Source organism: Cedecea neteri, assembly GCF_000758325.1.
Lineage (GTDB): Bacteria > Pseudomonadota > Gammaproteobacteria > Enterobacterales > Enterobacteriaceae > Cedecea > Cedecea neteri_B.
Genome location: NZ_CP009459.1, coordinates 2408080 through 2522723, shown reverse-complemented (window position 1 = coordinate 2522723; position 114644 = coordinate 2408080). Strand labels below are relative to the sequence as shown.

Here is a 114644-nt window from a genome sequence, read left to right as displayed (position 1 = left end):
TTTGTGGTGGTCGCCCGATCCCCGCGCCATTCTTTACCCTGAACAGTTTCACCTTAGCCGCAGCATGAAGCGCTTTCATCGCACTTCGCCTTATACCGTCACGCTCAACCACGCTTTTGAGCGCGTACTCTACGGCTGCGCCAGCGACCGAAATGAAGGCACCTGGATCACCGCAGACATTGTAGAAGCTTATTTGCGCCTGCATGAATTAGGCCATGCCCACTCCATTGAAGTTTGGGAAGGAAAAGAGCTGGCAGGAGGCATGTATGGCGTTGCGCAGGGAGCATTATTTTGCGGCGAATCGATGTTTAGCCGCCGGGTGAATGCCTCTAAAACGGCACTGCTGGTTTTCTGTCAGCACTTTATTCGCCACGGCGGAAAATTGATCGACTGCCAGGTATTAAATGAGCACACGGCTTCACTGGGCGTGATTGAAACTCCCCGTCGGGAGTATCTGCAGGCATTAGCGGAACTTCGTCTCCAACACTTAGGCTCTAATTGCTGGGTTCCGCAGACGCTGGAGCAATAATGTTTAACAACACATTTTATGTGAGGGTGTTATAATTAGCGCCGCTAAGTGGCTTTTGCCTGCTACCCCGCCGTTGTCTGGGATTTATTGTTTAAGGGAATACCCTCTCATTTATCTCCTTGCGTTCTTCATCGCAGACATTGCCATGCGGCAAGCTGCTCACCGGCGGGTAATAAGCAAAATGCACTTTCACTGGTGATTTCACCAACAATTCTTTACATGATAAGCGAACTTCGGCATTATCTTGCCGGTTCAAACTACGGTAGTGATACCCCAGAGGATTAGATGGCCAAAGAAGACAATATTGAAATGCAGGGTACCGTACTGGATACGTTACCTAACACCATGTTCCGCGTTGAGCTGGAAAACGGGCACGTGGTTACCGCTCATATCTCCGGTAAAATGCGCAAAAACTACATCCGCATTCTGACGGGCGACAAAGTCACCGTTGAGCTGACCCCGTACGACCTGAGCAAAGGCCGCATTGTCTTCCGTAGCCGTTGATAGTTTTTATTCCGCGGCCTGAGATGGGCGGCGTTGAGAGTTAGTTGTAATAGAAAGGCCGGGCAATGCCCGGCCTTTTTTACATCCTCAGCCAGCGCTAATGCGCGGCCTCCGGCTTGTGCTTCTGCGCACTTGCAAAGTTGAAGGTCAACTGCTGCTGGTCTTTATCCAGCGCAACCGTGACCTGCCCACCGTCAACAAGGGTGCCGAACAGCAGTTCGTTGGCCAGCGGTTTTTTCAGGTTGTCCTGGATAACACGCGCCATTGGACGAGCGCCCATCGCGCGGTCATAGCCCTTATCTGCCAGCCAGTCACGCGCTTCCTGACTCACTTCCAGCGAAACGCCTTTCTGATCCAACTGCACCTGAAGCTCGACGATAAACTTATCCACCACCTGATGAATCACCTCGGTAGAGAGATGGTTGAACCAGATAATGTTGTCGAGACGGTTACGGAACTCCGGCGTAAAGATCTTTTTGATCTCTTCCATCGCATCGGTGCTGTTGTCCTGGCGGATAAGCCCGATAGATTTACGTTCGGTTTCCCGCACCCCGGCGTTGGTGGTCATCACCAGAATCACGTTGCGGAAGTCCGCCTTGCGCCCGTTGTTATCGGTCAGCGTACCGTTGTCCATTACCTGCAGCAGCAGGTTAAAGACATCCGGGTGCGCTTTTTCGATTTCATCGAGCAGCAGAACCGCATGCGGATGCTTAATCACCGCGTCCGTCAGCAGCCCACCCTGATCGAAACCAACATAGCCAGGAGGAGCGCCAATCAGGCGGCTCACGGTATGGCGTTCCATGTACTCAGACATATCAAAGCGCAGCAGCTCAATACCCAGCGACTTCGCCAGCTGCACGGTGACCTCCGTCTTACCAACCCCCGTAGGGCCAGCAAACAGGAACGAACCGACAGGTTTATGATCCTGACCCAAGCCGGCACGACTCATCTTGATCGCTTCGGTCAGCGCTTCAATCGCTTTATCCTGGCCAAACACCAGCATTTTCAGGCGATCGCCCAGGCTTTTCAGCGTATCGCGATCGCTCGCGGAAACGCTTTTTTCCGGGATGCGCGCAATGCGAGCGACCACGGTTTCAATGTCCGCCACGTTAACGGTTTTCTTACGCTTGCTGACCGGCATCAGGCGGCTACGTGCGCCCGCCTCATCGATGACGTCGATAGCCTTGTCCGGGAGATGTCTGTCATTGATGTATTTCACTGCCAGCTCAACCGCCGCGCGAATCGCCTTCGCGGTATAGCGAACGTCGTGGTGCGCTTCATATTTCGGTTTCAGCCCGTTAATGATCTGCACCGTTTCTTCAACGCTTGGCTCAGTAATATCAATCTTCTGGAAGCGGCGCGCCAGAGCACGATCTTTTTCGAAGATGTTGCTGAACTCCTGATAAGTCGTCGAGCCAATCACCCGAATTTTACCGCCGGAGAGCAGCGGTTTAATCAGGTTAGCGGCGTCGACCTGGCCACCGGAAGCAGCGCCCGCACCAATAATGGTGTGGATTTCATCGATAAACAGGATGCTGTTTTGATCCTGTTCGAGCTGTTTCAGCAGCGCTTTAAAACGTTTTTCAAAATCGCCGCGGTATTTGGTACCGGCCAGCAGAGAACCGATATCCAGCGAGTAGATGGTGCAATCGGCCATCACTTCCGGCACATCACCCTGCACAATCCGCCATGCCAGCCCTTCAGCAATAGCCGTTTTACCCACGCCAGATTCACCGACCAGCAGTGGATTGTTTTTACGGCGACGGCACAGAACCTGGATAGCACGCTCCAGCTCTTTATCGCGGCCAATCAGCGGATCGATCCCGCCCACGCGCGCAAGCTGATTAAGATTGGTGGTGAAGTTTTCCATACGTTCCTCCCCGCCTGCTTGCTCTTCGTTGACCGGATTTTCAGAACCCGACGACTGATTCGGTTCGTCTTTGCGCGTGCCGTGAGAGATAAAGTTCACCACGTCGAGGCGGCTTACTTCATGTTTGCGCAGCAGATAGGCTGCCTGGGATTCCTGTTCGCTGAAAATGGCGACCAGCACGTTCGCGCCGGTCACTTCACTGCGCCCGGAGGACTGGACGTGAAACACCGCTCGCTGCAGCACACGCTGGAAGCTGAGCGTCGGCTGCGTGTCGCGCTCTTCAACGTTGGGTGGCAGGACCGGCGTAGTTTGTTCGATGAAGGCTTCGAGCTCCTGCCGCAGCGCCACCATGTCCACAGAACACGCTTCCAGCGCTTCGCGGGCAGATGGGTTACTGAGCAATGCCAGTAACAGATGCTCGACGGTCATAAACTCATGTCGGTGCTCGCGCGCTCTGGCGAAAGCCATGTTTAAACTGAGTTCCAGTTCTTGATTGAGCATAGGCACCTCCCCAAATTATCGGCCTTGTCAGGCTTTTTCTAGCGTACACAGCAACGGGTACTCGTTCTCCCTTGCATACTGGTTCACTAACGCCACTTTGGTTTCCGCTACTTCTGCAGTAAAGATGCCACAGATAGCTTTACCCTGATAGTGAACCGTGAGCATCAACTGCGTGGCACGTTCAACATCATAAGAAAAGAACTTTTGCAGTACGTCAATAACAAATTCCATTGGCGTGTAGTCATCGTTCATCAGTATAACTTTATACATGGAGGGCGGTTTTAGCGTTTCGCGCAGTTTATCCGCCGCCATTTGGTCAAAGTCCAACCAGTCGTTCGTCTTACCCATTGCGATTTATCATCGTTTGTTGAAGCCCAACATACTGTCAGGCAAGGCCTTATATTGAGTGTAATACGCTTTTCGCAAACGTATGACAACGTATTCGATCCCGTGACGAATCTCCGTGAGCGAGCTACATCACATTAATAGCAATAGCGTTAACTGCTTCAAATTTTTGACTCATTGTTGCCTTACCTGCCCCGCCAGACGCTTGACGCAGTGTATAAAATATCTACATTGTAGCGGGGTGAGTTGGCGAGGTTTTGAACAGCCCGCCCTTACCCACCGGTTGATTCCATCTCACTATTAAGAGTTACGAAGGATGTCGAAGCATGGAGACGGGTACTGTTAAATGGTTCAATAACGCCAAAGGGTTCGGTTTCATCTGCCCGGAAGGCGGCGGCGAAGACATCTTCGCTCACTACTCCACCATTCAAATGGACGGATACAGAACGTTAAAAGCCGGACAGCTTGTCAGGTTTGATGTGCATCAGGGACCTAAAGGCAACCATGCCAGCCTGATCGTTCCCCACGAGGCGGAAGCGGTCGCGTAGTTCCCCATTGATTGTGTACATCCCGCAAATAAAATGCCAGCCCATAAGGCTGGCATTTTTATGACCAACCGCTGGGATTACTCACGGGCTAACGCATCGATAGGGTTCAGACGCGCCGCGTTTCTGGCCGGCAACCAGCCAAAGAGCACCCCCGTTGCCGTGGAGCAGCCAAAGGCGGTCAGCAGCGCCACCGGCGAGAAACCTATCTGCCAGCCCGGCAGCACCAGCTGCAGCGTGAACGCGATAACCAGCGACAGCGATATCCCCAGCGCGCCACCGACCAGGCAAACCAGCACCGCCTCAATTAAAAACTGCTGCAGTACATCGCTGGCTCGCGCGCCCACCGCCATACGGATACCGATCTCTTTGGTACGTTCAGTGACCGACACCAGCATAATATTCATGACCCCAATCCCCCCAACCAACAGCGAAATAACCGCTACCAGCGTCAGGAACATCTGAAGAGTACGTGTGGTCTTTTCCGCCGTTTTCAACAGCCCGTCCATGTTATAGGTGAAAAAGTCTTTCTTGCCGTGACGCAGCGACAGCAGGCGATTAAGCTGCTGCTCGGCTTCGTGGCTGTCATACCCTTCTTTAACACGCACGGTTATTGAGTTGAGCCAGCTCTGCCCCATCACGCGCCCGGCCATTGTGTTATAAGGCAGCCAGACTCGCAGCACTTTGCTGCTGCCGAACATCGACTGTTTCTCTTCCGCCACGCCAATCACCGTGGCGGGCATATTGCCCACCAGCACAACCTCCCCGACAACATCACTTTTGTTCGGGAAAAGCTGTCTTTTGCTATTGGCATCCAGCACCACAACCTGTGCGCGGCCCTTCATCTGCTCGTCGTTAAAGCTCGCGCCCTGGCTCATGGTCATGCCGTAAACATCAAAATAATCGCCGCTGACACCATTGACGCTGGCCGCCGCATCCACGTTGCCGTAGCGAAGGCGTAAATTGCTGGAAATAGAAGGCGTGGCCGAACTCACCCAGGGCTGCTGGCCGATAGCCAGCAAATCATCATATTTTAATGCCTGCTGGAACTGTGGATTGTCATCCCCGAAATCTTTACCGGGATAGACGTCGATCGTATTGGTGCCGATGGAGCGAATATCCTCCAGCACCATCTGCTTAGCGGCATCGCCCACCACGACAATAGAGACCACCGAGGCAATACCAATAATAATGCCAAGCATGGTCAGCAGCGTGCGCATCTTGTTCGCGGCCATCGCCAGCCAGGCCATACCGAGCGCCTCGCGGAAGCTGCTGATGACTTGCTGTATCGATGAACCGCTCCGCAGCGTTTGATTTTCAACCATGCGCGCTGTCGGCTGATGAACCGGCGGAGGATTACTGATAATTTCCCCATCACGAATTTCGATAATACGCTGAGCCTGCGCCGCCACGGCCGGATCGTGAGTCACGATAATCACCGTATGCCCGCGCTCGCGCAGTTGCTTCAGCGTGGCCATCACCTCTTCACCGGAATGGCTGTCGAGTGCACCGGTAGGTTCATCGGCCAGAATCACCTGCCCGCCATTCATCAACGCACGAGCGATACTGACGCGCTGTTGCTGCCCGCCCGAAAGCTGCGAAGGCAGATATTCCACCCGTTCCTTCAGCCCCAGACGCCCCAGCAACTCATGCGCCCGCTGCTGACGCTGGGCTCTCGTTGTCCCGGCGTACACCGCAGGAACTTCAACATTTTGCGAGGCATTAAGGTGAGAAAGCAGGTGATAACGCTGGAAGATAAAGCCGAAATGCTCGCGACGCAGCGTCGCCAACGCATCGTTATCCAGCCCCGACACATCCACGCCCGCGACCTTATAGCTGCCGCTGCTGGGTTTATCCAGGCAACCGAGGATGTTCATTAGCGTCGATTTACCGGAACCGGATGCGCCAACAATCGCCACCATTTCCCCGGCTTCAATCGTCAGGCTGATCCCCTTCAGTACCTCAACCTGCTCTTCACCAGAAGGATAGCTGCGGCGAATGTCCTTTAATTCAAGCAGCGCCGTCATTTGCTACTCCCGGCATTGGCGCGACCAGTCACCACCTCTTCGCCTTCTTCCAGCCCGTTAACGACCTGAACCTGGGTGTCGTTCCGCATCCCGATAGTTATCTCACGGATTTTGGTTTCCCCGTTGCGCAGCACGGTGATGTTATAGCGATTATCACCGATCGGTTCGCCCAGCGCAGCCAGCGGAATCGTCAGCACATCTTTTACGCCGCCGAGTTGAATATGCACCTGAGCGGTCATATCCAGACGAAGGATCCCCTTCGGATTCGGCACCTCAAAACGCGCATTATAGAAAATAGCCTCATTGACTTTGTCTGGCGTCGGCAGGATATCTTTCAGCACGCCTTCATAGCGCGTCATCGGGTCGCCAAGTACCGTAAACCAGGCTTTCTGGCCCGGTTTGAGATGGATAACATCGGCTTCAGAGACCTGCGCTTTCACCAGCATGATGCTTAAATCAGCCAGCGTCAGAATATTTGGCGCCTGCTGCGCCGCAATCACGGTTTGCCCCTGCAGCGTTGTTATCTGCGTCACTTCCCCCGCCATTGGCGCGACGATACGGGTGAACTCGAGGTTAGTTTTCGCGGTGCTCAAAGAGGCCTGATTGCGCTTAATTTGAGCGTCAATGGTGCCAATCTGAGCCTGTTTTACCGCCAAATCGGTTGCCGCTTTATCAAGATCCTGGCGGGACACCGCCTGAGTTTTTGCCAGCGCCTGCTGGCGGGAGAGCGTCACCGCGGCAAGCTTACTTTCGGCTTCGGACTGCATGCGCTGGGCACGCAGCTCCATCAGCGTGGCTTCAACCTCTTTGACCTGGTTTTCTGCCTGTTCGGGATCGATAACCCCCAAAAGCTGATCTTTTTTTACTTTATCGCCGATGCTAACCGACAGCGTTTTTAACTGCCCGCTCACCTGCGCCCCGACGTCAACTTTGCGCACGGCATCGAGCTTTCCGGTTGCCAGAACGCTTTGCTGAAGCGAAGCCTTACGTACGATCATCGTTTGATATTGTGGGGCTGGCACATGCAAAAACTGCCAAAGCCAGAGGAAAAATATCACCACCAACAGCGCGTAAAGCCAATAACGTTTTTTAAATTTTCCCTTAATTTTCATATGAATCCTGAAATAGCTAACGCATGATTAAACGGTTCTTAAACAAACTGCACAATGTGAAGATATGTAACAGTTATTGAATGTCGGTTGACATCCGGCGTGCTGAAATAGTGCCATCTTTCCCGAATATCAGGTTGTTATTATGTCCCAGATCGCTGCCGCGCATGTTACCGAAACCCTGCCTCAAACAGGCTGGAAACTCTTCCTTTCCCTCGCGACGGGGGAATGGCAGCCGGGAGCATCCTGGGGCAAGAAGGCTTATCGCCGCAAGTTTATTTTACGCTCACTGGCGATGCCGGTGTATACCGCCAGCCTGATGAAAAACCTGGCAAGCCAGCCACATCTTGCAAGCATGCTGAACGCTCAGCCTGGGCTGCCTTGCCGCCTGCACCGCCCTTACCTTGCGCTGCCGCTGAAACGTAAGGATACGCGGGATACTATCACTTACCACTACCAGAAAATTGCCGAGAAAATGCCGAAAAAACTGCTTAACGGGCATTTCTCTGCCGAAGGTTACCGCCTGGCCACGCTGGTGGGTAAAAACAACGAGCTGATGTTTATCGATCTCACCTCTCACGATATTGAAGGTAAAGAAGGCGAAGCCTTCCTGAATTTCTGTAATGAAGAGGGCGTTCCCCTGGCGCGCATGACCTTCACGCTCAACCAGTTCGAAGGTAAAAACACTTTCTTTATTGGCTGTCTGCAGGGCGCAAAACCCTGGGTGCCTCATGAAGCTATACAGGCAGCAACTAAAGCTTGCCACGGACTGTTCCCGAAACGCATGCTGCTTGAGGTTGCCTGTGAACTGGCGAAGCTTCTCGACGCAGAGCGCATTCTGGCCGTAGGCAACAGCACGCATATTTACCGTTCATGGCGCTACGAAAAGAAGAAAAAAGACAGTCTACATGCGGACTATGACAATTTCTGGCAGTCCATGAGCGGTGAACCTCGCGCGGATGGCCTGTACGCTCTGCCGTCCAGCGTGGAACGCAAATCGCTGGAAGATATTGCCAGCAAAAAACGTGCGGAGTATCGCCGCCGCTATGAACTTCTCGACGGCATGATGAGCAGCATCAACAGCCATTTCTAAATCTGCATTGCCAGCCGGGCGCTAATCCGCCCGGCCACGCGCCAGCCAAAGCACCCGGGAAAACATTTTACGAAATAGCGGCGGAACCGCATCCACGCCGCGACGCCCAGCCTCCAGCGCCACTTCGATGGCTAAATCCGGCTTTGACGAGCGATGAATAGCTTTCGTAATAATCCTGCGCAAATTCATCGGCACGTTTTCAGGCAACTGAGCCACGCGATGGAACACATCTGAAAAACCCTGCCGATACATAAAATGCTCCATATCCAGCGCAGGCAGCGCCGTCAGATGCTCGCGCTCCCGATCGCGGTCATTGTCCAGCAAGCCGCGTACGGTTGCCGCATATTTTTTACCGGCATCATCCCCGTCCACCAGCACATGCCATTCAATGCCCATCCGACGTGCAAATTTAATTAACGGGCGCAGGCCAGATTGCGCAAACTCGATAACCTTCACGCCCTCGGCATCAAAATGATGCCCACACTGCCGCGCCAGTTCGTTCATCACCCATACTTCGGTTTCGCCTTCCACCAGCAGCCAGCAGCGAGCAAAAAGCGAGGACGCTCGGTTAAAACGAATGTGGAAAGCAATTCTCCGACTGTCTTCCGCGTTCATACCGCCCGGTCCTAACCGCCATGCAGCCACGCGAGAGGATTCACGCACCAGCCGACAAACCTGCTCTACCGGCGTCAGCGAGAGCAACTCACTGGAATTTGTGGTGGTAATTTTTTGCAGCGGCAGCAGATTCAGCAGGTGCCAGGCAACAGACAGCATAATCGGGTGTAAACGAGTTTCAGGATCTTCCACCAGCAGCAGCGGGCGGGCGTCCCTGTCGAGCGCGATACTGCCCTTCGCCTGCAGCAACGTGGAAAACATGCCCAGCAGGATCATCCGATGCGAACGGCTGCCGGGCTTGTCGATCATCCGGTTGATCACATCCAGATAGCGCCAGCTGCGCTGCTCATCGTGAGAACGCCGCCGCATCAGGCGCTGGTGGGCTATCGCGCCCTGCTCAGAGAAATAGTGTTCAAGTAGCTGCACCATGGCCGATAGCCCCTGGCGCAGCTGCGCATCGGTGAGGTTTTGCGGCCTTGATACCAGCTCCCGCGCCAGGAAATCCAGCTGGCGCGCGGTCAGCTCCGTTTCCGGCATTTCGGGCATGCTGCCGTTGCGCAATCTCCGCATGAACCGGGCATCTCTGAGGCGCAGCACGGGATTCAGCCGCGTAATATTCATCGCCACGTCGTCAATTTCGTCCAGCGCCAGCGGCTGGCCGTGGGCATTGAGAAAGCTTCGTAGCGTTAAAACTGTCCCTTCATCCCCAAGTTCTCCCTCCAGACGGTAATAAATACGATGAAAGCCGTCGTTCCCCTCCACCCAAACCGGGGAAAGATTACGATACCGCCGACCTAAATGGTGGCCAGGTGCCGCCTCGCGGAAGGTCAGAATGATTTGCAGGTGACTTTCACGCCCATGCAGCTCGCCGGGAGGAAAATAGAAGTCTTCGCGAACAAAATGGTACAGCTCCCGGTGGGGGGAAAGTAGCAAAGTCAGCGCATCTAACAGGCTGGATTTACCCCAGGCATTTTCGCCAATCAGCACATTGTTTTGCTCAAGCATTAACGACAAACGGTTAATACCGCGAAAACCAACCACCTCAACCCGCTCGAGAAACATACTGCCTCCTGTACATCCGCTTTTGTCCATCGCTCTTTTCGAGTATAGCGGCAACCGGGAAGGCAATGTAACCACACAATGTCATAGCGTTACGCGATAACAAAACACGCCGCATATACCATAATCAATTCGTGCTGAGGGGTAATTTTTTGTTATCCAGAATATTCTTACTTCATTCAAAGATAATCTATACTTCTGCTAACTCTCCTCAGAAAAGGAATAACACCTCATTGCCCTAAATCAAAAAACTGGAATTTATTGTGCTGGTGGCGAATTGACGAAATACCTAATATTAACGCGCACTTAATATTACTTTCGTCATTCACTTAATGACGGTGAATTAGCGACAGTCGGGGTCATGTGATTTAGCGCATGAGCCATGGATTGTTTCTGGCTTTTAGCAGAGGTGGTTATGTTTAGAAAATTAGCAGCCGAGTTCTTCGGGACATTCTGGCTGGTATTTGGTGGCTGCGGTAGCGCAGTATTAGCGGCAGCATTCCCGGAATTAGGCATTGGCTTTGTCGGCGTCGCGCTGGCATTTGGTTTAACCGTACTGACTATGGCATTTGCCGTCGGTCATATTTCCGGTGGTCATTTTAACCCGGCCGTCACTCTTGGCCTCTGGGCCGGTGGCCGCTTCCCGGCTAAAGAAGTGATTGGCTACATTATTGCCCAGGTGATTGGCGGGATTGCCGCTGCCGCTATCCTTTATTTAATCGCCAGCGGTAAAGCAGGCTTTGATGCAGCAGCCAGCGGTTTTGCTTCTAACGGCTACGGCGAACATTCTCCAGGTGGATATTCCATGCTGTCCGCCATTGTGATTGAAATCGTATTAACCTGTGGATTCCTGATTGTTATTCACGGTGCAACGGACAAATTTGCGGCACCGGGTTTTGCGCCAATAGCCATTGGCCTGGCATTAACCTTAATTCACTTAATTAGTATTCCGGTTACCAACACCTCCGTAAACCCTGCGCGCAGTACTGCAGTGGCTATTTTCCAGGGTGGCTGGGCACTGGATCAACTGTGGTTATTCTGGGTGATGCCTATTATTGGTGGGATCCTGGGCGGTATTATTTACCGTACTCTGCTGGAAAAACGCAGCTAAGTTTCGAGGCAGGCTTACTTGGGTGAGCCTGCTGTTTTCTTTTCCCCGCGTAAACCTTTTTCTTCGTCCCTACTCGACTCAATTCCTTTCTTTCGGTAGTGTGACATCCGTCGTAACATTTTAACTACAAGGATTGTCCCTTCCATGCTGTCAGGATTACTTATTATCCTGGTGCCGTTGCTCGTCGGTTACCTGATCCCACTGAAACAAATCCATCTGCTCAGGCTGATTCACCGCCTGCTGGGCTGGATTGTTTACGTGATCCTCTTCCTGATGGGCATTAGCCTGGCGTTTCTGGATAATCTCGCCACTAACCTGCTGACTATCCTGCATTACTCGGTGATAAGCGTCGGGGTGATCCTGCTATGTAATATCGCAGGTCTCTTGCTGCTGGAACGCTCTCTGCCCTGGCGGCATCAGCATAAACAGGAAAAACTGCCCTCGCGCCTGGCGATGGCCCTGGAGTCCTTACAGCTTTGTGGCGTAGTGGCTCTGGGCTTCCTACTGGGGCTAACCGGGTTTGAGGTGCTTAAATACGCCACAGAAGCCAGCGAATACACGCTTATCTTCCTGCTGCTGCTGGTCGGGATCCAGCTTCGCAACAGCGGCATGACCTTCCGGCAAATCGTTCTCAACCGCCGCGGAATTATTGTCGCCATTGTGGTCGTTTTCAGCTCAATGATCGCCGGGGTGATCAACGCCCTGCTGTTGGGCCTGCCGATCAAAACGGGCCTGGCTATGGCCTCCGGGTTCGGCTGGTATTCGCTGTCCGGGATCCTGATGACTGAGGCCTACGGGCCGGTGATTGGCAGCGCGACCTTCTTTAACGATCTGGTGCGGGAATTACTGGCTATTATGCTTATTCCGGCGCTGGTTCGCCGCAGTCGCTCAACGGCGCTGGGCCTCTGTGGGGCTACCTCAATGGACTTTACCCTGCCGGTATTACAGCGCAGCGGCGGCGTGGAAATCGTGCCTGCCGCCATCGTTCACGGGTTTATTCTTAGCCTGCTGACCCCGCTGCTCATCGCCTTCTTCGCCGCCTGATACCTCTCTGGCGGTAGCCTGCTGCCGCCAAAGTTGAGCTATATCAATCTCCCTTTAAGTTGCAGCAAAAAGTCCTTTTAACCTGTTAAGCCGGAGCCTAACCTTAAACATGCATTTAAAATATAACTTTAAGGTGACATCATGTTTTGTGTGCAATGTGAACAGACCATTCGTACCCCGGCCGGCGACGGTTGCGCCTATGCCCAGGGCGTCTGCGGTAAAACAGCCCAGACTTCCGACCTACAGGATCTGCTGATCGCGACATTGCAGGGCCTTTCCGCCTGGGCGGTTGCCGCGCGCGAACGCGGTATTATCGACCACGAAATTGATAACTTTGCTCCACGCGCTTTCTTCTCAACGCTGACCAACGTGAACTTCGACTCCGCCCGCATCGTTGGCTATGCACGTGATGCCATTGCTATGCGCGAAGATCTTAAAACCCGCACGCTGGCTATTGATCCTGCTGCAACCGTAACCAACCCGATGGCAGAGCTACAGCTGGTCAGTAGCGACCTCGGCGAACTGCAGCGGCAGGCCGCCGAATTCACGCCAAATCGTGACAAAGCCGACATTGGCGAAGATATTCTCGGCCTGCGCCTGCTGTGCCTGTACGGTATGAAAGGCGCCGCCGCTTATATGGAACACGCACATGTGCTGGGCCAGTACGACAATGACATCTACGCTCAGTACCACAACATCATGGCGTGGCTCGGCACCTGGCCTGCGGATATGGGCGCTCTGCTGGACTGCTCTATGGAAATCGGCCAGATGAACTTCAAAGTGATGAGCATTCTGGATCAGGGGGAAACCGGTAAATACGGCCATCCAACGCCAACCCAGGTTAACGTACGCCCGGTCGCCGGGAAGTGCATCCTGATTTCCGGCCATGACCTGAAAGATCTCTATAACCTGCTCGAGCAAACCGAAGGCACCGGCGTGAACGTCTACACCCACGGCGAAATGCTCCCGGCACACGGTTATCCAGAACTGCGTAAATTCAAACACCTGGTCGGCAACTACGGCAGCGGCTGGCAGAACCAGCAAACGGAATTCGCCCGCTTCCCTGGCCCTATCGTCATGACGTCCAACTGCATCATCGACCCTACCGTGGGCTCGTACGACGACCGAATCTGGACCCGCAGCATCGTCGGCTGGCCGGGCGTCAGCCACCTCGAAGGCGACAACTTTGGCCCGGTGATTACCCAGGCCCAGCAAATGGCCGGTTTCCCGTATAGCGAAATCGAGCATCTGATCACCGTCGGCTTTGGCCGCCAGACGCTGCTGGGTGCGGCAGACACGCTCATCGATCTGGTCAGCCGTGAAAAACTGCGTCATATCTTCCTGGTCGGCGGCTGCGACGGCGCGCGCGGAGAACGTAACTACTTCACCGACTTCGCCACCAGCGTGCCGCAGGACTGCCTGATCCTGACCCTGGCCTGCGGCAAATACCGCTTCAACAAGCTGGATTTCGGCAACATCGAAGGACTGCCTCGGCTGGTGGATGCCGGCCAGTGCAACGACGCATATTCAGCGATTATTCTGGCGGTCACCCTCGCCGAGAAACTGGGCTGCGGCGTGAACGACCTGCCGCTGAGTCTGGTGCTCTCCTGGTTTGAGCAAAAGGCGATTGTGATTCTGCTCACGCTGCTGTCGCTCGGCGTCACCAACATCGTCACCGGCCCGACCGCGCCGGGCTTCCTGACGCCAAACCTGCTGGCAGTGCTGAACGAGAAATTTGGCCTGCGCGCCATCACCACCGTTGAGCAAGACATCCAACAGTTAATGAGCGCGTAAGGAGTAGCCATGACCATGCCAACGCCGCTGTGCCCGCACCGCATGCAGGTACACCATATTCACCAGGAAACGCCGGATGTCTGGACGCTATCGCTGATCAACCACGACTTCTATCCCTACAAAGCCGGGCAATATGCGCTGGTGAGCATTCGCAACGGCAGCGAAACACTCCGGGCCTACACGATCTCTTCCACGCCGGGTCTGAGCGAATTCATCACGCTGACAGTACGCCGCATCGACGGCGGCGCTGGCTCGGAGTGGCTGACCGGAGAAGTGAAAATCGGCGACTACCTGTGGTTGTCTGAAGCCCAGGGCGAGTTCAGCTGTGAAAACATCGTGTCGGAACGCTATCTGCTGCTGGCGGCGGGCTGCGGCGTCACGCCTATTGTGGCCATGCGCCGCTGGCTGGCAAAGCATCGCCCACAGGCGGACATACAGGTCATCTACAATGTGCGCTCCCCACAGGACGTGATTTTTGCTGACGAATGGCGGCATTACCCGGTCACGCTGGTGGCAGAAAATAACGCCACTCACGGCTTTATCTCCGGGCGACTGACTCGCGAGATCCTGGTCGCGGTGCCGGATATCGCCAGCCGGACGGTCATGACCTGCGGGCCTGCGCCTTATATGGCTATGGTTGAGAAGGAAGTAAAAGCGCTGGGAGTCACGGCATTTTACCAGGAAGTGTTCTTTACGCCTGCCACTGCACCAACAACGGATGGCCTGAAGTTCACCACGCTCCAGCCGATGCGTGAGTTCTACTCGCCAGCGGGCAGCACGCTGCTTGCCGCACTCGAAAGCAACAGCGTGCCGGTGAATGCCGCCTGCCGTGCCGGGGTTTGCGGCTGCTGTAAAACAAAAGTGGTCTCCGGCGACTATACCGTCTCAAGCACCATGACGCTGACGGAAGAGGAAATTGCCAGCGGCTACGTGCTGGCCTGCTCCTGCCATCCACGGAGCGACCTGGTGCTCGCTTGACCTTAAAGAGGCACCTCACGGTGCCTCTTCTTTTTTTACCGCCAGGCAGACTTGCCAAACGCGTAGCGGCCGGCGCCGCAAAAGACTATCGCCAGCGCACCGAGGAAAAAGTACATCAGGCTTTCAATGCCCCAGGCTCCGGTTTTATCCAGCATAAAGGTTTCCCCCACGCCCACCAGCAGCCAGGCCACAATCATCGTGCACGCCAGCCCAAGCGCAGACAGCCGAGTGAGGATCCCTAAAATAATCAGCAGCGGCGCAAGCACCTCGCCCAGCAGCACGCCGTAGGCAACAAACTCCGGGATGCCATGTGCCGCCAGCATTCCCTTAATCCCGCCCACGCCGCCAAACAGTTTGTGCAGGCCGTGAAACAGCATCAGTCCGCCGACCGCCAGCCGCAGTAAAAGTTTCCCCAGATCGTCTTTATTTAGCGCGCCATTCACTGCATTTAACAATTTAGTAACCATATGAATTGCCACCCTTTTAAAATGATAACGAGAATAATTTACGCTTAATATTTGCTAACAAATAGCCCCAATTTTAGGGAGGCCATTACCAGCCGTTACGAGGATTTGAACTAAGCTTTTAAGCGCTATCACACTGGACAAGGAAAACCGATGAAACAATCCGTAGCGGCCTGGCTGGCCAAAACCCTTGAGAGCGCGGGCGTGAAACGTATCTGGGGCGTCACCGGCGATTCACTGAACGGCCTCAGTGACAGCCTCAACCGGATGGGCACGATTAAATGGATGCCAACTCGCCATGAAGAAGTGGCCGCTTTCGCCGCCGGGGCCGAAGCGCATCTCACCGGCGAACTTGCTGTCTGCGCCGGTTCATGCGGGCCAGGTAACCTGCACCTGATTAACGGCCTGTACGATTGCCACCGCAATCACGTGCCCGTTCTCGCCATTGCAGCCCATATTCCCTCCAGCGAAATTGGCAGCGGCTACTTCCAGGAAACACATCCCGAAGAGCTTTTCCGCGAATGCAGCCACTATTGCGAACTGGTTTCTAACCCGGAGCAGATCCCGCAGGTATTGGCGATTGCCATGCGCAAAGCCATTCTGAATCGGGGCGTTTCCGTGGTAGTACTGCCCGGCGACGTGGCGCTCAAACCCGCGCCAGAACATGCCACTACACACTGGTATCCTGCACCTCAGCCCATTGTGGTTCCCCATCAGGATGAGCTTAAAAAACTCGCCCAACTCCTGCGCTACAACGACAATATCGCCCTGATGTGCGGCAGCGGCTGCGCCGGAGCGCATACTGAGTTGGTACAGCTGGCGGCAACCCTGAAAGCGCCCATTGTTCACGCCTTGCGCGGCAAAGAGCACGTTGAGTACGACAACCCTTACGACGTTGGCATGACAGGATTAATCGGCTTCTCATCCGGCTTCCACACCATGATGAACGCCGATACGCTGATCCTGCTCGGCACCCAGTTTCCCTACCGAGCGTTCTACCCGACGGACGCAAAAATTATCCAGATTGATATCAACCCCGGCAGCATAGGCGCGCACAGCAAGGTCGACATGGCGCTGGTGGGCGATATCAAAGCCACGCTGTCTGCCCTGCTGCCTATGCTGGAAGAGAAAACCAATCGCAGCTTCCTCGACAAAGCGCTGGAGGATTATCGCAAAGCCCGTGAAGGGCTGGATGAACTGGCCAAACCCACCGAAGGCAAACAAATTCACCCGCAATATCTGGCGCAGCAAATCAGCCATTACGCCGCCGATGACGCTATTTTTACCTGTGACGTAGGCACTCCCACCGTCTGGGCAGCGCGCTACCTGAAAATGAACGGCAAACGCCGCCTGCTGGGCTCGTTTAACCACGGCTCAATGGCTAACGCTATGCCGCAGGCGCTGGGTGCCAAAGCCACCGCGCCAGACCGCCAGGTGGTCGCAATGTGCGGCGACGGCGGTTTCAGCATGCTGATGGGCGACTTCCTTTCAGTCGCACAAATGAAGCTGCCGATTAAAATCGTGGTGTTCAACAACAGCGTCCTCGGTTTCGTGGCGATGGAGATGAAAGCCGGGGGCTACCTCACCGACGGTACCGAACTGCACGACACCAACTTTGCCCGTATCGCCGATGCCTGCGGCATTACCGGCATCCGCGTTGAAAAACCTGAGGAGCTGAACGCCGCGCTGGAACGGGCTTTCAGCACCGATGGCCCGGTGCTGGTGGATGTTGTCGTTGCCAAAGACGAACTGGCGATCCCGCCGCAAATCAAGCTGGAGCAGGCCAAGGGGTTCAGCCTGTATATGCTGCGCGCCATCATCAGCGGACGAGGTGATGAAGTGATCGAGCTGGCGAAAACCAACTGGTTCCGGTAAAAAAGAAGGTTGCCTCAGGCGCCCGGATAACCGTCCGGGCGCAGCCTCTCGATAAAGGACCCGTCATGATCGATTTACGCAGCGATACCGTTACCCGCCCTTCCCGCGCCATGCTGGAGCAAATGATGGCCGCCCCGACCGGGGATGATGTTTACGGCGACGACCCCACGGTTAACGAGCTTCAGGCATACGCGGCAAAAATCAGCGGGAAAGAAGCTGCCCTGTTTTTACCTACCGGCACGCAGGCCAACCTCGTGGCTTTGCTCAGCCACTGCGAGCGCGGCGAAGAGTATATCGTTGGCCAGGCCGCGCATAACTACCTGTATGAGGCGGGTGGCGCAGCGGTGCTGGGCAGCATTCAGCCTCAGCCCATTGAAGCGGATCGCGACGGCACGCTGCCGCTGGATAAAGTGGCGGCAAAAATTAAACCGGACGACATTCACTTCGCCCGCACTAAATTGCTGAGCCTTGAAAACACCCACAACGGCAAAGTGCTGCCGCGCGAATACCTCCAGCAGGTCTGGGAATTCACCCGCAAGCACAACCTGGCGCTGCACGTAGACGGCGCGCGTATTTTTAACGCCGTGGTGTCCTACGGCTGCCAGTTGGAAGAGATTACTCGTTACTGCGACAGCTTCACCATTTGCCTGTCAAAAGGCCTGGGCACGCCGGTTGGCTCCCTGCTGGTGGGCAGTAAAGAGTACATCAAGCGCGCTGTACGCTGGCGCAAGATGACCGGCGGCGGTATGCGCCAGGCCGGTATTCTGGCGGCGGCAGGCCTGTATGCGCTGAAAAATAACGTCGAGCGCCTGAAAGAAGACCACGCCAACGCCCACTGGCTGGCAGGCGAGCTGCGTGAAATCGGCGTCGATGTAATACGTCAGGATACCAACATGGTCTTCGTGCGCATGACGGCGGAAGAAGCGGAAGATTTAGGCCCATACATGCGTGAGCGCGGCGTCATCCTCAGCGCAGGCCCGGCAACTCGCCTGGTCACCCATCTGGACGTCACCCGCAGCCAGCTGGCTGAAGTCGTCGCCCACTGGCGCAGCTTCCTGCAAAACTAACGGAAATCAGGGACGATGGCAGAACCTCAAAGGATAGTGGTCCTCGGCGCCAGCGGCTACATTGGCCAGCATCTGGTGCCGTTACTTGTGGCGGCGGGACATCACGTCACCGCCGCCGCCCGCCGCATTGACTGGCTGAAAAAACAGCCCTGGCCGGGCGTGGAATGCCGACACGTAGATTTGCACTGGCCGCACCGCCTGGGTGCCCTGCTCGAAGGGGCGGATACCGTCTACTACCTGATCCACAGCATGGGTGACGGCGATAATTTTATGGAGTTCGAACGTCAGGCGGCGCTGAACATGCGCGACGCGCTGACCGAACATCCGGTCAAACAGGTCATTTTCCTCAGCTCTTTGCAGGCCAAAAGCGGGCAAACGCATTCGAAGCACCTGAAAGCCCGGCAAATCACCGCGGATATTCTGCGTGATTCCGGCGTGTCGGTTACCGAACTGCGCGCGGGGATTATTGTGGGCGCTGGTTCGGCGGCTTTCGAAGTCATGCGGGATATGGTTTACAACCTGCCAGTGCTGACGCCGCCGCGCTGGGTTCGCTCCCGAACTTCACCTATAGCTTTGGATAACCTGCTGCATTACCTCGTCGCGCTGCTGGACCATCCGGCGACTGAACATCGCCTGTTTGAAGCCGCCGGGCCGGAAGTCCTGAGCTATCAGCAGCAGTTTGAGCGCTTTATGGCTATCAGCGGCCGCCGCCGCCCGCTGATCCCCGTCCCACTCCCCACCAGCTGGATTTCCATGTGGTTTCTGAATGTTATTACCTCGGTGCCGCCCGGCATTGCCAAGGCGCTGATTCAGGGCCTGGAACACGATTTGCTGGCGGACGACCGCAGCCTATGCGAACTCATCCCGCAGCAGCTCATCAGCTTTGACGACGCCGTGCGCCTGACGCTGGCCAACGAACACCAGCTAGCTAACTCGCAGGACTGGGGCTACGACGCGCAGGCTTTTGCCCGCTGGCGGCCCGACTACGGTTTTTTTGCTAAACAGGCGGGCTGTACGCTGACCACCCAGGCTTCTGCCTCTTCGCTCTGGCAGGTGATCAACCAGCTAGGCGGCAAAGAAGGCTACTTTTTTGGCAATGCCCTGTGGAAGACTCGCGCGCTGATGGATCGACTGATGGGCCATAAGCTGGCCAAAGGTCGGCCTGATAAAGCCATGCTGGAAGTGGGTGATACCGTCGATAGCTGGAAAGTGATTATCGCCGAGCCAGAAAAAGAGCTGACGCTGCTGTTTGGTATGAAGGCCCCGGGCCTCGGGCGGCTGTCGTTCACCTTGCAGGATGATGGCAAGGAGCGTCGGCTGGACGTCAGGGCCTGGTGGCATCCTCACGGCTGCGCCGGTTTGATCTACTGGCTGGCGATGATCCCCGCCCATTTATTTATCTTCAGGGGAATGGCGCGGCGAATTGTTCATTTAGCGGAACAAAACTCGATCAAAAAGAGAAGTTAGCTCCTAATCTTTCAGTATTCCCATTGCATGCGCTGCCGTTTCACGGAAAAATGCGCAGCGTTAATCCAAAACATAACGAGTTGGTCACATGAAGGTACTGGTCACGGGCGCAACCAGCGGTTTAGGCCGAAACGCGGTCGAGTATTTACGCGCCAGGGGCATCAGCGTTCGGGCCACCGGACGCAACGAAGCGATGGGCAAACTGCTGCAGAAAATGGGCGCCGAATTTGTCCATGCCGACCTGACGGAGCTGGTTTCTTCCCAGGCTAAGGTGATGCTTGCGGACGTCGACACGCTCTGGCACTGCTCCAGCTTCACCTCACCGTGGGGAACCCAGCAAGCTTTCGACCTCGCCAACGTCCGCGCCACGCGCCGTCTGGGTGAATGGGCCGTTGCCTGGGGCGTGCGTGACTTTATTCATATCTCGTCGCCGTCGCTCTACTTCGACTACCACCACCACCGCAACATCAGCGAAGATTTTCGCCCGGTGCGCTTCGCCAACGAATTTGCCCGCAGCAAAGCCGCCAGCGAAGAGGTGATTCAGCTGCTGGCGCAGGCCAACCCAAACACCCGTTTTACTATTCTGCGCCCGCAAAGCCTGTTCGGGCCGCACGACAAAGTGTTTTTCCCGCGCCTGGTGCAGATGATGCGCCACTACGGTAGCGTGCTGCTGCCGCGCGGCGGCGATGCGCTGGTGGATATGACCTATCTGGAAAACGCGGTACATGCGATGTGGCTGGCGACGCAAAAACAGAATTTGCCTTCTGGCCGCGCCTACAACATCACCAACATGGAAGCGCGCCCGCTGCGCACCATCGTGCAAAAGCTGATCGACGAACTAGGGATTAAATGCCGCATTCGCTCGGTGCCTTACCCGATGCTGGATATCATCGCCCGCAGCCTGGAGCACTTTGGCAATAAATCGGCCAAAGAGCCGGTGCTCACGCACTACGGTGTTTCCAAGCTGAACTTCGACTTAACGCTGGACACCACGCGCGCGGAAACAGAGCTGGGCTATCAGCCTATCGTCACCCTCGATGAAGGCATTCGCCGTACCGCGCTGTGGTTGAAAGATCACGGCACGCTGCACCGCGGTTAACCCTGACCATATTTTTCCAGTAATGCCTCGGCAATCGCCAGGCTCTCCGCATCCGCCTCGCCGCTGTAGTTGGCCGGGCGGAAATGCATCTGGAAGGCAGTAATCACCCTTTTCTGCTGCGCCTCGGTCATGCCTGGCAGCACTTCGTAGCCATACCGGGCAAGCACATCCAGCAGCTCGGTTTTATCCACGGGCTGCAGCGGGCTGCGGCCGTTAAGATAAAACGCCACTCTAGCGGCGTCCGGCCATGCGCCAATCCCTTTTTCCGCGAATTGCTTCCAGGGGAACAGCGGGCCAGGATCAACCTTGCGCTGCGGCGCAATATCGCCGTGAGCGACCACGTTCTGCGGCGCGATGTTATAGCGCGCAATAATCTGCTTCGCTAAATCCTCAAGCACCGCAATCTGCGGCTGGCTGAACGGATAGAAGCGCTGAACACTGCCTACCCGGGTGTAGCCCTGATTTTCCAGCTCAATACCTACGGAGGTGTCGTTAATTCGCGTAGCCCCTCGCCAGAAACTGATTCCGGCATGCCAGGCCAGCTGTTCTTCCGGCACCAGCTGCCAGACAACGGGCTTCCCGCCGGACAGCGGCGGCTCGGCAGGAACAAGGTAGTGGGCGCTGACGTTACGATCGGTGAGCGTGGAAAGCGAACTTGAAAAATCATCCGCCGTGTAGTGGATCACCAGAATTTTCACCCGCGGATAAGCGGCCTGAGCCTGATGCGTGGTGTCCACTTTATAGCTGCCCCGATCGACAATCCCTTTTTGTCCGGCGCAACCCGCCAGCAACAGCGCCAGGGCAAGCGCTAAGATCCTGGTTTTCATTGACGCGTTTTCACCGCCGTCCCGCTGACGCAAACCATCAGCATGCTGCCGTCCTTGCCGACGGTTTCATAGTCGATATCAATCCCGACCACGGCGTTAGCACCCAGGCTTTCGGCCTGTGCCTGAATTTCACGAAATGCGATGTCCCGCGCTTTGCGTAACTCTTTTTCATATGCCCCGGAGCGGCCGCCGACGATATCGCGAACCCCGGCAAAAAAATCGCGGAAAATATTGGCACCCAGGATAGCTTCCCCGGTCACCACGCCGCAGTATTCAGTAATGGTGTGGCCTTCCAGGCCTGGCGTCGTTGTAAACTGCATCACGTTCTCCTCTCTTTGCCATCAACATGTTAGCCCGGCAATCGCCACGCGATTTTGAGCCAATACGCTATGCTAAGGTAGTCCTCCTGAGAAAATAAGGAAATAAAAATGCGCAGCTCAGCTTTGGCTCTTCTCCCCTGTGCGCTGGTGTTGTCGGCCTGTACCACCGTCACCCCGGCCTTCAAAGACATCGGCACCCGCAGCGGCCCCTGCGTCAGCGGCGGCCCGGATGACGTCGCTCAGCAGTTCTATGATTACCGTATCGCGCATAAGGGCGAAGGCCTGAGTTCCGTTGCCGCGCTGCGCCCCTATCTGAGCGATTCCCTGTTCCAGCTTCTGCAAAAATCCAGCACCTCTCCGGCGGCGCAAAGCGCGTTTACCCGCAGCGATATCTTCTCCAGTCAGTCCGAAGGGCCTGACAAAGCCAGCGTGGCTTCGGCGTCAACTATCCCGAACACCGATGCACGAAATATTCCTCTGCGCGTCGAGCTGACCCGCGGCAGCCAGACATGGAAAGATGAAGTGCTGATGGTCCGTGAAGGCCAGTGCTGGGCGGTGGACGATGTGCGTTACCTCGGCGCGGCGAGCCATGCGCCAACCGGCACGCTGCGTCAGGCAGTTGAAGGCAAATAGCGGCAATTTATGCTTACGCTATGCGGGTGGAAGAAACGTAACCCCTGTAAATAGTCTGGTATATTCAGGGATAGCGGTTTTTTATACTTAGCCACCACCCGCCTCGCTATTTTGTGCTAACTTTAGTCGGTGTAAGTGGTTGCTTATAAGTTTTAACGCACAAAGATTGCATAACTATTCTGTTAAAGGTACCCTTTGCGGCCTCAATTGCTATTCAACTTCAGCGCATGAGTATTCAACTAGACAGCATTAATTGCTTTTACGGTGCCCATCAGGCGCTGTTCGATATCACACTACATTGCCCGCAGGGCGAGACGCTGGTATTGCTGGGCCCGAGCGGCGCCGGTAAGAGTTCTCTGCTGCGCGTACTTAACCTGCTTGAAATGCCGCGTTCCGGTAAGCTGAGCATTGCGGGCACAACTTTCGATTTTGCCAAAGCCCCCAGCGACAAAGCGATTCGCGATCTGCGCCAGAACGTCGGCATGGTCTTCCAGCAATACAATCTGTGGCCGCACTTAACCGTGCTGCAAAACCTGATTGAAGCGCCGTGCCGCGTGCTCGGATTAAGCAAAGATCAGGCGCATGAACGCGCCGATAAACTGCTTGAACGCCTGCGCCTGAAGCCCTACATGGACCGCTATCCGCTGCATCTTTCCGGCGGCCAGCAGCAGCGCGTTGCCATTGCCCGCGCCCTGATGATGGAGCCGCAGATTCTGCTGTTTGATGAACCTACCGCCGCTCTGGATCCGGAAATCACCGCGCAGATCGTCAGCATTATCCGCGAACTGGCGGAAACCAACATTACTCAGGTCATCGTGACCCATGAAGTAGAAGTGGCGCGTAAAACCGCCAGCCGCGTGGTGTATATGGAAAACGGCCACATCATCGAACAAGGTGATGCCAGCTGCTTTGCTAACCCGCAAACCGATGCGTTTAAATTCTATCTCTCTCACTGATGTTGAACGGGAAAACGACAATGAAAAAAGTTTTGCTGGCCACTCTTTTAGCCACTCTGAGCCTTTCTGCTACCGCCGCACAGACTATCCGTTTTGCTACCGAAGCCTCTTACCCTCCGTTTGAGTCTATCGACGCCAACAACAAGATCGTCGGCTTTGACGTTGACCTGGCTAACGCCCTGTGCAAACAGATCGATGCCACCTGTACCTTCACCAACCAGGCCTTCGACAGCCTGATCCCAAGCCTGAAATTCCGCCGTATTGACGCGGTCATGGCGGGGATGGACATCACCCCTGAGCGTGAAAAACAGGTACTGTTCACCAAACCTTACTATGACAACTCCGCGCTGTTTGTTGGCGTGAAGGGCAAGTACGCTGATATTGCCGCGCTGAAAGGCAAAAAAGTGGGCATCCAGAACGGCACCACCCACCAGAAATACATCACCGACAAGCACCCGGAAATCACCACCGTGCCTTACGACAGCTACCAGAACGCTAAGCTGGATCTGCAGAACGGTCGTATCGACGCGGTCTTCGGCGACACCGCCGTAGTGACCGAATGGCTGAAAGCCAGCCCGGAACTGGTTGCCGTGGGTGACAAAGTGACCGACAAAGATTACTTCGGCACCGGCCTCGGCATCGCCCTGCGCCAGGGCAACACTGACCTGCAGAGCAAATTCAACGCCGCGCTGGATAAAGTGAAACAAGATGGCACCTACAAAGCCATCTACGACAAATGGTTCCAGAAGTAATCGACTCGATGAACGAATTGTTTCCATTAGCAAGCGCCGCCGGGATGACCGTCGGCCTTGCCGTTTGTGCCCTCATCGTCGGCCTCGTGCTGGCGATGATTTTTGCCGTCTGGGAATCCGCCAAATGGCGCCCGGTGGCATGGATAGGCTCCGGGGTGGTCACGCTTTTCCGCGGTCTGCCTGAAATTTTGGTGGTGCTGTTTATCTACTTCGGCTCCTCCCAGCTGCTGCTGATGCTCTCTGACGGCTTTACCCTCAACCTCGGTTTTACCGCGATCCCGGTCAAAATGGAGATTGAGAACTTTGACGTCAGCCCGTTCCTCTGCGGCGTGATTGCCCTCTCCCTGCTCTACTCCGCCTACGCGTCGCAGACGCTGCGCGGCGCGCTGAAAGCGGTGCCGGTTGGGCAGTGGGAATCGGGCCAGGCGCTGGGTTTATCCAAAACCGCGATTTTCTTCCGGCTGGTCATGCCGCAGATGTGGCGCCACGCGCTGCCGGGCCTGGGTAACCAGTGGCTGGTGCTGTTGAAGGACACCGCGCTGGTGTCGCTTATCAGCGTGAACGACCTGATGCTGCAAACCAAAAGTATCGCCACGCGTACCCAGGAGCCGTTTACCTGGTACGTGATTGCGGCAGCCATTTATCTGGTCATTACCCTGCTGAGTCAATACATCCTGAAGCGTATTGACCTGCGCGCCACGCGCTTTGAACGGAGACCTGGCTGATGCTCGAGTATTTACCGGAGCTGATGAAGGGTCTGCACACCAGCCTGACGCTCACCGCCGCTTCCATTGCCGTCGCGCTCGTGCTGTCGCTGCTGTTCACCATCGTTCTGACGCTGAAAACGCCGGGGCTGGTGCACATTGTGCGCGCCTACATCACGCTGTTTACCGGCACGCCGCTGCTGGTGCAAATCTTCCTGATTTACTACGGTCCGGGGCAGTTCCCGTCGCTCCAGCATTATCCGGTGCTGTGGCATCTGCTTTCCGAACCGTGGCTGTGCGCGTTAATTGCGCTCTCTCTGAACAGCGCCGCGTACACCACGCAGCTGTTTTACGGGGCCATTCGCGCTATACCGGAAGGTCAGTGGCAGTCCTGCAGCGCCTTAGGGATGAGTAAGAAAGACACGCTGGCTATCCTGCTGCCCTATGCTTTTAAGCGCGCGCTCTCTTCTTATTCGAACGAAGTCGTGCTGGTGTTTAAGAGCACCTCGCTGGCCTATACCATTACGCTGATGGAAGTGATGGGCTACGGGCAGCTTCTCTATGGCCGCACCTATGATGTGGCGGTCTTCGGCGCTGCCGGTCTGGTCTACCTCATCGTCAACGGGCTGCTGACGTTGCTGATGCGCCTGATCGAACGCCGGGCGCTGGCGTTTGAACGCCGCAACTAGAGCAGCTAACAGAAAAAGCGGGGCAACCCGCTTTTTTTACGCCTATGAAAATATAATTATACATTTTAATTGCATATAAATTCACACTTTGGCATGGTGGTCTGACGCCGGGAAACGGCGACTTAAAACAATATTGACAGACAGGAGCAACACGCATGAAAAAGTTACTGTTAGCCACCATCTTCGCTACAACCGCATTCAGCGCGGCCGCAGCGGAGAAAATCAACTTCGGCTCTTCGGCAACCTATCCTCCTTTTGAATCTCTGGATGCCAGCAATCAGATCGTCGGTTTTGATATCGATCTGGCCAAAGCATTATGCAAACAAATGCAGGCTGAATGTACCTTCACCAACCACGCTTTCGACAGCCTGATCCCTTCCCTGAAGTTCCGTAAATACGACGCGGTGATTTCCGGGATGGATATTACGCCTGAGCGTGCCAAACAGGTCGCTTTTACCAACCCGTACTACGCCAACTCGGCGGTAGTAATTGCGAAAAAAGGCCAGTTTGCTTCGCTGGACGATCTCAAGGGCAAACGTATCGGGATGGAAAACGGCACCACGCACCAGAAATACCTGCAGGACAAACATCCTGAGATCAAAACCGTCTCCTACGACAGCTACCAGAACGCGATTATTGACCTGAAAAATGGCCGTATTGACGGCGTGTTTGGCGATACCGCCGTGGTGAACGAATGGCTGAAGACCAACCCGCAGCTGGGCACCGTGGGCGAGCATGTGACCGACGCACAGTACTTTGGCACCGGTTTAGGGATTGCGGTTCGCCCGGATAATCAGGCCCTGTTGAAGAAGCTGAACGACGCGCTGGCGGCGATCAAAGCGGACGGGACTTACCAGAAGATCAGCACTCAGTGGTTCCCGCAGTAAGTTTACCCCCTCACCCCAGCCCTCTCCCCAAAGGGGCGAGGGAGAAAGCAAAAACTATGGGAAACATTGTTTATTCCCTCTCCCTTCCAGGGAGAGGGTTAGGGTGAGGGACAACGCTCCAGCAACGTCAACACTTCGTAATGCGAAGTATGCGGGAACATATCAAACAGCTGGGTTCGCACCACGCGATAACCCGGCAGCATCTGAATATCCTTTGCCATGGTCTGCGCGTTGCAGCTTGAATAGACAATAAACGCCGGGGCCATCTGCGTCAGATAATCGCACAGCGCTTTGCCTATCCCCCGGCGTGGCGGGTTCACCAGCACCAGCTGCGGGATATCCTGCTGAGCGACGGCAAACTGCGTGGAATCCAGCGCCTGAAAATGAATATTATTCAGGCCCAGTTTATCAGCCGACTGCTTTGCGCTGGCAATCGCCTCGGGGGCAATTTCAATCCCGGTAAGCTTCATCTCCGGCGTGGTGCAGTGCAGGCCAAATCCTCCCACGCCGCAGAACAGATCCCACATATGTTTGACGGGTAGCGCACGCACCCAGTCACGAGCGGTGGCGTACAGACGGGAAGCAACCTGAGGGTTAGTCTGGAAGAAGCTTTGCGGACGAATATAGAGCGGCACGCCGTTGAAAACCTCTTTGAGCGCACGCTGTTCGGTCAGCGGAATTTCCCGTTCACCTTCCATTATCGCCATGTGTACGGGCTGGATATTGGCTGAAATTACTTTGAGCTGAGGAAGCTGCTGCTGTAGCCACGGCAGCGCCGCTTTCAACTGCTCCAGCTTGCTTTCCGAACGCAGCACAAAGCGCAGCATCATGCCGCCATCCGCCAGGCTTTCGGTCAGCAGCAGATACTTCAGCTCCCCACGCTTACGCGCCACGTTGTAAGGCGTTAACCCCGCACGGGCAATAAAGGGCTTCAGCGCCGCAAAAACAGGCTCAAATGAAGCAGGGTACAAAGGGCAGTCGGTTAAATCTTCGGGCGTGCCGTCGCGGTGCAGCATCCCCAGCAGCGGTTTTTCCACGCTGCCGCTGACCACCATTTTGGCTTTGTTGCGAAATGCCTGCTCAGGGCCGCTTACCGGCTGGCACCACTCGCCCACCGCAATGCCTTCCAGCAGCTGCCGGAGATCGGTCATTTTAGCGAGAAGCTGGTCATCCACCGGTTGTTCAATCCACTGGCAGGAACGACAGCGGCCGGCATCATAGAGCGCGCATTGCATAGAGAAACCCTGAGAAAAAACGAGGGCGCAGATTGTAGCACTCTGCGCTTACTGAAGTCTGAAAAAAAGCCGACTGCGGGCGGGGACAAACAGCAAAATCAGCACCAGAATATCGGGCAGCTTTTGGGTAAACAGCGAGCGGAAGATCTCGCGCTTAGTGCCCCCGGCAACGCTGAATAATTCAGGGTATCCCCAGCCCAGTGAGGACAGAGACAACCAGGTCACGGAAATAATTTGGGTCAGCAGGAACAGCCAGCGCCCCCAGTTACGCCCCTTAATGATCACGAACGCGCAGCGCAGTTCGACAAACAGCATTAACAGGCTGCCGAGAAAAACCAACGTCAGGGGCCAGGTTTGCACGCTGCGGTGCACAAAATCCATCACCCCGCTCACCCCGAGCATATTAAACAGCAGCAGCAAATCAAGGCATCGGGTAGTGACGATGCCGATAGCCGCCACCATCACCAGCGTGGGGACGTTTAATTTTGCATGGGATGACCGCTGTTTCCTGATAATTTCCACAACCTCGCGTTCCTTACGTCACGGTGCCGCGACAAGCGCGGCACCGGAGGCACATCATTGCAGATTTTAGGCGTTTTAACCACGCCTTGCACTCTGGATATCACGCAGCCGCTGCTTTTCTGCCCGCGCCATAAACCACCATGCAATCAAGCCGATAACACCCACAACGCCGAGAATGATCGACGCCAGGGCGTTAATTTCCGGATTAACCCCCATACGCACATTCGAGAACACCAGCATCGGCAGCGTGGTCGCCCCCGGCCCGGACACGAAGCTGGCGATAACCAGGTCGTCGAGCGAAAGCGTGAACGCCAGCAGCCAGCCGGAGATAATGGCGGGCGAAATCATCGGCACGGTGATCACAAAGAACACTTTTAGCGGCGTCGCCCCCAGATCCATCGCCGCTTCTTCAATGGAGCGGTCAAGCTCCCGCAGGCGTGAGCTAATCACCACGGCAACATAGGCGGTGCAGAACGTCACATGCGCCAGCCAGATGGTGAGCATCCCTCTGTCGCTCGGCCAGCCAATCGCGTGTGCCAGCGCCACGAACAGCAGCAGCAGCGAAAGCCCGGTGATCACATCCGGCATAACCAGCGGCGCCGTTAGCATAAAGGCAAAGCCGGTTGAGCCACGAAAACGACCAAAACGTACCATCACCACGGCAGCAATCGTCCCGAGGATAACGGCCATCGTGGCGGCCGCCGCAGCAATGGTCAGGCTCAGGCCAACGGCGTTCATCATCGCCGAATCCCGGAACAGCTCCCCGTACCAGCGCGTTGACCAGCCGGCCCACACCGTCACCAGCTTAGAGCTGTTAAACGAGTAGATAACCAGCATCAGCATGGGCGCATACAGGAAGGTAAAGCCAATCACCAGAATTAAAATACGCCACGGAGAGCGCACAACCGGTAAGTTGTTCATGCGTGATCCTCCGCCGCTTTGTTCTGATATTTATGGAACCACATGATCGGCACGATAAGCAGCAGGAGCATGATAATCGCCACGGCTGAAGCCACCGGCCAGTCGCGGTTGTTAAAGAATTCCTGCCACAGGACACGGCCAATCATGATGCTGTCCGGCCCGCCAAGCAGTTCCGGGATCACAAACTCCCCTACCGCCGGAATAAACACCAGCATCGAACCGGCAATAATCCCGCCTTTGGTCAGCGGCACAATCACGCTGAAGAACGTTTTCAGCGGCCGCGCGCCGAGATCTAACGAAGCCTCCACCAGCGAATAATCTATGCGCGTTAGCGCTGTATAAATCGGCAGCACCATAAACGGCAGGTAGGCATAAACCACCCCGATGTAGACCGCAAGATTGGTGTGCAGAATGGTCAGCGGCTGGTCGATAACCCCGAGCCAAAGCAGCACGTTATTCAATATGCCGTTATTTTTCAGGATGCCCATCCACGCATACACGCGGATCAGGAACGAGGTCCATGAGGGCAGGATCACCAGTAACAGCAGGATGTTTCGCGTCGAGGATTTACTGTGCGCCACCGCCCATGCGAGCGGGTAACCCAGCGCCAGGCAGCACAGCGTTGACACCGCCGCTACCTGCAAGGATTGCAGATAAGCCTCGAAATAGAGCGGATCGTCCGTCAGCTGGAAGTAGTTCGCCAGATTCAGGGTGATCGACAGCTGGCCATCGGCCCAGCTCACCAGATCGCTGTAAGGCGGGATCGCCCGGGCGATTTCCGAAAAACTGATCTTAAAGACGATCAGGAACGGCAGCATAAACAGCAGGATCAGCCACAAATAGGGCAGCGCGATTGCCAGCTTGCGTCCGTGCACCATCTGCAAGCGAGCGAGCAAACGCTTCGCGCCGGAGGACTGAGGAACCGCTGTCTCTGCAGGGCCTTCAGAAAGTGTTGTCATTTTTCCCCCTTAAACCGTCAGAACCACGCAGCTATCGGCATCCCAGCACAGGCGAACTTCATCCCCCCAGGTGGGCGCTCCTTTACGGTAGCGGTGCTCATTTTGCAGCTGGGCGCTGATCATCTGCCCGCTTTTCAGCCGAACGTGGTAGATGGAGAGATCGCCGAGGTAGGCAATATGCACCACTTCTCCGACGGCAAAGTTATAGCCATCAGCGGGCGGATCCTCGCAAAGCATCACCTTTTCCGGGCGCAGCGCGACGAAAACCGGTACGCCGTCCACCACGGAAGCATCAGGATCCACCTTCAGCGGATGCACAAGTCCGGGGCTGTCTATCACCAGTCCGTCGTCCTGGCGCTCTTTCAACAGCCCTTCGAAGACGTTTACCGACCCGATAAACTCCGCGCTATAGCGGGTAGTTGGGTGCTCATAAATCTCTTCCGGCTCGCCAATTTGCACGAACTTGCCGCGATTCATGATGGCAATTCGCCCGGCCATGGTCATCGCCTCTTCCTGGTCGTGGGTCACCATTACGCAGGTCACGCCGACGCGTTCAAGAATGTCCACCACTTCCAGCTGCATCCGGTCACGCAGTTTTTTATCCAGTGCCCCCATAGGCTCGTCGAGCAGTAATAATTTCGGGCGTTTAGCCAGGCTTCTTGCTAACGCGACGCGCTGGCGCTGGCCGCCGGAAAGCTGGTGAGGCTTGCGCTTTGCAAACTCCTGCATGTGTACCAGGGTCAGCATTTCTGCCACCCGGCTGGTGATTTCCGCCTTCGGCAGTTTGTCCTGCTTCAGGCCAAAGGCGATGTTTTGCTCCACGGTCATATGCGGGAACAGAGCATAGGACTGGAACATCATATTGATTGGGCGCTGATAAGGCGGCACATGCGACAAATCGACGCCATCAAGCATGATTTGCCCTGCGCTTGGCTGTTCAAACCCTGCCAGCATGCGCAGCAGCGTAGATTTGCCGCAGCCAGAAGCACCCAGCAAAGCAAAAATTTCGCCTTTATAGATGGTCAGACTGACGTCATCCACGGCATGTTGGCCATCAAACGATTTAGTGAGGTTACGAATTTCCAGCAGCGGCGTCAGCGCTTTGGGTGTTTTGGACTGCGGGCGAGGGATTGCGTCGTTCAATTCTGTTGCTCTCCGGCAAAAGCAAAAAGAAGATACGGCCCGGTTGCCGTACTTTTAGCCACCCCGGAAACAAGGGCTTCCGTTCAGGCTGGGGCGATTGCACAACTCTGGTGCAACCGCCCGGTGCAGGGTGTGACAGGACTATTTGCCTGTTTTAACCTTAGTCCACGCGCGGGTGATAACCCGGTCAATCTTCGCTGGCATCACCGTTTGTGTGAACAACTTGGCACGAATATCCGCCGGTGGGTAAATTCCCGGGTTACTGCGGACCTCTTCGCTCAGCAACGGCGTAGCTTCTTTGTTGGCGTTCGCGTAGTAAATATGATTACTGATGTTGGCGATAACGTCCGGCTTCATCAGGTAGTTCAGGAACTGGTACGCTTCGTCTTTATTCTTCGCGTCTACCGGCAGGGCAAACATATCGAAGTAGACCATCGCGCCTTCCTTAGGAATGGAATAAGCAACATTCACGCCATTTTTAGCTTCTTTGGCACGGTTTGCTGCCTGCAGAATGTCCCCTGACCAGCCAATCGCCACGCAAATATCACCGTTGGCCAGATCGTTGATGTACTGGGATGAATGGAAGTAACGAATATTTGGCCGCAGCTTCATCAGCAGATCGTTAGCCGCCCCGGTGTAGTCCGCGGCGTTGGTGCTATTCGGATCTTTGCCCAGGTAGTGCAAGACGGTAGCGTAAATTTCACTTGGTGCGTCAAGGAACGACACGCCACAGCTTTTCAGTTTTTCAAGGTTTTCCGGCTTGAAGATCAGATCCCAGCTGTCCACCGGCGCGTCTTTCCCCAGCACAGCCTTTACTTTATCGACGTTATAGCCGATGCCGGTCGTCACCATCATGTACGGAATGCCGTATTTGTTGTCGTGGTCGTTTTGCGCCACCAGCTTGAGCATTTCCGGGTCGAGGTTTTTGTAGTTCGGCAGTTTGCTTTTATCCAGCGGCTCGAAGATACCGGCCTGCGCCTGGCGCTCAAGGAACTGCGAAGACGGCACCACCAGGTCATAGCCCGTGCTGCCCGCCATCAGTTTGCCTTCCAGCACTTCGTTGGAATCAAACACGTCGTAGACCACTTTGATACCGGTCTCTTTGGTGAAGTTTGCCAGGGTATCCGGGGCAATATAATCAGACCAGTTATAAACGTGCAGCGTCTTTTGTTCGGCGGCAGAGCTGGCGGCAGAAGCCACCATCAGCGCGCCAGCAACCATCCCCAACAACCCTTTTTTACGTAGGTAGAGCATAATTTCATTCCTTCTGAATAAAGGCCAAACCAGGCTCGAATGAGCCGAATTTACGCAATGTGGCTTATCCGCATTCACCGCACGCTTTTTTAGCATGCAAAATTCATGCATCTCTATTCATTCTGCTGAAAAAGAATTTGGGTAATCTTCACGCAGACGTTGCTCGTTTTTACGGCCAAGCAAGAATAACTGTAGCCAGGGTTGGCGACTATAGCCCGGATGAAAAAACGCCTTTTATCAACTTTTTAGACATCTTTCGTCTATTCAGGCGGCAAAAACGCGCCTTATGGCAGGGATTTGTCTGGCTGTGACGGCTTTATGACAGAATAAAAACATGCAGAACGCGGCGGCGCTGGTGGCCGCTGCGTTAAAAAAAGAAAGGATCAGTGCAGAGAGTGGGTGTGAATAATTGTGCCGTCGCGCTCTTCTTCTTCGGCCACAAAAAGCAGCTGATTAGCGCAAGCCTCGAGGATCACCATCGAAACCTGCTCTTCGCTCTGCTGAACGAAGGCGGCAAACTGCTCGCGGGTAATGCCCACCGAGGCAGACAGTGACTGACACACCACCAGCTTGGGCAGGTTATCATCCTGGATGTCGAGGAACGCTTTCACCGTCAGCGAGCTGGCGTTGATCGAGGAGAGATCGGATGCCAGCGGCAGCAGCGCCGACGGCTTAACTTCTGCCAATGCGGAAAACAGAATAATGTTGTCCACGAGATCGATTTTCGCGTCGTATACGCCATCGAAGTTCTGCATATGGGGCAAATGCAATGCCTGGCAGGTATCGCACTCGAAAAAGGTTACGCCAGTTTCATCCAGCCAGCGGCGTAAAGTGTCCAGAGTCGGGACCACGAGTGAATCCATAAACGCAAAAACCTCATTACCTGTTCAAAAATTAACGTGCCATCTTACGCAAAAATGACACGTCATACTATGCATTAGCGCCGATTTGGTAATTATCCCCCGGTTTTAAGACAGTACCCAGGGCGGGCCTGCCGCTCTATCCATTTTATCATCAGCCCGGCGATATCGACCCCGCTCGTGTTTTCAATGCCTTCCAGCCCCGGTGAGGCGTTTACTTCCATCACCAGCGGCCCACGATCGGCGCGTAAAATATCCACCCCCGCAATATCCAGCCCCAGCGTGCTGGCCGCTTTTAGCGCCACTTCTCGCTCAAGATCGGTAATCGTGACCTGATGCGCGACACCACCGCGGTGAAGGTTTGAGCGGAAATCGCCGGGCTTGGCCTGCCGTTCAATGGCGGCCACCACCTCATCGCCCACTACCAGACAGCGAATATCTCTGCCCTTCGCTTCTTTGATGTATTCCTGCACCAGAATATGGGCGTTAAGACCGCGAAACGCATCAATCACGCTTTCCGCCGCCTGCCGCGTTTCAGCCAGCACCACACCAATCCCCTGCGTGCCTTCAACGAGCTTCACCACCAGCGGCGCGCCGCCCACCATATCAATAAGATCGCTGGTGTCGTCCGGTGAGTGGGCAAACCCCGTCACCGGTAGATCGATGCCCTGTTTCGCCAGCAGCTGCAGCGAACGCAGCTTGTCCCGCGCGCGGGTGATCGCCACTGACTCGTTAAGCGGGTAGCTTCCCAGCATTTCGAACTGGCGCAGCACCGCCGTGCCGTAAAAGGTGATAGCCGAGCCGATGCGCGGGATAACCGCGTCATAGTGCGGCAGTTGACGCCCCTTGTAATGCACGGAAGGCGCGGCCGGATTAATGTTCATATAGCAAGAAAGGGGATCGATGATCTCCACCTGATGACCGCGACGCGTTGCCGCCTCGCGCAGGCGCTTGCATGAGTAGAGCGTTCCATCCCGGGATAAAATAGCGATTTTCAACCTGCACCTCTGAGCAACCAGACCAAAATTAACCGCCCGCTAATCATACCACTGCCTTCACCTTTCAACGACGGGCTAATCGGCGGGAGACATCTTAAGTGCCTCAATTAATTGCTTTGTGGTAGAGGTGAGATGCACGGGATCAAAAACGGCATACAGGTCGGCGGGTATCGGCCTCGCCGGGGGGCGAAACACCACGCCAGGCCAGTTCATCTGCGCGTAGCTGTCGGCGATTATGGTTAGCCCGAAACCAATGCTCACCAGCGCCAGTACGGTTTGCGGCTCCACCGCCTCACGAACAACCCTCGGGGTAAAACCGGCTTCGCGGCAAACTCGCTGCAGAAACGTCCAGTCTGAGTGAATGGCGGTCATCGTCACGAACGCTTCATGCCTTAGTTGGGTAATGTCCACCGTCTGCTGCCGGGCTAACGGGTGCTGCTCCGGCAGCGCGACCATAAATGTTGCCTCATGCAGCTTTTCGCTCTTAAGGCCGCCGGGCGGGCTGGTTTCCATCCGCCAGATTCCGGCATCAATCTCGTGGCGTTCAAGCAAGGCAAGCTGGTCTCCCGGGGACTTTTCGCGGAAGGTCACATCGATGGCGGGATAGTCAGCAATAAACCGCCGTAGCCCAAGCCGCAGCCCGCCCCAAATGGCGGTACCAACAATGCCTAGCTGAATTCGCCCTCCTTCGCCGCGGCCAATTTGCTCAACCCTGGCCAGCGCAAGGCTTGCGTTGTTCAGCAGCTGTTTTGTCTCTTCCAGCAGGACCTCGCCTGCATGAGTCAGCGCCACGTGCCGGGAATGACGAATAAACAGTACTGTACCCAACTGAGCTTCCAGCTCTTTGATATGAAAGCTTAAGGGAGGCTGCGACATGTTCAACCGCGCGGCGGCCCGGCCAAAGTGCAGCTCCTCGGCTACGGCCTGAAAATAGCGCAGCAGCTTAAGATCGGTGCGATAGATACGCTGAGATGTATTCATGAGGCTCCCTGAGTGGCAAGCCTCATAAATTACCATCGCTTACGCTTGCTGTAAGGCCGGGCGCCTTAATGTGCGAGCGATGCCGAAGAATCACTCTGCTGGCGGTGGCGATAGTGGAAGCTAAAGTGGAAGACGACGGCGAGCACCAGCGCATAGCCAGCAAATACCAGCCAGATGGTCGGCCAGTCTTTGATGCCATCGAGGGTGAAATAATCCACCACATAACCGCTGACAATCGCCCCGAGATACGCCCCAACCCCGTTCACCATCGTCATAAACAGCCCTTGAGCGCTGGCGCGAATACGTGAGTCCACCTCCTGCTCAACAAAAACGGAGCCAGAGATATTAAAGAAATCAAAGGCACAGCCGTACACCACCATCGACAGCAACAGCAGCACAAAACCAAAGGCCGAAGGATCGCCCCAGGCGAACAGCGCAAAGCGCAGCACCCAGGCGACCATGCTCATCAGCATGACCTGTTTAATGCCAAAACGACGCAGGAAGAAGGGGATCGTTAAAATAAAGACCACTTCCGACATCTGCGAGACGGACAGTAAAATCGAGGGGTACTGCACCACAAAGCTGCTGGCAAACTCAGGCTGACGGGCAAAATCATGCAGGAACGGGTTACCGAAAGTATTGGTGATTTGCAGCACCGCCCCAAGCAGCATGGCGAACAGGAAAAAAACCGCCATTTGTGGCTTTTTGAACAGCACAAACGCGTCCAGCCCCAGGCGGCTCACCCAGCTGCGCGTGGCCTGGCTTTTTATCACCGGGATAGTCGGCAGCGTAAGCGCATACAGCGCCAGCATCCCGGAAGCTCCTGCGGCAATATAGAGCTGCATGCTGCTCAGCTCTATACGCATCAGGCTGACGGTCCACATTGCCGCAATAAAGCCCACGGTACCGAACACCCTCACTGGCGGGAAATGCGTCACCGTATCCAGACCGGCTTTCTCCAGGCAGGCGTAAGACACCGTATTAGACAGCGCAATTGTCGGCATAAAGGCTAGCGCATTCCCCAGCATTGCCCAAAACATCAGCCCTGGCTGGTCGATACTGGCCGCCCAGACCAGCATCCCCGCCCCAACCAAATGGCAGAGAGAGTACACCCTATTAGCCGGAAGCCATTTATCAGCCACAATGCCGATTAGGCCTGGCATTAGCAGCGCTGCAAGCCCTTTGGTACTGTAAACCATGCCAACGTCCGCGCCTTTAAAGCCGAGCGTATTGATCATGTAAGATCCCAAAGTGACCAGCCACGCCCCCCAGATGAAGTACTGCAAAAACAGCATGATTTTTAAGCGGAGTTTAATCGCCATCTGTTTTCCCTGCCTTGGTCAGTGAGGATCAGGCCAGTTTGCCGAGGAAGCCGCAAATCAGGTTAATGAAGTTCTGCCGCGACAGCGCAGCCGCTTTCAGCGTCTGTTCATGGGAAAGCTGAATACTGCCCAACCCTTCGGCAAGGTTGGTAATCGCCGAGACGGCAACCACCTTCAGGCCGCAATGGCGGGCGCTGATCACCTCAGGCACAACCGACATCCCCACCACGTGGCCGCCAATGATTTGCATCATGCGAATTTCCGCTGCAGTTTCGAAGTTTGGCCCCGGATAAGAAACAAAAACTCCTTCGTGCAGCGGGAACCCCTGTTCACGCGCAACCTGCATTAACACAGCGCGGTAGTCAGCATCATAGGCGTTTGCCAGCGAGAAAAAGCGTTCGCCAAACCGCTCATCATTTGGCCCAACCGTCGGGGTGCCCGGCATTGTATTAATATGATCGCTGAGTGCCACCAGGCTTCCGGGTTCCACTTCCGGGCGCAGAGAACCGGCGGCGTTGGTAGAAAACAGGATATCGCATCCCAGTAGCTTAAAAGTGCGAATTGCGCTGGTCATCACCGACATCCCGCGCCCTTCATAAAAGTGCCCCCGCCCTTTCATACAAGCTACCGGCACGCCAGCCAGCGTACCGACAACCAATTCACCCGCATGACCGTGGACAGTGCTGACGGGGAACCCGGGCAGCTCTTCGTAGGAAAACGTGATTGGGGAGTCGATTTTTTCTGCAAGCTCCCCCAGCCCGGAGCCCAGAATGAAAGCGATGCGCGGCACCAGACCGTTAATTCGGGCGCGAATAATGTCGGCGGCGTAGAAAGGAGAATTATCAAAAACAGAGGTAGGCATAAAAGGTTCCTTGTCAGATTGTCGTTATAACTTCAGCAGTTATAACGACTCACCGGCGGATGAAACCAATACCGTTTGAGGCCACGATTAATACTGAAAATGTATCGATCGCCGATTTGTTGGCCTGGCAGCCGCGTAAATTAGCGTGTCGCCCAGCCCTGCTTGTGCAGGTAATCCAGAATGAAAGGCCGGCTTTCTTTAATGATGGTACGGCTGATATGGTCGCTCCAGGTGTCGCGCCGCGTGTTGCTGTCGCGACTCAAATAATACTGCGCCAGCTGCTCGTCGTACTCGTCCAGCAGCGGCCTGTTCAGCGGCTGATAGCGGTTTTCATGCACCAGCATCGCGGCCGGCATACGCGGCTTGATATCCGGCGTGGCCGCGGGCCAGCCCAGGCAAAGCCCGAACAGCGGCAACACGTATTTCGGCACGCCCAACAGCTCTCCCACCGCTTCGATATTGTTGCGGATGCCGCCAATGTAGACCCCGCCCAGCCCCAGAGACTCTGCGGCAGTAAACGCATTCTGCGCCAGAATCGCGGTATCAACCGCACCAAGAAGCAGCTGTTCTGCCAGCCCAAGCCGGGCGTCCGGGCAGATTTCCAGGTTACGATTAAAGTCGGCGCAGAACACCCAAAACTCGGCCGCTTCCGCCACATGTTTTTGCCCACCGGTCAGCGGCACCAGTTGCTCGCGCAGCGCTTTATCCGTAATACGAATGATTGAACTGCACTGGAGGAAGCTGGAAGTCGAAGCCGCCTGTGCGCTGGCAATAATGGCTTCGCGCTGCTCGTCGGTAATGGGTTCCCCGGTAAAATGACGAATTGAACGGTGGGAACGAAGCAGATCAATGGTCGGCGTCATCGCGTTTTTCCTTTGGCTTTTTTAAATCAGAGTGTTTTGAAGCAGAATCGGGCTGGGTCAGCTGCGGTGCAAGGCGCTTTGCGATATGCCACGTCATGATGATTGCCGCCGGCAGCATCAGCCCAAGGCCAATAAATACCATGACTATAGCCGCCGTTGCAGTGGCCACAGGTGCGGGTAGCGTCAGGTATCCCCGCAGCGAGAGAAAAGCGAGCGCCAAAAAGCCTATACCCACCGCTTCCAGCACAATAACCGATTTGGGTAACGATCCGACCGCGCGCATATCAGCACCTCCTGTGTTCAGGCCTTGAATCATCGAGGCCGCGTCCCTGCAATTTAGGGCAGATAGTTTACGGGCATCGAACTAACAGGCAGGGCCTTCTTTAAAAATGTGACGAATGTCGGCATTATAAACGCATTCGCCGGATCGTATCGGCCATAAAAACTGAGGAGAGAGCATGTTTGCAGTAATTTTTGGACGCCCTGGCTGCCCATATTGTGTTCGCGCTAAAGAACTGGCTGAGAAACTGACCGCCGAGCGTGATGACTTCAACTTCCGCTATGTTGATATCCACGCCGAAGGCATCACTAAAGCTGACCTGGAAAAAACCGTGGGTAAACCGGTTGAAACCGTGCCGCAGATCTTCCTGGATCAGAAGCACATTGGCGGCTGCACTGATTTTGAAGCTTACGCGAAAGAGCATCTGAACCTGTTCCAGACCGCGCAGTAAGTTTTAAGAATTAAGAATGTAGAAAACCGACTCTCAGGAGTCGGTTTTTTTATGCGTGCTACCCCGGTTTTTACACATAATAAATAGCAGATAACACAGCGAGCCGAGGGATGACCAGAATACGGCGCTCAACAGCCAGGCCATTTCCTGCCAGAAAGAGCGCGTCACGGGTAAAAACAGGTGGGCAATCAACAGGCAGAACGGCGAAGCAAGCATCGCTCCCACCAGCGGTTTAACGACTCTATCGCCCTGGGAAAAGAAGCTGGCCGCGGCACCCGGGAAGAGGAAAAACAGCAGCCCAAGCTCATAATGCCCGGTGGCAATAAACCGCCCCATCACGTTCAGGCGCAGAGAAAGAAAAACCAGAATAAAGAGCACGAAGCAGCAGGTAATTCCCAACCACCTTTGCGCGCGTCTGTGCATTTTACCTCCTGACATCTGCTTTGCTCGAAAATACCCTGCCGGAAAATTCAGCAGCGTCTTTACCCGATTTGATAATGCCTGGCCATCCGTGCCGATAAAGCATTGCCACATTTAGCACAATATTCTTACTAGCCGCTGATACAGAGAAAGATTAAACTAGCGGCGGAAATTCGGTCGTCGCGTGAGATATTTATATGCGTGATAATTTGCCGGTCGTCGCTGACGAAACCGTCAAAACCTTAGCGCATAACTCTATCTCTTTCAACAGCTTACTGGTAAACAAGAAGTTAGCCTTCGTGAATATAAACGTCGCAGATTTGTTAAACGGGAATTACATACTTTTGTTATTTGTTGTACTAACGCTCGGACTTTGCCTGGGGAAATTACGCCTCGGTCCGGTGCAACTGGGTAATTCCATTGGTGTTTTAGTGGTCTCTTTATTACTCGGGCAACAGCATTTCTCGATCAATACCGACGCGCTAAATCTGGGTTTTATGCTGTTCATTTTCTGCGTCGGCGTCGAAGCCGGGCCAAACTTTTTTTCTATTTTCTTCCGCGACGGCAAAAATTACCTGATGCTGGCTCTGGTGATGGTCGGCAGCGCGCTGCTGATTGCGCTGGGGCTGGGCAAACTGTTTGGCTGGGACATTGGCCTCACAGCCGGTATGCTCGCCGGTGCCATGACCTCCACGCCCGTGCTGGTCGGGGCGGGTGATACCCTGCGCCATTCAAGCATCCCCGCCGCACAGCTTGCGACCTCGCTGGATAATCTGAGCCTCGGCTATGCCCTGACCTACCTGATTGGCCTGGTCAGCCTGATCGTGGGGGCTCGCTATTTACCGAAGCTGCAGCATCAGGATCTGCAGACCAGCGCCCAGCAGATTGCCCGCGAGCGCGGTCTGGATACCGACGCCAGCCGTAAAGTTTATCTCCCGGTGATCCGCGCCTACCGCGTCGGGCCCGAGCTGGTTGCCTGGGCCGACGGTAAAAATCTGCGCGAACTGGGGATTTACCGCCAGACCGGCTGCTACATCGAACGTATTCGCCGCAATGGCATTCTGGCTAACCCGGACGGCGACGCGGTACTGCAAATGGGCGATGAAATCTCGCTGGTGGGCTATCCGGATTCGCACTCGCGCCTTGACCCTAGCTTCAGAAACGGCAAAGAGGTCTTCGACCGCGATCTGCTGGATATGCGCATCGTCACCGAAGAAATTGTGGTGAAAAACCACAATGCCGTGGGCCGTCGCCTGGCGCAGCTCAAACTCACCGATCACGGCTGCTTCCTGAACCGCGTGATCCGCAGCCAGATTGAAATGCCCATCGACGACAATATCGTGCTGAACAAAGGCGATGTTCTGCAGGTCAGCGGCGATGCCAGACGCGTCAAAACCGTTGCCGAGCGCATCGGTTTTATCTCCATCCACAGCCAGATAACCGACCTGCTGGCCTTCTGTGCCTTCTTTGTTATTGGCCTGATGGTGGGCATGGTCACCTTCCAGTTCAGCTCGTTCAGCTTCGGCATCGGGAACGCCGCTGGCCTGCTGTTCGCGGGCATCATGCTTGGCTTCCTGCGCGCCAACCACCCAACCTTCGGCTACATTCCGCAGGGTGCGCTAAATATGGTGAAAGAGTTTGGCCTGATGGTGTTTATGGCAGGGGTTGGCCTGAGCGCTGGCAGCGGCATCAGCAACGGCCTCGGTGCGGTAGGCGGCCAGATGCTGATTTCTGGGCTTATCGTGAGCCTGGTGCCGGTGATTATCTGCTTCCTGTTCGGCGCCTATGTGCTGCGAATGAACCGCGCCCTGCTGTTCGGCGCGATGATGGGGGCACGAACCTGTGCGCCAGCGATGGAAATCATCAGCGACACTGCCCGCAGCAACATTCCTGCGCTGGGGTATGCCGGCACCTACGCCATCGCTAACGTGTTGTTAACGCTGGCCGGGACATTAATTGTCGTGATATGGCCAGGTTTGTGATCGCAACCACAGACAAAGAAAAATACTTTTTTTTTATGCCTGAGCGAACTTTCTTTCGGGGCGTCAGTCTGAATTAGTGCCACTGCTTTTCTTTGATGTCCCCAATTTGTGGAGCCCATCAACCCCGCCGCTTTCGGTTCAAGGTTGATGGGTTTTTATTTTTTCAGGGCTTTAATAACAAACGCTTACTAACCCTTCCGCTCGCTTTATTTCGCATCCCCTGCCCCCACAATTCTGCGCACCATCACCCGCATATCATCCCGGCTCATTGGCTCGCGATCGGTGACGTAGTGCAGCGTCATACCTTCCAGGAAAGCATCCAGCGCCCGGGCGGTTAGTGGATCGAAAAACGGCTCCAGCGCCTGCTGGCTGCGGATCATCCACTCCTGCATGATGTCTTTTAGCTGCGGATTACAACTGGCATAAGCATAAAGCTGGTACATCACCTGCATGTTGTACGGCGTGGCCACGCAGCCGCCGCAAATCATATCGACAATCGCTTCGCAGGCCTCATCGCGATTGGTGGCCTGCTGCATACGCTCGCGGTAGCTGTCCGACATTTGGTGGGCAAACAGAGTAAATGCTTCGCAAAGCAGCGATTCAATCCCGGCAAAGTAATAGGTCATCGATCCCAGCGAAACGCCAGCCTCAGCGGCAATTTTGCGGTGCGTGATATCGCTGATGCCGTGCTTTACCACCATATCCAGCGTCGCCTGCAAAATACGCGAGCGGCGTTCTGGGTCATTCCGGCGCGGGGCTTTGCTCATCATTACCTACCTGAATTTAGAGTATGACAAAGAGTCTATACCGGGATGTGTACAAATGTACACAAGCTTGCTAGTCTGCTCCCCTGTTTCTCTTTCACTGGTTGTTGTTCATGTCTGTTTCGCAGAGAAAAGCCTTACAGCTCCGTACCTGGGCGTTATTCACCTTCTTCTTCCTTCCGGGCCTGGTGATGGCATCCTGGGCCACACGCACGCCCGCTATTCGCGATACGCTCAGCGTCTCGACGGCCGGAATGGGCATCGTATTATTTGGTCTGTCGATTGGCTCGATGGGCGGTATTCTCTGTTCCGGCTGGCTGGTGAAACGCTTTGGCACCCGCACCATTATTCGCAGCGGCATGACGCTGATGGTGGCCGGAATGTTAATGATGAGCTTCGCGCTGTACCTTGCTTCCCCGGTGCTATTTGCCTTCGGCCTGGCGCTGCTCGGCAGCGGTATGGGCTCATCAGAAGTGGCGATGAACGTTGAAGGAGCCATTATCGAGAGCCTGATGAAGAAAACGGTGCTGCCGATGATGCACGGCTTCTTTAGCCTGGGCACGCTCGTGGGCGCCGGGATCGGCCTGACTTTAACCGCGTGGAACGTCGTGTCCTGGGGGCACCTGCTGCTGATTGGTCTGTTGACCATCGCGCCGATTGCCATCGCGCTTATCGCCGTGCCGCACGGCGTGGGCAAAGACAATCCGGAGAAAACCGAAGCCCACGAGCCGCACCGCCCGTTTTACAAGGATATTCAGCTATTGCTGATTGGTTTTGTCGTGCTGGCGATGGCCTTTGCCGAAGGCTCGGCCAACGACTGGCTGCCGCTGTTGATGGTGGACGGGCACGGCTTTAGCCCGACCTCCGGGTCGCTTATCTACGTGGGCTTTACCCTCGGTATGACGGTTGGGCGCTTCACCGGCGGCTGGTTTATCGACCGCTACAGCCGCGTTATTGTGGTCCGCGCCTGTGCGATCATGGGCATTATCGGCATCGGCACCATTGTGTTTGTCGACAACGCCTTCCTTGCCGGCGTGTCGGTGATTCTGTGGGGGTTGGGCACCTCTTTAGGCTTCCCGCTGACTATTTCTGCCGCGGGCGATACCGGCCCCGATCCGGCAAGCCGCGTCAGCGTTGTTGCCGCTTCGGGCTACGTGGCCTTTTTAGTCGGGCCGCCGCTGCTGGGCTTCCTCGGCGAGCATTACGGGCTCCGCCAGGCCATGTTAGTTGTGCTGACGTTAATGGTGATTGCGGCGCTGGTCGCCCGCGCCGTGGCTAAACCGGGACAATCTTCCGGGCAGACTTTAGAAACTGAATAATGGAGAGTTCAATGGGCATCAAACTGATTGCAGTAGACATGGACGGCACTTTTCTTAATGACGAAAAAACCTACAACCGCGAACGCTTTGCCGCGCAATATCAGCAGATGAAAGCGCAAGGCATCCGCTTTGTAGTGGCTAGCGGGAACCAGTATTTCCAGCTGATCTCCTTCTTCCCGGAGATTGCCCACGAGATCTCTTTTGTGGCCGATAACGGCGGCTGGGTAGTCAGCGAAGGCGAAGACCTGTTCAACGGCGAGCTGACCCGCCAGGAGTTCAACACGGTGGTCGATCACCTGCTGACCCTGCCGCACGTGGAGATCATCGCCTGCGGCAAGCGTAACGGCTATACGCTCAACGGCTATAGCGACGATTTCAAAGCGCTGGCGGCGAAGTTCTACCATCGCCTTGAACACGTCGAAAGCTTCTCCGGCCTCGACGACGTGTTCTTCAAATTTGCCCTGAACCTGCCGGACAGCCAGCTAGATGAAACCATGGATGCCCTGGGCGCAGAGCTGGAAGGCATTATGGTGCCGGTCACCAGCGGGCACGGCTCTATCGACCTGATTATTCCGGGTATTCATAAGGCTAACGGACTGCGGATCCTACAGGAAAAATGGGGCATCCAGGACAGCGAAGTGGTGACCTTTGGCGACGGCGGCAACGACATCGAGATGCTGACCCAGGCGCAATACGGGTTTGCGATGGCCAACGCCCCGGACAAAATCAAACGCATTGCCAGCTATCAGGCCGGGCACTGCAATCAACAAGGCGTGCTGGATGTGATCGACAAGATCCTGAAGAAAGAAGCGCCGTTTAACTAACGACCTCTGAGAGCAAGAATGTTAACGATAAGACAAGCCACCCCGGCGGATTTCGATGCGCTGGCGGAAATCTGGGAAGCATCCGTTCGCGCCACGCATGATTTTTTACCTGAGGAAAATATCAGGGCGTTAAGACCTCAGGTTCGCGAACTTTATATGCCGCAGATCCCGATGCTGCTGGCATCCGGCAAAACCGGTGAGCCTATGGGCTTTATCGGCTGCCACGAAAACCGGATTGAAATGCTGTTTGTTTCGCCGGAAAGCCGTGGTATGGGCGTGGGCAAGCAGCTTCTGCAGCACGCCATTGAACATTTGCAGGTCGATGAAGTGGATGTGAATGAGCAGAATCCTCAGGGCGTAGGTTTCTATCTGCATATGGGGTTTGCACAGACCGGGCGGTCTGAACTCGACGGCGAAGGGAATCCTTTCCCTTTGCTGCATTTGAAGCTGAGCCGGTAGTTTTATCCTCACCCCGGCCCTCTCCTTAAAAAGGAGAGGGGGAAACATAAACACCGATCGGTCCCCTCTCTCCACTGGGGAGAGGGTTAGGGTGAGGGGCAAAGCAAGCTCTCTACCTAAAACTGATTCTTCAGCTGTTCCCGGCGATACTCCCCCTGCCGCTCGAGCATCCAGCCCGGATATTCGCGCGGCAGTTCACTCACCGCATTCAGCCTTTCAAGCTCATCCGCGCTAAGCAGAACGCTCGTCGCAGCGATATTGTCTTCAAGCTGCTCAGTGCGTTTCGCGCCAATGATGACCGTCGTCACCGCCTGCTGGTGCAGCAGCCAGGCCAGCGCAATCTGCGCCACGGAAACACCTTTAGCCTCGGCGATTTCACGCATCACATCCACGCAATCAAAAGCGCGATCCCTGTTGACCGGTGGGAAATCAAACTCGAGGCGGCGACTCCCGGTTTCGGCTTTACCGTCGCGGTTATACTTGCCGCTAAGCAGCCCGCCCGCAAGCGGGCTCCAGACCATCAGGCCGACGCCTTCACTTTGCATCATTGGCACCAGCTCTCGCTCCAGATCGCGGCCAGCAAGGGTGTAATAAGCCTGCAAAGAGGCAAAGCGTGCCAGCCCCAGACGTTCGGAGATTCCGAGCGCCTTCATGATTTGCCAGGCCGCCCAGTTGGAAACACCGATGTAGCGAACCAGCCCCTCTTGCACCAGCGAATCCAGCGCCCGCAGCGTTTCTTCTATCGGCGTGGCGGGGTCAAAACCGTGCAGCTGATACAGGTCGATATAATCGAGCTGCAGCCGCTGCAGGCTCTCTTTGACGCTGTTCAACAGATGAAAACGCGATGAACCCCGGGAGTTCGGCCCGGCGGTGCCGGTTTCGCCGAACGCTTTGGTGGCCACCACCACATTCTCACGCGGCACGTTAAGGTTTTTCAGCGCCTGGCCGGTGATAATTTCCGAGCGCCCGCCGGAATAAACATCAGCCGTATCAATAAAGTTAATCCCTGCTTCCAGAGCGCGCCCAACCAGCTTGTCGGCATCATTTTGCGCGAGCTGGCCTATTTTTCCCCATATGCCGTCGCCACCACCAAAGGTCATCGTCCCCAGGCAAAGCTCTGAAACAAACAGGCCGGTATTTCCTAATTTTTTATAACGCATAGCGGTACCCCATGTTCAGGATTTCAGGAAGGAAGAGTGCGGACTGCCAGTTATACGCGTCGCGCGAGGTTCTGGAATGGGGGATTTCTGCTCATTCCTTGCCTGTTTCTGCCTGAGTGGGCGCTAGCGTAAAAGCAGTAATAAGCCGTAGCCGACCAGCGCGGCCCAAAGCAACATAGGGAGAGAATAGAGATGGAACCGCCACCAGATCCGACGGTCGTTGGCCATACGAAGGGCAATCAGGTTCGCCAGCGACCCCGGCAACAGACCAAAGCCACCGATATTGACCGCGAAGGCCAGCAGCAGCGAAGCAGGCACATAGTTCAGCAACAAAATGGTGGCGGGCACATTGCTGATAAACTGCGAAAGCAAAATACCGAGGCTAAATAACCCGCCAGAAGACAGCTGTGCCACGCCCTGAAGCGAATGCTGCAGTACCGGCAGCTGGGTGATGAGGTGCACATCAATAAACATCACCACGAACACCACCAGCAGGCTCCAGTCGATACTGAGCAGCACTTTGCGCGCCAGCCCCAGGAACCCAAGCGCAATCAGCCCCAGCCCCCAAAGCTCAAGCTTTAGCTCCAGCGCCAGAATAAAGACAATGTAAAACGCCAGGCAGCACCAGACCAGCTTAGGCTGCCAGCGGCTGTCATTCACTTCGCCGTGGTAATGCAGCGGTTTTGGTTTGAAGCAGATCCACGCTAACACCAGCAGGCTGGCGGTCATGGCCAGCGCCAGCGGCATCAACTGCCAGGTAAAAGCGCCGAAAGAGAGCCCGGAATGCCCCCACAGCAAGATGTTCTGTGGGTTACCGATGGGCGTCAGCAAAGAGCCGGCATTGACCGCCAGCGCCTCAAAAATAATCAGCTTACTGGCCGGTATCGAGCAGAGTTTTTTCAGCGTGATGGTGAGAGGCACGATGATGAACAACGCGACATCGTTAGTCAGAAAGGTCGACAGGGCCGCCGCCGCCGCAACCATAAACAGCGCCAGCTGCCGCTCGTTGGCGAAACGCGCCACCATCTTGCGGCCCAGCACGTCGAAATAACCGCTCAGCTCGACGCCTTTGGTCAACATCATCAGCCCGGTCAGCGTAATAATGGTGTGCCAGTCGATAGCTTCAGGCCACAAAGCCGGGCGGAACGGCACCGCCAGGCTCAGGGCGACGCCGATTAACAACAATAAATGCAGGAATCGATCGCGCAGAAAAGGCTGCGCAAGACGCAGCAGCATGCTTAGCCGATACCCCGCTCTGCGCTGAATTTGCGGAAAGCCTCCAGCGTCTCTTCGCTGACGTGATGTTCCACACCCTCAGCGTCAATACGCGCGGTCTCCGGGCTGATGCCCAGTGCGAGGAAGAAGTTTTCAACAATTTGGTGGCGCTCGCGGCTTTGCTGCGCCAGCTTCTCACCTTCCGGCGTTAAAAAGACGCCGCGCCATGGAATTTGCTCAATCAGCCCAACGGATGCCAGACGCTTTAGCATCTTGGCGACCGTCGGCTGCGAAACCCCGAGACGCGCCGCCATATCCACCTGGCGAACTTCGCCGACCTCATGAATCAAATCCGAAATCAGCTCAACATAATCATCAATTAACTCACGACGGTGCGCTTCGCGTACCTGCCTGAAGCCCTCAACATGCTCTTCAATATTCGGTAATGGCGTCACTTTTTCGCTGTTCTTTTGCCCTGCCCGACGGCTCATAGTGCTTCCTCTTCCAGTGGCGCGGCGTCGTCTTCTGACGACGGAAGGCTTTATTGTAAACCAGCATTGCTCATCCACAAAAAATTAACGAAATAGCCGTGGCTATAAAATATAGCCTGTGCTATACCTGTATGTAATCCAGTCAGGCTTGTTTACGGAAAAACGGTCGCATGGCTAACAGGAGGACGCTATGAACGAATTTAAGAGGTGCATCAACGTGTTTACACAATCTCCCTTCCAGGTACGCTTAATGCTGCTGAACATGATTTGTGATTGGGTTGCCGGTAAACCCCAGCAGAAAGAAGAAAAACAACAATAACGCCAGGCCCCGCCGCCTGGCGATTTTTTAAGCGTTTCGCGCAAGCCTTCATTCTTTTGTCACAATCCCCCTGCAAAATCCCCGTTAATGGCTAATCTGGCCGAGCTTTAACCCCATCATTTGTCGGATTTGCAATCAGTCTCGCAAAACCTCGCTCTGTTATCAGTTGATATTCTTATCTCACAGCTCTATCTTCTTGCAGCCCTGCACATGAAGCGGCTCGCAGATGCGGTGCAATTCCCCTTCGTTTCCGTCTGTCAGGCAGGCTCTACCCTTATCGCCAGGGTCACCGCATGGCGTTTTGCAAGACCATAATAAAGATGAATGTAACGGTTAAAGATACCCTGACTGCGCGCGGAATTGTGTTGAATCCGTGGGCTGGTTTCTATTTTTTGCAGTCCCTGCTGATCAACTTTGCGCTGGGCTATGCCTTCAGCCTGCTTTACGCCGTTGCCTTTAGCTGCGTACTGATGCTGCTGTGGCGCACCACACCACGCGCCCAGAAAGTCCTGCTTGGGCTTTGCAGCCTCGTGGCAGCCATGTATTTCCCGTTCGGCCAGGCTTACGGCTCGCCCAACTTCAATACCCTGCTGGCGCTGCACTCAACCAACTTTGAAGAATCCACGGAAATCATGACCATCTTCCCATGGTACAGCTACGTGGTTTCTCTCTTTATTCTCGCCCTTGGCGTGATGGCGCTGCGTCGCAAACGTGAAGAAAAACGCGCCTGGGGTCATTTCGATAGCTTATGTCTCGCCGTCAGCGTGGTCAGTTTTTTTGTCACGCCGGTCACCAACCTCGCCTACGGCGGCGTGTTTAAATTTAAAGATACCGGCTACCCGGTGGTGCGCTTCGTGAAAGACGTCGTGGTCAATAACCACGAAGTCATCGAAGAGCAGGCGCGCATGAAAGAACTGTCGCAGCAAAAAGATTCCTGGAACGTAGTGTCGGTGCAGCCTAAATATCACACCTACGTCGTGGTCATTGGCGAAAGCGCCCGCCGCGATGCGCTGGGAGCCTTTGGCGGCCACTGGGACAACACGCCCTTTGCAAGCCAGGTCAAAGGCAATCTGTTTATGGACTACGTCTCCGCCAGCGGCTCAACGCAAAAATCGCTGGGGCTGACCTTGAACCGGGTCGTGGACGGCAAACCCCAGTATCAGGACAACTTTGTTACCCTGGCAAACCGCGCTGGCTTCCAGACCTGGTGGTTCTCGAACCAGGGGCAAATCGGCGAATACGATACCGCCATCGCCAGCATCGCCAAACGCGCGGACGAAGTGCAGTTCCTGAAAAACGGGGATTTTGAGGCGGATAAAAATACTCGCGATGAAGCCCTGTTAAAAATGACGGCCCAGGTTTTTGCTACTCAGCGCAACACGCCGCAGCTGATTGTGCTGCATTTGATGGGGTCGCACCCACAGGCCTGCGATCGCACTCAGGGGAAATACAAAGATTTTGTGCAGTCTAAAGAGACGTCCTGCTATCTCTACAGCATGACGCAAACCGACGACTTGCTGAAACAGCTATATCTGCAGTTACAAAACACCGGGAACAGCTTCTCAATGGTCTATTTCTCCGACCACGGACTGGCCTTCAAAGAGCGCGGTACCGACGTGCAATATCTGGCGCACGACGATAAGTTCCAGCAGAATTTCCAGGTGCCATTTATGGTGCTGTCGAGCGATGACACCACGCACCGGCTGATCAAAGCACGGCGCAGCGCCAATGACTTCCTCAACTTCTTCTCTGCGTGGACGGGGATTAAGGCGAAAGAGCTTACGCCGAAGTACAAGTTTATTTCTGAGCAAAAGGCCGGGCCAGTCTGGATAACCAACTTTAACCTGAAGAAAGTGGACTATACTCATCTGCAGACGGATATATTTGAGACCAGGACACGTTAACTTCAGTCGGTTTACCGATAAAAAAAATCCGCCACTTGGGCGGATTTTTTATTTCTATCCCGGAAGGGATATTAGAAGCGGTAGCCTACGCCAGCGATCCAGGTGCCAACGTCAACGCTACGAATACGGCTCTGCTCGTAGGAGAAGTCCAGAGCAACGTTTTCGATTGGGTTGAACTGCAGGCCAGCACCGTAGGAGAAGCCGTAGTCGCTAACGGAATCGTGAGCAGCTGGGAATTCAGTCGCCTGGAATTTACCGTAGCCAACACCCACTACACCGTAGATGCTTGCCCAGTCGTTGATGCGGTAAGCAGGACCAGCGGTGATACCGTAGTACTGGCCTTTGGTGTACACGCCGTCAGAAGTGTCGCTTTTCTGGGTGTAGGTGAAGGAGCCGATGTAGCCCAGCGGGGTATCATTTTCGTAGCGGTATTTCAGGTTGAAACCGCCAGCTTTGTTAGCAACGCCCTGCATATCGCTCTGAGCGTAACCACCGGTTACGGTGCTGGTTGCTGCAGATGCGGTACCTACGGAGACGGCCAGAACACAGGCCAGTGCTGAAAGACATGCAATTTTTTTCATAATATCCACCTCAAATGTGCTTCAAGTAAGTCCTAAGTTTTAAATATAACAAAACCATGACAGAAACTCTTCGCCAATTGTGTTGTCTAACGATCTTTTTCCTGTAACATAACATTTCCACTACATGCTAAATCACTAAAAAATCAGGAAAATGCCGCTTTGCGACGGCAAATTTTAATCCCTTTAACAACATCGTCATTCAGATAATTCTGGAATTATTTTTGACACAAACTGACAAAAGTTCCCCGATCGTACTCCACGTCATGAGAATTTTTCTTAATGAAAGTTCAACCAGCCATAACTTAATCCTTTAGACTGGGCAGACTTTTATTTTCTTGACCAAACATAAACAAATACTGACAAGGTACAGGATGCCGCAAACTTCCCGTAATATGCCGCGCTGGCTGCCGATCGTGGTTTTACTTATCGCCATGACCTCGATTCAAAGCGGCGCTTCGTTGGCAAAATCATTATTCCCGCTAATCGGTCCTCAGGGCGTGACTTCGCTGCGCCTGTTTTTAGGCACCCTTATTCTCGCGGTGATTTTTAAACCCTGGCGTCTCCGTTTTCAGCCAGAGCAACGCCTGCCTTTATTGTTTTATGGGCTGGCGCTGGGCAGCATGAATTACCTCTTTTATGTCTCTCTGCGCACGGTGCCGCTGGGCATCGCGGTGGCGCTGGAGTTTACCGGGCCGCTCGCCGTGGCGCTCTTTGGCTCACGCCGTGCAGTGGACTTTATCTGGGTGGTGCTGGCAGTGGCCGGACTGTGGTTCCTGCTTCCCCTGGGTCAGGACATCTCCCACGTAGACCTTGCCGGTGCAGCCTGTGCGCTGGGGGCCGGTGCCTGCTGGGCCATCTACATTATTGCCGGGCAAAAAGCAGGGGCTGAGCACGGCCCGGCCACGGTCGCGTTTGGTTCTCTGATTGCGGCCATTATCTTTGTCCCCCTGGGCGCCTGGGAAGCCACCAGCTCGTTGCTGCAGTGGTCGCTGCTGCCCGTCGGCCTGGCGATTGCCGTGCTTTCCACGGCGCTGCCTTACTCGCTGGAGATGATTGCGTTAACCCGACTCCCTACCCGCACCTTTGGCACACTCATGAGCCTCGAGCCGGGCCTTGCGGCGCTGTCAGGCATGCTGTTCCTCGGGGAACATCTGACGCTAACACAGTGGCTGGCATTGCTCTGCATTATCGCGGCATCCGTGGGGTCAACGCTGACCATGAAGCGTGAAGCACAGATTAAAAACGTCGACATAAATTAATCGGTCTCCCTGCATTTAATGCGGTGATAATTGCCGCATTAAATGATTTACCCGTTATCAAGCACTTATATTCCCGTCAATTGTAATACTCAATAAGAATTATTTTCTTTTCGCAGTCATATTTATTCATGATTTTTGACATAAATTAAGAACACTCAATAACCATCTGTTAAATAACAAATTAATCTTTTCCATTTTTCTCTTACTATCAGTTTGATAGGTATTACCCACACCAGCAAAGTAAAAAAGCGGTGCTATACTTATTGCCGGTAATTCATTGGGACACCAACATCAAGAGGATGAAAGATTATGAGTACCGCTAAACTGGTAAAAACTAAATCTACAAACCTGCTATATACCCGCAATGATGTAAAAGACAGCGAGAAAAAAGCTACCATCGAGCTGCTGAATCGCCAGGTCGTCCAGTTCATCGACTTGTCGCTGATTACCAAACAGGCTCACTGGAACATGCGCGGGGCTAACTTTATTGCCGTGCACGAAATGCTGGACGGCTTCCGCACGGCGCTGACCGAGCACCTGGACACCATGGCAGAACGTGCCGTGCAGCTTGGCGGCGTGGCGCTGGGTACCACTCAGGTGATCAACAGCAAAACCCCGCTGAAAAGCTACCCGCTGGACATTCACACCGTTCAGGAACACCTGAAAGAGCTGGCCGATCGTTATGCCATCGTGGCGAACGATGTACGTAAAGCCATTGGTGAAGCAAAAGACGAAGATACCGCAGATATTTTCACCGCCGCTTCCCGCGATCTGGACAAATTCTTGTGGTTCATTGAGTCCAATATCGAGTAACCAGAGCATTTTCCTATGGCTCCTCCTCCGCCCGGGGGCGGAGCCTGCACCAAAACAGCGCAGACCATCGATTAATTCATAGTCTAAAGTTAATCAAATGTAATAATCACCTCACACAATCGTTAACGAATGATTGTTTTGTCCACTGATTTCGCGGTAAAACTAACCCCTACCCTGTCGGCTCATTTTGCGCACCAAAATGGTGCACCATAACGGTGCGTTATGACCCGCTTGCAACGCTCAATGTGCAATGTTAAATAATCACATCCTTGCAAAAACAGTAAGTTGCAAATCTGGCACGATTCTTTCATGAGTCGCCGCTGACGCAGGGGATCGCCCCGTGGATTAACAAAGGAAATGCTATGAAGTCGATTTTGAAAGTTTCACTGGCTGCACTTACCCTGGCTTTCGCTGTATCTTCCCATGCCGCTGATAAAAAACTGGTCGTTGCGACCGACACCGCGTTCGTTCCTTTCGAATTTAAACAAGGCGATCAGTATGTCGGCTTTGACGTGGATCTGTGGGCCGCTATCGCCAAAGAACTGAAGCTGGACTACACCCTGAAGCCAATGGACTTCAGCGGCATCATCCCTGCCCTGCAAACCAAAAACGTTGACCTGGCGCTGGCCGGGATCACCATCACACCTGAGCGCGAAAAAGCGATCGACTTCTCCGACGGCTACTACAAAAGCGGCCTGCTGGTGATGGTCAAAGCCAATAACAACGACATCAAAAGCGTGAAAGATCTGGACGGTAAAGTGGTCGCTGTTAAAGGCGGCACCGGTTCCGTTGATTACGCAAAAGCTAACATCAAAACCAAAGACCTGCGTCAGTTCCCGAACATCGACAACGCTTACATGGAACTGGGCACCAACCGCGCTGACGCGGTTCTGCACGACACGCCAAACATCCTGTACTTCATCAAAACCGCCGGCAACGGTCAGTTCAAAGCGGTAGGTGAGTCTCTGGAAGCCCAGCAGTACGGTATCGCCCTGCCTAAAGGCAGCGACGAGCTGCGCACCAAAATCAACGGCGCGCTGAAAACCCTGAAAGAGAACGGCACGTACAACGAAATCTACAAAAAATGGTTCGGTACCGAACCTAAATAATAATTCTAAGTATTTGTCAGATCTGAGGGGCGCCTTTCGCCCCTCTTATTATTAAACGCCTCTCAAGCTGCCAGGCCCCGGCCTGAAGCCCAAAGAGGTGAATCACGGTAGACAACAGGAACACATCATGCAGTTTGACTGGAGCGCCATTTGGCCTGCAATTCCCATCTTGTTTGAAGGCGCTAAGATGACCCTATGGATTTCCATCCTGGGTCTTTGCGGCGGTTTAGTAATTGGTTTAGTGGCGGGCTTTGCTCGTACCTACGGCGGCTGGATTGCCAACCACGTAGCGCTTGTTTTCATCGAAGTGATTCGCGGCACGCCAATTGTGGTGCAGGTGATGTTTATCTACTTCGCCCTGCCGATGGCCTTTACCGATCTGCGTATCGATCCGTTCAGCGCGGCGGTCGTCACCATCATGATCAACTCCGGGGCCTACATCGCAGAAATCACCCGCGGTGCGGTGCTCTCTATTCATAAAGGCTTCCAGGAAGCGGGCCTTGCGCTTGGGCTGTCAAAACGTGAAACCATCCGTCACGTAATTATGCCGCTGGCGCTGCGCCGCATGCTGCCGCCGCTGGGTAACCAGTGGATCATCAGCATCAAAGACACCTCGCTGTTCATCGTTATCGGTGTAGCAGAGCTGACTCGTCAGGGTCAGGAAATTATCGCCGGTAACTTCCGCGCGCTGGAGATTTGGAGCGCCGTTGCGGTCTTCTATCTGATTATTACCCTGGTGCTGAGCTTCGTGCTGCGTCGCCTTGAAAGAAGGATGAAAATCCTGTGATTGAATTTAAAAACGTCTCCAAGCACTTTGGCCAAACCCAGGTGCTGCACAATATTGACCTGAACATCAAACAGGGTGAAGTGGTGGTGATTATCGGGCCTAGCGGCTCCGGTAAATCTACCCTGCTGCGCTGCATTAACAAGCTGGAAGAGATCACCAGCGGCGACCTGATTGTTGACGGCCTGAAAGTGAACGATCCAAAGGTAGACGATCGCCTGATCCGTCAGGAAGCTGGCATGGTATTCCAGCAGTTCTACCTGTTCCCGCACCTGACGGCGCTGGAAAACGTCGCCTTCGGCCCGATTCGCGTCCGTGGCATGAAAAAAGACGCCGCTGAGAAGCTGGCGAAAGAGCTGCTGGCGAAGGTTGGCCTGGCGGAACGCGCGCATCACTATCCGTCAGAGCTTTCTGGCGGTCAACAGCAGCGTGTGGCGATTGCCCGTGCCCTTGCCGTGAAGCCGAAGATGATGCTGTTTGATGAGCCAACGTCGGCCCTCGACCCGGAACTGCGCCATGAAGTGCTGAAAGTGATGCAGGACCTGGCCGAAGAAGGCATGACCATGGTGATCGTGACCCACGAAGTCGGCTTTGCCGCGAAAGTGGCTTCTCGCCTAATCTTTATCGACAAAGGTCGCGTGGCGGAAGACGGCAACCCACAAGAACTTATCGACAACCCGCCGAGCCCGCGCCTGCGCGAGTTCCTGCAGCACGTCGCATAACGTTCTTCTCAGGCGGCAGGCCCAGTGCCTGCCGCCCGCTAACCCAACGGATTAACTTATTTCCCGCGGGTTTTCGCCCAGCGTGCACGCTGGGCATCATCCATAAAGCTCCAGGCGATGAAACGGCTCTGTTTTTGCCCATGCGCCATCTCTTTTTTTACCACTTTCACTACGCCGTTTTCCTGCATCACGCGGTACAGCGCAGGCAGGTTTTCACCTTTTGAAACCAGCGACGTAAACCACAGCACCTGGCGGCCAAACGCCTTACTTTCTTTGATCATCTGGCTGACAAAGGCCACTTCGCCACCCTCACACCAAAGCTCCTGCTCGCGACCACCAAAGTTCAGCGCGGCCCCTGCGTCCTGGCCAAGGTTGCGGCGCTTACGCTCGCTGCCGCTGCGGGCCGCCTCGACTGAATCGTGGAACGGCGGATTACATAGCGTGGCATCATAGGTTTCATTTTTGTGGATGATGCCGTCCAGAATGCAGTCGGCATTTTTCTGGCGACGAAGACGGATCATGCGGCTAAGCCCTGGATTGCCGTCTACAATTTGCTGCGCGCTGCGAAACGCATCGCCGTCCAGCTCAGAGCCGGTAAAACGCCAGCCGTATTCGTGCTGCCCGATGAGCGGATAAATGCAGTTCGCGCCAACGCCGATATCCAGCACGGAAGCTTGAGCAGGCACGACGCCACCGTTGCCTTCCGCCAGCAGATCGGCCAGATGGTGGATATAATCCGCCCGTCCCGGCACCGGCGGGCAAAGGAACCCTTCGGGGATATCCCACTGCTTAACCTGATAAAAATGCGCCAACAGCGCCTGGTTCAGCGCCTTCACCGCCAGCGGGTTTGCGAAATCAACGGTCGTGTCGCCGTGCGGCCCCGGGCGCAAAAACTCGGCCAGTGCCGGGCTGCTCGCGGTTAATGCGGCAAAGTCATAGCGGCTACGGTGACGGTTACGCGGATGCAAACCAGGTTTGGTGTCGGCAGGGGTTTTCATTGGGGGCTTCTCCTTGTGTGGCCGCGTAAGATACTCTGCTCTCCGCGTCGGGTAAATACATCGCTGACGATTTGACCTTTCCAACATGAATTCAGGTGCGTAATGAGTAAAAAACGTTATTACTACGAGCCCTCGGAAGGCCACGGTTTACCACACGATCCGCTGAACGCCATTGTCGGGCCACGCCCTATCGGCTGGATTTCGTCCTGCAACCTGCAGGGCCAGCGCAACCTCGCGCCCTACAGCTTCTTTAACTGCTTTAACTATCGTCCACCAATCATTGGTTTTTCCAGCACCGGCTGGAAAGACAGCGTCCAGAACATCCTCGACACCAAAGAGTTTGTCTGGAACCTGGCCACGCGCCCGCTGGCAGAACAAATGAATGAAACCTCCGTCACGCTCCCAAGAGGAGAAGATGAGTTCCTGCGAGCGGGCCTGACCCCGATTACAGGCACAAAGGTCAGCGCAAGCCTGGTGGCTGAAAGCCCGGTCAATTTTGAATGCCGCCTGTCGCAGTGCATTCGCCTGACTTCTGCCGACGGCGACGAGCTGAACAGCTGGCTGGTGCTGGGGGAAGTGGTTGCCGTACACATTGACGAGCACCTGCTTATCGACGGCATCTACCAGACTGCGCTGGCGCAACCCGTGCTGCGAGCCGGAGGGCCAACCGCCTATTACACGGTTGATGAATCACAGCGTTTTGACCTGGTTCGCCCCGACGCACGCTAAACCAGAAAAAAACAAATAAAATCAGCCACCTATTGGTGGCTTTTTTGTCAGCATTTGGTCAAGTTTTATCGTTCAAAAAACACGCACAAGTCCATCAATTTTTTGCGTCATTGTCTGTGCCAAGGGGAACTAGACTGTAATTGTCAGACAACAAAAAGGTGTTTTGCTCTCAACGCTCAAGAGGATGTAAAGATGAAAAAACTGCTGTATTTCTCTGCGGTTATCTCTCTTGCTGCACTGCCTTTTGCCTCCATGGCAGCCCAGGAAATGAGTAACGCAAACGTCGGACAGATGCAACCTTTTGGTACCGTCACCGCCAAAGCGTCTAACCTTGACGACCTCCAGGCCAAACTGGCTGAAAAAGCGAAGGAACAGGGTGCAACGGGCTACGTGATTAACTCCGCCGGCGGCGATAACCGCCTCTACGGCACCGCCACTATCTACAAATAGCCCGCGTTCCAGCCAACATAATGCCCTGCTTTGCGGGGCATTTTTATGGCACCTTCACCCTAAAAACATTTAAGCAATCATATGATACTTATATGACTCATCTGTGAATTAACTCACTTTATTAGCCCCGAACAACCACTAAGGTAGAGTCACGCAAGAATTGTCTCTTGTGATTACTTACGGAGCGGTAAAATGAAAAACCTGATGGCCGCATTAGAAGCCCGGCTGATGCCGCTGGCAGCCAAAATGGCGCAGCAGCGCCACCTCGGCGCCATTCGCGACGCCTATATCTCGTTCATGCCGTTTATTATCGTTGGTTCCATTCTGCTGGTGATCTCGTCCTTCCCAAGTACCCATTACCAGCAGTTTATGGCTTCTGTTTTTGGTGAGGGGTGGTCAGCCACCGTTGAGATCCCTTTTAACGCCATCTTCTCTACTATGGCGGTGTTTATCAGTTTTCTGGTGGCCTACCGGCTGGCGGAACGCTACGACATCGACAGAATGTCATCGGGCATTTTGTCCCTTTCCTGCTTTCTGATCCTCACGCCTTTTGCGAAGCACCCGGATGTCGGCAACCTGATCCCGATGGAATGGCTGGGATCGAAGGGGCTGTTTGTGGCGATGCTAGGCGCGCTGGCGAGCACGGAGCTTTTTGCCTGGATGCTGCGCCAGAATTGGGTAATCAAAATGCCGGATGGCGTGCCGCCGGCGGTGCAAAAATCCTTTGCCGCGCTCATCCCTTCGCTGCTGATCCTGATTGCAGCGCTGGCCGTTCGCGTGCTGTTTGCCAAAACCGACTACCACACCATTCACCAGTTCGTGTATGAAGTGCTGGCGACGCCGATTCGCCACTTCGGCACCTCTTACATTGGCGCGCTGTTCACCTGTTTCAGCATCACCAGCCTGTGGTCGGTGGGGATCAACTCAGGTTCGATGGTCAACGGCATTCTGCGTCCGTTCTGGATGGAAAACCAAATGGATAACCTGGCCGCCACGCAGGCCGGGATGCCTCCCCCGCACGTAGTCACGGAACAGTTCTACGACATGGTCTGGATGGGGGGGGCGGGCGCTACATTGTCTCTGGTGATTGCTATGCTGCTGTTTGCCCGCAGCCAGCACATCAAAAACGTTTCGCGCCTGGCCGTCGGCTCCTCCATCTTCAACATTAACGAGCCGGTGCTGTTTGGCCTGCCGGTCATCATGAACCCCGTCATGTTGATCCCATTCAACCTTGTGCCGCTGGTGCTGGTCACCGTGCAGTACATCGCGATGTCCATTGGTATGGTAGCCACCACTACCGGGGTGTATATCCCATGGACACTGCCGCCGGTATTAAGCGGATTTATCGTCACCGGCCACCTGAGCGGCGCGGTTATCCAGATAATCAACCTGTGCATAGGGGCGCTGATTTATCTGCCGTTCCTGAAAGTGGTCGACCGGCAATATCGGGCCAATGAATCACCGGCTCAAGTGACTGAACGTAAACCCGCCACGGAGTAGTTAAACATGACGTTAGCAGCAAACTGGGGAACGATCGCCACCTGGCGTATGGCATGGGAAGGGATAGGTGAAGCGGCTGAACGGCTGCAGCAAGGCAGTTCGGCGAGCGATGCCGTCGTACACGCGGTTAAATGCGTGGAAGATTATCCCTTCTATAAATCGGTCGGTTATGGCGGCCTGCCGAATGAACAAGGCGAAGTCGAACTCGACGCCGCCTTTATGGACGGTACCAGCCTCGCACTCGGTGCCGTGGCTGGGGTAAAAAATATTGCCAATCCGATTATGGTGGCAAAAGCTCTGAGCGAAGAGCGCTTCAACAGTTTTATGGTCGGCCAGGGTGCCGAAGCGTGGGCCAAAGATCGGGGTTTTGAAAGCAAAACCATGCTGACCGAGCGCGCGTACAACCATTACCTGAAGCGCAAGCGAGAAACGCTGGATCGCGGCTTAAGCCCCTACACCGGGCACGACACCGTGGGCGTTATCGCTCTCGACGGCCAGCAAAGAATGTCGGTCGCTACCTCCACCAGCGGCCTGTTTATGAAACGCCCAGGCCGGGTGGGCGATTCCCCGGTCTCCGGCTCCGGCTTCTACGCCGACAGCGAAGTGGGTGCCGCGACGGCGACGGGCCTCGGGGAAGATCTGATGAAAGGCTGTATCAGCTATGAAATTGTCAGCCGCATGGCGCACGGCATGTCGCCCCAGCGTGCGGCAGAGTCCGCCGTGTACGATCTTGAAGCCCGACTGATTGCCCGCTACGGCCGGGCAGGCGACCTGTCCGTCGTCTGCATGAACAACCGGGGCGAATACGGCGCGGCGACAACCATCGACAGCTTCTCCTTCTCTGTTGCCACGCCAGCGCAGCCCGCCCAGGTGTTTCTTACCGCCAGGGACGGCAACCGCACGGTCATCCGCCCGGCAGATCGGGAATGGCTGGACGCCTACAAACAGCGCATCACCGCGGAGGTAATCCAATGAAATGTAGACTCGTTTCGCCCGATGCAGCCTTTAACAACGCTCATCTTATCTTGTGGGACACTTCCCTAAGCCGCTGGCCAAACGCGCTGCAATCCTTGCTGGAAGAGATGTCCACCCACGATGAACCGCTAACCACTACCTTTGGTTTACAGGGTATCTGTGAGCGGCTGTCGCTGCTGCCTTCAGCAGAAATCACTCAGCCAGCCGTGCTTCGCCAGTTGCTTTCCGCCGCTGAAACGCTGTTGCCTTCCCCTGTTTTGCACCCCGTTGCGCTGGATCTCGCGGGCTTTAATCTGGCGGATGAAACCACGTTTGTTCGCCTGCGCACGCTGCTTATCGCCCTCCTCAACCGCTTCTATCAGTTGCCGCAGCTGGGCTATCGCGAAGACGAACAGCCAAGCAATGGCGAGCTGTGGCTGATTACCGAACCCAATAATGCGCTGGCTCGCCGTCTGGCTTCCCAGGCCGAAGCCATCGCCCAGGGCATGCTGCTCTCTCGCCAGCTGGCGGATTTGCCCGCGCTGGATTGTCGCCCGCAGGATGTGGCGCTGCAGGCAGAAACCTGGGCCAGCCAGCACCCGCAAACCCAGTGCGAGATTCTGGACGAGCAGGCCATTTTTAAACACGGCCTCGGCTGCCTGCACGCCACGGGTAAAGGTAGCGTTAACCCTCCCCGGCTGGTAACGCTGCGCTGGCAGGGTGCCAGCGAAGAAGCGCCAGTTTATGCCCTCGTCGGGAAAGGGATCACCTTTGATACCGGCGGCATGTGGCTGAAAGAAGGCGAAGGCATGCGCACCATGAAATATGACATGTGCGGCGCGGCGGTGGTGTTCGGCATGATGGAAACGGTGAAGCGCCTTAACCTGCCTGTTAACGTCGTGGTCGTTATGGCTCTGGCGGAAAACATGCCCGGCAGCACGGCGATGATGCCGGGGGACGTCGTGCGCTCCCACGCGGGGGCCAGCGTCGAAATCATTAATACCGACGCCGAAGGGCGGCTGGTTCTCGCCGACGCGCTCAGCTATGCCGCAGCGCGTTTTAATCCCGTCGAAATGATCGACGTCGCCACGCTGACCGGCGCAGTAGTCAAAGCGCTGGGCTACGATATTTCGGGCTTAATGAGTAACAATGAAGCGCTTAGCCAGCGCCTGCAACAGGCAGGCAGCCTGACGCAGGATCGCGTCTGGCCGCTGCCGCTGGATGAGAGTTTTGACGGCCAGGTCAAAAGCGCAATTGCCGACTACACCAACACGCCGCCCAACAACGCCGCCATTGCGGTATCCGCCGCCCAGTTCCTGAGTAAGTTCTGCCACCAGCGCCCGTGGGCGCATCTGGACGTCAGCGGTACCGCGCTGTCGCGAGGGAAATTCACCCAGGCCAGCGGCCGCCCGGCGCATTTGCTGACGCAGTACTTCCTGTCGCTGTGTGAGGGGAAATAGCGCTGCCATGAATTAAGCGCCCCAATGGGGCGCTTCGACGACTGACAAACCTCTGACCAGAGAAGAAATATCAGGCCTCACGTTAAAAAACAGGAAAATCAATTTGTTGATTTTCGGCTGTTAACCACGAGGAGGGAAAAACCACGCTTTTTCCCGCCTCGTTAGCAACCTGTAGCGCCCCAATGGGGCGCTTTAACGATGGGAATGATGAAGCTTCAGCCAGGCCTCAGGCGTCAGGTTTTTCAGTCGGCTGCGGATAATCCTTTTATTGAGTAGATCTTCAAACTCCAGCAGCACGGCCCCCAGCCCCAGCCGCTTATCAAAGCGTTCGCCGTTCAGCAGCGCTTCCAGCGCCTGGTGGTAATTACCCTGCCCGGCTTTTTCCAGCCACTCCTCCTGTGCAGCAGCCTGTAAAGGCACGCCCAGCGCCCCTGCAAGCTTGTGCGTAAACGGGCAGGATTTCGCCGTTAATGAAAGCACGGAGAGCGGCAACCCTTCCCGCAAAAAGCCCACCAGAGGCTCCGCCACCTCCTCACTACCGCGCTCACGCAGCGCAACGGCCATATAGCCGGAGGTTCTTTCGCTGAACACCAGCAGCTCACCCTGTTTATGGCTAACCGTCTCCGGCAGCGAGAAAGTATCCAGCATAAAATGGCCCGGCGTCTGACTGAGCGCTGGCTTAGTCATGCGCGACAGCTGCCAGTTTTGCAGCATACGGCTGACGCTTGCGCGGGAAATCCCCTGCTGAATCAGCAAGCGAGCGGCCTCGAGAAGTTCATCGAGGGAAAGCGCCAGGCGCACGCGCAGGAACACCAGCATCGATTCCTGCTCGTGACTTAACGCCCGATGGATGGTATTCGGCCGGTGAGATTTGTCGTAACAGTCGTCGCGTTTACGCCAGCGCCGAACGGTATCGACCGAAATGTTCAGCTCCTCCGCCAGCTCGCCGTCCGTTTTCGCGGACTCCTGAATGTACTTTCGCGTACGCGGCGTTGTTGTGGCGTTGGAGTGCAGCTTTATCTCCATCGAACCTCATCCGTCGGGTTAAAAAGGAAAGAGAACAGTATAAAAGCTTCCCCGCCAGCTTACTGCGCAAATCATCAAAGTCAGGCTGAAAAAGAGGCGCAAGCGATTGCCCATCAGGTAAGACCAGCGTTGGCAAAAAGAGTAGCAAAATGTGCGCAAACTAAGTGTTTCCAGGGTTAACGTCACGCAGCGAAACTATTTACTCCGCAATCACTATTTATTTCAATACGTTATAACTAATTCAATTTTTTTGATTAAGGTCGTCAATTCTCTTCGATTTATTCTTCCGCAGAAAAGTGTGACCATAATCACATCGACGGAACAACGTCACCTTAACAGAACAACCTGCGAGAATTTAGCCATGAAAACCATCAAATATGCTGTAGCTGCAATTGCTCTTTCTACTCTGTCTTTCGGTGCTTTCGCTGCCCAACCTGTAAACGAAGCCCAGGCGCAGAACCTGAATAAAATCGGCGTTGTTTCCGCCACTGGCGCAACAACCCTGGATGGCCTGGAAGCAAAACTGGCCGCTAAAGCAGAAGCCGCTGGCGCAAGCTCTTACGCGATCACCTCTGCCAACACCGAAGGCCAGATGAGCGGCACCGCGGTTATCTACAAATAATCCCGCGCTCCAGTAATACCCTGATCAAGGCTGGTACCCTCATCGGCCTTGATTGCACTACCCTTGTTTAACCCTGATGTTACCCTTGTTTGCCCGCGATGCCTGTCGCGGGCTTTTTTTTGCTTAGTATTCAGAAAACTTCGTCCACCCGCGCCAAGCCGGCCTCAAGCGTTGCGGCCTCGCCGGTGGCGACCAGGCAACAGGCCATCTGAATTTTCAGCGACTGCGGCACCGGCTCAACGCCCGCCACGCAGCGCTCAATCCAGCGGGCGGTGATTTCAGGATCTTTGCCTGCCGGCAGCACGACGCCTTCGTGTTCGGTTTGCCGCTCGCTCACGATGCGGGTGCCTTGCCCATCAATCAGCGTTATTTGCGGGCAGCGCTGAGGGTTGGCATACACTTCACCTTCCGTGCCATGCATTAACAGCCCCCGCCCGCCGATATCCGCAAAAAACTTCGCCACTTTCGGGACATATTCCGGGTGAGAAACGCTGGCCAGACGCAGCGCGGCCTCTTCCTCAAACGGGGTGGCCAGCTTCGCCAGCGTGTGCGCGCTGTTACGCACGCCCATGCGCCAGCGCATGGCCAGCTGATTTTCCATCGGTGGGCAAAGCGCGCCAATCGGCAGATAGACAGGATGGTGGGACTCAAGCTTCGCCTGCGCCTGCCCGGCGTGGCGGGTCGGCTCAATGCCCAGCAGCGTAAAAATGGTTTCCGTCAGCACTCGGGTGGGATCTTCGCTCACGCCGTGGACCACAACCGGATAGCCAAGTTTGTTGAGCAAAAGCGCCAGCAGCGGCGTGAGGTTAGCCTGCTTACGGGCGCCGTTATAGGAAGGAATGACAATCGGCATCGGCTTGTCGGACGGCGGCGTGAGCGTAATAACATGCTGCTTCATCGCCTCATAAAAACCGAGCATCTCCGCTTCACCTTCGCCCTTAATACGCAGGGCAATCAGCACGCCGCCCAGCTCAAGCTCAGGCACTTCGCCCTTCAGCATGTGGCTATACAGCCCGCGCGCGGTATCAAAATCGAGATCTCTGGCGTGGTTTTTCCCACGACCAATTTCTTTAATGATTTTGCGATAGTCCATTCAGACTCTCCTTGCTATTTCTTGCTCACACGTTTGCGCCGTACAGTGTGTTTCGGCGTCGTTATTATCACTTTTGCTTCCGGCGCGTCGGGCTGTTCAATCGGGAACACCGGCAGCGCGGCCAGCAGACGCTCGCCGTAGCGTTTACTCAGCAGGCGGCGGTCGTAAATGACTATCTCACCATAGCAGGCGTGGCTGCGAATTAAACGTCCAACTTGTTGAATCAGATTAAAAGAGGCGCTGGGCAAACTCTGCACTTCAAAAGGATAGCGGTTGAGGCTTTTCAGCCACTCCCCTTCGGTGACCACCACCGGACTGTCTACCGGCGGGAAGGCAATTTTATGAATGTGTACCTGGGTCAGCAGCTCGCCTTTCAAATCCAGCCCTTCGGCAAAAGATTGCAGGCCAATCAGCACGCTGGTTTCCCCGGCCTGAACGCGCTGGCGATGCAGCTCCACCAGCCGGTAGCGGGGCTGATCCCCCTGCACCAGCAGCATCAGCCGCAGATCGGTAACGTGAGTTAAAAACTGCTGCATGGCGCGGCCGCTGGCAAACAGCACCAGCATCGCTTTATGCTCGCCCTGTGCCAGCTGCGCCCTGAAGAAGGCGGCCATCTCGGCAATATGCTGTGCCTCGTGCTCCATCAGCGGCTCAAAGCGCATTTTGGGGATAACGATTTTCCCCTGCTCAATATGATTAAACGGCGAGTCCAGATGGATAAACCGATCGCCCGCTTTCTCACGCAGGCCGCTCATCTCCTGCAGGCGATCAAAGCGGTTGAGCGAGCGTAGCGTGGCGGAGGTCACAATCACATGTGGCACTTTGCGCCACAGCATTTTTTCCAGCTGATCGCTGACGCGGATCCCCACACAGTGGAAGAACAGATGCGGCTGCCCCTCGCGGATTTCGCGCGTCACCCACTTCGACACCGGCGCGCCGGAAGCCTGCTCCATCGCCGCCAGCTTCCACAGCTTGCTCTGTGCTTCAAAGAAGCCCAGCGCCCGGTTCATTTGCAGCAGCGCCCGGTGCAGGCGCACGATGTCGTGGCTGGCCGTTTTTTCGCTCAGATCGTTAAGCAACGCTTCCGACAGGCCGCGCAGCGCCTCCATCAGCTTCGCCAGGCGCTGGCAAATCACCATGATCTCTTCGGGCAGGACGCCCATTTCAAAGCGGTGTTCGCCTTCCCGCTCGCCCGGCAGCCAAAGGCTAACGATCGTGTTAAACGACTGCAGCAGCTCGTACACTTCATCACAGTGATTGGTCAGACGTTCAGGCGCGGTCAGCGGCGGTGGGCTTTTGGGCCGGAACTGCGCCATGCAGGTTTCCACCAGCTTGCTGAACAGGTCGAGCTGCAGGCGACTGTAGCCTGGCGTGATCTCCGCGCTCATTTCCAGCGCGTCACGGGCAACGTCCGCCAGATGATGGCCTTCGTCCAGCACCAGCAGCAGATTTTTCGCCTCCGGCAGCACCGCATCGCTTTCCAGCGCCGCCATCACCAGCGCATGGTTAGCCACGACCACTTCCGCCTCGTCGATTTCCCGGCGCGCCACAAAGAACGGGCACTCTTTATACCAGTGGCAGTTTCGCCCCAGGCAGCTGGCTTTGTCGGTGCTTAGTCGCCGCCAGAGATCGTCGTCAATCGCCTCATCGGTGTGATCCCGCAGCCCGTCCCATTTATAGCCGTCGAGGCTGGCTTTAAGTTTGGCACAGCGCTGCTGTTCGGCTTTGCTGGTCGGCGACATCTCATCGTCCAGAAACGCCAGCAGATCGCCCTGCGTGAAGTTATCGGTCGCCAGCGCGGCCAGATTGCGCGGGCACACGTAACGTCCGCGGCCAAAGGCGGCGGTAAATTTCAGGTCAGGAATGATTTTGCGCAGCAGCGGCAGGTCTTTGCTGTAAATCTGGTCCTGCAGCGCCACGTTGGCGGTGCTGACCACCAGCGTTTTTTGATCCCCTCTGGCAATAGCAATGCCGGGGATCAGGTAAGAGAGAGTTTTGCCGACGCCGGTCGGCGCTTCAATAGCCAGATGCCGCCCTTCTTCACCGGCAAGGGTCTTCGCCACCTCGGCGATCATCTGCCGCTGAGGCGCTCGCGGAATAAAATCCGGGATCTGCTGCTGTAACGCCTTATACCAGGCACCTATTTGCGCTTTTTGCGCCGACGACAAAGCCATAACATCACTTCTTTCTCTGAATAATTTAAGTCACAGAACGGCGTCTGTGGCCCGAATTATGACGAGATACTGTATAAACAGCCACTATTGTTTTACTTTTACTCCCCTGACCCTGTCGTTTTTTGCCTCTTCCGGGAGGTGCATTCAGAAAAACGTTTTAACCGCACAGCGGCGGCTAAAACGTGGAGACCGCTTTTACACTAACCACGCGGCCAGCTTTTCGGCCTGCTGCGCAAAACGGTTGAACAGCCGCTTCAGCACTTCCGCCTCCAGTTGATGGAACGGCAGGCTGCTCCATTGCACAACCTGCTGTTGGTCGGGCAACAGCCCAGTGAGTACCGGCGGATAATCCATCCCCAGCAGATTGGCCTGCAGCAGCACCGTGAGCGTATCGGTGTCGCTCAGCCGGGTGGGCTGAACGGGCAACATGCAGCTCAGCAGCAGGTGCCCAACCGGAGATTCGCTGATCTCCAGCGTCACGCCCTCGCCAAGCTCAACGGAATAGCCTTCTGCATTCTCAAGCTCGACTCTTTGCCCAAGCTCATCGGTCAACAGCGGCTGTAAAATTTGCGCTAATTTTGAAGGTGCGAGCATCGTTAGTTACCTATAATTCGCCGGAAAGCGGCAGTGACTGAGTTAGAGCGAGGCCGCGTACGAGTAGGGGCTGGCGCGGTGCCATAGACATCAGGCGGAATAACCGGCGGCTCACGGTAAACCGGTCGGCTTGCCATCGGATGCACAGGCGCATGGGCGTGCACCGGCGGTGGGCCATAGCTGTAAACCGGTGCGGCGGCTGGCGGCGGGCCGTAGCTGTAAACTGGCGCGGCTGCAGGCGGCGGGCCGTAGTTGAACGCGGGACCATGACCCGGCAGCGGAACCGTGCTGTACATCCCTCCCGGCGCGGGAGGTGGTGGGGCGTAAATCGGCACCGGGGCCGGACGAATATCCACGGAGTTTGCCCGGCGGCGAGGCGCTGCGGGCGGAACTGCATTGGATGCCGTTCTCGGACGACGCCCCCGGGAAGACGATTCCGCGGCGAACGATTCCGTGCGCTGACGAGGACGATCGTTGCTGGTGAACGTGGGCGCAGGCGTTCCACGCTGCTGCGCATCTACCGCCGCCTGAGGCCCGATCATTCGGGAGCGCATCTGCCCCACGGACAGCGACTGGTCAAAATGCTGCACAACGCCGCGGCTGTCAGTGCCATCATACTGAATCCCCAGGTTATTGGAGGCGTGACGCTGCACGTATCCCGGCCCCGCCACCACCGAGTCCCGCAGTTTTTCAGGGCTAAGCTTCGCGAGTTTTGGCGCAGCCTTGCGGAACGCTTTATCCACTTCCGCCTGCGTCGCTTTCTCTCCACGCAGCAGCTTCTCGCGGACATCATCGTCCCGGTGGCCAACAGGATACGTATGCAGTACGTGGTAACTGTCGCCGAACTTCGCGTCTTCTATGCGCATCGCCCGGCCAAATTCCGGCCAGGGGTCGGACACCACAGACCGCCCGTTTTCCCGCGGATCGCCGATGATCACAAAGGCGTGGTCGACATCGCGGTTATGCACCACGGAAACCGGCTGTTTGACGCGGGTGTTCGCCAACAATAGCGCATTCACCGCCGCCATTTCGCCGCAGTTGCCCGCCCGAAACTTAGAGGCTTCCCAGGCGCGCACGGTGTAGTCCCCGTTGCCCGTTCCCTTCTGCGACAGAAGCGTTCGCTTATAGGATTCGGCCATCGTGGCGCGAACATGGTTCTTTTGGTTGCCCGACCCCATGTCCAGAATGCGCCAGGTATCATCTATCGCCTTATTGGCATAATAGAGCGCGTCTGCCCGGCGCGACGACACGTTCACGGTGCAATCGAAATGTTGAGTGTTATTAGGCTCCAGCGCGAGGCGCATGGAGACCCGTCGGTTTGAGTTACCGCTTATCAGGCCAGGATCGACCCGCAGGCTGGTATCAACGTTGTTTAACGGCATGATATCTCCCCACTTTAGTTGTTGCGTCAACAGGTTATGTGGGGAGAGTGGCGCGGTGGTTCCTGCTACGGAAGAATTTACCCTGCGGCGTACTGCCCGCGCAGCGGCAGGCCGTGCTCATGGCGAATACCGTTTTCGGACAGCGCTTCCCCCGCATACTTGCCGATGCCCACCGCGCGGGATTCCTCCTGCCCGGCTGGCGAGCCTGTATCGTAGCGGTCGGAAGTCCCTCCGGTGTAGGTCCCTTTCATCATGCGATAGCCGTGAACCAGCTCATGGGCAAGGGACACAAAAGCCAGCGAAGGATCGTCCAGCAGGCTTGGGCGGCCATGGGCGTCAATAGCCACGGACTGCCGCGGGTTCCAGTCGACGCTGACGCTGGTCCCCTCGCCTTTCTTGCCGAGCGGCTGCTTTTGGGCTAATTGCGTCGCTTTTTTATTGTGCGCCTTATCGTACTCACTGCTGGAGAGGTGAAACCGGCGAACCTGAGAGTCGGTCAGCACCGGGCGGGCAACCGTATTCGCCATCGCCGTGACCTTCACCTTAACGTACCGACCCTGGGTACTGAGGTTACGCAGTTCGCCCACCAGGCTTCGGCCGTTAGGCCGACTGAGCAGCTGATGCAAAGCGCTTTCGGCAGCGAGATAATCTTCCGGGCGGTGGTATTCAATCGCGATATGTGGCGCCACATTGCTGGCAGAAATCGTACTCATCTTTTCCCCCTGGTTGGGCGTTAGCGTCGCAGCATCAGCGCTTCTATCTGGCGGCGCTGAAGCCGATCTTTTTCTGTCTTTGGTGCAGCCTGGCGCTCGCGCGGTGGGGCAGGCTGGCACCAGCGGCCAATCACCGACAGCGTCCAGCTCAGCCGCTCCAACAAAGGCAGCAGCGTGTCGAGATGCAGCTCGTCCAGGGGCAATACCGCCCAGACCACCAGCTGCGCGCGCTCTTTATCAGCGGCAACGGTGATGGCTGGCTGCTGGTCAATGTTCAGGTTGGCCTGTAACAGCTCGAGAAGCAGCGCCTCGCCGGGATTGTCCGGCAGCGCCAGCAGGCCCATCATCGCCAGCGTCAGATTTTCCGTCAGCTCCAGGAAAACCTGCTGGCCGCCGTCGAGGGTTAACGAGTAGTAGCCCTGGGCGTTGAACACAATATCTAGGGCATTCAGCTGTTTAAACAGCGGCTGGAGTTTGTGGTAGAGCTGCTCGGCGATCGCCATGATTTCACCTGTCTCGGTCAGGAACATGGGGCGTAAGTGGCAGACAGACGGTGCGGGTTCCGGGGAGAACTTGTAACAAGCTGCAACCTTATCGCCCCCGGCAAAGCTAGATTCGCCGCAGCGAGGCTGCTATGTTCATTTAACACGCGTCTTTGCAATTCGTGCGTGATAATTATTTTTATAAAAAAGAACGATTTAATAACTATAAATTATGGATGACAGACAGTATGGCAATCAGACTCCTCCTCGCGGACGATCACATTTTGATGCGCGAGGGCCTGAAACAGATTTTTTCACTGGATAAGAAAATCAAAGTGGTAGCGGAAGCGGGCTGTGGCAAAACGGTGCTGTCGCTGCTGACGGAAATCGACGTTGATGTCCTGCTGCTGGATCTCTCCATGCCCGGCGACTCCGGGCCGGAGCTGGTGCAGCAAATTACCCGCCTGTGGCCGATGCTGCCGGTGCTGGTGCTGAGCATGCACAACGAGCCGCAAATCGCCCAAATGGTCCTCGCCAGCGGTGCCCACGGCTTCATTACCAAAGACCAGGCTCCGCAAACGCTACTGCACGCCATTCATCGCGTCGCCTCCCGCCAGCGCTACATTGACCCCTCGCTGGCGGAAGCCATCGTCTTTTCAACCCAGGAAAATGACCAGCTTCGCCGCTATGCCACACTCTCCCAGCGCGAGAAGCAGATCCTTCGCCTGCTGAGCAGCGGTGAAAACATCAACGGCATCGCAGAAACGCTAAGCATCAGTAACAAAACGGTCAGCACCCACAAGACCCGGATGATGGAAAAAATGCAGTTCGACAACAACGCCGACATCATCAAGTTTGCTATTCGCTATCATAAACTTTAGCCGGAGCCGGCAGGGCATAAGGGATCTCGATATGCACGCAGCTCCCTTTGCCCGGCGCACTGTGGATGTTAAACGTCCAGCCTTTCATCATGCAGCGTTCCCGCATACTCAATAACCCAAAGGCCCCGTCGGACACCTGGCCGGGGTCAAACCCTTGCCCGTCATCATTGATGCAAATCAGCACGACTTTGCCCCTTGTGAGCACCTTCACCTCCACTTCCCGCGCTTTGGCATGCCGCTGCACATTGGTGAGCGACTCCTGCACCACGCGAAAAATCGCGGTGACCTCATCGTCACACAGCGACACCGGCAGCGGCTGAATCGTCAGCGTACACACGCCGGAACGGTGCTTGTTGAACTGGTCCCTCAGCCAGATAAGCGCGGGTTTCAGCCCCATATTGAGCACCGCCGGGCGCAGCTGGGTGGCAATATCCCGCACCACTTTGATGGTGCCATCCACCAGCTGCGTCAGCGGTTCAACTTCATGACGCAGCGTGGGATGGTTCTGGCCCAGCAGAGAAATTCCCACCCGCAGCGAAGTCAGATGCTGGCCCAGCTCATCGTGGATTTCCCGCGCCATATGCTTGCGCTCGTTTTCGACGCTGCTTTGCAGCTTTTGGGTCATGTGCCGCAGCTGTTCGTGAGTCTGCCGCACCTGCTGTTCGGCAAAATATTGCCGGGAGGCGGGACGGGCAATCACCAGCACGGATTTCAGCGTCTGCTGCTGCGTAAATTCAGGAATAAAACGTGCCTGGTAGATTCTCGACACCCGCAAATCCGAGAGCGCACCGTGCAGTACCGCCTCCAGCTGAATATGCTTGCTCAGCACCAGCTGCAGCGACCAGCTGATCTGCTCCATCAGCGTCGAGTCCCCGATAAGCGAGTTTATCTTCAGCCCGATGGCCGCCGCGCTCTTGGGCATACACTGTAGCGCCGTTTCGTTGGCATAGAGCAGCCGCTGCTCGCTGTCCACGCGCAGGATCGCATCCGGCATATTGTCCAGAATGTCGCGAAGTTCATTTTCACGATCGTAGTAAAAACGATGAATATCATTGCGATAGCGGGTATCACACACCACCATCATCACCCAGTTCTGCCGCTGAAACTCGAAGCGGCTCGGGCAAACCTCGACCGGAATAGCCTGCGTTGCCGCCTGAAAGCGGGCGTTAATTTTATCGCCGTAAGGCGAATGTTCTGGCCGATCCAGCTGCTGCTCAACCACCGCCAGCAGCGGCAGATCGCCATAGCCTCGCAGCCGGGTAAAAATATTTTCGCCTACCAGCTGCCCGGCCCTTGCCTGGCCGGCATCTTCCGGCAGGCAAAGACTGAGCGCCTTGTGGTTGGCAAAAACAATATTGAAATCCCTGTCAACAATGAAAACCAGTTCGCGCATGCTGTTGAAAGCGGCGCTCAGCAATGCCTGAGTGTCATTGGGCCGTGGGTGCGGCCCGCCGTCTTGTTTCATAGAGTGTGATTCTTCTCGTTCAGGGAGTAACGAAGCACCGCTCGCTCAGTTCAGACTGTCCCACCCCAGATCCTGTTTCAAAGACTGTCGGAGACGGGAAAGGCGGGAACGCACGGTGCCGATAGGAATAGTCATCCGGTCAGCCGCTTCCTGGTAGCTGATATCGTGATCAACGATCAGCTGTAATAATTGCTGATAATCTTCAGGGAGTTGCGCAATGCGCTGCAACACTTTCGACAGGATGTCCTTACCCTCAGTCACCCCTTCCGGCTGCTCCGAATGCAGCAGCGTACCGAGCACATCATCGTTTAACTCATCGTGCAGGTAGCTCACTTTGACGGATTTATAGTGATTTTTCACCAGGTTTACCGCAATCCCGAACATCCAGGTTTCCGGGCGCGACGTGCCGCAAAATTTGTGCTTGTTACGAATCACTTCATACCAGGTGTTCTGCACAAGGTCTTCTATATCGGCAAAATTTGCCACGCGTTTACGAATAAAATTGTACAACCGCTGTTCGTTGTCGCGCATCACGCGCTCCCAGTTAACCACCGGAAACTCGCCCTGCACAACGTTGGACTCAAAAGCAGCCTGCGCATCCGGGAAAACCTGTGATTCGAAATCTAACATCGCTGACATAGTGAACACCTTTTTATGGAATAGATTCAGGAGTTCGTCCTATAGCAAGCGCCGTGCCAGCGAAAAATATCAACTTAATGCATTGATTATTAATATTTAATTTTTATTAATCAGATAAATATGAGCAAAAACACACACAGCCCGAAAACGGGTTTGTGCAACTTTTTACACACCTCCAGCGGCGGAAATTTTTTATTTTCCGGGGAACCGCCCCAGGCCTTAGCCCACACACTGACAGGCGAATCGGGTAAGGCACACCGCAATGAACATGAGAATCCCTCAGCACCACCATCACCACAATCTGCGTCTCGAAACCGAACAGGCAGACGCCCTGGTCGATGAACTGATCAACGACACTAACAACGACAAGAGCGCGGCGAGCAGTTCCTCGTCCGCCACTCGTGCAGCGCCCGCGCCGCAGCGGCCCGGAGCCGCCCAGGAGTCGATGGCATCGACCTTCGCGGAAAGCATCGAGCAGAAAATCAAACACGAGGAGCAGCGCACGCAGGCCACCCAGCTGCGCCGTATCTCCGTGGCGGCTATCAAGGTCACTCACCTTGTGGAGCTGGGGAAACTGCTTGAAAGCCCGTCGGGGAAAGAGCAGGCCGAGCAGGAATCGGCCTTCGAACGGATGTTGTCGGGGGGTGACGGGAAGACCCCGACGCTGGATGATTTGCTCGAACAGGCCAATCACGACCCGGCCTCCGCGTTTGTCACCCTCAGCCTGATGGCGATGCGCCTACGCAACGGCAGCAATCCGGCGCTGGCGGCACGCGTCGAGCAAATGCTTGCCGACCTGCAACAGCAGCACCCGGAAAAAATTAACGCGGGGGTGAATACCGCCCCGGCGATTGCCGCATTCAGTAGCGATCCGGCGCAGAAGCGCGAAATGCGCAAGCTCTATTACAGCGGCGTGATCAACCAGCAGTCCGCCGACAACATCATGGACGTGCTGCTGGACAAGTTTGGCGTCGACGGCTTCGTGCCCGCCCTGCGCACATTACAGCGCGCGCTTTCCGATGACATCGCCGCGCTGGCCCCTTCCGCCCCGCCGACGGCCCTGCGCCGCCTGCTTTCCGGGCTGAACGACACCCGCGCTATTACGCACACGCTGTCGGAAGTCGCCCAGTTCCTTGACCGCCTGAAGAGCAAATATTCCCACGTCACGATGGGGGCCGATGTCATGACCCGATCCTTACTCAGCATGTGCCGCAACGGGTTCTATTCCCGCGACCTGACCCAGCTTGGGCTGCAGGTGGTGGGCGAAAAACCTTTGCAGCAGTCGCTCTTTTTCAACGGTCTGCTGACGCTGCTCCAGGCGCTGCCGGAAAAAATTTGGGGCGGGAACGATGAAACCCGCAGCAACGCCCTGCTTCTGCTCCGCACCCTGAACGGCGAATACGCCGCGTGGGAAAAACGCAGCCAGCTGGCGCAGTAAACGGACTTCACCAGGATTGAATAGCCCATGAACGCTTTGTTTAACCTTCTTAACCGGCTGGCAATAACCGCCATGCAACGCTCCGAAGTCGTCGGGGCTTTCATCGCGCTGGCGGTGGTGTTCATGCTGATCATCCCGCTGCCGCTGGGGCTGATTGACGTCCTGATTGCGGTCAACATCAGCGTGTCGTGCCTGCTTATCATGACGGCGATGTACCTGCCCAAACCGCTGGCGTTCACCACGTTCCCGGCGGTGCTGCTGCTGACCACCATGTTCCGCCTCGGGCTGTCTATCTCCACCACTCGCCAGATCCTGCTGCAGCAAAACGCCGGGCATATCGTCACCGCCTTCGGCAACTTTGTGGTCGGCGGCAACCTGGCGGTGGGGCTGGTGGTGTTCCTGATCCTGACGGTGGTGAACTTCCTGGTGATCACCAAAGGCTCGGAGCGTATCGCCGAAGTGGCCGCCCGCTTTACCCTCGATGCCATGCCGGGCAAGCAGATGTCTATCGACAGCGACCTGCGCGCCGGGCTGATTAACGTCCAGCAGGCCAAAAGCAAACGTGAAGATCTGGCGAAAGAGAGCCAGCTTTTCGGGGCAATGGACGGTGCCATGAAGTTCGTCAAAGGCGATGCCATCGCCGGGATCGTGATCCTCAGCATTAACATGGTGGGCGGCTTCTGTATTGGCGTGCTGCAGCTGGGCATGGCCGCGGGCGACGCCGCCAATGTCTACTCCATTCTGACCATCGGCGACGGCCTGATTGACCAGATCCCGGCGATGCTTATCTCCCTGACCGCCGGGATGATGATCACCCGCGTGTCGGCCAACGAAGACATCCCCAACAACAACATTGGCCGCGAAATCAGCGACCAGTTAACCAACCAGCCCAAGGCGTGGATCATGTCCGCCATCGGCATGTTCTGCTTCAGCCTGCTGCCGGGCATGCCTACGGCGGTGTTTATCGTGCTCGGGATAATCACCCTGGGCTCGGGGCTATTTCAGCTGTGGCGGGCCAAACGCGCGGCGGCCACCAGCACCGGCGGCGAAATTGTCGCCCCGGAAGCCAACGGCGAAGAAGATATTCGTACCTTCAACCCCAGCCGCCTGTTTGTCCTCAGCTTCTCGTCGGCTCGCGCCGGTGACCCGGCGGCCATGGCGCTTATCGAAGACATTCGCCGCCTGCGGAACCGAATCGTGAATCAGTACGGCTTCACGCTGCCGGTCTTCAACATCGATTTTTCACCGTACCAGCCTGACGATGAATTTCGCTTTCTGGTGTATGAAGTGCCGAAAGTGATTGGCACCTTCAGCTCAAGCAAGCGGGCGCTGGACTACCGCCTGCTGGCCCAGGAAGAGACCGGCACCGAACTCAGTACCGAAACCTATCCGCAGGAAAAAGGCTGGGCGTGGCTGGAGGAAAACGATCCGCTGCTGGATAAATTCCAGATGGAATCCTGGAGTTCGCATCAGCTGCTGCTTGCCCGCATGGAAGAAGCGCTCTTTGCCAGCGGCCCACGCTTTATCGGCCTGCAGGAGACCCGCGCCATTATTTCGTGGCTGGAGATGGACCTGCCGGAGCTGGCGCAGGAATTCCAGCGCATTTTCCCGATCACCCGCCTGAGCGCCGTATTGCAGCGCCTGGTGGCCGAACGCATTTCCCTGCGCTCGGTGCGCAGTATTACCGAATCGCTGATTGTGCACGGCCAGCACGAGCGCGATGTGGGCCTGCTGGTCGACCAGGTTCGCATCGACATCAAAGAACACATCTGCCACCAGTACAGCCACGACGGCGGGATACAGGTCTGGCTGCTGACGCCGGAAACCGAAGAGATCCTGCGCGACAGCCTGCGCCAGACGCAGAACGAAACCTTCTTCGCTCTTAGTCAGGACAAGCACGCCCTGCTGCTGGAGCAGCTGCGGGAAGTGTTTCCCCTGTTCCAGCGGCAAACCAGCGTGCTGTTGTCTGCCCAGGATTTACGTAGTCCGCTGCGCCTGCTCATCCAGGACGAATTCCATCACGTCCCGGTGCTCTCGTTCGCCGAGCTGCAATTTAACCTGCCGGTCAACGTGCTGGGGCGCATTGATATTCACGAAAACGCGCTTGACGCCTTCACTGCATAAAGGGTGCTGCCATGTATGAGCTGAGAGTATTAAACGGATTACATGAAGGCGCGGCGCTGCCGTTAAGCGGCGAACGCTGGCAGTTGGGCAACGCCGCCGACAGCGATTTGCAGCTCAACGATGGCGGTATTAAAGCCAGCCACGCCCTGCTAAGCCGCAGCGCCGAAGGCTGGATGCTCACGCCGATGGAAGGCACCGTTTGTCACCGCCACGGCGAACGCCTGAGCGCCCAACAGCTCTGGCAGCCCGGTGAAATCTTCGCCGTCGGCGGCGTCTGGCTGACGCTTGCTGCCGCTGATGACGAATGGGATAACCGCCCGCCACCGCCGTTGCCTGCTGTCAGCCCGAGTGAGCCAGAATCCGCCATACGCGAACCTGTCGGCGGGACACAAAGCAAACCGGCTCCGGCCGCACGCCGTTCGCTGCTGGCAAGAATTCTGCCCCGCTGGGCGCAAATCTTCACCTTGTCCAGCCTGATGCTGCTGACCTTCACCATTTTCAGCTGGGTGTTGCAGCCCGGCATCGCCCAGCAAAACAGCGACGACGAGCCGCAAATTAAACCGGCGATCACCAATAGCAACGAACTGCGCAGCGTGCTGGAACAGGATCTGCGCGAGCGGGAACTCTATAACAAAGTACAGCTGGCCAGCACGCCGCAGGGCATTACGCTCACCGGTGATTTGCAGGAAAACCAGCTGCCGATTGTCAGCCGCATGGTGGACAGCATTCGCAGCGATTATCAGCTTAAGGTGATGCTGACTAACCAAACCAAAGTGCGCGAGGCCGTGCTGCCTTTCCATATCGTGCAAATTACCGCCGGGCCGCACGCCAACATCGTGACCGAGGATGGGCAGCGCCTGTTTGTCGGGGACGAGCGCAACGGCCTGCGTCTGACCGGCATTACCGGCGACAGCGTGCAGTTTGGCGGCAAGGAAAATATCGCGGTGAAATGGTAATGGTGCGCTATCAGAACGACCTCAACAGTTGGTTTGCAGAGCGCCACCGCTCGCTGAGCCAGCTTTCCGCCGTCAGCGCCTACGGGCGCATCACCGGCATCAGCGGCATTCTGCTGGAAAGCAGTTTGCCGCAGGCGCGCATTGGCGACCTGTGTCTGATCAGCCGCAGCGGCGATACAGAAGTGATGGCCGAAGTTGTCGGCTTTAACCCTCGCCACACTTTACTTTCTGCGCTGGGGCCGCTGGACGGCATTGCCCAGGGTGCCCGCGTCACGCCGCTGTTTCAACCCCACTCTATTAGCGTGTCGGACAGCTTATTTGGCAGCGTGCTGGACGGCTTTGGCCGCGCCATCGACGAAGACAGCCTGTCTGCTTTTGCTCTGGCTAGTGAAACCCCGGACGCCCGGGGCGTGCTCGGCGATGCGCCACCGCCCACGGACAGGCCGCGCATTGATACTCCTCTGCCGACGGGCATTCGCTCCATTGACGGCGTGCTGACGATCGGCGTGGGCCAGCGCGTAGGCGTCTTTGCCGGGGCTGGCTGCGGTAAAACGACCCTGCTTGCAGAAATGGCACGTAACACACCGTGCGATGCCATTGTGTTCGGCCTGATTGGCGAGCGTGGCCGCGAACTCCGCGAATTCCTCGACCACGAACTGGATGCCGAGTTGCGCTCACGCACCGTGCTGGTGTGCTCCACTTCTGACCGCAGCAGTATGGAACGCGCCCGCGCGGCGTTTACCGCCACGGCCATTGCCGAGGCTTTCCGTAACAAAGGTAAAAATGTCCTGCTGATTATCGACTCGCTGACGCGTTTTGCCCGCGCCCAGCGTGAAATTGGCCTGGCGCTCGGCGAACCTCCTGGCCGGGGCGGACTGCCGCCGTCGGTCTATACCCTACTGCCGGGGCTGCTCGAGCGCGCCGGGAAAACCTCGCGCGGCTCCATCACCGCCCTTTATTCGGTGCTGATTGAACAGGACTCGATGAACGATCCCGTGGCCGACGAAGTCCGCTCGCTGATAGACGGCCACATTGTTTTGACCCGCCGCCTCGCGGAGCGCGGGCATTACCCGGCCGTGGACGTGCTGGCCAGCCTGAGCCGAACCATGAGCAACGTTGTTCCACGGGAACACATTGCCGAAGCCAGCACGCTGCGCCAGATGATGTCGGCATACCAGCAGGTCGAAATGCTGATTCGCCTCGGAGAATACCAGCCTGGAAATGACCCGATGACCGACGCCGCCGTACAGTCTCAGTCGGCCATCAACGCCTTTTTACGCCAGGCCAACCACGCCCCAAGCGACTTCGTCGATACCCGCCAGCAGCTACAGGAGGTGATTGCTTATGCGCCGTTATAGCGAGGCCGAAACGCCACTCTCACCCGACCCGCAGCAGGTTGCACTGGAGCAGATGCTGACGCTTTTGCTGCCCATCCGGCGGCGCCGCTTGCGTCGCTGTGAAAGCGAGCACCGCCAGCATGAGCAGCAGCTCCGGCGCTGCCAGCAGGCCGTCGAACAGGGCGAGCAGCAGCTGGCAGAACAGAAAATCGGCTATTTGCAGCTGCGCAATGATTTTGTGCCGCAGCACGCGGGCGTCATGCAGCCGCTGAACGACCTGCGGGAGACGCTGGACGTTGAGAAATCCAGCCGAGCGGGCGTGATTCAACAAATTCAGCACACGCACCAGCTACAGGAAGAGGTGCAACAGCAGCAGGAGCGGCTGACCGCCGCGCAGTCAGCCGTGCAGCGCTGCCAGCGGGACATCGAAAAAATGGAGTATTTGCTCAACCAAAATCAGGGGAACGCTTTATGATTCACCACGCGCTAAAAAACGCTCACCCGCAGCCGAAACTTTGGCAGCAGGCTCATCCGGCCCCGCAGCCACACCACCAGCCGGAAAACAGCCCGCAAACGCCAACGCCTCGCGCGCCGCGCACGCCAGGGAATAGCACGCCCTTTATGCCGCAGATGCCCGCTCGCAGCGCGTCCTCGTCCGGCCGGGCCAGCGATCGCCAGAAGCTGTCGCGGGATGAAAAAGAGTTCAGCGATCTCCTGTCTGACGATGAGCCCGCCCCGGTGATGCCCATCCTGGCGCTCAATCTGTTTGACGGCTCGCTCGGCGGCGCTGAGCAGCCGCAGCAGACCAGTGAATCCCAGGCTTCCGCCCTGCAGGCGATGCTGGAATCGCACCTGGTGCAAGGCATTGAACAGCAGGAAAGCCTGCCCGCCCGCTTTAGCCTGCTGCTGCCGGATTTAGGCGAAGTGGTAGCACAAGTCACCCCGGCCAATGGCGATGGGCTGGATATTGCACTCGGCTTTTCCGCCAACGCCTGGGACAAAGTACGCGGCTTTGAACAGGACGGGCAAGGCTCGCTCAGCGGCCGTCTGGGGAAAAAAGTTCGCCTGCGCTTTAAGCGGCGGGAGGCGGTATGAAACGCCTGGTACTTGCCGCTCAGTCACCGGACGAAGCCCGGCTGCGGCGCTGGATCGGCAGCGGCTGGCGGCTCCCTTTCTTCCGGGAAGAACTGGCCGGTGAACTTCGCCTCTTACCTTCCCGAACGCAGCCCCGGTCAGACATGCCGGGTGAAGCTTTTCACTGCGCGGCAGGTACGCTGCTTTTTAGCGACCCGCTGCCGGTGTTGAGGCTAATGGCCGATTGCCCTGCGCTGCCCGGCGTTTCCACCGAGGACAATGCCTGGTACTGGCGCTATTTCAGCCAACAGCTCAGCCCCCAACTGGCTGAACTCTTTGAGTTTCTGCGGCCTGCCGAAGAACGGCAACAACCTGACATCACGCTGCGCCTTGAGGTTTTTCTCGGCGAAGCTCAGGCCAGCACGCTGCTGTCGCTCTCCTGGGGCACGCTGCATCAGCTTGCCCAACATCCCGCCTGGCAGCGGCTGATGGCCCCGCTTAACCCTGAATTCCCGCTCCAGTTACCGTTGACCGTTGGCAAGCTCCAGCTTTCCTCAGGTGCCGCCCGCCGCCTGGCTAGCGGAGATTTGCTTCTGCCTGCCGAGACGTTCTTTTCACCGGAAGGACACGGCGTTATGCCGCTGGCACGGCGACAATTTCAGGTTCACCTGGAACTGGCGAGCGAAACCACTCACAGAGACTTACTACACATTACGTTTAGCGAGGAGCTAACCATGACTTACCCGAACGCCCCCCTGGAGTACGACGATCAGCAGGACGGCGAAGAAGTGGTACCCGCCGGGGAATGGCAAACAACACGGGGGAGTTTCGACGACTTGTCGCTGGATTTAACCATCCGCTGCGGCAACTTACAGCTGACGCTCGGCGAACTCCAGCAATTGGATGCGGGGTCAACGGTATTGGTTCAGCACGTCACGCCGGGCGAGGCGCTGCTGTGCCACGGCAACAGCCTGCTGGCGAAAGGTGAACTGGTGGACGTTAACGGCACGCTCGGCTTCCAGGTCACCCGCATGCTGCGCCAGACGGGTACGGCTATGGAACCCGTGTGATGGCCGAGAATATCAGCTCATTCAATCCGCTGGCGCTGGCCATCCTGCTGGGGGCCATTTCGCTGCTGCCCCTGCTGCTGATGATCACCACCAGCTTTCTCAAGATTTCGATGGTGCTGATGCTGACACGAAACGCCATCGGGGTGCAGCAAACGCCGCCCAACATGGCGCTTTACGGCATCGCCCTGGCCGCCACACTGTTCGTGATGGCGCCGGTATTCGACGGGATGCAAACCCGCTTCAAAGAGAAGCCTCTCGATACCACCAGCGCCGAGCGCTTAGAGAACAGCTTGCAGTACGGCATAAAGCCGCTGACCGACTTTATGCTGCGCAACAGCGACCCGGATCTGGAAACGCACCTGATGGAAAACAGCCAGCGCATGTGGCCGAAAGATCTGTCGGAGAAGGTCGTCCACCAGCGCGACAACCTGCTGATCCTGATCCCGGCTTTCGTGCTGTCCGAGCTGCAAAACGGCTTCAAGATCGCCTTTTTAATTTTTATCCCTTTCCTGGTGGTGGACCTGATTGTCTCTAACGTGCTGCTGGCGCTGGGGATGCAAATGGTGTCGCCGATGACCATCTCTCTGCCGCTCAAAATTCTGCTTTTTGTCATGGTCAGCGGCTGGACGCGCCTGCTGGACGGCCTGTTCTACAGCTATATGTGAGGACGTTATGGACATGATCTACATGTTTAAGCAGGCGGTGCTGATGGTGGTTGTGCTCTCCGCGCCGCCGCTGGTGGTCGCCGTGCTGGTGGGCATTGTGGTGTCCCTCCTGCAGGCGGTGTTTCAGCTCCAGGATCAGACCCTGCCCTTCGCCATCAAGTTGGTGGCCGTAGGCACCACGCTGGCGCTGAGCGGCCGCTGGATAGGCCTGCAAATGGTGGAACTGGCGCAGTCCGCCTTCAACATGATGGCCGCGTCCGGAACCCTGCGATGATTGCCGCCGAGCTGACGCCGATTTTCAACGGCATGCTGGGGCTTGGGCTGGCAATCGCCCGTATTTACCCCTGCGTGTTACTGACGCCGCTGTTTGCGTTCTCGGCCCTGAAAGGCATGATCCGCACGGCGGTTGTCGTGCCGCTGGCGCTTTTTGTCACACCGACCATTGTCCCAATGTTGATTCATGCTCCGCACACGCCGTGGGGCATTGTCGCCATGATGCTAAAAGAAGTGGTTCTGGGGATTTTTCTTGGTTACCTGCTGGCGCTTCCCTTCTGGCTGTTTGAGTCCGTTGGCGTGCTGTTTGATAACCAGCGTGGGGCGCTGAGCGGCGGCCAGCTTAACCCGGCGCTGGGCGCAGACGAAACGCCGCTCGGCTACATGCTTTTGCAGTGGTCGATGATGGTGCTGATCGTCAATTTTGGCCTGTCCCTCGCCACCCAGGTTATCTGGGACAGCTACCGGCTGTGGCCGGTGGACAGCTGGCTGCCCGACTTCCGCGAGCAGGGCTTCCTGGTGTTCCTCGGCCAGGTGAAGCAGATGTTTATCGACACTATTCTGTATGCCGGCCCGCTGGTACTGCTCTTGCTGTTCCTCGATTTTGCCGTCGGCGTGCTCAGCATCTACAGCCCGCAGCTGCAGGCCACGGTGCTGACCGTGCCGCTGAAATGCATCGCCGGGCTGCTGTTCTTTATCTTTTACCTGCCCACGCTGGAGTATTTCGCCGGCCACCAGTTCAGCAGCCTGCGCGATATGATCCCGCACCTGGCGGATATTCTGCCCGCCCGTCAAACCACCTGGTAACGCCGCTTCGGAGGGTGCCAAGCCGTGAGTGAAAAAACAGAGAAGGCCAGCCCCCATAAACTTCAGGAGGCCCGCAAAAAAGGCCAGGTCAGCCAGAGCCAGGACATCCCCAAACTGCTGATTATGTTCGGCGTCCTGCAGCTAATTTTTTCCATGATGGAAGCCAGCATGGCGAAGCTGCAGGCGCTGATGCTCCTGCCGCTGATGCGCCTCAGCAGCCCTTTCAACCAGGCGTTAGGGGAAGTTGGCGGCGCCGCGCTGCTGACCGTCGGGGTGTTTTTTATGATGACGGTGGGCACCGTGATCCTGCTGCGCATCGCCGCAGGCTGGATCCAGTTTGGCCCGCTGTTTGCCATCGCCGCGCTGGCCCCGAAGCTTGAGGCGCTGAACCCGCTGAATAAATTCAAAGAGATGTTTTCGGTGAAGCAATTTATTCAGATCCTAAACAGCCTGCTGAAGGCCATCACCCTTTCGGTGGTGTTCTGGCTGCTGATCAAACCCCGCCTGTCGCAAATGGCCAATCTTTCAGGCGGCACGCTGGACGGTTTCTGGCATGCGGGTGTGGCGATTCTGGAAACTCTCGCCCACACCATCGTTGGCGTGATGCTGGTGTTTTCGGTGGCCGACTTTGCGCTGCAGAAATATTTCTTCCTCAAGCAAAACCGCATGAGCCACGAGGATGTGAAAAACGAATACAAGCAGATGGAAGGTGACCCGCATACCAAAGGCCACCGTAAGCACGTCGCCCACGAAATCCTCAACGCACCGGCAAAAAAAGTCACCCCACAGGAGATGGAAAAAGCCGACGTGCTGCTGGTGAACCCGACGCACTACGCCGTGGGGCTGCGCTATCTGCCGGACGAAACGCCGCTGCCGGTTCTGCTGTTTAAAGCGCAGGATGACGACGCCAAAGCGCTGATTAAACTGGCTCACGCCGCCAATATCCCGGTGGTGCGCTACGTCTGGCTGACCCGCAATCTTTACCGCACCACCGAAGAAGGCGCCTATATCCCACGCGATACGCTAAAAGCGGTGGCCGCTATTTACCGCCTGCTGCGCAAACTTGAGGGCCGCCTGAAGGGCGAGACGATTGAGTTTGAGGAGTAGCGCGGGCGATTTTCCCTTCCTCTGAGTTCTTTCTTAGTCACATTTTACTTGTGAATCCTCCAGGGGATATCTTTCACTCTGCAGTTATTCCGTTCACCTATAGATCTTTTTTCCCCGCATGTTCAGAAACGCTAAGCAGCAAACCCACCGGCTATCACCTAAATATTCGTGAACAATTCAGCCCCTCACCCCGGCCCTCTCCCCAAAGGGGCGAGGGAGGACACAAAAGCCACGGGAGACATTGTTTATTCCCTCTCCCTTCCAGGGAGAGGGTTAGGGTGAGGGTGAGAAGCGACGCTGAGTTTTAAGTCAGTGCTAAACATAAAGCGAGGCATGGTTCCGGCTTAAATCACCTCCGTTTTATCTCCTACTGGCCAGGGTCCGGCCGTCGGAAACGCATCTCAGCCGACCCAGGACTGGGAGATAAAACGGAGGTCTGCCGCTTCAGCGGTCGATTTATTTGGCCGGGAGTCCGGGGTCTCGGGGGAGTGACGGTGACTCCCCCAAGCCGTTCACGAGTTCGGTGGTAACAGATAAAACAGAACTGGAAGTGAACGGAATATTCGCCGCTCTTACATAATCGCAGGGATTTTTGACTACGAGACAGCTCTTAGGGAGAGAGTCGAATAATTATTCTGCACTGGCAATACACGGGCGCGATCGAGAGATAAAAAAAGACCGGTATCCCACGCGATTAGCGCAGAAAAACCGGTCAAATAGAGGGCGAAGAAGAGTTTCGCGAAACACGCGTGGCGAAGTTACCCTGCACCACGCGTCAAAAAGAACATCTGTGGATTACAACCCAATCTCTTAGGCCAGCACGGCGCTGGCCAGGTTCATCAGCGCGCCGTGGTGATGCTTCATGGCATCTTTGATGATATTGCCGTTAAACAGCTGCGCGTCGGCGTTCATCAGCAGGCTGGAAGAGCCGTTGCCCGGTGCCGTAGCGGAACCCGGGATAGAGCCACCGACCATGGAGGTTTTCAGATCGTTTTTCGCGGACTGGAAGGCTTTCAGCGAGTCACCGCTCAGCGGCTTGCTGTTTTTCAGCGCATCTTCCCAGCTGGATGGACCTTTACCAATGTGCACCAGGCCCGGCATACCGGCGCCCGCGCTCTGCGGCTTGCCGTAGATCTCCGGGTGCTGATCCATAAATTTACCGATTTCCGCGCGAGTCTCTTTTGAGCCGCCGTCAACTTTACCGCCGCCGCCAAGCATTGCACTCAGGCCGCTGGTATCTGACTTCACGTCATCCAGCGCCTGCAGGCCCATTTTGCTGCCCAGCTGGCTGCCCATGCTGTTACCCAGCTGGTTGAAGCTGTTTGCGCTGTTGGCGCTGGTGGTGGACAGCGGCAGCTGGACCAGGCCAATGCCGGTAGACGGCGACTGCAGGCCGTTGCTCATGCCGCTGTTGAAGGCATTCATGTTGCCTGCACCCGCCTGGCTGTTGAACGGAGAGTTCTGGGAATTCACGCCCATCTGCTGCAGCACCTGCTGGAGCATCTGCTGCATGTTGCTCATTGCCAGCGTGTTACCCATGCTCGCGCCGCCCTGACTCTGCGGGGACATAAAGGTGTTGTTATTGTTGTTACCGTTCATGCCGCCAGAGAACAGCAGGTTGGTCAGCTTGGATGCAATGTCATGCACCATCTGATCGCCAACGTTTTTCAACAGGTTAGCGGCCATACCTTCTGGGGTTGCGTTCAGCGCCAGCTGCGGTAATGCAGTGGCCAGATTCAGCATATTTCCAATCGTACTCATTCGATTACCTCACCATGACAACGGGGTTGATACAGGCGACCAGCCCTGCTGGTTCGCAGTATTAAGACGCCTGTTAAGTGAAAAGAAACCGGCTTCGGTTCCACAAAACTGCATAACATCAGGAAAAAAAAGATTTTTTAAAAAACAGGCGTGCAAACGGCCACGCCCGCTCTGGCACTCAGCGCACCGGCATCTGCGTGTAATCCTGCACGCCGTTACGCATATCGTTCGGCCACCAGATAGTCAGGTGGTGGCTGTCTGACAGCGGCCTGCAGGCCACGCTGTCGCAGCCGTTGTCATTGCGGGTGGCGCAGCCGCTAAGCACAAACGTCAGCGCCATCAGTAACAAAATCGAAGGTTTCATCGTGGCTCCTTAATGCAGTACAGGGCGCGGCGGCAAAAGATAGCTGCGCGATCTGGATGAATTCACCGGCAAAGACGAGGCAGAGGTCAGCAGCGACTGGCGGCTGCGGCGCCCTTCTCCTCGCGTGCGGTAGGCGATATACACTTCTGCCGACTGGCCTGGGGCAAGGTTTCCACCCGGCCAGGCGGCCACGGCCAGCACGTCATCATCGCGGCAATTGGACTCATCAAAGCGCTGCGGCTTGCCGCTGATATTACGGATCAGCCCGACACTGATTTGCACCGACGAATTGCTGTACCACTGGCTGTGTGAGCTGTCCGATGACAGCCCCGGTCCCACGTTGCACAGCTGGCCAATGCCCACGCCTTCGCCACCTGCCTGGAACCCGGTCGGGACTTTGTCTTCCGCCAGATCCCGCATGGCGTTTTCGATATCGCCTTTCATCGAGCTGTAGCGCTGGCGGAGCTGCACTTCATTCATCGCCGAAGAGAGCTGCTGGCGATCCTGCTCGTCGATGTAGCGCGTCGGGTCCACCTGGTCGCCCACCAGATGCGGCGTGATGATGAACAGCCGCTCGCGCTGCGAGGTTTCATGGCTGGTATAAGAGAAGAATTTCCCCAGGTAAGGAATGTCGCCCAGCAGCGGAATGCGGTGGTCGGTATCGCCGGTTTCACGGGAATGGAAGCCGCCCATCACCAGCGAGCCGTTCTGCTGCACCAGCGCCTGAGTGCTGACCGTGGCGCGCTTCGCCCCGGTTGCCACGCCGTCATCGTTGACCTGGACTTTGCCGTCTTCCACATCCACGACTAACTGCACCGTGCTGGTTGGCCCGTTGCCGATGGCGCGCGGGACTACCTGCAGGCTGGTTCCGGCGGTCACCGGTTCAATGGTCGCCACGCGCTCGCCGGTCGCGGTAATAAAAGCGGTATCACTCATGTCGATCACTGCGGGCTGGTTTTCCAGCGTCAGAATCGACGGGTTAGCCACGATAGAGGCGTTGCCCTCGCCTTCCATCGCCTGGATCTGGGCAAAGAAGCGGCTGTAGTCTGTCACGAATAACGTGCCTGCGCCCTGCAGCATGGAAGAACCGGCGGTAATATTGCCGAAAGTACCGCTGAGGTTGCTGGAGAACTTCGAGAACGCGTGGCGATCGACATCAATAATCATGGCGTCGATTTCAACCAACTTTTGAGGCACGTCGATCTGGGAAATCAGCGCCTGATACTGCTCGCGGCGTTTAGGATCGTCCCGCACCAACAGGGCGTTGTTGCGCACATCGGCGGACACCAGTGGGTTCATTTCCCCCTCGTCATCGCCGCCTGCGCCACGCATACGGCTGTCCTGCCCCTGAATCAGCCCGGAGAGAATGTTGTCCGACTGCTCCTGGAATGACTTGTTGAGAGCTTCACGGGAGCTGCCTTCTCCGCCGGGCACAATGCCCTGCGAAGAGCGGTTACTCTTTTTGCCCAGTAATTCGTTGAGGATGGTTGCCACCCCGGGCACCAGCAGCGTTTTCTCGCGGTATTTAATTTCGCGATCGGCCACCGAGGCGTACTTCAGCGGGAACGCCATCATCTCTTTGTTCTGCTTTTTGTCTTTGTCTTTGGCGCTAAAATCCGCCACCAGTGCGACGTACTCCGGTGGGCCGGTGACAATCACCACGCCGTCGTCCGGCAGCTCGCCGTAGCCGAATTTGTCTTCCAGCAGCCCGACATCACGCAGCGCCTGCTTGAGATCCGGCGCGGCATCGGCCGACACGCTGATGCGCTTTGAGGTTTCAGCCGACTGCGGGCTGACGAACAGCGAGCCGTTATAGACAAACCACTGGAAGCGGTACTGCAGCGCCAGGCGGTCGAGGAAGGCCACGCCGCTGTCGGAACGCAGGCGTCCGTCCACCACGCTGTCGGGCACATCTCCTAAACGCAGATTTACGCCGTGGCTGCTGGCGAAATCCTGCAAGACGGTGCGCAGCGGCGTGCCCTGGGCAGAATAGGCATAGGCGCCATTTTGCCAGTCGGCTGGCGTTTGAGCGCTAACGGCTGCGCTGTAGCAGCCTGCGGTTGCGGCCAGGGCGAACATGGCTGAGCGTAGTAAACGAACGTGCTGATTCAACGACTCACTCTCCTGTAATCGACGGCACATAGCGGTAGCCGTCCGGGGTACAAACTGCGTTAAACAACGGCTTACGAATAAGCCGTCGACGGCATAACTAGTTAATAGAGTCGATAATCTCCTTGCTCAGACTATGCTTGAGCGACCCCAGCTGGCTGTCGGTGAAAGTCGCCGCCGCCTCTTTCATCAGGGCGTTTTTGAATTCCACCATGTCGCCCATGCTTGGCGCGGGCTGGCCGAGCGTGCTCTGCGCCAGCTCGGCAACCGAGTGATGCAGACGGGACAGCTGGCTGTCGAGATTGCGCTGAATATCAAAGGAATTGCTCATACGTTTCTCCTCGCGTTGAAATCGCATGATAAGTGGCGGCAGAAAGGCGGCAGTTCCCGACGCGGGAAAATTAACTTCCCGGCGGGACGTTTTTGGCAGTGGGTTAGCTGGCGAGGCGCAGCAAATGCTGCTGGAGCGAAGCCCAGCTAATGCTGAATTCGCCCTGGGCGGTTTGCAGCAGCAGCGTTTCGGCCGCCAGCGCATCGTCAACGCAGCGCGTCCAGCCTAACTGCGGGTGCGCGGCCAGCCAGTTTGCCAGCGGCGCTTCATACTGTGAGGGGTGATACAGCGTGACGTCCGTTGCACGAGCGCTTGAACTCTGAAGCTGAGTCAGCAGCGCCGTGAGCTTTTGCTGGTCGCTCAGGCCACCAAACAGCTGTTCAAACGCGGCCGCAATGAGCGTCTGCGCCTGGCTGACGATTTCGGCACTTTGCGCGTCCCGCTCGGCCTGCCATTCGCTAAAAAAGGGTTCGGCCCGCAGCCAGAAATCCCGCTCGGCCTCTTCACAGCGTGTGATGACCAGCCGTTCAGCATCGGCCTGCGCCTCGGCGAGCATCTGCTCAGCCTGCTGGCGAGTCTCCTCCAGCAGGGCTTCACTCTTGCGCATGGCCTGTTCTACCAGGCTTTGAGCCTGTTGCTGCTCCTGTAAAGCGGCGTGAGGCAGCAGCACGCCTTCAATCACCTGGTCGTTCTCTTCTAAGGCAAGTTTACGGCCGACCCACATGGTTTATTGCTCCCGTGAAAAATCATTCAGCGCTGGCATCGCCGAGCGTTGAGCCTGCCAGATCGCGCCATCCCACAGCGCCTGCAGGCGATTTAGCGGCGCAGGTTCATCCGCCTGCCACGCTTCACATCGCGCAATGACAGGCTGAGGGAAACTGAACCGCAGCCGCTGCCAGGCCACAGGCGTCAGAATTGGGCGCAGCAGGCAGAGCACGGCGATATTTGGCTCTTCGCTAAAACTAAGACTTGCGGGCAGCCAGACGCCGGGGCGTAAACCCCGGGTCAGACGTTCGCACCAGATCCGCTGAGACTCAGCAAGCTGCCCCGCCCCACTCCCCCGCTGGCAAACCTCAGCCACCAGCGCAAAAAGCGTTTCTCGCTGGGCTAAGTCAAGCGAAACCAGGGCCAGCAGGCGGGCGTCAGGCGTGTCCGGCAGAGTGTCTTCCAGCGCCAGCATAGCCGGCACGGCCTGCGGCGATTTAAGCATCAGGCTCTGGCGTCGTGCCTCGTCCAGGCTGAACCAGGGCAGCCCGAACCAGCTGGCATCCGCCTGCCGCCAGAATCCCTCCTGCCACCAGCGCAGCCAGTTCGCCGCCAGCGCGTTGTCCCGGGCAACCACCGGCGTTACCGCCGCTCTGAGGGCACAACGGCCAGTTCAGTCGAACCTGAATTTTTGCCGCGCTTCATCGCCCTTAATTTCGGTAGAAGGGTGAAGATGCCGCCGAGCAGCAACAACAGGCCCATCAGCGAGAAGAACAGCGTTCTGACCGTGGCATACTGCGAGAGCGTCAGCTGGAAAGGCCCTAAGGTCACCAGCTCCACGCGGTCGTGGTAGGCCGCTGCGGGAACAAACACCACGGAAAGCGCCCCGTCATTTTTCCCGGAAAGCCCGGGAATACTCGCGGCGACCAGACGGCGGATCCTCGGCTCAATGCTGTCGGGGTCCATCTCCGGGGTGTATTTAATAAACACCGATGCCGACGCGGGCTGCACAGGCTCACCGGGCGCCACGCGTTCGGGCAGGACAACGTTCACCCGAGCCACCACCACGCCGTCAATCTGTGAAAGCGTGGACTCCAGCTCCTGGGAAAGCGCATAGATATAGCGGGCACGCTCTTCGAGCGGGCTGGAAATAATGCCGTTTTTCTGGAACACCTCGCCCAGGTTAGTACGCGCTTTGTGCGGCAACCCGTTGGCGTTAAGAATGCGGACGGAGCGTTCAATATTGTCCTGAGCCACCAGTACGGTGACGCCGGTTTTATCAATTTGCTTGTCGGCTTCAATCTTGTATTTCGAGAGTTCGGAAATGATGTCATTGGCATCGTTTTCCGTCAGGCCGGTATTCAGAATGACCTGTGAGTCGCAGCCTGCCAGCAGCAGGACCAGCAGCCAGGGCTGCAGGATTTTTCGCCAGCGTCGTTGCATGATGGATTACTGCAGGTTGGTCAGTTTATCGAGCCCCGAAATGCTCTTCGAGACGATCTTGGCGTTCATCATGCTCTCCAGGTAATAGTTAGAGAGCTGGTCGTCCACCTGGTTAAGCACCAGCGGATCGGTGGAGCGCGCGGCTTTACGCAGCACGTTATTCATCTGTTTCTGATCGCCTTCCATCTGCTTGAACATGCCGGAGGCTTTTTCAAACATCGCGGCAGGTTTCCCCCCCACGCCACCCATTGCCGAGGCCGCTTCCGGCTGCTGCAGTGCGGCTGAAAAGAAAGCGGCATCGCTTTGGTTCGCGACGTTGTTGCCGAACGGGATAGAAGACTGTGTGGCCGGGTTGGATGCAACGCCCAGAGACTCGGGTTCTGGCAAAGGCATACCTGTCGCAGGATTAAGAATGTGCATAAGAGAGTTTCCGCCAGCAGAAGAGAAGATCAGGGATTCACGCCGGGGCGAATCCCTGATTAGCATTAGAAGGAAATTTTGTTCTGTGCCAGAGAACTGATCATGGTGGTGGCGGAGTTCTGGTAGCCGGACACGTAGGCGTTCTTACGGTCACGTTCAGCTTTGTCCAGAGAATCCTGCATGGATTTGTTTTCGATAGAGTCCATCTGAGACTGGAAGCTATCTGCCAGGCTGCTGCTTGCGCCCGCGTTGTTACCGGTGTTTACTGATGCCATGATGTTTACTCCTCGTTAATTAAACAGCAAATGTTGTGTCATTCACGGATTAAGTGGCGCGGCGTAAGCGGCAGTTCCAAAGAAATTTAAAAAAATTAATTTTCCTTTTCAGTCAAAGACTTAATTCTCTGATACAGCGTTCTTCTTGGGATCCCCAATTCATGTGCGGCGCTGACAACCCGATTTTCATGCCGCGAGAGGCAATCCTCTATCAGGCTGTATTCTATCCGCCGCAGCCGTTCGCGCAGCCGCACGGAACGCATCTCCGGGTGCGCGACCTGCCCCAGGGCCGGCAGCCCCAGCACAAACCGTTCGGCAGCGCCTTTTAATTCACGAATGTTCCCCGGCCAGCGGTGCATCAACAGCGCTTCGCTGAGGTGCTGAGGCATCGCCGGCATTGGGCGATTCAGACGGATAGCAGACTCCTGCGCAAAGCGGCGGAACAGGGGAATAATGCATTCCACGCGCTCACGCAGCGCCGGAAGCGAAATTTTGACCGTCGTCAGGCGGAAGAAGAGATCCTGGCGGAACAGTTTTTGCTCCATAAGCTGGGCAAGGGGCTTTTGCGAGGCCACAATCACCCGCAGATTAAGCGAAATAGACTGCGTGCTGCCCAGACGCCCCACGGTACGGGTTTCTAACACCCGCAGCAGCTTGGCCTGCAGGCTCAGCGACATGCTGTCAATTTCATCCAGAAACAGGACGCCATTATTGGCGCTTTCAATGTAGCCGGCACGCGAGTGCGTCGCGCCGGTGTAGGCTCCCGCCATCACGCCAAACAGTTCACTTTCTGCCAGCGTTTCGGGGATCGCCGCGCAGTTAATGGGCACAAAAGCGCCGCGGCAGCCAGAATGGTCGTATATACGACGCGCAAAGGTGTCTTTCCCGGTGCCCGTTTCGCCTTCCAGCACCAAATCAACCTTCAGAGGGGCTAACGTTTGCAGCCAGATATCCAGCCCGTCGTGCACATTTTCAGACGCGGGTAATGCGGCTGCGGACCGCGGCATATTCAAGTCGATATCGACCGGAATATGCTTTATCTCCCAATGATTCGAACTGTTTTCTTTCATAAATCCCCCGCTGCCTGGCTTATTCAAGGTCTGGCGTATGAGTCCCACTTATGAACCATAAACGTGAACCACAAAATAATTGCCGCCTGCCGCCGTGAGCAAAATACGGTAGCACGCTAAATAAATGAGTTTTGTTTATGAGAAGCAGGAACAACCTATCACCGAGCCGCGGTTTCACAATCAGACAAAATTTTAGCCCCATGTAGGAATATCCCTACAGCGGAATACAGATTCAACTGTTCCGATGTCTGGATAGCAGGTCTTTTTTGGCGTCATAAAATCTTCCGCCGAGAACGTTTGTTGAGATTAATTCCGTGAGGCCTACTGAAAAAAAATGTGAGGTTTACTGAATATTTCTAAATGTATTAATAAGAATCTAAATATATCATTATTAAATTAACTAAATGATTTTAATGAATAAATTAATTAAAAACAGACAGGTCGTTAATTTTTTACCCCGTTGCGACCAAAAAATGAATTTTTGCCCATCTCACGCATGACGCCCGACGGATTCTCCGACAGGGTTTCCTCACAATCCGCAAAGACGATAACATATATTTACGATTATTTACATTAGGGGATCGCTATGGAAACACCCTTTTCTTTTTGAAATATATTTCACTTTTAGTATTTATGTTTAATTGGGAACATTCCTGGACGCACTTACTGCGATTAATCACGCCAATTTAGCTTGTCAAAGAAATAAACTGCTTTGTAACTAAAAAAAGCAGCCACTGCTCTTTGAAGAAGTGGCCACTGAATTACCCCATTTTGTAAAGCAACGGGTAAAAATTAACGCTCCACAATCAGGCGAATTTCGCCATATGGCTGTTCACTTCATTCACATAGTTAGGGTCGCCTAAAGAGACGCTGGACAGGTTGTGCAGGTTCACCTGATCGTCGCCGGAGTTATAGGCGCGCAGCGCGGCATCATAGCTGCCGAATTTCTCTTTGCCTTCTTTAAGCATCAGCGCCGAACACATGATCTGGTTGGCCGGTGAGTTCATGTCGCTGCCGAGCTTGTCCGGGTATTTACTTTGCATCGCCCGGTAAGTGTCCGGGTTGATCTGGTTCATGCCGCTGTCGGTCAGGCCGTTGCCCGGGTTGGTGGATTTGGCGTTTACGTCCCCACCGGACTCCTGCATCGTCAGCGCAGCCAGAAGCTTGGCCGGAACGCCGGTTTCTGCGGAGGCTTTTTCATATTCCCCGCCGAACTGGGAAACAATTTTCTGCAGCGTTGGATCGCTTGTTTTCAGGCTGGTGTCGCCCGGCGGCAGGCTATCCGCAGACGGCCCCGATGCACCAGAAGGACCGCCGGAAGGCGCGGCCGCAAGGTTATTCAGCGGGCGGCCAGCATCGCCAGCACCATCGCTGCTGCCGCTGTCCATACCAGAACCTGAGCCGGAACCAATGCCGCTCGCCGGTGAAGAGGAATCATCGTCGCCTTTACTTTGCCCGGTGTTCATGTGGAAGAGCTGCATCAGCTCTTTCAGGAACTGCTGCAGCATCTGCTGGAGTTCCTGCATCATGCTGTCGGCGGAACCGCTGCCGCTGCTTGATGAAGCATTCGCCGGGTTCGTTGCCGGGCTGTTATTACTGGCCGGTGAGTCGCCAAAGTTAATCGCCGAAGGCTTATCCGCCGCACCCGTGTTGGCAAAGTTCAGCGCCAGCGGGATAGCCAGCGTGTTCCCGCCGTTATTCAGCAGCAGTTTGGCGGTAATGCTGTTACTGCCGTTCTGTGAGTCAGGTGACGCCCCGTCCAGGCCTGGAAAATGGTTTTCCGGCAAAAGAGGTGAGAACCCACCCGGTCCTGATGATATCTGCATACAACACACTCCCCTAAGTGATACCCAGTAGCAATAACCGGCCGCCGCTTAACCGCGCAATGACGCTTAGTTTTACCCACGTCCGGGATGTCCAACTGAGTGAGAGCCAGGGTCAAAGAGTTCCTTATGTGGCAAAAAATGGGAACCCAGGCGCGCTTTTCGCCACACATTGCCTGTAAGAACCAGAGGAGATAACGCGATGCAGACCAAACAGTGGCGCTGGGGACTTTTACTGCTCAGCCTTCCGGCCCTCGCGCAGGCCGAATGCTTTACCCGCGTGGGGCATGCCTTTGGGATTGCCCCGGCATTGCTGGAGGCCATTGCCTGGAAAGAGTCGAAATTTAGCCTCTCGTCGGTGAACGCCGCCAACTCGAACCACACCGAAGACGTGTGCATGATGCAGGTGAACAGCGTGCATTTTGGGCGGCTGAAGCAGCTGGGCGTGACGCGTGACAACCTGCTGCGCGATCCCTGCACCTGCATCGCCACAGGCGCGTGGGTTTTACACGGGCTTTTCCGCCAGTATGGCCGCTCCTGGAATACCGTGGGGATGTACAACACCGGCCCGTCGGAAAAGCGCCACCAGCTTCGCCAGCGCTATGCCGATGACGTCCAGCGTATCTACAAGATCCTGCAAAAGCAGCAGCCCGCGCGGCGCGAAGAGGATCTGTTTGCCAGCAACGAGGCAGCTAACCAATAAAAAAACCGGGATATTTCCCGGTTTTTTATTTCTATCAATATCAGCGCGGCGTGGCCGTCTCCAGCAGCGAAGGCAACTCGGTAATAAATGCCCTGACCTCGCCGCTCTGGCTGATAAAGGCGTTTAGCCAGCCCGCAAACCGCTCGGCGTCCAGGGCAAACATTTCACACTGAGTGCAAAGCCGAATAGCGTTCGCCCCATCGAGCGCCAGCCAGCAGCCGCGCATCGCGTTCATTTCAAAGTTCATCGCCAGCAGGTTGGGCAGCAGCGCCGTATCCTGCCCGGTTAATTCCCCTACCCGGCAGTGCAGCACCACCGCGCTGCTCTCCGGCGGCAGTTCAATCACCGCCGCCTCTTGCTGCTGCGCATCCGTCAGCAGGCACACGCCTTCTTCCAGACGAAGCGAGATCTTGTGCTGTTTTCCCCAGGCATCAAGCCACTGTTTCAGCTGCTGTTGCATCGTCATTGTCTTATCCTCCTTTCACCATAAATCCTGCCTCGGCAGCGTCTTTCAGCGCCGATTTCACTTCTTTTTCTGCCTGGGCCACGCCCCCGTCCACGGTGTAGCTGAGCGGCGCGCTGTCGTCGTCGCCGTAGCTAAAGTTGATGGTGCCCAGGTTTTCGTTCATCGACAGCGACACGCCGTTAGCGCCGCCGAGTAAAAATGACGGCGTGGAGAACCCATCGGATTTGGTTTGCGTTTTGGTAAACGCGATGGATTTCAGGCGCAGCTTGTCGCGATCTTTTAGCAAGTCGACAATCGAGTCCTGGGTGACCGCGTGGTTTGCCCACTGGTCAGCCAGCTTCTCGCGCGGCTTGGTTTTCAGTTCAAGGGAGACGACCGCCTGAGAACTGCTGTTATCCTGCAAACCGCGCAGGAGCGCTTTCAGCCGGTAATCCTCGCCCATCATCTCGGTGATACGGTCGGCGTTACTCGGTGACATCTCGCCTTCCATAAAGTGGCGCATAAAGTGGAACAAGCCGTTGTTGTCGATGCGCGAAAGGTTCTTATAGGTGGATTGGTACTCCGCCTTGTTCACCAGTTGCTGCTGGTTAAGCACCGCATTTTGCTGGCGCACGGTTTGCTGCAGTGACTGCAGCGCGGCCTGCGGGCCGTTGCCGGTCAGCTCGTGGTGCCGCGACGGCGGAATAAAGCGGGCAAAGTGGGTTTCCAGTTTGCCCAGCCGCTCTCCGGCTGACATCGGCAGGCGCGGAGCCCCTTCCGTCGGCGTGAGTTCATCCAGCAGCTGGCGGCTGGTGAGGTCGGTAAACTCGCCGCGCAGCCCGGCGATCAGCGCATCCACTTCGGCATTGGTCGGTTCCGGCTGCGTATTCTGCACGGATAGCGAGTCGGCCTGCTGCTGCCGGGCGGTAAGCTGCTGCAGCGTATCGAGCAGCGGGCGGCGAGTCTTCGCGTTATCGGCAGGCGAATACCAGCGGGTGAAGTGGGCATCCAGTTGGCTGAGCTTGTCGGCCACGGAGATCGGCAATTCACCTTCTTTCGGCTCTTCTTTCAGCCTGGCCAGCAGCTGCGTTGAGGCGCTGTCGGTAAACTGCTTGCCCAGCGTGGTCATCAGTTTTTCCAGATGAACGCCTTCCACCGGTTGGGCATTTTTTAAGTCCACGGTGAGGCTGTGCGTCGTCCGGTTGTTGATCGACAGCTGCACGCTGGCCCCGACGCCGACGCCCACCGAGAAGGGATCTTTGTGCTTCGGCTGAATGGTGGTGCTGACCGGAATGGCGATGTTGGCCCCGGCATTCATCTGGTTAAACGCCCTCAGGCGATGATCGCTGTGGCTGACGCCCTGCCCTTCGGCGTTGCGGGAGTCGGTCCGCTCGCGGCTGCCCGCCAGCAGGTTGGTGTTGGCATAGACGCCGCCGCCCAGCCGGGCGCTGGTGGGGAAATCTTTCTCGTGGCTGTCGGTAAACGGGAAGCCAACGCTCGCCAGCGCGGCGGCGTTGATGTCCACGCTGAAGCTCTGGGTTGCCCCACTTTTTACGCTGTGGTTGGCGCCCCGGTTCAGAAACTCCAGCGGATCCAGCGTGCCGCTGCTCAGCTGTTCGATAAAGCCAGGAATTTCGTGCTCCGCCAGTTCAAACGAGACGCCGTGCTGGGACTGAAGTTGCCCGCCCAGCGTGACGCCGCCGCCCAGGCGAACGCCCTGCGACAGCGGGTGTTTATGGTCGCCGTCGAGATAAACTTTGTGGGTTTTGTTGTAGTCGGTCAGCACGTTGTAGCCCACGCCCACAATGCCGGTTGCCGACACGGCACCGGTGCGCCCGAAGCTGACGTTAATCCCCGTATCACCGCGGGAGAAACTCATGGTGTAGCCACGGTCGGCGCCCACTTTACCGCCAACGCCCGCCACAACCTGAGTGCCCGGTGCTACCGTGGCGGTGGCGGACGCCCCATAGGTGCGGCTGAACGCCAGGTTTTCGCCGCTCTCCAGCGAGAGCACGGTAGAGACCATTTTGTCCTGCATTTCGCGCTGGTTTTCCGCCTGCATCACGGTTTTGGTGTTGATGTTCACGCCGTGGTTTTCTTTGCTGAACGCCTTGGTCATTGCCTTGATGGCGTCGTAGTTGGCCTCCAGCGACTTGTGGTTGCCGAAGCCCTGGGTGGTGACCGTTTTAATCACGTTCCCGCCCCATTCGCTGTCCCTTAGCCGGGCCACATTGGCGGCAATCTCCGTCATTTTGGCCGAACGCTGAGGTTCGCTCAGCAGCGAGGCCTGCTGCAGGTCATCCACCGAGTCATGCAGGGATTTCAGCGCCAGCACGTCCAGCATCACCCTGGATTTCACCAGCCCGATGTCGTCATGGATATCGCGCTGGCGCCCCATCGGCACCTGTTCTTTCTGATGGTTAAGGGTAATTTTCCTTGCCTCCAGCTCGGCGATAATCGCCCCAGCGTGATTGCTTTTATCGGCCGGGTAGCGCCGCAGCAATTCGTTCAGTTGCCCGGTCAGGTTATCCTGGCGGCTGCTCGACGGGTTCAGCGCCCCGCTTTGGCTATGGTTCAGGCCAAAACGAGACGGCGTGGCTTCCTGGCGGCGTTCGTCACGCACGCCATAGTGCTGGCCGATTTGCTCGCAGTAATGCGTACTGCTGTCGGAAAGCTGACGCGCAAAGCTGCTCATCTCTTCCAGCAGCGCTTTTTCCTGCGGCTGCCACTGGCGCGCCGTTTCCCCGCTCATGATCTCGAGGCGCTGGCTTAAGCCAGGGCGCGGGGCCGCTCTGCCCGGCTGCTGCGAGAGCGCCTTCAGCCGCTGGGTCAAGTCCCCCTGCTGCTGGTAAACGTCTTTCAGCCCTTCACGCCCGGCGTAGCGATGTTGAATGGAATAGGCGGCGGTTTTTATCGGGCGCGGCCATTCCAGCGACGGGCGGAAGACAAACGTGCTCAGGCGAGTGCGGAACGAGGTCCGAACCTGCTTGCCGTCCTGCCCGGTCTGGCCGAGGAAATTCACCTCGCGTTTGAAGGTGATCCCGGTGCCCGGCAGGCGCCAGTCTTTTGACGCTTTAGTCAGGCGCTCGTAGTTCTGGGTCGCCATGTTAGGCTCTGCCACCGGCGCGGTCACCGGATCGCCTTTTTCCCAGGCTCCGGCTTTGAAGACAAACGTATTGCCCTGCGTGTCGACGGCGCTGACTTGCCCCTTAGCCGAGGTTTGCAGCGCGGTGAGTTCAGGCTGGCTGCCGTCCTCGTTTGCGGGCAGAGTGGCTTTCGCTAATCCGTCGGCTTTGCCGCTGTTCCAGCCGTTTTCCGGCAGGCTGAACAGGCTCCCCTCTTTGCTTAACAGCCAAAGCTGCTTGTCTTCACCGAGGGCGAGATCGCTGACTTTTGCCGCATCCTCTTTCCCCGCGCTGCCGGGCACCAGCTTCTCAATTTGCTCTTTCAGTGTCGACTGGCTTAGCGTCTGGGTGGCACGCTGATTGCGACGCGTGGTGGTGTCTATGTGGTGGAACCCGATATCGCCTTTTTCGTTCACCGCCAGATAGCGGCGGCTGTCTATCGCCGTGAACGCCTGCGCTTTCTCGGCTTTGTCCAGCCCGGCCGTGGCCAGATCGGCGCTGACGCTTTTGGTCACCTGCGGCAGCGCAAAGACGTTGCTGCCGTGGTCGACTTTGTTGCTGCTCAGGTTCACCTTGAGGCGCTTCAGCTCGCCGTCTTTCATCAGCCACGGCTGGCCGTCCAGGCCGCACTGCAGCTTGTCTGCTTTTTCGTCGGAAGCGGCCCACAGGCCGGTGGTTTCGTTGAAGTAGTGCACTTTGCCGTCGTGCAAAGCCAGCTTGCCGAGCCGCCCGAGATCCACCACATCATGGGCGGCTGGCGTGACCTGCGGCAGCCCTTTTTGGTAGTCCAGCACCAGGCTGTCGCTGAGGTTCCAGCTGCTCTGCGGCTTGAGATCGCCGCCGTGCCAGTGGAAGGTAATGGCGTGCTTCTGGTCGTACTTATCCTTCACGATAAGGTGCAGGCGATCGGTTTCGTCGGCCAGCATATCTTCGATTCGCGCGCCATCTTCCACGGTCGCGGTCACGTATTGCGTGATGTTATCCAGCAGCGGCTTGTGCCGGGCGTCCCCAAAGGTCAGCGCCGTACTTTGTTCATCAGGTTTGTCGCCGCAGTGCAGGCGGCCATTGTTGTCTAACGCAAACAGCAGCGGGCCGTGCAGCGCCGTTTTCTTCAGCGTCATGTTCTCGGGCAGCGTCAGCATTTTGGGCTGAGGATCGGTCGCCGCCAGGTTGGCAACATAGGCCACCTGCGGCTTCTTCTCGTCGTCGCTCAGCAGCACCAGGGCATCGCGCTTCGGGCCTACCGCATAGTGATCGATTTTGTGCTCAAAATTGACCTTGATCGTGTCGCCCACGGCGCTGCCAAGCTGTTTGTCGTCGTTTACTCGCCAAAGCATGCCGTCGCTCTGGCGCGACAGGGAGGAGAGTTTGTCGTCCTCACCGGAGAGCGATTGCCAGGCGTTGGCGGCGCTGTCAAAGCTATAGAGTTTTTTGTCGTGCAGGCGGTAGCGCGTGCCGTCGCCGTCGGTGACGCTGTCCGTCAGGCGGTCGCGGATGCCCGTTTCCGGCAGGCGCACTTTCTCTCCGCCAATCTCGACGGTCTGGCGATCGTGCCAGGAAAGATGCTGCCCGGCGGGCTCCAGGCTTTGGCGGCGCATAAACCCTCGATGGTGCTGGGGCACTTCACGCCACTCCACTTTTTGCTGACTGTGGCTGAGAGCAATAAACGCGCCGGGCTGGCTGCGCAGCGTCATCAGCCGTCCCTCTTTATCCAGTAAAACATGCTGATGGCCGTCGTCGCTGGCCAGATGGTTTTGGTAACGCAGGCGGTCATGGCCGATGGTTTTTTCCATCAGGGCGTGAAGAGGCGCAGAGGTCGCGGGCGTATCAATCTCAAGCCGCCCTTTTTTATCGAGCGACAGCCGGGTTTCCAGCAGCATGTTTTTTTCTGGCTCAATCTCCGGCGGCAGCTCGGCAAAGTGGCTGTCGGGCGTTCCGACTTCATTACTGGGGATGGCGTTCGGGTCAGACACATCCGGCTGGCTGTAAACGCTGGCGGAGCTGGCGCTGGGCTGGCTGTAGAGGCTTGGGCTGGTGGCGCGTGAAGCATTGGCGCTGGCCTGACTATAGAGACTTGGGCTGCTGGCGCGCGAAGCGCTTGCCGTGACGGGGATCGTGATTTGTGCGGCTTCTTGTCCACCGCGATGCCGCCCTAAAAAACGGCTGAACATCCCTTTTTGCGGCATCTGAGTAGTTGTCGCGCTCTGCCTCACCCCACCGGGCGGCAGCGTAGCGCCCGCTTCGGCGTGCAGTGACCCGGACGCGGTTTGCGTGGGTGCCGCCTTGCCTTGTTTTATCGCGGAGGCGCGTGACCTCCCCTGCTGTAAATCGGTAATTTCCCGGTCGCTTATGGCTCGCCCTGGCTTGATAAAAGCCGATATTCCTAATCCCATGCTGTTACCCCTTAACAGTCAAACACGTTCTCCGCTTAGTCAGTGGTAAGAATTCAGTTCCGGTTCCAGGCTAAATTTTCTTTAACTCTGTGTAAAACCAGACAAAACCAGCCACAGCAAGGGCTGCAGCCCGTCTGATCGTTAAAATAAAATCAGAAAAAACCGATAGCCCCGGCATTTTCAGGCCGGAGAAAAAGCGGGAATGTTGCGGCAGATTGACTCATGACAAGGTCGGCAGTTGGTACCGCTCTCTATAATCGGCCTCCTTCCGCACAGGGGTAAATAACCGTGGATTATCAACTCAATTTCAACTGGCCAGAGTTTATGGAAACGTACTGGCAGAAAAAGCCGGTAGTGCTCAAAAATGCGCTGCCTGATTTTGTCGACCCTATCACGCCCGACGAACTTGCCGGCCTGGCAATGGAAAATGAAGTCGACAGCAGGCTGGTCAGTTTTAAAGAGGGGAAATGGCACGCCAGCAATGGCCCCTTTGAACACTTTGATAATCTCGGCGAGACCGGCTGGTCGCTGCTGGCCCAGGCCGTTAACCACTGGCACGAACCCGCCGCCGCGCTGGTGCGTCCTTTCCGCGTGCTGCCGGACTGGCGCCTGGACGATCTGATGATTTCGTTTTCCGTGCCGGGCGGCGGCGTTGGCCCGCACATCGACAACTATGACGTGTTTATTATCCAGGGCATGGGCAGCCGCCGCTGGCGCGTGGGTGATAAGCTGCCACTGAAGCAGTTTTGCCCGCACCCGGCGCTGCTGCACGTTGAGCCGTTCACGCCGATTATCGACGAAGATTTAGCCCCCGGAGATATCCTCTACATTCCGCCGGGCTTCCCGCACGACGGCTTCACCCATGAAACGGCCCTGAACTATTCGGTTGGCTTCCGCGGGCCAAACAGCCGCGATTTAATCAGCAGCTTTGCCGATTACGTGCTGGAAAATGACCTCGGCGGCGATCACTACAGCGACCCGGATCTCACCTGCCGGGCAAACCCAGGCAAAGTAGAAAACTACGAGCTGGAACGCCTGCGCAGCATGATGACGGCGTTGATTAGCCAGCCGGAAGCGTTCAACCAGTGGTTCGGCAGCTTTGTAACCACGCCGCGTCACGAGCTGGATATTGCCTCTGCAGAGCCGCCTTACGAGCCAGCAGAAGTGGCCGCCGCGCTGGCTGGCGGAGAAGAGCTGATTCGCCTGAGCGGGCTCAGGGTGCTGCAGGTTGGCGAGGGTTTCTTCGTCAACAGCGAACCGCTGGACGTCAGTCATCAGGCCGCAGCAGTGGCTATGTGCCGCTATACCCGGCTGACCAAAACGGAGCTGGGTGCCGCCGTGGAGGATGACGAATTTATCCGCCAGCTGACGGCGCTGATTAACCAGGGATACTGGTACTTCGAAGATTAAGTTTGCCCGTCTGAAACCTGGCTAATCGGAGAAAAACTAAGGCGATTTAAGCCGGAACCGTGCTTCGCTTTACGATTAACATTTCCCCAGGCACAACGTCGCGGGCTGTTTTACCCTCACCCTAGCCCTCTCCCTAAAAGGGAGAGGGGATAAACAATGCATCCCGTTATATGTTTTCTCCCTCGCCCTAACCCTCTCCCTAAAGGGAGATGGGATAAACAATGCATCTCGTTATATGTTTTCTCCCTCGCCCCTTTGGGGAGAGGGCCGGGGTGAGGGGAAGATTTGAAAGCAAAATATGACTCAACAACACCCAACAACGCCCACTCAAAGCAGCCAAACTCACCAGAACTTACTACAGTTAGTAAGGGCCTCCCCTTAAGGTATCAGGTGACAATATGGCGCTTTATTCCATCGGAGAAGTGGCTGCGCTTTGCAATATTAATCCGGTAACCCTCCGGGCCTGGCAGCGGCGTTACGGGTTGCTAAAACCTAAGCGAAGCGACGGCGGGCACCGCCTGTTTGATGCCGCCGACATCGAGCGTATTCGCGAGATCCAAACCTGGATTGAGCAAGGCGTGCAGGTCAGCAAAGTCAAAGGGCTGCTCAGCGGTGAAAACCGGGAAAAAGAGCACGCCTGGGGAGAGCGACAGGAAACGCTGCTCCGCCATCTGCAAAGCGGCAACCCCAACCTGCTCCGCGCCTGGATAGCCGATATTGGGCGCATCTACCCGGCGCACACCCTGGTGCAACATCTCTATCTTCCGCTACGACGCCGCCTTTACGGGCAGCAGATTGCGCTGTGCGCGTTGCTTAGCCTGCTGGATGGCGCTCTGATCAACTATATTGCGATGTGTATTGCCACCGCGCGCAAGCAAAACGGCAGAGACGCTTTAGTCGTGGGCTGGAACGTGCAGGACACAACGCGGCTGTGGATGGCGGCGTGGATTGCCAGCCAGCAGGGCTGGCGGGTCGACGTGCTGGCTAATTCGCTGAGCAGCCTGAAACCTGAGCTTTTTGACCGGCAAACGCTGCTGGTCTGGTGCGGTGACTGCCCCGGAGAGCGGCAAATAGACCAGATTGAATCATGGCGAAGCGCAGGGCTGCCGGTGTTTGCGCTGGGTAATATCGAACGCAGACAGACTACAGAGTGACGGCGATAAAGAGGGAAAATCGGCTTTTTCCCTCTTCGTCACAATCAAAGGTTCATTAACAACCCCGCTTCCCTTTATAATCGCTTCGTTAACAAACGGAGCAACGGATGAAACTGTCAAAAATGGCCCTTGTGGGCGGAATGCTGGTTATGGCGATCGGCGGCATTGGCGGCGTGATGCTGGTCGGCTACATCGTTATTTTGCATGGCGCGTGACGTAACTTTCCAGGCGCTCAAACAGGCGGTCAGTGACAATTGCCGCCAGCGCCACCAGCACCGCGCCCTGAATCACATAGGCGGTATTAAAGCCGCTTAGCCCGATAATAATCGGTGACCCGAGCGTGTTAGCGCCCACGGTAGACGCAATCGTCGCGGTACCAATATTAATGATCACCGATGTCCTGATGCCCGCCAGAATAACCGGCGCGGCGAGCGGCAGCTCCACTTTCCGCAGCATTTGCCCGCGGCTCATGCCGATGCCGAGCGCAATCTCGCGCGCGGATTCCGGCACCGCCCCAATCCCCGCCAGCGTCCCCTGTAAGATCGGCAGAAGGCCGTAAATCACCAGCGCGATGATCGCTGGCTCTTGTCCGAATCCCATCACCGGCACCGCCACGGCTAATACGGCCACCGGAGGAAAAGTCTGCCCGGCGGCAGTAATGGTCTCCACCAGCGAACGAAACTCCTCCCCCGCCGGACGTGTGACCAGAATCCCCAATCCTACGCCAATCACCACCGCAACCACGCTCGAAATCCCCACCAGCGTTAAGTGCGCCAGTGCCAGAGAGACAAAGCTGTCCTGCTGGTACATCGGCCTGGTCAGTTGCGGGAACAGCCAGCTAAACAGCCCGCTGGTATAAGGCAGTAGCACCAGCAGTGCGGCAAAAAGCGCGATAAGCCACAGCAGAGGATCACGTAGCAGGCGCATGTTCCCTCCTGACCAGATCGCTAAAGTGCAGCACGCCGCAGGGCTGATTCTGCGCATCCACCACCGGCAGTTTTTCACACTGGCGGTCAATAAACAGCGAGAGCGCCTCGCGCAGCGTCATGTCTGCCCGGATAGGCTCGCCTTCCAGACGCTCATCGGCGCGAATGCTGTCCGCGACGTGGCGCAGCGAAAGCAGCCGGACACCAAGCTCGCTGCGGCCAAAGAAGTCACGGACAAAATCGTTGGCCGGGTTGGTCAGCAGCTCCAGCGGCGTGCCCTGCTGGATAACTTTGCCGCCGTCCATCAGCACGATGTTGTCGGCCAGCGTTAAGGCCTCGTCGATGTCGTGCGTCACCAGCACAATGGTACGTCCCAGCAGTTGATGAATGCGAATCATCTCCTGCTGTAGCGTCGCGCGGGTGACCGGATCCAGCGCCCCAAAAGGCTCGTCCATCAGTAGCACTTCCGGGTCGGCTGCCAGCGCACGGGCCACACCCACACGCTGCTGCTGCCCGCCGGAGAGCTGGTGCGGATAACGGTCGCGGAACTGCGCGGCGTCCAGGCCTAACAGCTCCAGCAGCTCGTCAATACGTTCGGCGACTCTCGCCTTCGGCCACTTCAGCAGCTCAGGCACCGTGGCGATGTTCTGCGCCACCGTCCAGTGCGGGAACAGGCCAATGGACTGGATGGCGTAGCCCATGCGGCGGCGAAGCACTTTCGGGTCAAAGCTGCGGATTTCTTCCCCGGCAAAGCGAATGCGCCCTTCGTCGTGCTCCACCAGCCGGTTGATCATCTTCAGCGTGGTGGACTTGCCTGAGCCGGAGGTGCCGATCAGCACGGTGAATTGCCCTTCACGGATGTTCAGCGTCAAATCACTGACCGCCGCTTCGCCGTGGAAGTATTTGCTGACGCGATCGAACTCGATCATTATTTTGCCTCCAGCAGAGAAATAAACAGCTTAAACAGCGCATCGACGATCACCGCCAGGGCGATAACCGGCATCACGCCAAGCAGAACCAGATCCAGCGCGCTGCTCAGCAGCCCCTGGAAAATAATCGAGCCAAACCCGCCCGCGCCAATCAGCGCGGCGATAACCGCCATGCCGATAGTCTGCACGCAGACCACACGCAGGCTGCGCAGCAGCACCGGCAACGCCAGCGGCACTTCCGCTCGCCAGAAAATTTGCGCCCGCGACATGCCCATGCCCAGCGCACTTTCCACGATGTTGCGCGGCACCTGCTGCAAACCCGCCACGACGCCACGCACCAGTGGCAAGAGCGCATAAAGCACCAGCGCAATCAGTGCAGGCGCGACGCCAATGCCGCTCACGCCAATTTTCCCCAGCCACGGCAGCCAGGCGGCAAGGCCCGCCAGCGGCGCAATCAGCAGGCCGAACAGCGCCACGGACGGCACCGTCTGGATCACGTTGAGCAGAGAAAACACGCCGGATTGCCAGGCCGGGCGGCGATAGCAAAGCAGCCCCAGCGGGACGCCAATCAGCAGCGCCGGAACCAGCGTGCCGGCCAGCAGGGCCAGGTGGCGGCTCAGGGCATCGTCAAACACGTCCTGGCGGTTGACATACTCCTTCATCAGCGAAAGATCGCTGAAGTAGCCGGTTGCCAGCAGCGCGACGGGGACGAGCCAGACCTGGAGATTCAGCAAGAGCCGCCACAAAGGGCTGGCCGTAAGGCGGTTAGCCGCATCGGCGCACAGCAGCAGGCAAACCGCCAGCATCAGCCACAGTCCACTGCCGGGAGACGTACGCGCGAGGGAACTGCCCTCAAGGGCAAGCTGGCTCGCGGTATGCCCCAGTAGTAACAGCAGGCCGATAAACAGCAGTTCACCGGTGGCAATAATCACCAGTTGCGTGAGGGCGCGTGCGGGTGCCAGCGTCAGGCCAGCCAGCATCAGAAAAGGAATCACCAGCCAGTAATGCAGCGTGCCGGGCAACTGGGTAAAGCCCAGCGGCTCGCCGGAAACCAGGCGGTTAGGCGCGTTGTTGATGATCGGGAGTAACATCAAGGCGGCCGCCAGCAGTAACACCAGCAGCAGCAGTACCCTGTTATGAATTTTTAGCAAACGTCATTCCAGCAGATTGAGGACAAACAGCCGAAAACCAGCGTTTTCGGCTGTTTGAGGCAGACCAGATAACGACGTGCATTTCGCGCGTTTATGCACGATGCACGCCGCCAGCAGGCTATTTAACAAAGCCTTTTTGCTTTAAGTAATCAGCGGCCACTTTTTTGGCATCCTGACCTTCCACGGCAATTTTCGCGTTCAACTGCTGCAGGGTTTTCTGGTCGAGGGAAGTAAAGACCGGTTTCAGCCAGTCGCCAATTTGCGGGTACTCTTTCAGCACGGCCTCACGCACCACGGCGGTTGGCGCAGAAACTGCCTGTACGCCTTTAGGGTCGGTGAGCGTTTCCAGACCCAGGGCCGCAACCGGGCCATCGGTGCCGTAGGCCATCGCGGCGTTAACGCCGGAGGTTTGCTGCGCTGCTGCTTTAATGGTTACTGCGGTGTCGCCCCCGGCCAGGGAAAGCAGCTGGCTTTGTTCCAGCTTAAAGCCGTAAGCTTTTTCGAAAGCAGGCAGCGCGTCGGAACGCTCAATAAACTCGGCGGAAGCCGCCAGCTTAAAGGTGCCGCCCTTTTTCAGGTATTCGCTAAGGTCGGCCAGGGAAACCAGGTGGTTTTTCTCCGCCAAATCCTTACGTACCGCGATGGTGTAAGTGTTATTGGCCGGGGCCGGCGTCAGCCAGACCAGATGGTTTTTGTCGTAATCCAGTTGCTTAACTTTTTCATAGCCCTTTTGGGCATCTTTCCAGGCCGGATCGTTTTCAGTTTTAAAGAAGAACGCGCCGTTGCCGGTGTATTCCGGGTAAATATCCAGCTCACCGGAGGTAATCGCCCCGCGCACAACCGGGGTGGTACCGAGCTGGACTTTGTTGACGGTTTTTACATCATGGCTTTCCAGCACCTGCAAAATAATATTGCCGAGCAAAGAGCCTTCGGTATCAATTTTAGAGCCGACTTTCACCGGTTCAGCCGCCTGCGCGCCTGCTGCCAACATCACTAATCCTGCCAAACCCCAACGTGTTGATATGTTCATAGTTATTCCTCGTTGTTCTTTACTTAAAAATCATGCAGTAAACAAAGAATAGCCGAGTTTGAATCAGCTGGGGAAAGCACTAAGCGGTATATGATATGCGAACTCGTTTGGACAGGCTGGCCGTCGTAAACGCCATCACCAACGCCTCAACGGTCGGGCTAAAGCCCTACACTTATTGTCATTTATACTTTTTTTACCCACCGCTTTGGCTTTTTTACCTTCTTTTTATACGCCAGTGAATATGCTCTTTTCGTCGCCGAGAGGCTTAGAAAAAGACCGCCATGAACTCACTCATTCACCACTCGCTCGTTAAAAACATTTTTACGCTTTTCGCTTTTCCGCAGGCCTCATCCAGTGAAGGATCCGTCGGCCAGTCAGCGCGGCAAAAGCCAGCGGAGGAGCGAGCTAAAGAGTTTGCCGAAGAGGTGCAGCGCTACTTGCAGCGTCACCCAGACACAAAGCACGTTGATATTTACCTCAATGACGTCAACGGGGCTTTTCGCGGCAAACGCATCGCGGTAGACAGCCTGCTGTCGCTCTCTGCCGGCTGTTATTTCCCACAATCCGTTTACGCGATGGATCACGAGGGCAAGCCGTTTAGCCAGGCCTCGGCCAGCGTGGAATACGACGAGCCCGACGGGCTTTGCCTGCCGGTGGCGGGTACGCTGCGGCCCTGCGCCCACGACCCGAAGCACAACGCGCAGTTGCTGTTGACCATGAAGCAGAGCGACGGCAGCGGCTACGCGCTGGAACCCAGAGTGGTGCTGGAAAATGTCCTGCAGAAGTTTCATTACCACGGCCTGTACCCGGTCGCCGCGCCGGAAATAGAGTTTTACCTGGTCAGCAAAGCCCAGCAGGACGTCCCGGCCCAGGGCTGCTTTTATATGCCCGTCCCGTCCGATTACACCGCTTTTATTGAAGCGCTGGAGCAGGCCGCCGCCGATCAAAAACTGCCGCTGAGCGGTATCGTCTGCGAAGCGGAAGCCGGGCAGTTTGAGCTGAACCTGAAGCATGGCAAAGACATCGTTGGCGTGTGCGAAAGCGTGCTGGCGCTACGCCGCCTGACCAGTATTGTGGCCGATAAGTTTGGCTATCAGGCAAACTTTATGGCAAAGCCGTTTTCGCACCTGGCCGGGAATGGCCTGCATTTTCATATCAGCCTGAACGACCGCAAAGGCGACAACGTTTTTGCCTCCCCGGCGGAAAACCTGAACGAAATGACCCAGCTCTGCCTGGCGGGGATGTTGCAAACCATGCCCGCCGCCGTGGCCGTTATCGCTCCACACGTTAACTCTTTCAGGCGGTTGCGCAAAAATCTTAATGAGCCGCTGTTCAGTTCCTGGGGCTACAACAAGCGCAGCGCCGCCTTGCGCATCCCCTGCTCCGACGACAGCAACCGCCGCATTGAGTACCGCCTGGCCGGGGCCGACGTGAACCCGTATCTGGCGATGGCCGCCATTCTGACCGGCATGCTTTACGGGCTGGAAAATATCGACAGCGATACCCTAAAGAATTCGGCGCTGTTTGCCCCTGAGCTGCCGCTGTTCCAGCACGTCGCAATCGCAGAGTTTCAGCAAAGCCATTACATGACCGAAAGCCTGGGGGAAGCGTTCTCCCGCCAGTGGGTGACCCACAAGCTGTCGGAACTGGCGTGGTTTGAAACTATCGTGACCCAGGAAGAAGCGGTGCTGTCCCGCTAACGCCCGTGCGCTATCAACCCGAATGCTAACCTGAGGTGATGTATGTCTCGTCTTATTATGCTGTCTAATCGCTGCGAACCAGAACGCGGGCAGCGCGGCGATCCTTTGCTTCCGGTCCTTCATGCCGTTCTGAAGAAACATTCGGGCCTGTGGTTTGGCTGGAACGGTGAAATAGCCGCCGGGAATAAGCAGAGAAAAGAGCGTTTTTTCAGCCAGTCGGGCTACCAGCAATACAGCTGGGCGCTGACCCCCAACGAGTATGACAACTTTTACCAGGGCTATATTCATCAGGTGCTGTGGCCGGTTTTCCACAATCGCCCGGATTTGATCCACTATAAAAAAGAGTATTTCACCACCTGGAAGAACTATAACTATGATGTGAAAGCTCGGGTGGCCGCCAAAATTGAGCCTGACGATCTCGTCTGGGTGCAGGACTACCATCTGCTGTTCACCGGCAAGATGCTCAAAGAGGATGGCTACACCAACCGCTGCGGCTTCTTCCTGCATCAGCCCTTCCCGCCAGGCGATGTGCTGCGCTCGGTGCCCGAGCACGACAGCCTGATGCAGGCGCTGTTCAGCTACGATCTGCTTGGCTTCCAGTCGAGCGGAGATGTGAATAATTTCCTCGCCTATGCGCTGCGGTTTTATCGCGTGGAGCGGCTGGCGGATAATCTTATTCAGCTTAACGGGCACATTATCCGGCTGGGGATTTTTCCCTGCGGCGTGGATAAAACCCTGCCGCCGCTTTCGCACACCAACGCCGAAGCGGTGCGCAACTACCCTCGCCAGATTGTGATCAGCAACGACACCATCAGCGATATCAGCGGCGTGCATTGCCACCTGAATACGATGGAAACGTTTCTAAGTTCGCACCCGGAGTACCTGCGTGACGTCAGCCTGCTGCAAATTTCTGATGCTTCAAGGGGCTATTCGTGGTCGGCGCGGGATCTCTGCGACCAGCTGGAACACCAGTGCGCAGACATTAACGCTCGCTTTGGGGATTCGGGCTGGTACCCCATCAACTATATTCGCAACCATCTGTGCCACTCCGATTTGATTTACGCGTTTTACCGTAACGCCCACGTGGCGATGTTCACCCCACTTTCTGAGGGGATGAGCCTGGAGGCAAAAGCCTTTGTTCTCGCGCAGGATGCCGAAGACCCCGGCGTACTGATGCTGTCGGCCCTGACCGGCACGGCAGAACAGCTGACGGATGCGGTGTTGATCAATCCCTACGATGCCAACGAAGCAAGCCATGCGCTGTACTCCGCGCTGACGATGCCGCTGCACGAGCGCAAACGCCGTCACCAGCAGCTGCTGGCCAAAGTGGAAAGGTACGACAGCCAGTGGTGGGCCAGAGCTTTTCTGGATTCGCTCAATGCAGAGTCTGCTCCGGCGCCTGCGACGGTGATCCCTTTCCGCGCGTCTCACCACGGGATTTTTACACCGCAGAATTTGTATTGATGGTTTCCGGGTGGGCTTATGGCAGCAAATACCCGCGATTATGCAAGGTCGGCTAAAGTTCCGTTCACTTTGAGTCCTGTTTTATATGCAGCCCCCGCACTTGTGAACGACTCGGGGGAGTCACCGTCACTCCCCCGAGACCCCGGACTCCCGGCGAAATAAATCGACCGCTGAAGCGGCAGACCTCCGTTTTATCTCCCAGTCCTGGGTCGGCTGAGATGCGTTCCCGACGCTCTCAGCCTCCGGCCGTTCCCGACGGCCGGACCCTGGCCAGTCGGAGAGAAAATGGAGGCGATTTAAGCCGGAACCGTGCCTCGCTTCAATCCCGCAGCCATACGGAACGTTAACGTTGCTGAAAGTCCCACAGCCACGCCCTTGTTCACGGCTCTCATCGCCCCCGGTTATGACCCAACTCAGGCGGGGTTGAGCTGTCGGGAACAGCGAAAGAGAGCGATCGTCGGGAACGAATCGCGAACGACCCCGAATGTTTGGGTGATAGCCGGTGGGTTTACCGCTTCAGCGGCGATGAGCTCGCCGGGCGCCGGGGGTTGTCAGGGGGCATGGCGTAATGCCCCCTGACACATTCACCGTGCTCTGAGCGTATATGGGAAATCGATCTACGGGTGAACGGAAAATTGAAAGGTTAAAATAGGGACACCGCCCACCTCAAAGAATAAGCAATTAAACACATACATAACAAAAACTTACTTAAAAAAACCTAGCCAACCCTTGCGCGAATTCTAATCTCAATCGCAACACTGTCATCCACCACGGCCTCAAATTTATCCATATTAAAGGCGGCGCGAGAGATAACCGTTGTGGCACGTAATGAGAGAGCTATTGATGGTTTCCGGGTGGGCTTATGGCAGCAAATACCCGCGATTATGAAGGGTCGGCTAATGTTCCGTTCACTTCCAGCCCTTTTTTATATGTAGCCACCGCATCGGTGAACGTCTCAGGGGAATCACCGTCACTCCCCTGAGAACCCGGACTCCCGGCGAAATAAATCGACCGCTGAAGCGGCAGACCTCCGTTTTATCTCCCAGTCCTGGGTCGGCTGAGATGCGTTCCCGACGCTCTCAGCCTCCGGCCGTTCCCGACGGCCGGACCCTGGCCAGTCGGAGAGAAAACAGAGGCGATTTAAGCCGGAACCGTGCCTCGCTGTTAGCCCACAGCTATTCTGAAAATCATTGTTGCTTCAAGTCTTACAGCTACGCCCTTGTCCCCGGCTCCCATCGCCCCCGGTTATGACCCAACTCAGGCGGGGTTGAGCTGTCGGGAACAGCGAAAGAGAGCGATCGTCGGGAACGAATCGCGAACGACCCCGAATGTTTGGGTGATAGCCGGTGGGTTTACCGCTTCAGCGGCGATGAGTTCGCCGGGCGCCGGGGGTTGTCAGGGGGCATGGCGTAATGCCCCCTGACACGTTCACCGTGCTCTGAGCGTATATGGGAAATCGATCTACGGGTGAACGGAAAATTGAAAGGTTAAAATAGGGACACCGCCCACCTCAAAGAATAAGCAATTAAACACATACATAACAAAAACTTACTTAAAAAAACCTAGCCAACCCTTGCGCGAATTCTAATCTCAATCGCAACACTGTCATCCACCACGGCCTCAAATTTATCCATATTAAAGGCGGCGCGGGAGATAACCGTTGTGGCACGTAATGAGAGAGCACTTGGGCCTGAAGTTAATGCGGGTGCGTGATCCAGACTTGCCTCCAAAACCACCGGACGCTGGACATTTTTTACCTGCACTATGCCAAAAATCCTGTATCGCCCGTTGCCCTGAGCCACAACTCTGGTGCTGGTAAACGTGAGCATAGGATAATGTGCGGTATCAAAGAATAACCCGCCCTGCAGCTGATACGTCAGCAGGCTGTTTGAAGCCTGAAGCGTCGCGACGGGGATGTGCACGCTGATGCTGTCGTGCATATCGTTCCCTGCATCCAGCAAAAGTGAGCCAGTGACACCCTCGAGGTGCGCCTGAGAAGTCCCGCCAAAAGCGCGCCATGAAAGTTCTATCGCCGTTTGCGGCGTGAGGACGCTGTAGCTTTCCGGCGCGGCATACAGCCAGGGACTGAACGACAGGCCGAGGATTATTTTCAGAAAAATACGCAGCATGGAGTATTTCCGGTAGCGGACATACTCAGCTAACGTTTCACTGCCGCATTTTATTCATATTTATTTTTATTATTTTTTTATTGATGTGAAAAACTATAAAAACCAGACAAGCCCGTGAAGTTAGACGTCTAACCTCTTAATAACCACACAAAAATAATTAAACCAAAATTAATACACTTGATTACATTAATTCCAGAAGAAGATATTTAAAGTTTAAAAAGTCAGTGTCACATTGTGGGTCCCTCACCCTACTCCTCGTGGCAGCGAGACATAATAAAATGTTAAACATTAATGATAAAAATATTACCCAGGAAGTGCTCTCCAGAATTTCAATTCCCCCCGACGACCGTATGCATACGATTTTTACTGGTCTGATCGAGCATTTGCATTCTTTTGCCCGGGACGTACAGCTGACGGAGCAGGAGTGGGAGAAAGGCATTGAATTTCTTACCCAGGTTGGAAAATATTGCAGCCCCGAACGCCAGGAGTTTATTTTGCTTTCCGATGTGCTGGGATTATCTTCTTTGGTGATTGCGCAAAATAATCGCAAACCCGCGGGCTGCACGGAATCCACCGTATTTGGGCCTTTCCATGTAGCGGAAGCTCCCCAGCTTGCACCTGGAGACGATTTTTCACAGGGCGCGCCGGGTACACCGTGGTTTGTAACAGGCAAAGTAACCGGGATCGGCGGGGAAGCCGTCGCCAATGCAACGATTGATATCTGGCATGCCGACGGCGATGGTCAATACGATGTGCAGGCATCGGATGTTCACGGACTTCGCTGTCGAGGTGTCCTGAAGGCAGACTCGCAGGGAGAGTTCTTCTTCAGAACCGTTGTTCCTGAGGCTTATGAGATCCCCAGCGACGGCCCGGTCGGCAGCCTGCTTGCCGCCCAGGGGAGAGCTGCGTGGCGCCCGGCGCATCTGCACTTCATGATCAACGCTGAGGGATATCAGCGTTTAATTACGCATGTCTTCAATAAAGAGGATGAATACCTCAATTCAGACAGCGTATTTGGCGTAAGAGCCTCGTTGATTGCCGACTGGGTTGAACACGCGCCGGGCATTGCGCCTGACGGTACGTTTTGCCCGCAATCGTTCTGCACCCTGGACTTCAATTTCGTCCTGAACCCGGCCAGCTAAAGCGGCAACCCCACCCCGCAGATTGACGTTTTTTCCAAGGAATATTTGATGAGCAACCGCGCAAACATACCCGATCTCACCTCAGACTTACCTCGCTGGCTGGCTTACATCGACAGCCTTCATTCGCAGGTCATTGATATGGGCCTGGACAGAATCAAGGACGTGGCAGCCAAACTGAATGTCTTAAAGCCCGCGCCTTTTGTCTTTTTGGTTGGCGGGACCAACGGGAAAGGCACCACCTGCCATACCCTCGAGAAAGTGCTCATGCTGTCAGGGCACAAAGTGGGCATCTTCAGCTCACCCCACATGATCCACTATAAAGAGACCGTGCGCATTCAGGGCCAGGAACTGTCGGATGCCGCCCATATTTCTGCCTTTGTTGAAATTGAAAAAGCACGCGAGGCCACTACGCTCACGCCTTTCGAGTTCAATACGCTAGGCGCGTTTTGCCTGATGAAATGGGCTCAGGTTGATGTCGCAATCATTGAGGTTGGCATGGGCGGCCGGGATGATGCGACCAACATTCTCACGCCGGATGTCTCTGTGATTACCAACGTGGCACTGGATCATGAAGACTGGCTGGGGAAAGGCACCGAAGCCATCGGCGAAATCAAAGCGGGCATCTTCCGCCCCGGTCGTCCGGCGGTGATTGGGCAAGTTCAGGCTCCGGCGTCATTGCTCCGTTATGCGGCACAGATTGGCGCGATTAGCCATCAACGCGGGACCAACTGGCAAGTAATAGATCGTGGAGATACATGGTCGTTTAGCGATAGCTTCGGCGAAATAGCGCCGCTGAGTCAGCCTAAAATGCCTCGGGATAACGTGGCTACCGCCGTCGCGGCCCTGCGCGTCAGCGGGCTTAAATTTGATCTTACCGCGTTGGACGAAGTCATAGATAAAGCCAATTTGCCGGGCCGTTTTCAAGTCATTAACCATCAACCGGCGGTGATTTTAGATGTGGCGCATAATCCTCACGCTGCGGCATATTT

General features: G+C 56.3%; 111 protein-coding genes (2 of these 111 only partly in view). 56 read left to right on the top strand and 55 right to left on the bottom strand.

The window, feature by feature from the left end:
• Together aat and infA are read left to right on the top strand one after the other, a co-directional pair.
• Window positions 1-529 carry the 3' portion of a leucyl/phenylalanyl-tRNA--protein transferase gene (gene aat / locus LH86_RS11925; protein WP_039301531.1) on the top strand. Its footprint begins 167 nt before the window's first position, so the window shows 529 of its 696 coding nt (coding positions 168-696); the start codon falls outside the window, past its left edge; its stop codon occupies window positions 527-529.
• Between the two features lie 285 nt (window positions 530-814).
• On the top strand, window positions 815-1033 hold the full coding sequence (infA, locus tag LH86_RS11920) for a translation initiation factor IF-1 (protein WP_002211347.1): 219 nt from the start codon (window positions 815-817) through the stop codon (window positions 1031-1033).
• 97 nt (window positions 1034-1130) lie between these two features.
• Here the strand turns inward: infA and clpA are convergent, their stop codons facing one another.
• Together clpA and clpS are read right to left on the bottom strand one after the other, a co-directional pair.
• Complete coding sequence (gene clpA / locus LH86_RS11915; RefSeq protein WP_008461105.1) at window positions 1131-3404, bottom strand: ATP-dependent Clp protease ATP-binding subunit ClpA; 2274 nt, start codon at window positions 3402-3404, stop codon at window positions 1131-1133.
• A gap of 27 nt (window positions 3405-3431) precedes the next feature.
• Window positions 3432-3752 (bottom strand): ATP-dependent Clp protease adapter ClpS, encoded by a 321-nt coding sequence (gene clpS / locus LH86_RS11910; RefSeq protein ID WP_008461103.1) that lies wholly within the window; start codon window positions 3750-3752, stop codon window positions 3432-3434.
• Window positions 3753-4075: 323 nt separating this feature from the next.
• Here clpS and cspD point away from each other — a divergent pair, with 323 nt between their 5' ends.
• The gene (cspD, locus tag LH86_RS11905) at window positions 4076-4297 is read left to right on the top strand and encodes a cold shock-like protein CspD (RefSeq protein WP_008461102.1); all 222 of its coding nucleotides are present in this window, start codon (window positions 4076-4078) and stop codon (window positions 4295-4297) included.
• A gap of 77 nt (window positions 4298-4374) precedes the next feature.
• Here the strand turns inward: cspD and macB are convergent, their stop codons facing one another.
• Together macB and macA are read right to left on the bottom strand one after the other, a co-directional pair.
• Entirely contained in the window at window positions 4375-6321 is a 1947-nt protein-coding gene (macB, locus tag LH86_RS11900; protein ID WP_039301529.1) for a macrolide ABC transporter ATP-binding protein/permease MacB, read from the bottom strand.
• Complete coding sequence (gene macA / locus LH86_RS11895) at window positions 6318-7433, bottom strand: macrolide transporter subunit MacA (protein WP_039301527.1); 1116 nt, start codon at window positions 7431-7433, stop codon at window positions 6318-6320. Before macA ends, macB begins: the two co-directional genes overlap by 4 nt.
• Window positions 7434-7575: 142 nt before the next feature.
• Here macA and LH86_RS11890 point away from each other — a divergent pair, with 142 nt between their 5' ends.
• Window positions 7576-8523, top strand: a complete 948-nt coding sequence (locus tag LH86_RS11890; protein ID WP_039301524.1) for a VirK/YbjX family protein — start codon at window positions 7576-7578, stop codon at window positions 8521-8523.
• A gap of 21 nt (window positions 8524-8544) precedes the next feature.
• Here LH86_RS11890 and LH86_RS11885 read toward each other — a convergent pair whose 3' ends face one another.
• The gene (locus tag LH86_RS11885; protein WP_039301520.1) at window positions 8545-10200 is read right to left on the bottom strand and encodes an ATP-dependent endonuclease; all 1656 of its coding nucleotides are present in this window, start codon (window positions 10198-10200) and stop codon (window positions 8545-8547) included.
• A 412-nt stretch (window positions 10201-10612) separates the two neighbouring features.
• Between LH86_RS11885 and aqpZ the strand changes: the two genes are divergently transcribed.
• The 4 genes from aqpZ (at window position 10613) to hcr (ending at window position 15124) form a co-directional block, all read left to right on the top strand.
• Window positions 10613-11308 carry an aquaporin Z gene (gene aqpZ / locus LH86_RS11880; RefSeq protein ID WP_039306120.1) on the top strand — a complete coding sequence of 232 codons (696 nt, stop codon included), beginning with the start codon at window positions 10613-10615 and terminating at the stop codon, window positions 11306-11308.
• Between the two features lie 144 nt (window positions 11309-11452).
• Window positions 11453-12352: a lysine exporter LysO family protein gene (locus LH86_RS11875; protein WP_039301517.1), complete on the top strand. Its 900-nt coding sequence runs from the start codon at window positions 11453-11455 to the stop codon at window positions 12350-12352.
• Window positions 12353-12493: 141 nt separating this feature from the next.
• The gene (gene hcp / locus LH86_RS11870) at window positions 12494-14146 is read left to right on the top strand and encodes a hydroxylamine reductase (RefSeq protein ID WP_039301515.1); all 1653 of its coding nucleotides are present in this window, start codon (window positions 12494-12496) and stop codon (window positions 14144-14146) included.
• Window positions 14147-14155: 9 nt separating this feature from the next.
• Window positions 14156-15124, top strand: coding sequence for an NADH oxidoreductase (gene hcr / locus LH86_RS11865; RefSeq protein ID WP_039301511.1), 969 nt, complete (start codon window positions 14156-14158; stop codon window positions 15122-15124).
• Window positions 15125-15159: 35 nt separating this feature from the next.
• Here the strand turns inward: hcr and LH86_RS11860 are convergent, their stop codons facing one another.
• Complete coding sequence (locus tag LH86_RS11860; protein ID WP_039301508.1) at window positions 15160-15591, bottom strand: DoxX family protein; 432 nt, start codon at window positions 15589-15591, stop codon at window positions 15160-15162.
• A 150-nt stretch (window positions 15592-15741) separates the two neighbouring features.
• Between LH86_RS11860 and poxB the strand changes: the two genes are divergently transcribed.
• The 4 genes from poxB to LH86_RS11840 all read left to right on the top strand — a co-directional run bounded on the left by poxB (window position 15742) and on the right by LH86_RS11840 (window position 21096).
• The gene (gene poxB / locus LH86_RS11855; RefSeq protein ID WP_039301505.1) at window positions 15742-17463 is read left to right on the top strand and encodes a ubiquinone-dependent pyruvate dehydrogenase; all 1722 of its coding nucleotides are present in this window, start codon (window positions 15742-15744) and stop codon (window positions 17461-17463) included.
• Between the two features lie 65 nt (window positions 17464-17528).
• Window positions 17529-18530 (top strand): low-specificity L-threonine aldolase, encoded by a 1002-nt coding sequence (gene ltaE / locus LH86_RS11850; protein WP_039301502.1) that lies wholly within the window; start codon window positions 17529-17531, stop codon window positions 18528-18530.
• Window positions 18531-18545: 15 nt separating this feature from the next.
• Window positions 18546-19997: an SDR family oxidoreductase gene (locus LH86_RS11845; protein WP_039301499.1), complete on the top strand. Its 1452-nt coding sequence runs from the start codon at window positions 18546-18548 to the stop codon at window positions 19995-19997.
• 88 nt (window positions 19998-20085) lie between these two features.
• Complete coding sequence (locus LH86_RS11840) at window positions 20086-21096, top strand: NAD-dependent epimerase/dehydratase family protein (RefSeq protein WP_008461085.1); 1011 nt, start codon at window positions 20086-20088, stop codon at window positions 21094-21096.
• On the opposite strand, the gene LH86_RS11835 is transcribed toward LH86_RS11840, so the two are convergent.
• Together LH86_RS11835 and LH86_RS11830 are read right to left on the bottom strand one after the other, a co-directional pair.
• On the bottom strand, window positions 21093-21923 hold the full coding sequence (locus LH86_RS11835) for an N-acetylmuramoyl-L-alanine amidase (protein ID WP_039301495.1): 831 nt from the start codon (window positions 21921-21923) through the stop codon (window positions 21093-21095). The genes LH86_RS11840 and LH86_RS11835 overlap by 4 nt on opposite strands.
• A complete protein-coding gene (locus tag LH86_RS11830) occupies window positions 21920-22243 on the bottom strand; it encodes a heavy metal-binding domain-containing protein (RefSeq protein WP_039301492.1) in 324 nt (107 codons plus the stop codon). Before LH86_RS11830 ends, LH86_RS11835 begins: the two co-directional genes overlap by 4 nt.
• Before the next feature lie 108 nt (window positions 22244-22351).
• Between LH86_RS11830 and LH86_RS11825 the strand changes: the two genes are divergently transcribed.
• The 6 genes from LH86_RS11825 (at window position 22352) to artJ (LH86_RS11800) (ending at window position 26864) form a co-directional block, all read left to right on the top strand.
• On the top strand, window positions 22352-22876 hold the full coding sequence (locus LH86_RS11825; RefSeq protein ID WP_039301490.1) for a lipoprotein: 525 nt from the start codon (window positions 22352-22354) through the stop codon (window positions 22874-22876).
• A 227-nt stretch (window positions 22877-23103) separates the two neighbouring features.
• Entirely contained in the window at window positions 23104-23832 is a 729-nt protein-coding gene (artP, locus tag LH86_RS11820) for an arginine ABC transporter ATP-binding protein ArtP (RefSeq protein WP_039301487.1), read from the top strand.
• Window positions 23833-23852: 20 nt separating this feature from the next.
• Window positions 23853-24584, top strand: a complete 732-nt coding sequence (gene artJ / locus LH86_RS11815) for an arginine ABC transporter substrate-binding protein (RefSeq protein ID WP_008461077.1) — start codon at window positions 23853-23855, stop codon at window positions 24582-24584.
• Between the two features lie 8 nt (window positions 24585-24592).
• A complete protein-coding gene (gene artQ / locus LH86_RS11810; RefSeq protein WP_039301484.1) occupies window positions 24593-25309 on the top strand; it encodes an arginine ABC transporter permease ArtQ in 717 nt (238 codons plus the stop codon).
• A complete protein-coding gene (artM, locus tag LH86_RS11805; RefSeq protein ID WP_039291448.1) occupies window positions 25309-25977 on the top strand; it encodes an arginine ABC transporter permease ArtM in 669 nt (222 codons plus the stop codon). The genes artQ and artM overlap by 1 nt, the downstream gene beginning before the upstream one ends.
• 155 nt (window positions 25978-26132) lie before the next feature.
• A complete protein-coding gene (gene artJ, locus LH86_RS11800) occupies window positions 26133-26864 on the top strand; it encodes an arginine ABC transporter substrate-binding protein ArtJ (RefSeq protein ID WP_039301481.1) in 732 nt (243 codons plus the stop codon).
• A 98-nt stretch (window positions 26865-26962) separates the two neighbouring features.
• Here the strand turns inward: artJ (LH86_RS11800) and rlmC are convergent, their stop codons facing one another.
• The 13 genes from rlmC to LH86_RS11735 form a co-directional block, all read right to left on the bottom strand.
• Window positions 26963-28099, bottom strand: a complete 1137-nt coding sequence (rlmC, locus tag LH86_RS11795; RefSeq protein ID WP_039301478.1) for a 23S rRNA (uracil(747)-C(5))-methyltransferase RlmC — start codon at window positions 28097-28099, stop codon at window positions 26963-26965.
• A gap of 48 nt (window positions 28100-28147) precedes the next feature.
• Complete coding sequence (locus LH86_RS11790; RefSeq protein ID WP_039301475.1) at window positions 28148-28621, bottom strand: YbjO family protein; 474 nt, start codon at window positions 28619-28621, stop codon at window positions 28148-28150.
• Between the two features lie 75 nt (window positions 28622-28696).
• Window positions 28697-29542: a putrescine ABC transporter permease PotI gene (gene potI / locus LH86_RS11785; protein ID WP_008461065.1), complete on the bottom strand. Its 846-nt coding sequence runs from the start codon at window positions 29540-29542 to the stop codon at window positions 28697-28699.
• On the bottom strand, window positions 29539-30501 hold the full coding sequence (potH, locus tag LH86_RS11780) for a putrescine ABC transporter permease PotH (protein WP_039301470.1): 963 nt from the start codon (window positions 30499-30501) through the stop codon (window positions 29539-29541). The genes potI and potH overlap by 4 nt, the downstream gene beginning before the upstream one ends.
• Window positions 30502-30510: 9 nt before the next feature.
• Window positions 30511-31644, bottom strand: a complete 1134-nt coding sequence (gene potG, locus LH86_RS11775; RefSeq protein WP_039301467.1) for a putrescine ABC transporter ATP-binding subunit PotG — start codon at window positions 31642-31644, stop codon at window positions 30511-30513.
• Window positions 31645-31785: 141 nt separating this feature from the next.
• Entirely contained in the window at window positions 31786-32898 is a 1113-nt protein-coding gene (potF, locus tag LH86_RS11770) for a spermidine/putrescine ABC transporter substrate-binding protein PotF (protein WP_008461059.1), read from the bottom strand.
• Between the two features lie 383 nt (window positions 32899-33281).
• Window positions 33282-33761 carry a YbjN domain-containing protein gene (locus LH86_RS11765; RefSeq protein ID WP_008461058.1) on the bottom strand — a complete coding sequence of 160 codons (480 nt, stop codon included), beginning with the start codon at window positions 33759-33761 and terminating at the stop codon, window positions 33282-33284.
• Window positions 33762-33853: 92 nt separating this feature from the next.
• Window positions 33854-34756, bottom strand: a complete 903-nt coding sequence (gene rimK / locus LH86_RS11760; protein WP_039301464.1) for a 30S ribosomal protein S6--L-glutamate ligase — start codon at window positions 34754-34756, stop codon at window positions 33854-33856.
• Between the two features lie 75 nt (window positions 34757-34831).
• Entirely contained in the window at window positions 34832-35737 is a 906-nt protein-coding gene (locus LH86_RS11755) for a LysR family transcriptional regulator (protein WP_039301461.1), read from the bottom strand.
• 65 nt (window positions 35738-35802) lie between these two features.
• Window positions 35803-37059, bottom strand: a complete 1257-nt coding sequence (locus LH86_RS11750) for a nucleoside permease (protein ID WP_039301459.1) — start codon at window positions 37057-37059, stop codon at window positions 35803-35805.
• A gap of 28 nt (window positions 37060-37087) precedes the next feature.
• Window positions 37088-37921, bottom strand: coding sequence for a xanthosine phosphorylase (gene xapA / locus LH86_RS11745; protein WP_039301456.1), 834 nt, complete (start codon window positions 37919-37921; stop codon window positions 37088-37090).
• 140 nt (window positions 37922-38061) lie between these two features.
• Complete coding sequence (gene nfsA, locus LH86_RS11740; protein ID WP_039291434.1) at window positions 38062-38784, bottom strand: oxygen-insensitive NADPH nitroreductase; 723 nt, start codon at window positions 38782-38784, stop codon at window positions 38062-38064.
• Complete coding sequence (locus LH86_RS11735; RefSeq protein WP_419655512.1) at window positions 38768-39100, bottom strand: YbjC family protein; 333 nt, start codon at window positions 39098-39100, stop codon at window positions 38768-38770. The genes nfsA and LH86_RS11735 overlap by 17 nt, the downstream gene beginning before the upstream one ends.
• A 142-nt stretch (window positions 39101-39242) precedes the next feature.
• Here LH86_RS11735 and LH86_RS11730 point away from each other — a divergent pair, with 142 nt between their 5' ends.
• Window positions 39243-39515, top strand: a complete 273-nt coding sequence (locus LH86_RS11730) for a GrxA family glutaredoxin (RefSeq protein WP_008461049.1) — start codon at window positions 39243-39245, stop codon at window positions 39513-39515.
• Window positions 39516-39548: 33 nt separating this feature from the next.
• Here the strand turns inward: LH86_RS11730 and LH86_RS11725 are convergent, their stop codons facing one another.
• On the bottom strand, window positions 39549-39938 hold the full coding sequence (locus LH86_RS11725) for an inner membrane protein YbjM (RefSeq protein WP_052045576.1): 390 nt from the start codon (window positions 39936-39938) through the stop codon (window positions 39549-39551).
• A 296-nt stretch (window positions 39939-40234) separates the two neighbouring features.
• Between LH86_RS11725 and LH86_RS11720 the strand changes: the two genes are divergently transcribed.
• The gene (locus LH86_RS11720; protein ID WP_008461047.1) at window positions 40235-41917 is read left to right on the top strand and encodes an aspartate:alanine antiporter; all 1683 of its coding nucleotides are present in this window, start codon (window positions 40235-40237) and stop codon (window positions 41915-41917) included.
• A 206-nt stretch (window positions 41918-42123) separates the two neighbouring features.
• On the opposite strand, the gene LH86_RS11715 is transcribed toward LH86_RS11720, so the two are convergent.
• On the bottom strand, window positions 42124-42684 hold the full coding sequence (locus LH86_RS11715; protein WP_039301450.1) for a TetR/AcrR family transcriptional regulator: 561 nt from the start codon (window positions 42682-42684) through the stop codon (window positions 42124-42126).
• A gap of 110 nt (window positions 42685-42794) precedes the next feature.
• Between LH86_RS11715 and LH86_RS11710 the strand changes: the two genes are divergently transcribed.
• From LH86_RS11710 to LH86_RS11700, 3 genes are read left to right on the top strand one after another with little or no spacing between them, the layout of a single operon-like run.
• Entirely contained in the window at window positions 42795-44000 is a 1206-nt protein-coding gene (locus LH86_RS11710) for an MFS transporter (protein ID WP_039301447.1), read from the top strand.
• A gap of 11 nt (window positions 44001-44011) precedes the next feature.
• A complete protein-coding gene (locus tag LH86_RS11705; protein WP_039301444.1) occupies window positions 44012-44824 on the top strand; it encodes a Cof-type HAD-IIB family hydrolase in 813 nt (270 codons plus the stop codon).
• An 18-nt stretch (window positions 44825-44842) separates the two neighbouring features.
• Window positions 44843-45283 carry an acetyltransferase gene (locus LH86_RS11700; RefSeq protein WP_039301440.1) on the top strand — a complete coding sequence of 147 codons (441 nt, stop codon included), beginning with the start codon at window positions 44843-44845 and terminating at the stop codon, window positions 45281-45283.
• 116 nt (window positions 45284-45399) lie between these two features.
• Here the strand turns inward: LH86_RS11700 and LH86_RS11695 are convergent, their stop codons facing one another.
• From LH86_RS11695 to mntR, 3 genes are all read right to left on the bottom strand, one after another.
• Window positions 45400-46443: an aldo/keto reductase gene (locus LH86_RS11695; RefSeq protein WP_039301437.1), complete on the bottom strand. Its 1044-nt coding sequence runs from the start codon at window positions 46441-46443 to the stop codon at window positions 45400-45402.
• A gap of 123 nt (window positions 46444-46566) precedes the next feature.
• Window positions 46567-47679: an SLC13 family permease gene (locus LH86_RS11690; protein ID WP_039301434.1), complete on the bottom strand. Its 1113-nt coding sequence runs from the start codon at window positions 47677-47679 to the stop codon at window positions 46567-46569.
• Between the two features lie 2 nt (window positions 47680-47681).
• On the bottom strand, window positions 47682-48149 hold the full coding sequence (mntR, locus tag LH86_RS11685; protein ID WP_008461034.1) for a manganese-binding transcriptional regulator MntR: 468 nt from the start codon (window positions 48147-48149) through the stop codon (window positions 47682-47684).
• Window positions 48150-48339: 190 nt separating this feature from the next.
• Here mntR and mntS point away from each other — a divergent pair, with 190 nt between their 5' ends.
• Together mntS and LH86_RS11675 are read left to right on the top strand one after the other, a co-directional pair.
• Window positions 48340-48468, top strand: coding sequence for a manganase accumulation protein MntS (gene mntS, locus LH86_RS11680; protein ID WP_008461033.1), 129 nt, complete (start codon window positions 48340-48342; stop codon window positions 48466-48468).
• Window positions 48469-48788: 320 nt separating this feature from the next.
• On the top strand, window positions 48789-50372 hold the full coding sequence (locus LH86_RS11675; RefSeq protein WP_039301430.1) for a sulfatase-like hydrolase/transferase: 1584 nt from the start codon (window positions 48789-48791) through the stop codon (window positions 50370-50372).
• Window positions 50373-50443: 71 nt separating this feature from the next.
• Here LH86_RS11675 and ompX read toward each other — a convergent pair whose 3' ends face one another.
• Window positions 50444-50953 (bottom strand): outer membrane protein OmpX, encoded by a 510-nt coding sequence (ompX, locus tag LH86_RS11670; protein ID WP_039301427.1) that lies wholly within the window; start codon window positions 50951-50953, stop codon window positions 50444-50446.
• Between the two features lie 371 nt (window positions 50954-51324).
• Between ompX and rhtA the strand changes: the two genes are divergently transcribed.
• The 5 genes from rhtA (at window position 51325) to glnQ (ending at window position 55640) form a co-directional block, all read left to right on the top strand.
• Window positions 51325-52212, top strand: coding sequence for a threonine/homoserine exporter RhtA (gene rhtA, locus LH86_RS11665; RefSeq protein ID WP_039301424.1), 888 nt, complete (start codon window positions 51325-51327; stop codon window positions 52210-52212).
• 309 nt (window positions 52213-52521) lie between these two features.
• Entirely contained in the window at window positions 52522-53025 is a 504-nt protein-coding gene (dps, locus tag LH86_RS11660) for a DNA starvation/stationary phase protection protein Dps (RefSeq protein ID WP_039301421.1), read from the top strand.
• A gap of 362 nt (window positions 53026-53387) precedes the next feature.
• A complete protein-coding gene (gene glnH, locus LH86_RS11655) occupies window positions 53388-54134 on the top strand; it encodes a glutamine ABC transporter substrate-binding protein GlnH (RefSeq protein WP_008461028.1) in 747 nt (248 codons plus the stop codon).
• Window positions 54135-54261: 127 nt separating this feature from the next.
• Window positions 54262-54921: a glutamine ABC transporter permease GlnP gene (glnP, locus tag LH86_RS11650; protein ID WP_008461026.1), complete on the top strand. Its 660-nt coding sequence runs from the start codon at window positions 54262-54264 to the stop codon at window positions 54919-54921.
• Entirely contained in the window at window positions 54918-55640 is a 723-nt protein-coding gene (glnQ, locus tag LH86_RS11645) for a glutamine ABC transporter ATP-binding protein GlnQ (protein WP_008461025.1), read from the top strand. The genes glnP and glnQ overlap by 4 nt, the downstream gene beginning before the upstream one ends.
• A gap of 56 nt (window positions 55641-55696) precedes the next feature.
• Here glnQ and rlmF read toward each other — a convergent pair whose 3' ends face one another.
• Window positions 55697-56638, bottom strand: coding sequence for a 23S rRNA (adenine(1618)-N(6))-methyltransferase RlmF (gene rlmF / locus LH86_RS11640; protein WP_039301419.1), 942 nt, complete (start codon window positions 56636-56638; stop codon window positions 55697-55699).
• A 102-nt stretch (window positions 56639-56740) separates the two neighbouring features.
• On the opposite strand from rlmF, the gene LH86_RS11635 reads away from it, so the two are divergent.
• The 5 genes from LH86_RS11635 to LH86_RS11615 all read left to right on the top strand — a co-directional run bounded on the left by LH86_RS11635 (window position 56741) and on the right by LH86_RS11615 (window position 61731).
• The gene (locus tag LH86_RS11635; protein WP_039301416.1) at window positions 56741-57367 is read left to right on the top strand and encodes a flavin reductase family protein; all 627 of its coding nucleotides are present in this window, start codon (window positions 56741-56743) and stop codon (window positions 57365-57367) included.
• Between the two features lie 192 nt (window positions 57368-57559).
• Entirely contained in the window at window positions 57560-57817 is a 258-nt protein-coding gene (gene mcbA / locus LH86_RS11630) for a DUF1471 family periplasmic protein McbA (protein ID WP_008461021.1), read from the top strand.
• 192 nt (window positions 57818-58009) lie between these two features.
• Entirely contained in the window at window positions 58010-59317 is a 1308-nt protein-coding gene (gene celB / locus LH86_RS11625) for a PTS cellobiose transporter subunit IIC (RefSeq protein ID WP_039301412.1), read from the top strand.
• Between the two features lie 6 nt (window positions 59318-59323).
• Complete coding sequence (locus tag LH86_RS11620) at window positions 59324-60292, top strand: N(4)-(beta-N-acetylglucosaminyl)-L-asparaginase (protein ID WP_039301409.1); 969 nt, start codon at window positions 59324-59326, stop codon at window positions 60290-60292.
• Complete coding sequence (locus LH86_RS11615) at window positions 60289-61731, top strand: leucyl aminopeptidase (RefSeq protein WP_039301407.1); 1443 nt, start codon at window positions 60289-60291, stop codon at window positions 61729-61731. The genes LH86_RS11620 and LH86_RS11615 overlap by 4 nt, the downstream gene beginning before the upstream one ends.
• Window positions 61732-61923: 192 nt before the next feature.
• On the opposite strand, the gene LH86_RS11610 is transcribed toward LH86_RS11615, so the two are convergent.
• Window positions 61924-62757: a helix-turn-helix domain-containing protein gene (locus tag LH86_RS11610; protein ID WP_039301404.1), complete on the bottom strand. Its 834-nt coding sequence runs from the start codon at window positions 62755-62757 to the stop codon at window positions 61924-61926.
• 361 nt (window positions 62758-63118) lie between these two features.
• On the opposite strand from LH86_RS11610, the gene ybiJ reads away from it, so the two are divergent.
• Window positions 63119-63379 carry a DUF1471 family protein YbiJ gene (gene ybiJ, locus LH86_RS11605; protein WP_039301403.1) on the top strand — a complete coding sequence of 87 codons (261 nt, stop codon included), beginning with the start codon at window positions 63119-63121 and terminating at the stop codon, window positions 63377-63379.
• Between the two features lie 130 nt (window positions 63380-63509).
• Here the strand turns inward: ybiJ and ybiB are convergent, their stop codons facing one another.
• The 6 genes from ybiB to LH86_RS11575 all read right to left on the bottom strand — a co-directional run bounded on the left by ybiB (window position 63510) and on the right by LH86_RS11575 (window position 69838).
• A complete protein-coding gene (ybiB, locus tag LH86_RS11600) occupies window positions 63510-64472 on the bottom strand; it encodes a DNA-binding protein YbiB (protein WP_039301401.1) in 963 nt (320 codons plus the stop codon).
• A gap of 14 nt (window positions 64473-64486) precedes the next feature.
• A complete protein-coding gene (gene dinG / locus LH86_RS11595; RefSeq protein WP_039301398.1) occupies window positions 64487-66646 on the bottom strand; it encodes an ATP-dependent DNA helicase DinG in 2160 nt (719 codons plus the stop codon).
• A 195-nt stretch (window positions 66647-66841) separates the two neighbouring features.
• Entirely contained in the window at window positions 66842-67240 is a 399-nt protein-coding gene (locus LH86_RS11590) for a CesT family type III secretion system chaperone (protein ID WP_039301395.1), read from the bottom strand.
• Window positions 67241-67242: 2 nt separating this feature from the next.
• A complete protein-coding gene (locus tag LH86_RS11585; protein WP_039301392.1) occupies window positions 67243-68622 on the bottom strand; it encodes a hypothetical protein in 1380 nt (459 codons plus the stop codon).
• A 77-nt stretch (window positions 68623-68699) separates the two neighbouring features.
• Window positions 68700-69335: a XopG/HopH/AvrPtoH family type III secretion system effector gene (gene xopG, locus LH86_RS21705; protein WP_052045575.1), complete on the bottom strand. Its 636-nt coding sequence runs from the start codon at window positions 69333-69335 to the stop codon at window positions 68700-68702.
• Window positions 69336-69355: 20 nt separating this feature from the next.
• Entirely contained in the window at window positions 69356-69838 is a 483-nt protein-coding gene (locus tag LH86_RS11575; RefSeq protein WP_197061679.1) for a CesT family type III secretion system chaperone, read from the bottom strand.
• A 227-nt stretch (window positions 69839-70065) separates the two neighbouring features.
• Between LH86_RS11575 and LH86_RS11570 the strand changes: the two genes are divergently transcribed.
• Window positions 70066-70698 (top strand): response regulator transcription factor, encoded by a 633-nt coding sequence (locus tag LH86_RS11570; protein WP_008461003.1) that lies wholly within the window; start codon window positions 70066-70068, stop codon window positions 70696-70698.
• On the opposite strand, the gene LH86_RS11565 is transcribed toward LH86_RS11570, so the two are convergent.
• Both LH86_RS11565 and LH86_RS11560 read right to left on the bottom strand, forming a co-directional pair.
• Window positions 70676-72163 carry a histidine kinase gene (locus LH86_RS11565; protein WP_039301386.1) on the bottom strand — a complete coding sequence of 496 codons (1488 nt, stop codon included), beginning with the start codon at window positions 72161-72163 and terminating at the stop codon, window positions 70676-70678. The genes LH86_RS11570 and LH86_RS11565 overlap by 23 nt on opposite strands.
• A gap of 45 nt (window positions 72164-72208) precedes the next feature.
• Complete coding sequence (locus tag LH86_RS11560; protein ID WP_039301383.1) at window positions 72209-72802, bottom strand: RNA polymerase sigma factor; 594 nt, start codon at window positions 72800-72802, stop codon at window positions 72209-72211.
• Between the two features lie 262 nt (window positions 72803-73064).
• Between LH86_RS11560 and sctW the strand changes: the two genes are divergently transcribed.
• The 11 genes from sctW to sctU are packed head-to-tail and all read left to right on the top strand — an operon-like array spanning window position 73065 to window position 83653.
• Window positions 73065-74240 carry a type III secretion system gatekeeper subunit SctW gene (gene sctW, locus LH86_RS11555; RefSeq protein ID WP_039301380.1) on the top strand — a complete coding sequence of 392 codons (1176 nt, stop codon included), beginning with the start codon at window positions 73065-73067 and terminating at the stop codon, window positions 74238-74240.
• A 27-nt stretch (window positions 74241-74267) separates the two neighbouring features.
• Window positions 74268-76364, top strand: coding sequence for a type III secretion system export apparatus subunit SctV (gene sctV / locus LH86_RS11550; protein ID WP_039301377.1), 2097 nt, complete (start codon window positions 74268-74270; stop codon window positions 76362-76364).
• A gap of 11 nt (window positions 76365-76375) precedes the next feature.
• Window positions 76376-77320, top strand: coding sequence for an FHA domain-containing protein (locus LH86_RS11545; protein ID WP_039301375.1), 945 nt, complete (start codon window positions 76376-76378; stop codon window positions 77318-77320).
• Window positions 77314-78678, top strand: coding sequence for a type III secretion system ATPase SctN (gene sctN, locus LH86_RS11540; RefSeq protein WP_039301372.1), 1365 nt, complete (start codon window positions 77314-77316; stop codon window positions 78676-78678). Before LH86_RS11545 ends, sctN begins: the two co-directional genes overlap by 7 nt.
• Entirely contained in the window at window positions 78665-79132 is a 468-nt protein-coding gene (locus LH86_RS11535) for a hypothetical protein (protein ID WP_039301369.1), read from the top strand. The genes sctN and LH86_RS11535 overlap by 14 nt, the downstream gene beginning before the upstream one ends.
• Window positions 79129-79752: a type III secretion system HrpP C-terminal domain-containing protein gene (locus LH86_RS11530; RefSeq protein ID WP_039301365.1), complete on the top strand. Its 624-nt coding sequence runs from the start codon at window positions 79129-79131 to the stop codon at window positions 79750-79752. Before LH86_RS11535 ends, LH86_RS11530 begins: the two co-directional genes overlap by 4 nt.
• Window positions 79749-80801: a FliM/FliN family flagellar motor switch protein gene (locus LH86_RS11525; protein WP_039301362.1), complete on the top strand. Its 1053-nt coding sequence runs from the start codon at window positions 79749-79751 to the stop codon at window positions 80799-80801. Before LH86_RS11530 ends, LH86_RS11525 begins: the two co-directional genes overlap by 4 nt.
• Window positions 80801-81466: a type III secretion system export apparatus subunit SctR gene (sctR, locus tag LH86_RS11520; RefSeq protein WP_008460987.1), complete on the top strand. Its 666-nt coding sequence runs from the start codon at window positions 80801-80803 to the stop codon at window positions 81464-81466. Before LH86_RS11525 ends, sctR begins: the two co-directional genes overlap by 1 nt.
• A gap of 7 nt (window positions 81467-81473) precedes the next feature.
• The gene (gene sctS, locus LH86_RS11515) at window positions 81474-81740 is read left to right on the top strand and encodes a type III secretion system export apparatus subunit SctS (RefSeq protein ID WP_039291380.1); all 267 of its coding nucleotides are present in this window, start codon (window positions 81474-81476) and stop codon (window positions 81738-81740) included.
• Complete coding sequence (sctT, locus tag LH86_RS11510) at window positions 81737-82546, top strand: type III secretion system export apparatus subunit SctT (RefSeq protein WP_052045574.1); 810 nt, start codon at window positions 81737-81739, stop codon at window positions 82544-82546. The genes sctS and sctT overlap by 4 nt, the downstream gene beginning before the upstream one ends.
• A 24-nt stretch (window positions 82547-82570) precedes the next feature.
• Window positions 82571-83653, top strand: a complete 1083-nt coding sequence (gene sctU, locus LH86_RS11505; protein ID WP_039301359.1) for a type III secretion system export apparatus subunit SctU — start codon at window positions 82571-82573, stop codon at window positions 83651-83653.
• Window positions 83654-84463: 810 nt separating this feature from the next.
• On the opposite strand, the gene LH86_RS11500 is transcribed toward sctU, so the two are convergent.
• The 11 genes from LH86_RS11500 to LH86_RS11450 form a co-directional block, all read right to left on the bottom strand.
• The gene (locus tag LH86_RS11500) at window positions 84464-85414 is read right to left on the bottom strand and encodes a type III secretion protein (protein WP_039291378.1); all 951 of its coding nucleotides are present in this window, start codon (window positions 85412-85414) and stop codon (window positions 84464-84466) included.
• 178 nt (window positions 85415-85592) lie between these two features.
• A complete protein-coding gene (gene hrpT, locus LH86_RS11495) occupies window positions 85593-85778 on the bottom strand; it encodes an HrpT family type III secretion system protein (protein WP_039301356.1) in 186 nt (61 codons plus the stop codon).
• Window positions 85779-85787: 9 nt separating this feature from the next.
• Window positions 85788-87857 (bottom strand): type III secretion system outer membrane ring subunit SctC, encoded by a 2070-nt coding sequence (sctC, locus tag LH86_RS11490; RefSeq protein ID WP_039306111.1) that lies wholly within the window; start codon window positions 87855-87857, stop codon window positions 85788-85790.
• Between the two features lie 130 nt (window positions 87858-87987).
• Window positions 87988-88218 (bottom strand): hypothetical protein, encoded by a 231-nt coding sequence (locus LH86_RS11485; protein ID WP_008460979.1) that lies wholly within the window; start codon window positions 88216-88218, stop codon window positions 87988-87990.
• A gap of 103 nt (window positions 88219-88321) precedes the next feature.
• Entirely contained in the window at window positions 88322-88942 is a 621-nt protein-coding gene (locus LH86_RS11480; protein WP_039301353.1) for an HrpE/YscL family type III secretion apparatus protein, read from the bottom strand.
• A gap of 3 nt (window positions 88943-88945) precedes the next feature.
• Window positions 88946-89560 (bottom strand): hypothetical protein, encoded by a 615-nt coding sequence (locus LH86_RS11475; RefSeq protein WP_039301350.1) that lies wholly within the window; start codon window positions 89558-89560, stop codon window positions 88946-88948.
• A gap of 5 nt (window positions 89561-89565) precedes the next feature.
• Window positions 89566-90366, bottom strand: a complete 801-nt coding sequence (gene sctJ / locus LH86_RS11470; RefSeq protein ID WP_039301347.1) for a type III secretion system inner membrane ring lipoprotein SctJ — start codon at window positions 90364-90366, stop codon at window positions 89566-89568.
• A 6-nt stretch (window positions 90367-90372) separates the two neighbouring features.
• Window positions 90373-90786 (bottom strand): EscI/YscI/HrpB family type III secretion system inner rod protein, encoded by a 414-nt coding sequence (locus tag LH86_RS11465; RefSeq protein WP_039291373.1) that lies wholly within the window; start codon window positions 90784-90786, stop codon window positions 90373-90375.
• A gap of 65 nt (window positions 90787-90851) precedes the next feature.
• Window positions 90852-91061 carry a hypothetical protein gene (locus LH86_RS11460; RefSeq protein WP_008460970.1) on the bottom strand — a complete coding sequence of 70 codons (210 nt, stop codon included), beginning with the start codon at window positions 91059-91061 and terminating at the stop codon, window positions 90852-90854.
• 95 nt (window positions 91062-91156) lie between these two features.
• On the bottom strand, window positions 91157-92131 hold the full coding sequence (locus tag LH86_RS11455) for a sigma 54-interacting transcriptional regulator (RefSeq protein WP_039301344.1): 975 nt from the start codon (window positions 92129-92131) through the stop codon (window positions 91157-91159).
• Window positions 92132-92937: 806 nt separating this feature from the next.
• Window positions 92938-93957 (bottom strand): lytic transglycosylase domain-containing protein, encoded by a 1020-nt coding sequence (locus LH86_RS11450; protein WP_039301341.1) that lies wholly within the window; start codon window positions 93955-93957, stop codon window positions 92938-92940.
• Window positions 93958-94156: 199 nt separating this feature from the next.
• Here LH86_RS11450 and LH86_RS11445 point away from each other — a divergent pair, with 199 nt between their 5' ends.
• A complete protein-coding gene (locus LH86_RS11445) occupies window positions 94157-94657 on the top strand; it encodes a lytic transglycosylase domain-containing protein (protein ID WP_039301337.1) in 501 nt (166 codons plus the stop codon).
• 40 nt (window positions 94658-94697) lie between these two features.
• Here LH86_RS11445 and LH86_RS11440 read toward each other — a convergent pair whose 3' ends face one another.
• Entirely contained in the window at window positions 94698-95123 is a 426-nt protein-coding gene (locus LH86_RS11440; RefSeq protein ID WP_039301334.1) for a type III secretion system chaperone, read from the bottom strand.
• Window positions 95124-95127: 4 nt separating this feature from the next.
• The gene (locus LH86_RS11435) at window positions 95128-100620 is read right to left on the bottom strand and encodes an AvrE-family type 3 secretion system effector (RefSeq protein WP_231562685.1); all 5493 of its coding nucleotides are present in this window, start codon (window positions 100618-100620) and stop codon (window positions 95128-95130) included.
• Between the two features lie 288 nt (window positions 100621-100908).
• Here LH86_RS11435 and LH86_RS11430 point away from each other — a divergent pair, with 288 nt between their 5' ends.
• From LH86_RS11430 to LH86_RS22810, 3 genes are all read left to right on the top strand, one after another.
• Window positions 100909-102030 (top strand): cupin domain-containing protein, encoded by a 1122-nt coding sequence (locus LH86_RS11430; RefSeq protein ID WP_039301331.1) that lies wholly within the window; start codon window positions 100909-100911, stop codon window positions 102028-102030.
• Between the two features lie 398 nt (window positions 102031-102428).
• Window positions 102429-103184: a MerR family transcriptional regulator gene (locus LH86_RS11425; protein WP_039301328.1), complete on the top strand. Its 756-nt coding sequence runs from the start codon at window positions 102429-102431 to the stop codon at window positions 103182-103184.
• Window positions 103185-103306: 122 nt separating this feature from the next.
• A complete protein-coding gene (locus LH86_RS22810; RefSeq protein ID WP_409335219.1) occupies window positions 103307-103399 on the top strand; it encodes a hypothetical protein in 93 nt (30 codons plus the stop codon).
• On the opposite strand, the gene LH86_RS11415 is transcribed toward LH86_RS22810, so the two are convergent.
• The 4 genes from LH86_RS11415 to LH86_RS11400 form a co-directional block, all read right to left on the bottom strand.
• Window positions 103380-104111 carry an ABC transporter permease gene (locus LH86_RS11415; RefSeq protein ID WP_039291356.1) on the bottom strand — a complete coding sequence of 244 codons (732 nt, stop codon included), beginning with the start codon at window positions 104109-104111 and terminating at the stop codon, window positions 103380-103382. The genes LH86_RS22810 and LH86_RS11415 overlap by 20 nt on opposite strands.
• On the bottom strand, window positions 104095-105039 hold the full coding sequence (locus LH86_RS11410) for an ABC transporter ATP-binding protein (RefSeq protein WP_039301325.1): 945 nt from the start codon (window positions 105037-105039) through the stop codon (window positions 104095-104097). Before LH86_RS11410 ends, LH86_RS11415 begins: the two co-directional genes overlap by 17 nt.
• Entirely contained in the window at window positions 105039-106190 is a 1152-nt protein-coding gene (locus LH86_RS11405) for an ABC transporter permease (RefSeq protein ID WP_039301322.1), read from the bottom strand. The genes LH86_RS11410 and LH86_RS11405 overlap by 1 nt, the downstream gene beginning before the upstream one ends.
• A gap of 118 nt (window positions 106191-106308) precedes the next feature.
• Complete coding sequence (locus LH86_RS11400; protein ID WP_039291353.1) at window positions 106309-107220, bottom strand: ABC transporter substrate-binding protein; 912 nt, start codon at window positions 107218-107220, stop codon at window positions 106309-106311.
• 281 nt (window positions 107221-107501) lie between these two features.
• On the opposite strand from LH86_RS11400, the gene LH86_RS11395 reads away from it, so the two are divergent.
• Window positions 107502-108920 (top strand): glutamine synthetase family protein, encoded by a 1419-nt coding sequence (locus tag LH86_RS11395; protein WP_039301319.1) that lies wholly within the window; start codon window positions 107502-107504, stop codon window positions 108918-108920.
• 42 nt (window positions 108921-108962) lie between these two features.
• Complete coding sequence (locus LH86_RS11390) at window positions 108963-110384, top strand: alpha,alpha-trehalose-phosphate synthase (UDP-forming) (protein WP_039301316.1); 1422 nt, start codon at window positions 108963-108965, stop codon at window positions 110382-110384.
• 1562 nt (window positions 110385-111946) lie between these two features.
• On the opposite strand, the gene LH86_RS11385 is transcribed toward LH86_RS11390, so the two are convergent.
• A complete protein-coding gene (locus LH86_RS11385; protein ID WP_039301314.1) occupies window positions 111947-112513 on the bottom strand; it encodes a YceI family protein in 567 nt (188 codons plus the stop codon).
• A gap of 278 nt (window positions 112514-112791) precedes the next feature.
• On the opposite strand from LH86_RS11385, the gene LH86_RS11380 reads away from it, so the two are divergent.
• Together LH86_RS11380 and folC are read left to right on the top strand one after the other, a co-directional pair.
• Entirely contained in the window at window positions 112792-113655 is an 864-nt protein-coding gene (locus tag LH86_RS11380) for a dioxygenase (protein ID WP_039301312.1), read from the top strand.
• Between the two features lie 48 nt (window positions 113656-113703).
• Window positions 113704-114644: the 5' portion of a bifunctional tetrahydrofolate synthase/dihydrofolate synthase gene (gene folC / locus LH86_RS11375; protein WP_039301310.1), read on the top strand. Its footprint extends 343 nt past the window's final position; the window shows 941 of its 1284 coding nt (coding positions 1-941); its start codon is at window positions 113704-113706; its stop codon lies off the right edge, out of view.

Coding starts and splice junctions, on each gene's coding strand:
- macA (WP_039301527.1), bottom strand. CDS start 7,433: ATGAAAATTAAGGGAAAATTTAAAAAACGTTATTGGCTTTACGCGCTG.
- glnP (WP_008461026.1), top strand. CDS start 54,262: ATGCAGTTTGACTGGAGCGCCATTTGGCCTGCAATTCCCATCTTGTTT.
- LH86_RS11735 (WP_419655512.1), bottom strand. CDS start 39,100: ATGATTCAAGGCCTGAACACAGGAGGTGCTGATATGCGCGCGGTCGGA.
- sctJ (WP_039301347.1), bottom strand. CDS start 90,366: ATGCAACGACGCTGGCGAAAAATCCTGCAGCCCTGGCTGCTGGTCCTG.
- artJ (WP_039301481.1), top strand. CDS start 26,133: ATGAAAAAGTTACTGTTAGCCACCATCTTCGCTACAACCGCATTCAGC.
- LH86_RS11415 (WP_039291356.1), bottom strand. CDS start 104,111: ATGCGCCTGCTACGTGATCCTCTGCTGTGGCTTATCGCGCTTTTTGCC.
- LH86_RS11425 (WP_039301328.1), top strand. CDS start 102,429: ATGGCGCTTTATTCCATCGGAGAAGTGGCTGCGCTTTGCAATATTAAT.
- rlmF (WP_039301419.1), bottom strand. CDS start 56,638: ATGAAAACCCCTGCCGACACCAAACCTGGTTTGCATCCGCGTAACCGT.
- LH86_RS11380 (WP_039301312.1), top strand. CDS start 112,792: ATGTTAAACATTAATGATAAAAATATTACCCAGGAAGTGCTCTCCAGA.
- LH86_RS11755 (WP_039301461.1), bottom strand. CDS start 35,737: ATGAATACATCTCAGCGTATCTATCGCACCGATCTTAAGCTGCTGCGC.
- sctW (WP_039301380.1), top strand. CDS start 73,065: ATGAACATGAGAATCCCTCAGCACCACCATCACCACAATCTGCGTCTC.
- LH86_RS11450 (WP_039301341.1), bottom strand. CDS start 93,957: ATGCAGATATCATCAGGACCGGGTGGGTTCTCACCTCTTTTGCCGGAA.
- LH86_RS11525 (WP_039301362.1), top strand. CDS start 79,749: ATGAAACGCCTGGTACTTGCCGCTCAGTCACCGGACGAAGCCCGGCTG.
- LH86_RS11500 (WP_039291378.1), bottom strand. CDS start 85,414: ATGAGTACGATTGGAAATATGCTGAATCTGGCCACTGCATTACCGCAG.
- LH86_RS11610 (WP_039301404.1), bottom strand. CDS start 62,757: ATGGAGATAAAGCTGCACTCCAACGCCACAACAACGCCGCGTACGCGA.
- nfsA (WP_039291434.1), bottom strand. CDS start 38,784: ATGACGCCGACCATTGATCTGCTTCGTTCCCACCGTTCAATTCGTCAT.
- LH86_RS11675 (WP_039301430.1), top strand. CDS start 48,789: ATGAATGTAACGGTTAAAGATACCCTGACTGCGCGCGGAATTGTGTTG.
- LH86_RS11460 (WP_008460970.1), bottom strand. CDS start 91,061: ATGGCATCAGTAAACACCGGTAACAACGCGGGCGCAAGCAGCAGCCTG.
- LH86_RS11535 (WP_039301369.1), top strand. CDS start 78,665: ATGCGCCGTTATAGCGAGGCCGAAACGCCACTCTCACCCGACCCGCAG.
- LH86_RS11695 (WP_039301437.1), bottom strand. CDS start 46,443: ATGCGTTATAAAAAATTAGGAAATACCGGCCTGTTTGTTTCAGAGCTT.
- infA (WP_002211347.1), top strand. CDS start 815: ATGGCCAAAGAAGACAATATTGAAATGCAGGGTACCGTACTGGATACG.
- sctR (WP_008460987.1), top strand. CDS start 80,801: ATGGCCGAGAATATCAGCTCATTCAATCCGCTGGCGCTGGCCATCCTG.
- xapA (WP_039301456.1), bottom strand. CDS start 37,921: ATGCCTACCTCTGTTTTTGATAATTCTCCTTTCTACGCCGCCGACATT.
- LH86_RS11465 (WP_039291373.1), bottom strand. CDS start 90,786: ATGCACATTCTTAATCCTGCGACAGGTATGCCTTTGCCAGAACCCGAG.
- LH86_RS11545 (WP_039301375.1), top strand. CDS start 76,376: ATGTATGAGCTGAGAGTATTAAACGGATTACATGAAGGCGCGGCGCTG.
- LH86_RS11620 (WP_039301409.1), top strand. CDS start 59,324: ATGACGTTAGCAGCAAACTGGGGAACGATCGCCACCTGGCGTATGGCA.
- LH86_RS11585 (WP_039301392.1), bottom strand. CDS start 68,622: ATGCCGTTAAACAACGTTGATACCAGCCTGCGGGTCGATCCTGGCCTG.
- aqpZ (WP_039306120.1), top strand. CDS start 10,613: ATGTTTAGAAAATTAGCAGCCGAGTTCTTCGGGACATTCTGGCTGGTA.
- artJ (WP_008461077.1), top strand. CDS start 23,853: ATGAAAAAAGTTTTGCTGGCCACTCTTTTAGCCACTCTGAGCCTTTCT.
- dps (WP_039301421.1), top strand. CDS start 52,522: ATGAGTACCGCTAAACTGGTAAAAACTAAATCTACAAACCTGCTATAT.
- LH86_RS11445 (WP_039301337.1), top strand. CDS start 94,157: ATGCAGACCAAACAGTGGCGCTGGGGACTTTTACTGCTCAGCCTTCCG.
- LH86_RS11705 (WP_039301444.1), top strand. CDS start 44,012: ATGGGCATCAAACTGATTGCAGTAGACATGGACGGCACTTTTCTTAAT.
- artQ (WP_039301484.1), top strand. CDS start 24,593: ATGAACGAATTGTTTCCATTAGCAAGCGCCGCCGGGATGACCGTCGGC.
- LH86_RS11715 (WP_039301450.1), bottom strand. CDS start 42,684: ATGAGCAAAGCCCCGCGCCGGAATGACCCAGAACGCCGCTCGCGTATT.
- xopG (WP_052045575.1), bottom strand. CDS start 69,335: ATGAGTACGATTTCTGCCAGCAATGTGGCGCCACATATCGCGATTGAA.
- potI (WP_008461065.1), bottom strand. CDS start 29,542: ATGAACAACTTACCGGTTGTGCGCTCTCCGTGGCGTATTTTAATTCTG.
- LH86_RS11730 (WP_008461049.1), top strand. CDS start 39,243: ATGTTTGCAGTAATTTTTGGACGCCCTGGCTGCCCATATTGTGTTCGC.
- LH86_RS11530 (WP_039301365.1), top strand. CDS start 79,129: ATGATTCACCACGCGCTAAAAAACGCTCACCCGCAGCCGAAACTTTGG.
- LH86_RS11575 (WP_197061679.1), bottom strand. CDS start 69,838: ATGGCGATCGCCGAGCAGCTCTACCACAAACTCCAGCCGCTGTTTAAA.
- ltaE (WP_039301502.1), top strand. CDS start 17,529: ATGATCGATTTACGCAGCGATACCGTTACCCGCCCTTCCCGCGCCATG.
- clpS (WP_008461103.1), bottom strand. CDS start 3,752: ATGGGTAAGACGAACGACTGGTTGGACTTTGACCAAATGGCGGCGGAT.
- LH86_RS11765 (WP_008461058.1), bottom strand. CDS start 33,761: ATGGATTCACTCGTGGTCCCGACTCTGGACACTTTACGCCGCTGGCTG.
- mntR (WP_008461034.1), bottom strand. CDS start 48,149: ATGAGCCGTCGGGCAGGGCAAAAGAACAGCGAAAAAGTGACGCCATTA.
- glnH (WP_008461028.1), top strand. CDS start 53,388: ATGAAGTCGATTTTGAAAGTTTCACTGGCTGCACTTACCCTGGCTTTC.
- mcbA (WP_008461021.1), top strand. CDS start 57,560: ATGAAAAAACTGCTGTATTTCTCTGCGGTTATCTCTCTTGCTGCACTG.
- sctC (WP_039306111.1), bottom strand. CDS start 87,857: ATGTTCGCCCTGGCCGCAACCGCAGGCTGCTACAGCGCAGCCGTTAGC.
- LH86_RS11455 (WP_039301344.1), bottom strand. CDS start 92,131: ATGAAAGAAAACAGTTCGAATCATTGGGAGATAAAGCATATTCCGGTC.
- LH86_RS11410 (WP_039301325.1), bottom strand. CDS start 105,039: ATGATCGAGTTCGATCGCGTCAGCAAATACTTCCACGGCGAAGCGGCG.
- LH86_RS11635 (WP_039301416.1), top strand. CDS start 56,741: ATGAGTAAAAAACGTTATTACTACGAGCCCTCGGAAGGCCACGGTTTA.
- LH86_RS11615 (WP_039301407.1), top strand. CDS start 60,289: ATGAAATGTAGACTCGTTTCGCCCGATGCAGCCTTTAACAACGCTCAT.
- LH86_RS11830 (WP_039301492.1), bottom strand. CDS start 22,243: ATGCAGTTTACAACGACGCCAGGCCTGGAAGGCCACACCATTACTGAA.
- ybiB (WP_039301401.1), bottom strand. CDS start 64,472: ATGGACTATCGCAAAATCATTAAAGAAATTGGTCGTGGGAAAAACCAC.
- sctT (WP_052045574.1), top strand. CDS start 81,737: ATGATTGCCGCCGAGCTGACGCCGATTTTCAACGGCATGCTGGGGCTT.
- hcp (WP_039301515.1), top strand. CDS start 12,494: ATGTTTTGTGTGCAATGTGAACAGACCATTCGTACCCCGGCCGGCGAC.
- LH86_RS11480 (WP_039301353.1), bottom strand. CDS start 88,942: ATGTGGGTCGGCCGTAAACTTGCCTTAGAAGAGAACGACCAGGTGATT.
- LH86_RS11395 (WP_039301319.1), top strand. CDS start 107,502: ATGAACTCACTCATTCACCACTCGCTCGTTAAAAACATTTTTACGCTT.
- LH86_RS11860 (WP_039301508.1), bottom strand. CDS start 15,591: ATGGTTACTAAATTGTTAAATGCAGTGAATGGCGCGCTAAATAAAGAC.
- cspD (WP_008461102.1), top strand. CDS start 4,076: ATGGAGACGGGTACTGTTAAATGGTTCAATAACGCCAAAGGGTTCGGT.
- mntS (WP_008461033.1), top strand. CDS start 48,340: ATGAACGAATTTAAGAGGTGCATCAACGTGTTTACACAATCTCCCTTC.
- LH86_RS11390 (WP_039301316.1), top strand. CDS start 108,963: ATGTCTCGTCTTATTATGCTGTCTAATCGCTGCGAACCAGAACGCGGG.
- artM (WP_039291448.1), top strand. CDS start 25,309: ATGCTCGAGTATTTACCGGAGCTGATGAAGGGTCTGCACACCAGCCTG.
- LH86_RS11840 (WP_008461085.1), top strand. CDS start 20,086: ATGAAGGTACTGGTCACGGGCGCAACCAGCGGTTTAGGCCGAAACGCG.
- LH86_RS11750 (WP_039301459.1), bottom strand. CDS start 37,059: ATGGCGATTAAACTCCGCTTAAAAATCATGCTGTTTTTGCAGTACTTC.
- LH86_RS11440 (WP_039301334.1), bottom strand. CDS start 95,123: ATGACGATGCAACAGCAGCTGAAACAGTGGCTTGATGCCTGGGGAAAA.
- LH86_RS11690 (WP_039301434.1), bottom strand. CDS start 47,679: ATGCTGCTGCGTCTTGCGCAGCCTTTTCTGCGCGATCGATTCCTGCAT.
- LH86_RS11890 (WP_039301524.1), top strand. CDS start 7,576: ATGTCCCAGATCGCTGCCGCGCATGTTACCGAAACCCTGCCTCAAACA.
- LH86_RS11400 (WP_039291353.1), bottom strand. CDS start 107,220: ATGAACATATCAACACGTTGGGGTTTGGCAGGATTAGTGATGTTGGCA.
- sctS (WP_039291380.1), top strand. CDS start 81,474: ATGGACATGATCTACATGTTTAAGCAGGCGGTGCTGATGGTGGTTGTG.
- poxB (WP_039301505.1), top strand. CDS start 15,742: ATGAAACAATCCGTAGCGGCCTGGCTGGCCAAAACCCTTGAGAGCGCG.
- hcr (WP_039301511.1), top strand. CDS start 14,156: ATGACCATGCCAACGCCGCTGTGCCCGCACCGCATGCAGGTACACCAT.
- artP (WP_039301487.1), top strand. CDS start 23,104: ATGAGTATTCAACTAGACAGCATTAATTGCTTTTACGGTGCCCATCAG.
- sctN (WP_039301372.1), top strand. CDS start 77,314: ATGGTAATGGTGCGCTATCAGAACGACCTCAACAGTTGGTTTGCAGAG.
- hrpT (WP_039301356.1), bottom strand. CDS start 85,778: ATGAAACCTTCGATTTTGTTACTGATGGCGCTGACGTTTGTGCTTAGC.
- dinG (WP_039301398.1), bottom strand. CDS start 66,646: ATGGCTTTGTCGTCGGCGCAAAAAGCGCAAATAGGTGCCTGGTATAAG.
- LH86_RS22810 (WP_409335219.1), top strand. CDS start 103,307: ATGGCCCTTGTGGGCGGAATGCTGGTTATGGCGATCGGCGGCATTGGC.
- macB (WP_039301529.1), bottom strand. CDS start 6,321: ATGACGGCGCTGCTTGAATTAAAGGACATTCGCCGCAGCTATCCTTCT.
- rhtA (WP_039301424.1), top strand. CDS start 51,325: ATGCCGCAAACTTCCCGTAATATGCCGCGCTGGCTGCCGATCGTGGTT.
- potF (WP_008461059.1), bottom strand. CDS start 32,898: ATGCTCTACCTACGTAAAAAAGGGTTGTTGGGGATGGTTGCTGGCGCG.
- LH86_RS11710 (WP_039301447.1), top strand. CDS start 42,795: ATGTCTGTTTCGCAGAGAAAAGCCTTACAGCTCCGTACCTGGGCGTTA.
- celB (WP_039301412.1), top strand. CDS start 58,010: ATGAAAAACCTGATGGCCGCATTAGAAGCCCGGCTGATGCCGCTGGCA.
- LH86_RS11385 (WP_039301314.1), bottom strand. CDS start 112,513: ATGCTGCGTATTTTTCTGAAAATAATCCTCGGCCTGTCGTTCAGTCCC.
- rlmC (WP_039301478.1), bottom strand. CDS start 28,099: ATGCAATGCGCGCTCTATGATGCCGGCCGCTGTCGTTCCTGCCAGTGG.
- LH86_RS11845 (WP_039301499.1), top strand. CDS start 18,546: ATGGCAGAACCTCAAAGGATAGTGGTCCTCGGCGCCAGCGGCTACATT.
- sctV (WP_039301377.1), top strand. CDS start 74,268: ATGAACGCTTTGTTTAACCTTCTTAACCGGCTGGCAATAACCGCCATG.
- LH86_RS11700 (WP_039301440.1), top strand. CDS start 44,843: ATGTTAACGATAAGACAAGCCACCCCGGCGGATTTCGATGCGCTGGCG.
- clpA (WP_008461105.1), bottom strand. CDS start 3,404: ATGCTCAATCAAGAACTGGAACTCAGTTTAAACATGGCTTTCGCCAGA.
- LH86_RS11435 (WP_231562685.1), bottom strand. CDS start 100,620: ATGGGATTAGGAATATCGGCTTTTATCAAGCCAGGGCGAGCCATAAGC.
- LH86_RS11565 (WP_039301386.1), bottom strand. CDS start 72,163: ATGAAACAAGACGGCGGGCCGCACCCACGGCCCAATGACACTCAGGCA.
- LH86_RS11825 (WP_039301490.1), top strand. CDS start 22,352: ATGCGCAGCTCAGCTTTGGCTCTTCTCCCCTGTGCGCTGGTGTTGTCG.
- LH86_RS11875 (WP_039301517.1), top strand. CDS start 11,453: ATGCTGTCAGGATTACTTATTATCCTGGTGCCGTTGCTCGTCGGTTAC.
- LH86_RS11560 (WP_039301383.1), bottom strand. CDS start 72,802: ATGTCAGCGATGTTAGATTTCGAATCACAGGTTTTCCCGGATGCGCAG.
- potH (WP_039301470.1), bottom strand. CDS start 30,501: ATGACAACACTTTCTGAAGGCCCTGCAGAGACAGCGGTTCCTCAGTCC.
- LH86_RS11835 (WP_039301495.1), bottom strand. CDS start 21,923: ATGAAAACCAGGATCTTAGCGCTTGCCCTGGCGCTGTTGCTGGCGGGT.
- LH86_RS11485 (WP_008460979.1), bottom strand. CDS start 88,218: ATGAGCAATTCCTTTGATATTCAGCGCAATCTCGACAGCCAGCTGTCC.
- LH86_RS11885 (WP_039301520.1), bottom strand. CDS start 10,200: ATGTTTCTCGAGCGGGTTGAGGTGGTTGGTTTTCGCGGTATTAACCGT.
- ybiJ (WP_039301403.1), top strand. CDS start 63,119: ATGAAAACCATCAAATATGCTGTAGCTGCAATTGCTCTTTCTACTCTG.
- ompX (WP_039301427.1), bottom strand. CDS start 50,953: ATGAAAAAAATTGCATGTCTTTCAGCACTGGCCTGTGTTCTGGCCGTC.
- LH86_RS11570 (WP_008461003.1), top strand. CDS start 70,066: ATGGCAATCAGACTCCTCCTCGCGGACGATCACATTTTGATGCGCGAG.
- LH86_RS11725 (WP_052045576.1), bottom strand. CDS start 39,938: ATGCACAGACGCGCGCAAAGGTGGTTGGGAATTACCTGCTGCTTCGTG.
- LH86_RS11590 (WP_039301395.1), bottom strand. CDS start 67,240: ATGCTCGCACCTTCAAAATTAGCGCAAATTTTACAGCCGCTGTTGACC.